Origin of the sequence: Nonomuraea endophytica (assembly GCF_014203235.1) — a bacterium.
Classification (GTDB): domain Bacteria; phylum Actinomycetota; class Actinomycetes; order Streptosporangiales; family Streptosporangiaceae; genus Nonomuraea; species Nonomuraea endophytica.
Genome location: NZ_JACHIN010000012.1, coordinates 259,439 through 369,449 on the forward strand (window position 1 = coordinate 259,439; position 110,011 = coordinate 369,449).

Consider the following 110,011-nt stretch of genomic DNA (forward strand, 5'->3'; position numbering starts at 1 on the left):
GGCCCGTCGCTGCGGCAGGCGGGCGAGCGGGCGCTCGCCGAGCCCGCCCAGGTCACCCCGCTGGCCGACCTCACGCTGAAGGCGCCCATCCCCAGACCGCCGTCCATCCGCGACTGCCTGTGCTTCCTCGACCACATGCGCGGCTGCCTCAGAGCCACCGGCGGCACCGGAACCCTGGAGCCGACCTGGTACCAGATCCCCGCCTTCTACTTCGCCAACCCGGCCACCGTCATCGGGCCCCACGACGAGGTGACCGTCTCGCCGGGCAGCGCCTGGTTCGACTTCGAGCTGGAGATCGGCGCGGTGATCGGCGCGCCGGGGCGCGACCTGACGCCCGAGCAGGCCGTGGAGCACATCGCCGGCTACACGCTGTTCTGCGACTGGAGCGCCCGTGACCTGCAGGCGCTCGAAGGCCAGCTCAAGATCGGGCAGGCCAAGGGCAAGGACGGCGCCACCACGCTCGGGCCCTGGCTGGTCACCCCTGACGAGCTGCCGTTCGACCCCGGTGGGCGACTGGCGATCCAGGTGCGGGCCGAGGTCAACGGGGAGCTGGTGGGGGCCGGCCGTACCGACGGCATGGACTGGACGTTCGGCGAGGTCGTCGCCTACGCCTCGCGCGGCGTCGAGCTGCGGCCGGGCGACGTCTTCGGCTCCGGCACCGTTCCGGGTTGCTGCCTGATCGAGCACCTCAGCTTCGCCGACCTCGCCGCCTTCCGCGGCTGGCTCAAGGACGGCGACGTGGTGACGCTGCGCGCCGAGGGGCTCGGCGAGATCCGCCAGACCGTCCGCGCGGGTACGGCCCCGCACCCGCTGCCCGCCAGACCCGATCCCGCCGCCGGACCGCGCGGGCCGAGGGTCAACCGGGCGCCGAGCCCGCGGGTGCCGTACACGAAAGGGCTGCACCAGGTCGGCGACGGGGTGTGGGCGTGGCTGCTGCCGGACGGCGGCTACGGCATGAGCAACGCCGGGCTGGTCACCGGGGACGGCGCGTCGCTGCTCGTGGACACGCTCTACGACCTGCGGCACACCGCCGAGATGCTGGACGGCCTGCGGCAGGTCACCGGCCGCCACCCGCTGACCCACCACGTGCTCACCCACGCCAACGGCGACCACACCCACGGCGGCCAGTTGCTGCCCGGCTCGGTCCGCGTCATCGCCGCCGGGGGGACCGCGCACGAGATGCGTACCGAGATGACCCCGGAGATGACCGCGGCGCTCCAGATCATGGATCTCGGGCCGGTGCTCACGCCGTACCTGCGGGAAAGGTTCGACGCCTTCGACTTCGGCGGGATCAGGCTGCGCGGACCCGACCAGACCTACGAGCGGCGGCTCACCCTCGACGTGGCCGGCCGCGAGGTGCGGCTGCTCGACCTCGGTCCCGCGCACACCGGGGCCGACACGGTCGTGCACGTGCCGGACGCGGGGGTGCTGTTCGCGGGTGACCTGCTGTTCGTCGGGTGCACGCCGATCGTGTGGGCGGGCCCGATCGCCAACTGGATCGCCGCCTGCGACACGATGCTCGCCCTCGACGCGCCCACCGTGGTGCCCGGCCACGGGCCGGTGACCGACGCCGCCGGGATCCGCGCCGTCCGCGACTACCTCGGCCACGTCGTCGCGCACGCCGACGCCGCGCACGCCAAGGGCCTGGACGTGCGGGAGGCAGCGTTCGGCATCGACCTGGGCGAGTACGCCGCCTGGCTGGACGCCGAGCGGGTCGTGGTCAACGTCTACCAGCGTTACCGCGAGCTCGACCCCGAACAGCCGGAGCTCGACCGCATCACGCTGTTCGCGCTGATGGCCGAGTGGGCGCGCGCATGAGAATCCCGGACACCGAGCACACGAAGCACGCCCGGCACATCCACGAGGTGGCGCCCGGCTTCCGGGTCGAGGACGTCTGGGCGCTGCCGATCCCCGGCGGCCCAGGCGACCTGCTCGCCCATCGCGGCCCCGACTTGCGCGCGGTGCCGTTCATCTCGGTCTTCCAGACCGACACCGAGTGGGCGACGGAGATGGCCAACAGGACCGTGCACACGGTGATGCACATCGCGTGGGTCCCGGACGGCGCCGGCGGCCACCGCGGCCAGATGGCCGTCCTGGTGAAGCCGAACGGCCTGCTCGGCCGGGCCTACATGCTCGCGATCAGGCCGTTCAGGCACCTGATCGTGGATCCCGCCCTGGTCAGGAAGATCGGCCGGGGCTGGCAGTCAACCGAAGACCAGAACCAGAGGAGATCACCATGAAGGTCGGCATGATCGGCCACCACTACCCGAGCGCCGAGCACCGGGAGGAGTTCGTCGCCCGTGTCGAGGCGGTGGCGGCCGAGTTCCGGCGGGCGCCCGGCTGCCTGTCGGCCACGTGCTGGCTGACCGACGACGCGGTGGTGTCCATCGTGGAGTGGGAGTCGGAGGCGGCGTTCACCGCCTCGCTCGGCGCCGTTCAGGCGGCCGACGTGGATCTCGCCTACGACGAGCGCGAGGTACGGCCGCGCGAGATCATCCGCCTCGTGGCGCCCTGACCAGCCAGACACCCGTCACGAAGGCGAGCGGGAAGAGGGCGGCGGCGCCCAGGGGCAGCACGAAGAAGGTAAGCATCGTCCGCGGCTCGTCGGTCATCAGGGCCGTGACGGCGTAGGCCACCAGCACGATCAGCACGCTGCCCGCCACGGCGCCGCCGGCGTGGCGGGCCCCGCCGCGGGCGGCGAGCATCACCAGGCCGACCAGAAACGCGAACGGCGTGATCATCGGGGCCAGGAAGTAGAGATAACCGATGCCGCTGCGCGGATCGGCGGTCAGCGCGACGACCAGCAGGGCGACGGCGGGAACGGTGGAGATCAGGCCGGTGACCAGCCCGGTCCTGGCCACGGCGGCCATGTGGGGGAGAGGTTGCACGATCGGCAAGCTAACGGGGGCCGCTTGCACAATGCTTTACAACGGTTCGCCCGGGGACGGGCAGGATGTCATGCGTGAACATGTCCGACGAAGAGATCGCCAAAGCCCACGTCACGACCCCGGCCGTCCACAACGACACCATCCACCTGGCCGGCTACGACCCGGCCTGGCCGGTCCGCTTCGAACGGCTGGCCGGTGACATCCTGGCCGCTCTCGGCGAGGCCCGGCTGGAGCACGTCGGGTCCACGTCGGTGCCCGGCCTGCCGGCCAAGCCGATCATCGACATGCTCCTGATCGTCGAGGACCCGACCGACGAGGCCGCGTACGTGCCGGCGCTGGAGTCACTCGGTTACGTCCTGACGATCCGCGAGCCGGAATGGTACGAGCACCGCGTGCTCAAGCTGACCGGCGAACTGCCGGTGAACCTGCACGTGCTGCCGGAGGGCTGCCTGGAGGTGCGCCGCATGCTGGGCTTCCGCGACTGGCTGCGTACGCACGACGAGGACCGCGACCTGTACGCGAGCACCAAACGCGACCTCGCCGGGCGCACCTGGAAGTACGTCCAGAACTACGCCGACGCCAAGACCCGGGTCGTGGAGTCGATCCTCGCCCGGGCCGGCGTCTAGCGTCACTTGGCGAGCCGGTCCCAGAAGCCGCAGTGGTGGCTCTTGCCGACATCCCGCGGGCCGGGGTGGTCCGCGCTGATCGACATCGCCGTCCCGCCGCGCGGCTTCGTCTTCGGCCAGTACGGCAGGCCGCGCCCGTTGGGGTCACCGGTCCTGGCGAAGTTCGACCAGTAGCCGATCATCTGGGCGGCCAGCCGCTTCTGCGCCGGGGTCGAGAGCGGCTTGGCGCCCGGCATGTCGAACAGATACTGCAGCTCCGCCCCGTGCCAGGCGCCCGGCCGGAAGGTGAGACCCGGGAAGGCGTCGCCGACCGGCTGGGCGAACTCGAAGGCGTGCACGGGCACCTTCCTGGCCATGGCCCGTGCGGTGCCCACGGTCGAGCAGAACCAGCCGTGGTCGGTGTAGACCGATCCGAGCGCCTCGGCCGGACGCACGTCACCGGAGACCGGGTAGCGGCGCAGGATCTTCGGGGCGTCGCCGCCGAAGCTCTCGCGCACCTTCACCGGGTACTCGGCGGCCGTGAGCGGCTTGGACGGGGTCGCGCCGTCGAAGCGCCACACCATGAACAGCCGGCTCTCGTCCTTGGTGGCCCCGATGAGGACCGGCACCTTGTTGAACCGCCCGTCGCCGAACACGTCGCCCTCCGGCAGGAACGCCGATCCGGACCCGCCACCGGCCTCGAAGTCGCCGGCCTGCACGGCGAGGATCTTCTCCACGCTCAGCCCGCGCAGGCACGCCGCCGCGCCCGCCCGGTCGGCACAGCCCAGCTTGGCCGCGGTGGCCAGGTTGCCGGGCAGCGTCTCCTTGCGAGTACGCGGCCGCCCGTCGTTGGCCGGGGTGCCCTCGAACAGGGAGTTCTTAGCCCAGCGCAGCTTGCACGGCCCGCTCTGCAGGATCGCCCGGTGGAAGAGCCCGGCCGCCGGGGGAGCGGCCAGCAGCCCGCACACCGCCGTCGATCCGGCCGACTGCCCGCCGATCGTGACGTTGCCCGGGTCGCCGCCGAACGCGGCGATGTTCGCCTTCACCCAGCGCAGCGCGGCGATCCGGTCCTCGGTGCCCCAGAAGCCCGAGTCGCCGGCGGCGGAGGCGGCGTCCAGGGCGGGATGCTGCAGCCCGCCCAGGATCCCGATGCGGAAGGCGGCCGACACGACCACGACGTCACCGCCCGTGACCAGCCTGTTCGCGTTGTACTCCGAGGCCGCGCCGGACATCCCCACGCCACCGTGGAACCACACCACCACGGGCCGCTTGCCGGGTTTCGCCGGGGCGGTCACCTCCAGGTAGAGGCAGTCCTCCACGCCGCTGTCGGCCCCGCCCATCTGCGGGGACTGCGGGCATCTGCGCGCCGACGCCGACGCGTCCCGCACCCCCTTCCACGGTACGGCCGGCCGCGGCGACGCCCAGCGCAGCGCCCCCACCGGCGGGGCGGCGAACGGCACACCCAGGAACCGGTTGACCCGGCCGTCGGTGACGCCCCTGACCTTGCCCTTGTCGGTGCTCACGTCCACCCGGTCCTGGGCTTGGACCTGGGCTTGGACCTGGGCGTTGGCCGGTGGGATAGCGGCGGCAGGCGGGGCGGCGGCGCTGAGGGTCAGGGCGGCGGTGAGCAAGGCGAGGGTCGTCTTCATCCGTCCTCCAGAAATTAGCGTTTCGCTAAATCGGAACACATGAGGAGATCGCCGGTCAATCCCTGACTTAGCGAAACGCTAACCGTTGTCGCGGCCGGTCAGACGGTTGTAGGTGCCGATGACACGCTGGTCGAGCTGCTCGGGGGTCACGCCGAGCTGCCGGGCGAGAGCCGTACGCATGACGAAATATCCGTAGAAAAAGCTGTCCCACATGACCAAGACCGCGGCCAGATCCACGTCCTGGGGGAGCCGGCCCTCGTCACTCTCGCGGCGCAGATCGGCAAGGCGGCGCTCCACGTACGGCATGGGCGCGAACTCCTCGTCCCCGTCCAGCGCCAGCAGTGCCACCACCCGGGCATAACTCGAATCCCGGGCATGCGCCTCGAACGACCACGCCTCCTTGTCGACCGGGGCGTCCTCGCGTACCTGCTCGAACGGGACTTCCCCGGCGTTCTTCCTGGCCTCCAGCGCCGCGCGCAGCAGCGCCTGGCGGCTGCCGAAGTAGTGGTGGATCAGCCCGCGGTTGACCCCGGCCTCGTCGGCGACCGCCTGAAGGCTGAGACCGGCCAGCACCCCGTCGCGCTCCAGCAGCCGCAGCGCCGCCGCCATCAGCGCCGCCTCGGTCGCGGCCCGGCTCTGCGTGGCCTTCGACCCCCGCTTGGCCTTGCCCTTCGCCTGCGGGCCGGCTGGCGCGCGCTCGGCGTCAGGGGCGCTGCGGGATCCCTCGTCGGCGTCGGCACTCACGGCCCCAATCCTTCCACGGTCGTACGTCACCCCGGGGCGGCCCCTCCTGAAGGATGAGACGGACCCCGCTCCGGGAAGGGATCGCCATGACCGGACGGCCGATCGTGCGGAGCCGCCCCGGCCGTGAGGATCGACACCATGCCAACCCTCGCCATCCTCCCCATCGCCCTGGCCGCGACCCTGACCACCACCCTCACCCCGGCCGCCCCGGCGACCTCCTGCGCGGCGGTGCGCGCCGAGGTCCGGGCGACCCTGGACCGGGTCGTACGCGAGACGAAGATCCCCGGTCTGGCCGCCACGGTCTCCAGCACCCGCTGCGGCACCTGGAACCTGGCCGCCGGTCTGGCCGACCGCGAGCGCGCCCGCCCGATGCGGCCGGGCGACCGCTTCCGGGTCGGCAGCGTGACCAAGACGTTCACCGCCGCCGTGATCCTGCAACTGGCCGCCGAAGGAAGGATCGACCTGGACGCCCCGGTCTCGCGCTACCTGCCCGAGCCGCCGCCCGACGTGACCGTACGCCAGCTGCTCTCCCACGAGGCCAGGCTCGGCGACTTCGCCGAGCAGCTCACCGAGGAGCAGCGCTTCACCAAGCTCAGCCCGGCCGAACTGGTCGCCGCCGGACTCAAACTGCCCCGCCCGCAAGGCTGGGCCTACTCCTCCACCGGCTACGTCATCGCCGCCCAGATCGCCGAGAAGGTCACCGGCAGGCCGTTCGGTGACCTGGTCACCGACCGGATCATCAGACCGCTGAAGCTACGCGACACCTACTGGCCCGGCGCCCGCACCACCATCCGCGGCCCGCACGCCAACGGCTACCTCAACGACGGCGGCACCTGGTACGACGTCACCCGCTGGACCCCCACCACCGCCCACGCCGCCGGCGCGCTCATCTCGACCGCCCCCGACCTGAACCGCTTCTACCGCGAACTGCTCGCCGGAAAGGTCGTCCCCGCCGCCCAGCTGGCCCGGATGAAGACGCTCGTCCCCGCCGACCCCGCCCGCATGTGGCCGGGCGCGCGGGCCGGCCTCGGCCTGTTCGCCGACACCCTCGGCACCGCGCAGGGCTGCGCGCGCGAGCGCACCTGGTACGGCCACGGCGGCAGCTTCCCCGGCTACCGCACGCTGGCCGCCGCGCTGGACGACGGCGGCGCGAGCGTGACCTTCGGCGTGAACGCCCACCCCGGCCTGGACAAGCTGGTGCTGATCAAGCAGGTGGCGCCACGCGTTCTCTGCGCCCTGAGCGGCTCCCCACGGTAGAGACCTACGTGCCGCCGGATCGGTAGCGGTCGAGCACGTTGTCGAGCGTGGCGATCAGCCGGTGGGCCGGGTAGTCCCCGGGGTTCATGACCCCGTGCAGCGTCAGGCCGTCCACCACCGCCACCAGGGCGTCGGCGATCTCCTCCGGCTCCTGCTCCGCGCTCATCTCGCCCACCGCGACGGCGATGCGCACCAGCATGCGTACCGTGTCGCGCCATTCGCGGAAACTGGCGTAACGCCGCTCGCGCAGCGTGGGCGAGGTCACCATCGCGCCCCACGACAGGACCAGCACCTGCGTCTCCACGCTCGCCGCGCCGATCGGCAGCGCGGCCAGCAGCACCTCGCGCACCGCGTCGCGGCCGGAGCGCCCGGCCATGCGCGCGTGGAGCTCCTCACGGGCCGCCGTGTAGGCGCGGTCGAGGGCGGCGTCGAGGATGGCGTCCTTGTCGGGGAAGTAATAGGCGAGCAGCCCGTGCGCGTATCCGGACTCCTTCGCGATCTCCCGCGTCGTCGTGCCGGCCAGCCCGAGCCTGCGGATGGTCCGCCAGGTCGCCGCGATCAGCTCCTCGCGGCGCGCGTCGTGGTCGACCACCTTCGGCATAGCACCGCATGGTACGGCAGGCCTGTGCCAATTCTTGGCGTCCTTGACCGCACAAAGGGCAGAGGGCGGGCAGTTATCGGGTCGAGCCCCGCGAACGAACAAGGACAGGCCCATGCGTGCACTCACCATCGCCCCCGGCGTCACCGGTTCCCTGCGCGTCGAGGACGTGCCCGACCCGGTCCCCGGCGCGAACGACCTGCTGGTCGAAGCCCTCGCGCTCGGCGTCTGCGGCACCGACCGCGAGATCGCGGACGGCGAGTACGGCTGGGCCCCGCCCGGCCGCGACCGGCTGATCCTCGGCCACGAGAGCCTGGGCCGGGTCCGCGAGGCGCCGGAGGGCAGCGGCTTCACCGCGGGCGACCTGGTGGTCGGCATCGTCCGCCGCCCCGACCCGGAGCCGTGCGGCGCCTGCGCGCACGGCGAGTTCGACATGTGCCGCAACGGCCAGTACACCGAGCGCGGCATCAAGGAGATCGACGGCTTCGGCTCCGAGCTGTGGACCATCGAGAAGGACTACGCCGTCAAGCTGGCCCCGTCCCTGGAGGAGGTCGGCGTGCTGATGGAGCCGGCCACCGTACTGGCCAAGGTGTGGGACCAGATCGAGCGCATCGGCACCCGCGCCTGGTACGGCCCGCGCACGGTCCTGGTCACCGGCGCGGGCCCGATCGGGCTGCTGGCGGCGTTGTTCGCCCGGCGGCGCGACCTGGAGGTGCACGTGTTCGACCGGGTCGCCGACGGGCCGAAGCCGGAGCTGGTCCGCGACCTCGGCGGCACGTACCACACCGGCGACGTGATCGAGGTGGCCGAGCGGATCGCCCCGGACATCGTCGTCGAGGCGACCGGCGTCTCCGAGGTGGCCGTGGCCGTGATGACGACCAACGGCCCGGCGGGAATCGTCTGCCTCACCGGGGTCACGCCGACCGGCCGCCCGCTGCGGATCGACGCCGGCACGCTCAACCGCAATATCGTGCTGGAGAACGACCTGATCTTCGGGTCGGTCAACGCCAATCGCCGCCATTATGAACAGGCCGCGACGGCGCTCGACGAAGCCGACCACGACTGGCTGAAACGGCTGATCACCCGGCGGATCCCGCTGGAGCGCGCGCACGAGGCGTTCGAGCCCGGCGACGACATCAAGGTGGTCCTGGATTTCCGGAAATAGCACCATTTCCGAAGAGGAAACTCGACGGCGGAATGCTGCTAGCTTTTCCTCGGGTCTTTCTGAAGGGAAGCCGATGGCTGAGGAAAAGGCGCTCAACGTGGGGCCGGCGGGCATCGAGGTCGCCTTCGAGCGCCATGGTGACCCGGACGACCCGTCCCTGCTGATGATCATGGGCATCGGCGGCCAGCTGGTGTCCTGGCCGAGTGGTCTCGTTGCCGAACTGGTCGCGCGCGGCCTGCACGTGATCCTGTTCGACGGGCGTGACAGCGGGCGCTCGACGCACCTGCGCGACGCGCCCGTTCCCGACGTGGCCGCGGCCATGGCCGGAGACCTGTCCGTGGTCCCCTACACGCTGTCGGACCTGGCCGCCGACTGCGCCGGCCTGCTGGACGCGCTCGGGCTGGGCAGCGTCCACGTCGCCGGCGCGTCGATGGGCGGGATGATCGCGCAGACGATGGCGATCGAGCACCCGGCGCGGGTCCGGTCGCTGACCTCCATGATGTCCACGACCGGTGACCCCTCCGTGGGGCGCTCGAACGCCGAGGCGCTGCGGGCCATGGGTGGCGGGGCGCCGCCTGCCAACCGGGAGGAATACGCCGACCAGGCCGTCAGGGCGATGAGCGTGCTCGGGTCGCCGGGGTTCGAGCCCGACCTGGCCGGGGCTCGGGAGCGGGCGGAGCGGGTATACGACCGGGGGTGGGATCCGGCAGGGATGGCGCGTCAGGCCGTGGCGGTGATCGCCTCGGGGGACCGTACCGAGAGGCTGCGGGAGGTCGTGGCGCCCACGCTGGTGATCCACGGTGCTGACGACGTGATGTTCGACGTCAGCGGCGGGAAGGCCACGGCGGCGGCCATTCCGGGGGCGGAGCTCGTGGTGGTCGAGGGCATGGGCCACAACTTCCCCAGGCAGCTGTGGCCCGACCTGGCCGCCCGGATCGCCGCCCTGGTCCGCCGCGCGGAAAAGTCCCGCTGACCACTTCACTCAGCCGGAGATGGCCTTTTCCAGCACGCGTAGTTCCTCGGCGCTGAGGTCGCGTAGGGGGGCGCGGCAGTGGCCGGCTGTTCTGCCCCTGATCCGCAGGACGCCACGGTAGAGCGCCAGGTCGCCCACCCCGCGTACCGGCGGCTGGAAGAGCATGCGGCGCACCGGCAGCAGCTCCGCCCACCGGGCCCGCGCCAGGGCCAGGTCGCCGGCGCGCACGGCCTCCCACACGCCTGCGGCGGCGGCGGGGACGATGTTGAGCAGCCCGCTGATCCACCCGTGCGCACCCCCGGCCAGCGCCTCAAGCGGCGAGGTGAACCCGCCGTAGAAGGCGTGGAAGCCGGGCAAGGCCGACAGCTCGCTCAGCTGGTGCACGGTGGGCAGCGTGCTCTTCACCCCCTGGACGACCCCGTCGGCGTGCAGCGCCGTCAGGTCGGGGACGTCCAGCGCGGGGACGGCGGCGTTGGCGGGGATGTTGTAGACCCAGATGGGCACCCCGCCCGCCGCCGCCACCGCGCGGTAGTGGGCCAGCACCTCCTCGCGCGAGGGCCGCTGGAAGTAGGGGAGCACGACCAGCGCCGCCGCGGCCCCCGCCGCCTCGGCGTGGGCGGTGAGCGCGACGGTCTCGGCGGTGGTGTAGGCGCCGGTCCCGGCCAGCACGGGGACCCGGCCGGCGACCGTCTCCACGGCCGTCTCCAGCAGTGCCCTGCGTTCCTCGCCGGTCAGCGCCACGAACTCGCCGCTGGTGCCGCCGACGACCAGCCCGTGCGCGCCCTCGCGGACCAGCCAGTCGAGATGGTCGGCGGTGGCGTCCAGGTCCAGCCGCCCGAACCGGTCGAACATGGTCAGCGCGGCGGGGTAGACGCCGTTCACCGGGTGCCGCCGGCGTCGTACTCGGGGCGGAAGGGGTGCTTGACGATCTCCTCGATGCGTAGCTTGGGCCCGAGGCCGGGCGCGTCGGAGACCACCCACTCGCCGTTGCGCACCTGGGGCGGGTCCTCGGTGTAGCGCTCCCAGAACACCATCTGCTCCGGCGTGAGCATCGACTCGGAGATGAGCAGGTTGGGCAGCGTGGCGCCGAGCTGCCAGGTCGCCGCGCTGGCGAGCGGCCCGAAGGGGTTGTGGAAGGCGATCGACACCGCGTTCGCCTCGGCCAGCGTCGCGATGCGCTTGGCCGCGGTGATGCCGCCGCAGAAGATCACGTCCGGCTGTGCCACCGACAGCGCCCGCCGCTCAAGGAACGGCGCCGCCGCGTACGGCCCCGCCCAGCGCTCGCCGGCGGCGATCGGCGTCGTGGACCGGCGCGTCACCTCGGCCAGCCACTCCGGCCGCTCCGGCGGCACCGGCTCCTCCACGAACGCCAGCCGGTACGGCTCCAGCACCTCGCACAGCCGGATCGAGTTGGCCACGTTGAGCCGCCCGTGGCAGTCGAGCATCAGGTGCACGTCGGGCCCGGCGACCTCGCGAGCCGCCTCGAAGTACTCGGCCAGCAGCGGCCAGAACCAGTTGGGCAGCAACTCCGTCTCGGTCTGCCGGGCCGGGATGGCGGCCGGAGTCTCGTGGTGGACGCTGGAGACCTTCGTGTAGAAGCCGGGCAGCGTGGTCTTGATCGCGGTGAACCCCATGGCCAGCCGGTCGGCGATCTCCTCGGCGAACTGCTCGGGCGTCTCGGTCGCCCTGGCGTGCGTGTACACGGGCACGGAGTCGCGGAACTTCCCGCCCAGTAACCGGTGCACGGGCACCCCGAGCGCCCTGGCGTTGAGGTCCCACAGCGCCACGTCGATGGCGGAGATCCCGATCGTCAGCAGCGTCCCGCCCAGGAAGGAGTCGCGGTACATGCGCTCGAAGTGCTGCTCGATGCGGGTGGGGTCCTTGCCGACGAGATACTCGCCGAGCTCCTCGACGATCGCGGAGACGGTCTTGGTACGGCGGCGCATCGCGACCTCGGCCACTCCCTCCACGCCCTCGTCCGTCTGGATCTTGACGTAGATCGCGTTGTAGTACCCGAACTCGGCGATCCACTGCCGGACGGCGGTCACGCGCATTCGATGACTCCTATCACTTAAGGCTCCTTCTCCCGATGATGCCCTCATCGTCCGAATAGAAAGGACCTAAGTCAAGAGTCTCAAGTTTTGCGGCCAAAATGAGGCCGATGGTCTACGATGACGTGGAACATAGGACATGAGTGGAGGCGAGACGTGGACACCGAGGCATTGCCGCGCGGGCGCGCGCTGCTGGGCACCCGAGTCGCCGCCCTGATCACGGACTACATCAGGAAGCAGGGCCTCATGGAGGGCGACGAGCTGCCCTCTGAGGCCAAGCTGGCCGAGGAATACGGCGTGAGCCAGCGCGTGGTCCGCGACGCCTTCCGCTCACTCAGCCAGCAGGGCGTCATCCGCACCCGGCAGGGCAAGCGCGCCGTGGTCAGCGAGCTGCGCCCGGTCGCCGTCCACAGCTACTTCCGCCTGGCCATGGAGGCCGACGGCTCGGCCATAGACGAGCTGGTCGAGATGCGCCTGGCCCTGGAGACCAAGGCCGCCGGGCTGGCCGCGGCCAGGATCACCGACCGGGAGCTGGAGGGCCTGCGCGCGCTGCTGGAGGAGGCCGACGCCGTCGGCGACGACCTGCAACGGCGGGTGGAGCTCGACCTCGCCTTCCACCTCGGCATCGTCAAGGCCGCCCGCAACCGCTTCTTCACCGCCGTGCTCGAGGCCCTGTCCGACGTGCTGGCCAACGAGCGGGAGAAGGGCAAGGAGCTGACGGAGTTCCTCGGCGAGACGCACGCCGAGAGCGACGCCGAGCACAAGGCCCTGCTGCTCGGCCTCGGCACCCGCGACGCGGCGCTGGCCGAGCAGCAGATGCGCGCCCACCTGGAGCGCGTGCAGCGCACCTTCCGCGGCGACGACCTGGAGTAGGGCCACGCCCCTGTGGGGGGCCGTGGCCGGAGTGGTCACTCCCAGACCGGTGCCCGCTCCGCCTCCCGGTAGCGGCGGTCGAACTCGGCCGTGCCGTCGTCCTCCTGCACCTCCAGATCGGCCCCGCGCGGCTGCACCGGCAGGTTGCCCACGTACCTGCACTCCTCGAAGAGCTGCTCGATCCCGGCGTAGCGGCGCACCCTGCCGTCGCCGAGGTGGAAGCCGAGCAGCTTGCGCGACGGCGACGTGGCGAACCCGTCCGGCACCCGCCAGCGCTCCAGCGCCTCCTCGTCGAACTCCACGCCCAATCCGGGCGACTCGGGCACCCTCGCGTAGCCGCCGCTGATCTCGATGGGCGTGGTGATCAGGTCGTCGGCGTAGATGTTGAGGCAGGTGACCGCCGGCCAGCGGGCGTGGGTGAGCACGGCGCCCAGGTGCAGCGTCCACGCCGTGGTCAGTCCCGGCCCGACGATCTGCAGGAACAGGTCCTTGTTGAAGGCCGCGGCCTGCAGGCCCTGCGCGATCGTGCCGGCCACGCCCGCGTTGCACGAGACGAAGCCGTCGATGGCGTCCTCGCGCATCCAGACCGGGAACAGGGTCTTGTTGTAGTGCTCGGCCAGCGGCCGGTCGACGCGGGCGCGCAGCGCCTTCTGACCGGCCACGTCCGACTGGAGCACCGGCGACTCGTAGACCCCGACGCGCGGGCTGCGGTCGAGCTCGCGCAGCACCTCGACGGCCTCGCCCGGCGTGCGCAGCATGCCGTTCCAGTCGAGGTCGAGGACGTAGGTGTCGGGCGTGACGGCGGAGATGGCCGCCACCTGCTCGTGGATGTCGAACCACGGCCTGGCCTTGAGCTTGTGCGCCAGGTAGCCATCGGCCAGCGCGTCCTTGGCCTCCTCCGCCAGCACCCGGGCCGGCATCTTGGTGCTCCACCAGGCCAGCGGGCACCACTGGCGGACCATGGGCTGGCCGAGCAGCTGGTACACGGGCACGCCCAGGGCCTTGCCGACCAGGTCGTAGAGGGCCATCTGGAGACCGGCGCCGAGCGAGTCGTCGCCCATCAGCTCGGCGGGGTGGCGGTCGAGGACCCGGGCCACGGTCGCGTCGGTGGTCCTGGCCCAGGTGTAGTGGGGCAGGCTCTCGCCGTACCCGATGAGGCCGGGGGAGTTGGTGCGGACCCGCACGACCTCCACGACGGCGAACTTGGAGACGAGGATCTCGTTCCACGGCCGCGAGCGTTCCGTGAACGGCACCCGCAGGGTGACGCGCTCGACGGCGGTGACGCGCAGGCTCACGGAGCCTCCTTGGCGATGTTGAGCAGGGAGATGTCGTCGAAGTCCACCGTGACCTCGGCGGCGCTGTCCACCAGGAAGATGAGCTCGACCCCCCCGACGGGGATGTTGCGGGCCTTGTCGGGGATCTCGCAGTCGAGCCGCAGCGGGGTCCAGGTGTCGTTGGCGCGCAGGCTGATCACGGGGGAGCGCACGGAGCTGCTCGGGATGGGGGTGCCGGCGGCGTCGCACAGGTCGAGCGCGAGCTGGACCGACGCCGCGGTGCCCGCCGGGGCCCGGTAGGAGGCGGTGAACCTGGCCAGGCCGGGTGTGACGGCGATCTTCTGGCAGGGCCCGCCCCAGCCGCTGCCGCTCACCCGCAGCACGGCCTGGTCCGGCGGGCGGGAGACGGTCCTGGTGGGGTGGGAGCGCTGCAGCCGCGTCCACGGGGGCAGGCCGGAGGTGAGGTCCGGGTTGACGACGAGGTTGGGCGCGGGCAGGCCGCGCAGCACGAGCGCGGCGTAGGGGTTCGCCGCCGACAGGCTCCTGGCCAGGTCGGTGACCGGGCCGCCTGCGGGCTCGTGGGCGCGGATGTAGCCCACGACACCCCAGTACTCGCCCGCGTTCCAGCCCGTCCAGACCAGGTTGGGGTGGGAGGCGGGGTTCATCTGCAGCACCAGCACCGGATCGGTGGCGAACTCCTTGATCAGCGCCAGCCGCCGCGCCGCCTGGTCCAGCCGCCGCTGATGCGCGTCCGCGCTGCCCTGGAGCATCGCGAGCGCGGCCTCCTGCGTCGCGGGCGGGGTGACCGCGCGCGGGTAGCTGAGCGCCGAGGCCTCGTAGAACTCGTACGCGCGCCGCAGCACCGTCGCCCTGGCCCGCTGCGGCGCCGTGGCCGCCCGTGCCACCACCGAGTCGAGCAGGGTACGGCTGCGCGTCATGTCGCCGTCCTGGACCAGTTCGAGGTAGTGCGGCAGGTTGAAGGTCTGGTAGGTGGCGTTCGGCAGGAACCACGCCGAGCCGGGCACCCGCTCGGCCCAGAACTTCTCCCATAAGTCGAAATATGCCTGCAGATCCCCGGCGGCCGTCTTGCCGACCGCGCGCTCGCACCACTCCCGCTGGAGCGCCACCGGGTCGGCGTCGGCGTTCCACTGCAGCTTGGCGTTCACCCATGGCTTGGGGCCCTCGCCCCAGTTCGGGTAGAGCTCGGCGTAGTGGGCGACGATGCCGCGTGCCTTCGCGTAACGCATGGTCTTGGCGTAGCGGCGGGTGAACATCCTCGGCAGCAGGTACGGCGCGCCGTACAGGTAGTCGTAGAACCCGAGCTGCGAGCTGACCGCCAGCCACCGCTCGACCAGCGCGTGCCCGGCCGACTCGACGGCCGGGTCGGTCCAGGCGTAGCGGTCCTGGGTGAGGAAGGGCACCACCTGCCGGTGCAGCTTGAAGGACGGCGGCGTCTCCAGCTTGCGGTAGGCCAGCAGCCCGAACCGCTTGCCGGGGTACTCCAGCAGCACCCGGCGCACGACCTCGTTGACCCAGGCGTAGTAGGCGGGCACCGGATCGGCCTCGGCGAACCCCTCGCCGTCGTTGACCCCGAGCGAGTACGAGCTCGAGCCGGGGTTGGCGGCGAAGTGCTCCAGGATGCCGGTGACGGCGGCGTCGATCGTGCCGGGCTCGGTGAACACGGGCTGCCAGCCGGTCAGCTTGTCCCTCGGCGGTGGCTTGCCCCCCGGGTAGTACTCGGGGTTCGACAGGCCGTAGCGGTCGACCGGGAAGAGCGCGTGCAGGTTGTGGTGGAAGGCGATGGGCTCGGTCGTGGTGCCCTGCATGCGGTTGCGGCGCGCCCACAGCTGCTGGAGCGGGTAGCGGGTGTCGCGCAGCGGGCTGAAGGAGCGCATGGCGAAGGAGGGCTGCTGGCAGAGCGCGACCGCGGGCACCTCCAGGGCGGACAGGGCGGGAACGTCGTCGCCGTCCGGGCCCGGCATCAGCCAGCGCACCCCGGCGTAGCGCTCCAGGAACTCGCGCACGCCGTTGGCGGTGCCGGTCGGGCTCGGCCCCACCACGGTGAGGCTGCCCTGGTAGGGCCGGATCAGGAAGCCGTCCCTGTCCAGCTTGGCCAGCAGGCCGGGCACGGCGGGGTCGGGTCCCGGCGAGCCCACGTGGACAGGGGTCAGGCCGGGCGCGGCGGTTCTCGGCAGGCGTACCCCGGTGGCGCGCTCGACATAGGCGACCAGCTCGGCGGCGGCCTCCTCGGCGTCGGGCGGGGCGATGACCGCGGCCATCGCCCTGCCGGAACGCACGATCGGCAGGCCCGCCTTGGGGCGGATCCACGGTGTGGCGGCGACGGCCCCGGCGAGGCCGAACAACTGGCGGCGTTTCATGGTCACTTCCCGTATCCGGCGGCGATGCCCTCGATGAGGCGGCTGCTCATCCACAGGTAGAGCAGCAGAAGGGGGATGACGACGATGCAGATCCCGGCGAAGAGCACCGACCAGCGGGCGCCGGTGTACTGCATGGTCTGGATGAAGTTCAGCAACGTCAGCGAGATCGTCTTCTTCTCCTGCAGGAACGACAGGGCGAAGAACGTCTCGCCCCAGTCGCCGATGGCCTGGAGGATGAACAGCGCCAGCAGCCCCGACCTGGTCAGCGGCAGCATGATCCGCCAGTAGGTGCGGTACGGCCCGGAGCCGTCGAGTGCCGCGGCCTCCTCCAGCTCGCGGGGGAGCGAGGAGAAGAAGGCGGTCAGGAAGAAGACGGCGAACGGCAGGTTGGTGGCGATGTAGACGATCAGCAGGCCGCCGAGCGAGTCGATCAGCCCGAGCCGGTCGAGGCCCAGGTAGATCGGGATCATGATGGCCGGGGCGGGGATGCCGAGGCCCAGCGCGAAGAAGATGGTGACCGGGCCGGACAGCCGCCAGCGGAAGCGCGCCAGCACGTACGCGGCGGGCGCGGCCAGCACGATCGTGCCGAGCCCGCTGCCGACCACCAGCAGCAGCGAGTTGAGCACGCCGTCACCGAAGGCGGCGGATGTCCAGGCCTCGCCGTAGTTGCTCCACTGCGGGGAGGCGGGCAGACCCCAGGGGTCCTGGACCACCTCCCGCGTGGTCTTCAGCGACGACAGGGCCATCCAGGCCACGACGAACAGGTCGAACAACGCCAGCGACCAGGCCAGCGGCATGGCGAGGAGTCTCATGTGACCTCCTTGCGTCAGTAGGTGGCCTGCTCGCGGCGGCCCATGACCCGCCGGACCAGGATGGTGAGCACGACCGTGAGCAGCATGGTCAGGACGGCGGCCGCCGAGGCGATGCCATACCTGGGGACGCCGTCGGAGGGGAAGGCGCCGGCGTAGGCGTAGACGGAGAACGTCCACAGGCCGGTCGGCGGCAGGCTGCCGGTCGCGCCGGCGAAGACCAGCACGAACTCGAACGTCTTCAGCGCGCCGATCGCCCACAGCACCGCGCAGACGCCGATGACGTCCCACATCAGCGGCAGCGTGATGTGCCAGAACCGGGTGAGCGGACCGGCGCCGTCGAGCTCGGCGGCCTCGTAGAAGTAGCGGGGGATGCGGTCGGCCGCGGCCATGAAGATGACCGTGTACGTGCCGGCGGCCAGCCACGTCATCCCGGCCATGACCGTGGTGAACATGTTCTCCGGCGCCAGCCACAGCGGCGGTTCGGCGATCCCGAGCGACTTCAGCACCGAGTTGGCCAGCCCGTCGGGGTCCAGCAGGAAGCCCCACAGGATCGCGATCACCAGTCCGGGCACCAGGCTCGGAAAGAAGATCACCGCCCGCACGAACTTCCTGCCGACCATGTCCTGCAGCAGCATGGTCAGCGTGAACGCGATGACGAAGACCGCCGCCCCCACCAGCACCAGGATCTTCATGGTGTTGGCGAAGGAGGTGCCGAAGACGGGGTCGGCGACCATCTCACGGTAGTTGGCCAGCCCCGCCCACTCCATGGCGCCGACCCCGGCCCACTCGTTGAAGCTGATCCAGACCGTGATCACGCTCGGCACGATCATCACCAGCGCGTAGACGAGCAGCGCGGGCAGCAGGAACGGGCCGATCATCCGCCGCCGCGCGGCCTCGAACGGGCTGCCGCCACGCCGTGATCGGGGAGCGGCCTTGACCGGGGGCCGCTCCAGGACCGCGGTCATCCTTTGGACTTCCAGTAGGCGGCCGACTGCTCGGCCATCTGCTTGGTGAAGTCGGCGGCGCCGATCTTGCCGAACAGGAGCTGGTCGCTGAGCGGCAGCAGGACCTTGGTGTTGAAGTCGCTCATGTCCAGCACGTCGGACCTGTTGATCTCGCCGCTGTCGAGGGCGGCCTTCAGATCGGCCACCTGCGGTGCGGCGGGCACGTCCTTGCGCACCGACATCTCCAGCGCCACCCCGGCCACGTTGTCCTGGTACTTCTTCTGCAGGAAGAAGGTCAGGAACTTCTTGGCCGCGTCCGGGTTGGCCGCCTTGACCGGGATGCCGAAGCCGGTCGTGGTGACGTTCATCGTGGGCGCCTTGCCCTCGACCGACGGGAAGCGGAACGCGCGGAACTCCAGCCCAGGCTTGGCGTACGGTGCGACCTCCTTGGGCAGGTAGGTGCCCTGGTAGAGGAAGTCGGACTCGCCGTTGGCCCACTTCTGCTGCATGGCGGGGAACTTGGCGGCGTTGAAGCCGTCGGGGAAGTAGCCGCCCTTGGCCAGCGCCTCCACCATCTGGGCCGCCTTGAGCACCTCGGGCTTGAGCCAGCCCTGGCCGCTCTTGTCGGGGGCCAGCGCGTGCCAGCCCTCGTCGCCCATGATCGCGCGGCCGAAGTGCTCCAGGTAGCGCATGTTGTAGTTGGGGATGCTGCCGTCCTGGCCGAGCGGCCTGCGGCCCTGGGCCTTGCGCTCGTCGAGGACCTTCACGAACTCCTCCCAGGTCTTCGGCGTGGTGGGGAAGTCCTTGCCGTTGTAGAACCACCCGTAGGTGGACACCTGGTACGGGAGCTGGGCCAGCACGCCCTGGGAAGAGGTGGCCATGCGCTTGTAGGCGTCTCCGACGGTCTGCCCGACCGTGGCCTGCTCGCCCTGGACCGTGGCCGCGTACACGTCGGACAGGTCGAGCGCGCCCTTGGCGGCGGCGAACTGGCGGGTCAGCTCCCTGTTGTTGCCCTCGATCAGGTCGGCGGGCACGTTGGCGGTGTTCAGGCTGGGCAGGAACGACTTCATCGCGGTGCGGCCCTTCCACTGCACCCTGACCTTGACGCCGGTGGCCTTCTCGAAGTCCTTGAACGCCTCGGCCAGCACCTTCTGGTTCGGCTCGCCTTCCGACCACATGCTCCAGACGCGCAGTTCCGCCGCCTTCTCGCCGCTTCCTCCGGAGCCGCAGGCGGTGGCGGCCAGGGGGAGGGCGAGCAGGCTCGCAGCGATTCTTAACCTCATGTTTCTTGCCTCTCGCCAAGTAAGACATAGGACAGACCATCGTGTGTGCTCACGGTACAGCGCAATGCTGGTGGGTCAATAGCCCACTTGACGGACATGTCGCCGAGGCATACATTCCGCTCAATCTTCCGTCCTAGGTCCTACTTGAAAGGACTTATCGTGACTTCAACGGATCGACGGCGTGTGCTGGGGTTGCTGGGAGTGTCGGCGGTGGCGGCGGTCCCGCTGGCCGCGAGCCCCGCTCAGGCCCAGACCCGGTTCAAGGAGAACGACCTCAACGTCTACCCCGCCTCCGCGTTCGGGGCCGTGAGCAACGGCACCACCGACGACTCCGCGGCGTTACAACGCGCGATCGACGCCGCCTCCGCCGGTGGCGGCGGGTCGGTGCACCTCGGCGCGGGCAAGCGTTACCTGCTCGGCGCCCCTTTGCGCCTCAAGAACGGGGTGAGCCTGCAGTCGGAGCGGAGCCGGGCCACGCTCGTGCTCTCGGCCGGATACAGCCAGACCCACGTGATCGACGGGAGCGGGCAGTCCGTCGTGGGCCTGCGGAACCTGGCGATCCTCTGCGACGACCGGGCCGCCCTGACGCGGGCCGTACATCTGACGGGCTGCCAGGACGTGCTGATCGAGAACGTGCACCTGGACGGACTCAAGGCCGGCGCGTACGAACCCCTGCCCGGCACCGCCTCCACCGCGCTGCTGCGGCTGACCGACTGCCACCGCGTCCACGTCGGCGGCTGCCGGATCAGCAAGGCCTACGTCGGGATCAACGTCAACGGCAACGGAACCAACATCACCGTCGACGACTGCGACTTCCAGGACGTCACCCAGTTCGGCCTGCACGTGCTCGGCAACACCGAGTCGCACACCGAGTACCTCACCGTCAGCCGCAACCGGCTCGAACGCATCGGCGGCAAGCCCGGCCAGGTCGGCTACCCGATCTACATCACCTGCGGCGGCAACAACCCCGCCGCGCACAAGCACCGCTTCGTCCGCGCGATGGACAACCTGGTCATCGGCAACAAGCTCGCCTACGGCCAGGGCGGCAACGCCGACCTGCTCGCCGTCTACGACATCTTCGACGGCATCTTCGAGCGCAACACGCTCTTCTACGGCGGCGACGCCGGCCTGTCCACCGACCGCTGCAGGAAGCTGGTCATCTCCGACAACATCGTCGGCCACTGCAACACCGTCGGCATCAACGTCTGGCAGTCCAACGACGTCACCGTCACCGGCAACGTCGTCTACAACAACCACCAGAACTACGGCGGCGGCCTCAGCAACGAGCCGCGCGGCGGCATCAGGACCTACGCCCGCACCGGCTTCAAGGCCGAGAACGTGGTCATCAGCGGCAACCGCAGCTTCGACGACCAGGAGGTCAAGACCCAGGACTACGGCATCTTCATCCACGCCAGGACCCGCGGCGTGGACATCGGCGCCAACACGCTCACCGGCAACAAGGAGGGCATGTTCCGCACCGGCACGCAGGAGGACATCAGCTACTCCTTCACCGTCACCCGCACCGCCGCGCCCACCGAGGGCTGGTGGGAGAAGGGCATGGTCGTCCAGAACCGCAACCCCGCCGTCGGTCAGCCGTTCGGCTGGGTGTGCACGGTCTCCGGCAAGCCCGGCACCTGGCTGCCCCTCCCAGGTCCGGCCTGATGGACCGCCGCGCCCTGTTCGGCGGCACCGCCGCGCTGGCCGCGAGCGGGCTCGTGCTCACCGCCCCCGGCGACCCGTCCGGCCTCTATGTGGAACGGCTCGGCGCCCGGCAGCTCATGGTCTGGACCCGCGAACCCGGCCACCTGTGGATCCGCTACGACCTGCGCCACTTCACCGACACCACCAAGCGCATGGACGCCTGGCGCATCCAGGAGATCACCGCTGTACGGCAGGCGGGCCCGCCTCCGGCCACTGCCCAAGGCATCCAGCTGGCCACCGCCGCCGCGTACCCGTATGCCATCAAGCCTGCCGGCGCGCCCGACCACTTCGGCGGGCTCCACGGCGACGAGCTGCTGCGGAGTCTGCTCTTCCTCGTGGACGGCCGCGCCGCCGCCCCGTCCGGCATCCTTCAGGCGGGGGAGTTCGAGCTGACCCAGGACACCCAGGTGCTCGATCCGGCCGCCGAGGCGCCGACGGTCCTCGGTGACATGAACGTGCGGCACATCTTCACCGCGGCCGGGATGCGGATCCGGTGGGTGCTGCGGTGGCGGGCGGCGCGGGCCATCGAGTACGCCTACGGGGCCATGCTTCCGGCGGTCAGAGCCGACGGGGTGACCACCCGGTTCCGCTATCTGGACCAGGCTGTCGAGCACAAGATCGGCACCTCGGGGCATCGGGCGCCGCCTGCCGACAGCTACGGCGCCGAGCTGTACAACACCGTCAACGGGGCGACGATGTCGGTCGAGGTCGAGCCCGGCTTCTTCAACGGCTACGCGCAGTCGGACGGGCGCGGGGTCTGGGTGTACGACGGCGACACGTACAACAAGGTCTACCCGACCCGGGTCAGCAAGCCGGGCAGCGAGCAGGTGGCGCCCGGAGACATCTGGCGGCTGGACGCGGTGTACCGCTTCCGCTACCCGGAATGACCTTCCCGTAGATGCCGGGACCGTTCTTGTGGGTGACCCGGGGTGGGCGGGACCGTTTCGTAGGTGACCGGGGCGGGAGGGGGATGCGGTATTTCTCCCTCCCGCCCCGGTTTTCCCTGCCTTTAGCGGCCTCGGAAGGCAGGGAAATCTGGGGGGCCTCAGGCAGGCCCGAGGCGCGGGCTTTGTGGTCAGGCGGGCTCGGTGGTCAGGGGGCCTTGGTGGTCAGGCGGGCTTGGTGGTCAGGCGGGCTTGGTGGGGGCGCCGCCGTTGCGGGCGGACTCGTACACGGCCAGGACCAGTGCCAGCGCGGCCCGCCCGTCGGCCGAGGTGACCTCGGGGGCGCGCCCCTCGGTGGCCGCGGCGATGAAGTCGGTGAGCTGGGCGCGGTGCGACTCGGGACCCAGGCGGGCGGGGGAGTTCGCGGCCCGGTCCTCCTCACCCACCCGGAAGCTGGTGGGCACCTCGTTGTCCACGATCGCGTGCCCGGCGTCGCCGTGGACGGAGACGCGCACGCTGGCCCCGCCGTACGCGGCGGTGCTGGCGAAGACGCGGCCGAGCGCGCCGTTCGCGAACCGGATCGCGGCCACGACCGTGTCCTCGACCTCGATGTTCTCGTGCGCGAGCAGCCCCGAGTAGGCGCTGACCGACTCCGCGGGCCCGAGCAGGGCCAGCAGCAGGTCCACCACGTGCACGCCCTGGTTCATGAGCGCGCCGCCGCCGTCCATCGCCCAGGTGCCGCGCCAGCCGCCCGAGTCGTAGTACGACTGGGGACGCCACAGCGTGACCTCGGCCGTCCCGGACGTCAGCCGGCCCAGTTCGCCGCCGTCCACGGCCGCCCTCACCGCGCGGAAAGACGGCTCGAAGCGGCGCTGGCTGATCACGGTCACGCTCTTGCCGCTCTCGCGCTCGGCCGCGATGATCCGGTCGGCCGCGGCGAGAGAGATGTCGATGGGCTTCTCGACGACCACGTGCTTGCCCGCCTTCAGCGCGGGCACGGCCGCGTCCGCGTGCAGGCCGCTGGGCAGGCAGATCACCACGGCGTCCACGTCGTCGCGGGCGTAGAGCTCCTGCGTCGAGCCGAGCGCGTCGCAGCCGTGCTTTCCGGCGAGCTCGCTGGCCCGCGCCAGGTCGTTGTCGGCGACGGCGACGAGCTCCGCCGTTCCTGCCATGTCCGCGATGAGCCTGGCGTGCAAGCCGCCGATGACTCCGCTCCCGACGATCCCGAACCGCACGGACCACCTCCACGTCGTAACTTATGACCTAGGACTCTAGATGTCTCCCGGGAAATAGGTCAATATGCCGGTATAACGAGAGAAGGAGTGCACCATGAGGCTCGGACTGATCGGGCTCGACAACACCCACGCCGACCACGCCATCCGCCACCTCAACACCGAGCGCGCCCTGGGCGACGTCCGCATCGTGGCTCTTTGCGGAGGTACGGCGGAGCGCACCGCCCAGCTCTCCGGCCAGGGCGGCGTCGAGTTCGGCGTGGACCGGCCCGAGGACCTGATCGGCCGGATCGACGCGGCCATCGTCATGGACAGGGACGGCGACCTGCACAGGCCGCACGCCGAGCCCCTGCTCAAGGCGGGCGTGCCGGTCTTCGTGGACAAGCCGCTGGCCGGGAACTCGGCCGACGCCGAGGCGATCCTGGCCGCGGCCAGGACGGGCGGCGTACTCGTGACCTCCTCCAGCGCGCTGCGCTGGGCGGTGGAGGCGATGCGCGACCGGCTGGAGGCGCTCGGGCCGATCCGCTCGGTGGTCGCCACCGGTCCCGTGCAGCGCGAGAGCCCGTACGGCGGAGTGGCCTTTTACGGCGTGCACGTCGTGGAGATGGCCCTGCACCTGCTGCCCCCGCCCGAGGGCGAGCCGCAGATCTCGGTGCTGCCCGGCGGGGTGCTGGCCGTGGCGCGGGCGGGCGCCGCTCACGCGGTGCTCAACCTGGTCGAGCGCGACGCCGACGGCGCGGTGCCCTTCGCCGTGCAGGTGACGGGCACCCGGGGGGTCCTCGCCGAGCAGCTCTCGCTGGGCAAGGACTACACGCTCCCCGCGCTGCGCAGGTTCGCCGAGATGGTGGAGAGCGGGAAGCGGCCCCTGGACGAGGAGGCCCTGCTGGCGCCGGTCCGTCTGCTGGAGTCGCTCACCCGCGCAGTGCCTCCGCGATGAACACGTCGATCTCGGCCTGCGCCCGCGCGCTGTCCTTGCTGCCCGGCTCGTAGAAGAAGCCGTGCTCGGCGCCCGGCAGCAGCACCACGCGGGCGCCGGGGAGCATCCCGGCCAGTTCGCGCACGTGCTCGTGCGGGAAGAAGCGCTCCTTGCCGACCACGATGAACAGCATGGGCGGCGCGGTGGCCGGGTCGGCGTGGTGCGCGGGCGAGGCGGCGGCGTAGTCGCCGCCGGCCAGGTGCTCGACGGCCGCGTGGATCTCGGGGTCCATCCCCGGCCAGGGCCGCAGGCTCGCGCCAGGCCCGTTGACGCTGACGCACCCGGCGGGCTCCAGGCCGTTGGGCGACAGCGACAGCAGCGTGGCCAGGTGGGCCCCGGCCGAGCTGCCGACGAGGAACACCGGCAGCCCGCCGAGTCCGCGCTGGTCCAGATGGGTCAGGAACCGCCGGTAACCATCGGCGACGTCGTCCAGCAGCGCGGGCAGCCGCTCGCCCACCCGGTAGCCGAGCGAGGCGCTGATGACGCCGCGCGCCCCGGCCCGCCGCATCTGCCTGTGCCACTGGGCGGCCTCGCCCGCGCGCCAGCCGCCGCCGTGCACGAAGCACAGCGCGTAGGGTGCGTGCGCGGCCGGTGGGTGCAGCAGGTCGAGCCGGCGGCGCGGGTGCGGCGGGCCGTCGTACGGCAGGACACGAATGCTCATGGCTAGATCCTAGGTCCTAAGTTTGGAGGACGGCAGATGACGGATGTGCGCATCAGACAGGCCGGTGCCGACTTCAGGGAGGTGATTCTCGACCACCCCCTCAGGCTGGCCGGCGCCACGGTCGACCGGTTCACGCTCGCGGTGGTGACGGTCGAGGTGGAGACCTCGGACGGGCGCCCGGCCGAGGGGGTCGGCGCGAGCGTGCTGTCGGTCCCGTGGGCCTGGCCGCGTTCGCCGCTGAGCTGGCACGCGCGCGACCAGGCGCTGCGCGACATGGTCACCGGCCTGTGCGCGGACGCCGGGTCCGCCGCGGGCGACCCGCTGGAGATCTGCGCCGAGCTGGAGGCGCGCCTGTCCGGGCCGCGTGGGGTGCCGAGGCTGGCGGCGTCGCTGGTGCTCGGGGCGGTGGACAACGCGGTGCACGACGCCTGGGCCCGCGCGGCGGGCCGCCCGGCCCCCGGGCTGTACCAGGAGGCGCTGGCCGACCCCCGGCTGACGGCCCTGCTGAAGGAGGGGCTCGGCGAGCCCAGGACCCGCCTGCCCGTCCAGCACGTGGTGGGCGTCGGCGACCCGCTCGACGAGGTACGCGCCTGGCTGGAACGCGACGGCATGCGGCACGTCAAGGTCAAGGTCGCCGGCCAGGACCCGAAGGCCGACGCCGCCCGGATTACCGCGATCCACGCCCTGCTCGACAGCGGCGGAAGTGTCTCCGTGGACCCGAACGAGGGCTGCGAAAGCGCGGCCGACGCCGCCGCGATGCTGGACGCCCTGCCGTCCGAGGTCCTGGCCGACGTGGCCTACCTGGAGCAGCCCGTGCCCAGGGACGCCGCCCCGGACCCCGTCGGCATGCGCGAACTGGCCCGCCGCGCCCCCGTCCTGGCCGACGAGTCGCTGGCCGGCGTCGCCGACCTCGACCGGCTCGCGGCGGGCGGCTGGAGCGGCGTGGTCGTCAAGGCCGCCAAGGGCCAGAGCCTCGCCCTGCGCAGCTGGGCCTATGCCAGGGAGCACGGCCTGGCCGTGATGGTCCAGGACCTCACCGCCGTGGACCTGGCCCTCGCGCACTCGGCCCGGCTGGCCGCGACCCTGCCCTGGTCGTGGTCGCCGTTCGAGTGCAACAGCAGGCAGTACGCGCCACGGGCCAACGACGGCCTGAAGTTCATGGCGGTCCAGGACGGGCAGATCACCCTGGAGGCGCCACGCCCCGGCATCTATTGAAATAGGACCTAGGTCTTTTCTTCCGGCCGATGTCCGCTTAGAGTCGGGGCCGTGCGAGTGGCATGGATAGGCACCGGACTGATGGGCGAGCCGATGGCACGACGCGTGCTGGAGGCGGGCCACCAGGTCACGGTCTTCAACAGGACAGCGGCCAGGACAGCGGACCTGGCCTCCAGGGGAGCCGAGGTCGCCGATTCGGTCGCCGCGGCCGTGGCGGGCAGCGAGGTGGTGGTCACGATGCTGCCCTACCCGGCCGACGTCGAGCGGGTCTACACCGAGGTCTTCGAGCACGCGGGGGCGGATCTGGTCGCCGTGGACTGCTCCACCTCCTCGCCGGCCCTGGCCCGGGACCTGGCCGGCCGGGGCGCGGCGCGCGGCGTCGCCGTCCTGGACGCGCCGGTCAGCGGCGGCCCCGCCGGAGCCCAGGCCGGCACGCTGTCGGTGATGGTCGGCGGTGATGCCACGGCTCTGGAGCGGATCGGGCCGGTGCTCGCGGCCGTCGCCGGCACCGTGGTGTATCACGGCGGGCCGGGCGCCGGGCAACTGGCCAAGCTGGTCAACCAGACGCTGGTGGCCGGGGTGACGCTGGCCGCCTGCGAGGCGTACGCGCTGGCCGAGCACGGCGGGCTCGACATCGAGAAGGTCCTGGCCTCCGTACGGCCGGGCGTCGCCGGCTCACCGCTGCTGGACTTCCTGTGGGGCAAGCTGCGCGCGGGCGACCTGGAGCCGGGCTTCAAGCTCGACCACTTCATCAAGGACCTCACACTGGCGGGCGAGGCAGGGGGCGGGCTGGAGCTGTCTGGCCTGGCCAACGTGATCGAGGTGGCCGAGCGGGTCAGAGCCGTCCACGGCGGCGACCGGGGCACGCAGGCGCTGATCAAGGCGGCCGAATGATCATCGACTCGCACGTGCACGTAGGCACCTGGAAGTATCCCGAAATTTCGGCTTACCTCCCGGAGCTGGCCGAGGTCGACGCCGCCGTCCTCGTGCAGTTCGTCGGCAACACCGACAACTCCTACCTGCTGCGCTGCGCCGAGGCCCACCCGGGCAGGTTCGCGGTCATCGCCATGGTCGACACCGAGACGCACGGTGCGCCCGCGCACGTCGCCCGCCTGGCCGCCTCCCCCCACGTCAAGGGCGTGCGGCTGTGGGCGGCCACCCGCTCACCCGGCCCCGACCCCTACGCGCTGTGGCGCGCCATCGCCGCCGCCGGGCTCGTGGCCAGCGTGCGCGGCCCGCTCGCCGACATCGCCGACCCGGCCTTCGCCACGCTGCTCGACGAGGTGCCCGGCCTCACGGTACGGCTGGAGCACCTCGGCTTCACCACTTACCCCGACGCCGACCCCGCCCACTTCAGCGGCTTCCTGGCGCTGGCCGAACGCCCGCTCGTCCACACCATGTGGGCGGGCTTCCACGCCAACAGCGGCCGGCCGTACCCGCACCCCGACGCCGACCCCTTCCTGCGCGAGGCGGTCGCCGCCTACGGCGCCCGGCGCATCACCTGGAGCGGCGACTGGAACCGTCCCGACCCCGCGCCCGGCGACTACAAGTCCGCGATCAACCACGTGCTGGAGCGCCCCTACCTCACCGACGAGGACAAGCGCTGGATCCTCGGCGGCGCATCGGCCGCGCTGTTCGGCATGGGCGGATGACGCCCCGGCTGGGCATCGTCGGCCCCGGCGCCATCGCGGAGCAACACGCCGCCGCCCTCACCGCGGCCGGCGCGGACCTGGCCGCCGTCGCCGGTCCCGACCGCGAGCGGGCCGCCGCGTTCGCCGCGCGCTTCGGGATCAAGCAGGTGTACGGCACGGCCGACGACCTCTACGCCCACCCCGGTCTCGACGCGGTCGTCATCGCCACCCCGCACGCCCACCACGCCGCGCAGACCCTGGCCGCGCTCGACGCCGGCCTGCACGTGCTGTGTGAGATCCCGCTGGCCCTGAGCCTGGCCGACGCCGAGGCGGTGGCCGAGCGGGCACGCGCCACCGGCAGGCAGGTCGCGGTGGCGCACACGCTGCGGTTCTGCCTGCCGTACCTGCGCATGCGGGAGGAGATCGAGCGGGGCAGGCTGAGCGTCACGCACGTGGTGGCGCGCACGCTGATGCTGCGCCAGGACGACACCGGCATGGGCGGACGGCCCCGCGACTGGACCGACGACGTGCTCTGGCACCACGGCGCGCACACCGTGGACGCCGCGCTATGGCTACTCGGCGCAAAACGGGCCGATGTGTACGGGGTTCGTGGCGAGCCGTGGCAGGGTGGGCCGCCCATGGACGCCGGAGCGGTGCTGCGGGCGCCCGGCGGCGCTCTGGCCACGATCGCGCTGTCCTACCACTCGCGGCTGCCCGCCCGCGAGCTGACCGTCATCGGGGAAGAGCGCACCCTGCACCTGTCCGGCGGCTTGCTGCGCGAGCACGACGGCACGGTCCTGCTCGACTGCGGCGACCGGATGGAAGCCGACGGCCTGGCCCGCCAGGACGCCGACTTCCTCGACGCGATCACCCACGGACGGCCGCCCGGCTGCTCCGCGGCCGACATCCTGCCCGCGACGCGGGTGCTGCACGAGTGGGGAGCACGATGAACGAACTCGCCGCCATGGTCGCCGATGAGGCCGCGCTGGCGCTGCGCACGGCCAGGCTGGCACTGCTGCCGATCGGCGCGACCGAACAGCACGGCAGGCACCTGACGCTGGAGACCGACTTCGCCATCGCCGCCGCGTTCGCCCGCAGGCTCGCCGCCGACCTCGGTCCCGACGCGGTGTTGTGTCCCGGCGTGCCGTACGGGCTGTCGGAGCACCACCTGGGTTTCCCCGGGACGATGACGTTGCGGCCGGAGACGTTGCTGGCCCTGCTGCGCGACCTGGCCGAGTCGCTGGCCGAGGCGGGCGTGCGCAAGGTCCTCGTGGTCAACGGCCACGGCGGCAACGTCGACGCCGTACGGCTGGCCGCCCGCGTCCTGCGCCGCGACCACCAGGTGACGATGGCCCACGTGATGTGGGCGGGCCTGGCCGGCGACGTCATCGCCGAACTCATGGGCAGCGAACGCTACGGCCACGCCTGCGAAGGCGAGACCTCGGTGGCCATGGTGCTCGCGCCGCACCTCGTACGCGCCGACCGGATCGGCCCGCCGGCCGACCCGCTGCCGGTGCTCCCGCACGCCGCCCCGCCCGCGCCGAGGGTGGACCTGGCGCTCGCCTACCACCGCCTGTCGGCCACGGGCGCGCTGGGCGACGCCAGGCTGGCCACGCCCGAGATGGGCCACAAGATCGTCGACACCGCCTATGGCCGGGCGCTGGAGTTCGCCCGCGCCTTCGCCGAGGAGGAATGATGCGCGTCCTGGTCGCCGGCGGCTCCGGGGCGGTCGGCGCGCTGGTGCTGCCCGCCCTGGCCGCCCGCCACACGGTGCGCGTCCTGGATCTGCGCCCGCCCGCCGAGCCCGTCGGATACGTGGAGTTCGTCGAGGGCAGCGTCACCGACCCGGCCGCGCTGAAGCGGGCGGCCGACGGCCAGGACGCCCTCGTCTACCTGGCCATGGGCAGGAAGACGGGCTGGCGCGACGGCCTCGAATGGGCGCGTACCCACTTCACCGTCAGCGTGACCGGCCTCTACCTGACCGTCGAGGCGTGCGTGGCGGCCGGCGTCCGGCACGTCGTCTACGCCAGCAGCATGTCCGTCTTCGCCGACTACCAGTCCCGCGACTACACCACCGACCCCGAGCCCGACAACACCGACGCCTACGGCCTCAGCAAGCGCCTGGGTGAGCAGGTGTGCGCCGCGGCCGTCACCGCCCACGGCCTGACCGCGACCGCGTTGCGCCTGGTCGGGCCGATGAGCGACGACGAGTGGCTGGCGCCGGACGTCTCCCCGGTGATGACGGCCGGCAGCGACGTGGCCGCCGCCTTCCTGGCCGCCCTGGACCACCCGCGGCCCGGCTTCGCCGCGTACACGATCACCGGCGACCACGAGCGGCGGATCCTCGACTGGACACCGGCCGAACGCGACCTCGGATGGAGTCCCGCCGCCCGCCGGTGACCGGCCGTTGGCGTCCCTCTATCCTTAAAGCGTCATATCCTGTGAACGACTCGAGGAGGTGAGACCGATTTCCGCAACCGAGACGCGGGCGTTCTCACCAGACATGTTCGGAGACGCCCGCCGGTAATCCCGAGAGGCGTTTCTGTGTCACCCGAAGAAGTCGTCACCAAGCTCCGTGCCGCCGGCTGCGTGTTCGCCGAGGACGAGGCTGAGCTCATCCTCTCCACCGCCGCCGACCCCGGCGAACTGTCCGCCATGGTCGCCAGGCGGGCCGAGGGCTTTCCCCTGGAGCAGGTCGTCGGCTGGGCGGAGTTCTGCGGCCTGCGCGTGCGGATCGATCCCGGCGTGTTCGTGCCGCGCCGCCGTACCGAGTTCCTGGTACGGCGCGCCGCCGCCCTGGTCCCCGACCCCGGCGTGATCCTCGACCTGTGCTGCGGCTCCGGCGCCATGGGCGCGGCCCTGGCCGTCCTGACCGGCGGCGAACTGCACGCGGCCGACGTCGACCCGTCGGCGGTCGCCTGCGCGCGCCGCAACCTGGGCGAGAACGTTTACCTGGGCGATCTGTTCGACCCGCTGCCTCCGAGGCTGCGCGGCCGGGTGGACGTGCTGCTGGCCAACGTCCCCTACGTCCCGACGTCCGACCTGGCCCTGCTGCCGACCGAGGCCAGGGACCACGAGCCGAGGGTCACGCTGGACGGCGGCCCCGACGGCCTGGACGTGCTGCGGCGGGTCACCGAGGGCGCGCCGCGCTGGCTGGCGCCCGGCGGGCTGCTGCTGTTCGAGACCAGCGAGCGCCAGGCCGAGCGGGCCGTCGAGGCGGTCACGGACAGCGGGCTGAAGGCGCGGGTGCTGCGCTCGGAGGAGTTCCACGCGACGGTGGTCACCGGCCAGTTGCCCTGACGGTCAGGCGGGCAGGCGCAGGGCCACCGAGAGCCCGCCTTCGGCGCGGGGCTTGGCGGTCACGGTGCCGCCGTGGGCCTCGGTGATCGCCCGCACGATCGACAGCCCGAGCCCGGCGCCCCGCCCGGACTGCACCCGGTCGCCGTTGCGCCGGAACGGCTCGAACAGGTCGTCCACCTCGAACGGGGAGACCACCGGGCCGGTGTTCTCGACGGTGATGATTCCGCCGCCGCCGTACGACTCGCGCAGGGTGATCCACACCTGCCCGTCGCGGACGTTGTACTTGATCGCGTTCTCCACCAGGTTGAACACGCACCGCTCCAGGAACAGCGGATCGCCCTCGGCCACGGCGGGCCGCAGGTCCTCGTGGATCGTCACCCCCCGCTTGGCCGGCGTGAGCTCCAGCGCGGTGCGGATCACCCGCTCCAGCTGGACCGGCTTGCGCGTGGTCAGCTCCTGCTCCGACTGCGCGAGCAGGAGCAGGCCCTCGATCAGCCGCTCGTAGCGCGCGTTGGTGCCGAGCAGCGCCCTGGCCAGCGCCTTCAGGTCGGGCGAGGCCTCGGGCTCCTCCAGCGACACCTCCAGCACCGTCCGGTTGATCGCCAGCGGGGTGCGCAGCTCGTGCGAGGCGTTGGCGATGAACCTGCGCTGCGCGTCGAAGACCCGGTGCAGGCGGCCGAGCATCGCGTCGAAGGTGTCGGCCAGCCGCTTGACCTCGTCCGGCGGGCCCTCCAGCGCGATCCGCTCGTGCAGCGTGCTCTCGGACAGGCGCTGCGCGGTCTCGGTCACCCTGTTCAGCGGCTTCAGCGCCCGGTCGGCGACCAGATAGCCGATGACCACCGCGGCCAGCCCGATCATCACCATGGCGCTGACCGACCACTGCAGGATCTCGTTGAGCGCCTTGTCCGCGCGCTGCCCCACCTCCGCCTGGGCCTGGACCTGGGCCTGGAAGAACACGGCCTCCTTGGGCTGGGCGCTGGCCGAGGGCGGCGGCCCGGCGCCGAGGACCTTGACGAACTTCGCGTCCAGCGAGCGGGCGGTCAGCAGGTAGGTGATCCACAACAGTGCCGAGCCGGCGACGAAGAACAGTCCGCCGTAGATCAGGGTGAGCCGCATGCGCAGCCCCAGCCGTTTCACAGGCGATACCCCTGGCCGGGCACGTTCGTGATCACGCTGGGCGCGCCGAGCTTCCTGCGCAGCGAGGTCAGCGTGACGCGCAGCACCCCCGTGCCGCTCTCCGCGAACTCGTCCCACACGCTCCTGCGCAGCCCGGTCGAGGTGATCAGCTCGCCGTCCGCGCGCAGCAGCTCGTGCAGCACGTCGAACTCCTTGCGGTTCAGGCTCACGTCCCTGCCGTCGCGGGTGACCGTACGGCAGGCCGGGTCCAGCCGGATGCCCGCCCGCTCGACGACCGGGGCGCTCACCCGCCCCGTACGGCGGGCCAGCGTCCGCACCCTGGCCACCAGCTCGGCGAACGCGAACGGCTTCACCAGGTAGTCGTCGGCGCCGAGCGTCAGCCCGTCCACCCGGTCGTGCAACTGACCGGCGGCGGTGAGCATGATGATCCGGCTGCGCGACATGAGCTCGCGGCAGACGTCGTCCCCGTGCACCTCGGGCAGGTCCCGGTCCAGCACGATGACGGAGTAGTCGACGTAGGAGGCCAGATCGAGCGCCTCCTGCCCGTCGTAGGCCACGTCGACGGCCATCGCGTTCAGGCGCAGCCCCCGCGCGATGGCGTCGGCCATCTGTTCCTCGTCTTCCACGACAAGCACCCGCATGCTGCACAGACTCCTTGATGTGGTGTTAACGGGGAGTAAGTCCGGCGGCTTATCCGCGTTTAGCACCCGCTCCGATGAAGTGCGGTGCCATGAACCTTCGCCTCATTCCGGCCGCAGCGGCCATGCTCCTGGCACTCGCCGCCTGCGGCTCCACCGGCTCCACCACCACCGCCGCCGGCACCGGCGCCCCCAAGTCCGGCGCCTCAGCCAGCCCGTCGGGCAACGCCCGCGACGCCCAGCTCAAGTTCGCCCAGTGCATGCGGGAGAACGGGGTCGAGATGGACGACCCGGCCGAGGACGGCCGTATCCAGTTCAAGGTCGGCCAGGGCACCGACCGCTCCAAGGTCGAGAAGGCGCAACAGGAGTGCCAGAAGCACCTCAAGGGCGTCATGGGCGACCAGGGCGGCGCCATGGACCCGAAGCGCCGCGACCAGATGGTGAAGTTCGCCCAGTGCATGCGGGAGAACGGCATCAACGTCCCCGACCCCACGGCCAACGGCGGCATCATGATGACCGGCGGGCCCGGCGACGAAGAGAAGATGAAGAAGGCCCAGGAGGCCTGCAAGGAGTTCCAGCCGGGCGTGGAGAAGCAGTCGTGAGAAAGCTCCTGGCAGCAGCGGCGGTCGCGCTCGTGGGCGCGGCCGCCGCGTGGACGGCGACAGCCGTACTGAGTGACAGTGGCACCGGAACGGCCGCGCCCACCCGCGCCCCCGCGCCGGCCACAGCGGAGATCACCAAGCAGGACCTCGTCGACACCCAGACCGTGGACGGCACGCTCACCTACAACGACGAGCGCGCCATCACCACCGACGCCAGCGGCACCGTGACCTGGGTGCCGGAGGAAGGCGCGCTGATCAGGCGCGGCCGCTCCCTGCTCAAGGTGGACCGCAAGCCCGTCACGCTCATGTACGGCAAGCTCCCCCTCTACCGCACCCTGGAACGCGGCGTCGAGGGCCCGGACGTGACCCAGCTGGAGCGCAACCTCAAGGCGCTCGGCTACGGCGACGACCTGACCGTGGACGACGAGTTCACCTACGCCACCTACCTGGCCGTCCTCGAATGGCAGGAGGACCGGAACCTGGAGGAGACCGGCAAGGTCGACGCCACCCAGGTGGTCTTCCAGCCCGGCGAGGTACGCGTCGGCGACGTCAAGGCCACCGTCGGCCGCAAGGCCATGCCCGGCCAGGAGGCGCTCAAGGTCACCGGCACCCAGCGGCTCGTCCACGTCGACCTCGACACCGACGAGCAGCATCTCGCCAGGAAGGGCGCCAAGGTCACCGTCGAACTGCCCGGCGGCGAACGTGTCAAGGGCAAGATCACCGAGGTCGGCACCGTCGCCCAGACCTCCGGCCGCGACGACGACAAGACGACCACCATCGATCTGGACATCACCCTGAACAAGAAGCCCAAGACCAAGCTCGACCAGGCGCCCGTGGACGTGGAGCTGGAGAGCGAGCGGGTCAAGGGCGTGCTGACCGTCCCGGTCGAGGCGCTGCTGGCCACCCGCGAGGGCGGCTTCGGCGTCGAGGTCGTCGAGGGCTCCGGCAGCCGCGTCGTGCCGGTCGAGCTCGGCGCGTTCGGCAGCGGCCGGGTCGAGGTCACCGGATCAGGCCTCGCGGAGGGCATGAAGGTCGGGGTGCCCGCGGCATGAGCGTCATCGAGCTCCGCGAGGTGACCAAGACCTACGGCGGCGACGTGCACGCGCTGCGCGGCGTCGACCTCAAGGTCGACTACGGGGAACTGGTCGCGATCGTCGGGCCCTCCGGCTCCGGCAAGTCCACGATGCTCAACCTGATCGGCACGCTCGACCGGCCGACCAGCGGGATGGTGCGCATCGCCGGGCACGACGTCTCCAAGCTGAGCGACCGCGAGCTGTCGGCGCTGCGCGCCAAGAACCTGGGCTTCGTCTTCCAGCAGTTCCACCTGGCGCCCGGCGTCAGCGCGCTGGACAACGTGGCCGACGGCCTGCTCTACACCGGCACGCCCCGGCGGGTGCGCCGCGAGAAGGCGGCCGCCGCGCTCGAACGTGTCGGCCTCGGCCACCGGCTCGGCCACCGGCCCAACCAGCTGTCCGGCGGCGAACAGCAACGGGTGGCCGTCGCCAGGGCGGTGGCGGGCGACCCGCCGCTGCTCCTGGCCGACGAGCCGACCGGCAACCTCGACTCCGCCTCCGGCGCCGAGGTCCTGCGCATCCTCGGCGAACTGCACGCCTCCGGCACCACCATCGCGATCATCACCCACGACATGGACGTGGCCGCCTGGTGCCCGCGCCAGGTCAAGGTGCGGGACGGAGCCGTGTCATGAAGCCCGCCAGGCTCAGCCCGTCGGACGTCTTCCGGGTCGGCGCCGCCGGCCTGCGCAGCCGTCCGACCAGGGTCGTGCTGTCCGCGCTCGGCATCGCCATCGGCATCGCCACGATGATCGCGGTCATCGGGATCTCGTCGTCGTCCAGGGAACAACTGCTGCGCCAGCTCGACCAGCTCGGCACCAACATGCTCACGGTCTCGGCCGGGCAGACGCTCTTCGGCCAGCAGTCCCAGCTGCCCGAGGACGCCGCCGGCATGGTCGAGCGCATGGAGCACGTGCAGACCGCCGGGGCCACCGGCGCGGTCAAGACGAGCGTGCGCAGGACCAGCCACATCCCGGAGGCGGTCACCGGGGGCATCGCCGTACAGGCTGCGACGGTTTCGCTGCTCAAGACCCTGGAAGGCAGCGTGGTGGAGGGGGCCTGGCTCAACGCGGCCACCGGCCGCCAGCCGGCCGTCGTGCTCGGCGCCAAGGCCGCGGAACGGCTCGGCATCACCAAGACCGGCGTGCGGGTGTGGATCGGCAACCGCTGGTTCACCGTCCTCGGCATCCTCGGCCCGATGCCGCTGGCCCCCGAGATCGAGCGCTCCGCGCTGGTCGGCTTCCCGGCCGCCGAGAAGTACCTGGGCTTCGACGGCCACCCGACCAGCATCTACGAGCGCTCCGACGACGCGGCGGTCGGCGCGGTCCGCGAGGCCCTGCCCCGCACCGTCAACCCGGAGAACCCGAACGAGGTCGAGGTCAGCCGTCCTTCCGACGCGCTGGCCGCCAAGGCCGCCGCCGCGGGCGCCTTCACCAACCTGCTGCTGGGCCTGGGCGCGGTGGCCCTGCTGGTGGGCGGGGTGGGAGTGGCCAACACCATGGTCATCTCGGTCCTGGAACGCCGCAAGGAGATCGGCCTGCGCCGCTCGCTGGGCGCGACGAGAGGCCAGGTCCGCATCCAGTTCCTGGCCGAATCGCTGCTGCTGTCGGCGCTGGGCGGGGTGGTGGGAGCCTTCCTGGGCACCGTGGCCACGGTCGGCTACGCCGTCTCCCAGAACTGGCCGCCCGTGGTCCCGCCCTGGGCGATCGGCGGCGCCGTCGCCGCCACCCTCCTCATCGGCACCATCGCCGGCATCTACCCGGCCATGCGCGCCGCCCGCCTGTCCCCGACGGTCGCCCTGACGGCCTAGCGATGGCTCACTCACGCGGCACCTGGGAAGCGAACCACTCCAGCGCGGCCCATAGCCGATCAGTCCCTGGGCCGTGCAGGGCGGCAATGGGAAACCCCGGACGGCCGTTGACGCTGTCGTCCGGCAGCGCCACCCCGGGAATGTCGTTGACCTGGAGCCGCAGCTCCCGCCGGAGCGCCACGTCGTCGAACGGCGGCCGCCGGCTCAGCTGGTCGAACGTGATGTGGATCTTCCCGGAGAACGGGTGGACGGCGACGGCCCAGTAGTCGAAGTCCTCGCCGTCGAGGATGAGCAGGCAGGAGGTGTCTCCGTCGCTGTAGGTGACCGAACCGCCGAGCTTGGTCCAGCGATCAAGAATGGCCAGGACGGCGGGAGCTTCCTGATGCCGGCTGAGCAGCGTGTCAAAACGCTGCGCCAGCTCGGCGGCCGAAGTGTTCTGCATCGGCAGCACCGGCGCCGGCTGCGGCGCGGGAAGGGCCGCCTCGTGGTCGAGCGCCTCCACGATGGCCGCGGCCACGGTCTCCAGCAGGTCGATGACCTCCTGGACCGCGTCGGCGTCGATGGCCATCTTCGCGCCGCGCTGGTCGGGATCGCGGTCGGCTTCGTGAGAGATTTTGTTCCGGCGGTTGGCGACCGTCGTGAGCAGGTGGATCAGCTCCCTGGCCACCACGCGCCTTCCGTCCGAGCGATGGGCGGTGAGCACCTTGGCCACCTCATCCCACAGCTGCAGGTCGGTGACCAGGGAGAACCCCTCCTTGATCTTGGCCGGGTTCTGGAAGGCCCGGTGCGCCAGCGACTTCTTCAGCTGATCGTGGAATCCGGTCTCCCAGGAGACGAAGCCCATGTTCACCTCCTCGACCAACCTCATCGGGATCTCGAAGTTCAGGAACTTCCTGGGCTTGCCCGAGTCGCCGGGCCGCTGGGCGATGGCCACCGCACGGTGATAGATCTCCTCGTGCGCCCAGTGGTCGAGCGCCGCCACCGCCTGGACCCACGCCGCCCGGTACAGGTCGTCCACGTCGAAGGAGCTGACCCCCAGGCCCGCGAGCAGTCGCCCGCCCCGCACGATCTGCCGGGCATAGTGCAGGTTCTGCTTGAGCTCCTGGATCGGTGGCAAGGCGCGACCTTTCCTGATCGGTTACGAACCGTCGAGGGGGATGAACCGGTCGTTGGCCGGGACGCGGGACGGGGGCAGCGTGGTCAGCAGGAGCTCCCTGCGCCGGTCGCGCACGTTGCTGGAGACGCTGTAGTGCAGGTCGACCAGGCGGCGGGAGATCCGCCACGCCCGGATGCCGAGCATCTCGCCGGCCGGCGTCATCCGGCGCGCGGCGTAGAGCGCCGGGTCGGTCGTGAGCTCGGGGTGGTTGTCGTAGGAGAGGATCCATCGGTGCTGGGCCTGCCGTCTCAGGTACTCGGCCAGGCGGTGGTGCGCGAGCCCGTCCTGCCAGGAGCCCGGCCGCGGGGCGTAGCCGCCGCCTGGGTCGAACGAGCGGCCGTACAGCTTCGGCGACTTGTCCATGTAGGGCGGGTCCAGGTAGGAGATGACCCGGTCAGGCAGGAGCTGGGGGTACCACTCGGTGACGTCGTCGAGCGTGGCCCGCCAGTCCTTGCACCAGACGTCCACGATGCGGTTGCTGGCGTACAGCCTGCCGATGACCCGCAGCCGCTCGGCCAGGGCTTCCTTGTTGAACCGGCAGCCGATTCCGTACGCGCTCTCCTGCTTCCTGCCCCCGAGCGGTCCCGCACGCCCGTGCAGGATGCCGGAGAAGGTCGTCCGGTTCAGGAACAGGCACTTCACCGCCACGTCCCGGTCGTCGCCGGACCTCGGCCGCCACGAGCGCCAGTAGTCCCAACGCTCAAGCGTGACCGGCTCGTCGAGCATCCGGTCGATGAGCCACTCGGTGTGGGCGGCGGCGACCTGCCAGAACCTCGCGACCAGTGGATCGGCGTCGGCCAGCAGTACCCGCTCCACCAGACCCGCGCTCACCAGCTTGAGCGAGGTCGAAGCGCCGCCGGCGAACGGCTCGACGAAGAGGCTCGGCCGGCCCAGGGTCCGCGACGCGGAGGCGACCAACTCGCCGATGGCCGCCGACAGCCCGGACTTGGCTCCCGGATAGCGCAGTGGCGACAGGTACCGGATACCGGCCGGGTCCGGCCCGTCGAGCGCAGCGACCTCGCCGACGCCTCGCGGAGACGTGCCGACCTGCTGCGGCGCGCTCCCTGGCGCGATCCGGCCGGAGACCGTCGCGCTCATCGCGGCGCTGACCCGTCGTCTGACCCGTCCCGCAGGCCGAGTTTCTGCTTGGCGACCAGCCGCAGGACGTCCGTTCCCACGCCGATCGGATAGGCAGCCTTCGAGTGGGCGAGCGCGACCGGGATGAGCCCATCGCGGTACATGGACGACCCGGTCCGGTCGACGACGTCCAGAACGGCCGTCAGCGAGGGATACGCCGCCGGATCCGGCTGCCCGCCACGATCGTCGTAGGGTGCACCCGAGGCGGGCAGCACGGTGATCACCACGACCCGCCCGTCGAGCGAGCGGTAGAAGAACTTGCGCCCCCAGTAGGTCTCCGAGCCGTAGGCGAGCGGATTGCCGGCGTTGGTCATCTTCGCCAGGACGTCGGCGTCAACCACCAGAAGGTCGCCGGGTTTGAGTACCTCGTGCCGGACCAGCGTGCGGGCGTAGTCGACCGCCGTGCCCGACTTCTCCACGCCGCAGATGAACGGCCCCGCGGTCGAGGTCATGTGCTGGAAGTAGGTGAGCGCTCGCGCCCGGAGCTTGGCCGGCGGCCCGTAGACGGCCATGGGCCCGTCCACGATGAAAAGCGTCGAGGCGAACAGCTCCGTGCGGGACTGCTGCCACAGCAGCGTGGACAGGCCGACCAGGACGAGCAACTCCACGACCTGCATCAGCCGCCCCAGCGCGCCGCTGTTCTCACCGTCCTCCATGACCTCCTCGTAGATCCGGAGGCAGTCGGTGGGCCAGAGCAGGTGCCCGCACCCGGGACAGATCCGCCCCGCCTGCGGCACCGCGACATCGGCCCGCCGGCACTCCTGCCGCGGGCAGTCCACCGGAATGGTGATGGCCGGTTCCCCCGGGCGGCCGTGCAGGAGCATGAGTAGTTGCAGCAGGCTCTGATCCAGCCGGTTGACCTCGACCTTCTTCTCGCGGAAGAGCTGGTCCACGCACTCGCGCCAGGATTCCTGGATGGACATCCCCTCCCGCAGGTACGCCCCGGCGACCGGCATGTCCATCGAGATCAGCGAGGACTTCACCGCCTCGTGCAGCGCGACCGGATCGACGAAGCGCTCCTGACGCTGCGCCTGCATCGCCTCGATGTCGAGCCAGATGGCCGCCGCCTGCGCGTACCCGTAGCGCACGGACGGCAGGCCGTCGCGCACGGGGACGACCATGAGGGAGCCGTCCACGCCGATCACGCCGGTCAGCCGGGGGTCGTCGGGCCTGACCAACTCGCTTCGGTGGCGGATCTTCGGCTGGAGCCACGCGATGTCGCGCACGTGCTCCGCCGGGACGTAGAAGCGCGCCTCGTCGGCCAGTGCGCGCACGATCGCGTTGGTGTGGCCGAGGCGCGAGGCGGTCTCGGGGCGGCCTCCCGCCGCGGACTCGTAGGACATCGCGACCTCAGCCCTGGACCGGGCTCAGCGCGAGCAGCCCCGCGGCCAGCCGGGCCTCGTTGACCAGGTCTCTGCCGTACCGGTCGATCTGGACGGGGACGATGAAGGGCGACGACATGGTCTTGAGCCGGACGTAGCCCCGGTCCTCGTGGCTGATGATCGCGTCGCCGAACGCCCTGAAATCGTAGTAGCGACCCAGCTCGCCGACCTCCTTGGCGTTGTTCAGGTGGGCGACGACCCAGTTCTTGGTGTTGGCGAGCACCTGGTGGTCGACGCCGGTGACTTCCTGGGTGGCGTAGAGCATGCCGATGTTGAGCTTGCTGGCCTGTTTCGCCAGTCGTACCCAGACGTCGAGGTCGTCGCGGTATTTGTCGGTGGAGAACAGGTTGTGCGCCTCCTCGATCGCGATCTGGATGTCGGGCGGCTCGGAGCCCGAGGTGAACGCCTTCGTCTGCCGGTCCATCAGGTATTCGGCCAGGCGCTCGGAGAGCCTCTTGATCGCGTCGTCGGGTCCGAGGTGGAGGTCGACGATCACGATGCGCCCGTTCAGCAGCTCGCCGTAGACGTCGCGACGGTAGTCCGCCTGGACCGACGGGGAGTGGTAGTGCTTGAGCGGTTTCAGCTTGGCGTAGCCGGACACCTGCCTGTTCTGAGAGACCTGCGTGTAGATGGGCAGGGCTGAGCGCCACGCGTCACCGGACACGAACGACTGAAGCCCCCGCAGGGCCTCGCCCGTCAGGTCTTTGGCCTCGTCCCGCGCGATGATCCAGTCGATGACGGTGGTCAGTGAGTTCCTTTCCACGCCCACCGCCCGGCCGCCGGGGAACTGCCTGATGTGACCAGGGCCCAGCGCGCGTTCGATCTCGGAGGCGAGCGCACCTCGCATTGTCACCATCGCCCGCCAAGCGCGCTGCCGTCCGCTCGCGTCAGCTTGCTGTGTGGGTAAGGCGAAGTCGGCCTTGGCCAGCGCCCCGTAGAGCAGCAGCCGGCCGCGTTCCGCTCTGGCCCGGCGCTGGGCCGCGTCGCCGTCCGACTCGCCGGTCATGGGCGCGCCGGCGAAATCGGCCTGGACGAAGCCCTTCACGTAGTCGGCGGTGGCGTCGGCCAGCACCGAGGAGATGAGGCTCTTGGTGGGCTCGATCTGCTCGGGGTCGAAGAAGTTGAAGCCCAGCGGGCGCACGTTGTCCTGGCCGGCCGCCGCCCCGAACTTGTAGATGACGACGTGCCCGACGCCGATCGCTGCCAGTTCGGTGCCGTCCTGGGTGTTCGGGTTCGCGTACTCGCCCTGAGGGTCGAAGATCAGCTGGCCGATGGGTGAGCTGCCCTCGGAGCGGCGCTGTTCCGAGACGGCGAAGACGCGGGCGGCGATCGTCTTCATCGTGTTCGACTTGCCCATGCGGGTCATCCCGAACATGCCGGTTTTGGTGCCGATGAAGTCCTGGATATTTACTCTTACCGGGACGTCGGCCTGTCTTGCGAGGATCGTGCGCCGCCGGGTGGAGGAAAAGCGGACGGCGCCTATGCGTACCATCTGCACCGGGTCTTCGGTGGGCTTGATGAACGAGACAAGGGCGCTGAGACCGTCGCCGACCGGTTTGAAGACCCGGTAGGTTGCGGTCGCGTAGAAATTATCCACGTCGTGTCCGAAATCAAGAACCTGTCGGCCGTCGCGGACGTCCTCATAGAAAGTGCCAATGATCCGGCAATCGAGGCCGGTAAAGGACACCCGGTTCTTGGTGAACGGGTCGAGGTCCACGTCGAGGATCGCGGACGGCGACGGGTCGTGCTTCTTGGACAGCGCCTCTCGCAGGGCCTCCTCACGCACGGCGAGTTGGTCGCGTTCGAGGGCGAGCGGCGCGGTTCCCTCGACCCGTAGCAGCAGGACCTCGTCGTCGTCCCCGCCGCCGTTGCCCACCTCACGGGCGGTGGCGAGGAGGAATGCGTACTGGGGGATGCCGCCGACCTCGGACTTCCAACGGTCGTGGGTGATCACCACTGCGCGGTCATAGTCGAGCTGGTGAATGGCCCCGATTCTGATCGCCCGATCGTCGGCCAGGAGAACTCTTTCGAGCAGGGTCCCTGATCCGACGTTCGGGATGAGATCCGCCATCGGGCATCCTCCTTGGCAAGTAGTGCCAACGGCTCAGGCCCTCATAATGCCGGATCATGGTTTCATTTTGAATAGGCGAATTTCAGCAAATAGCTCTTTCGGGATTTGTCAGTTAATCGGAGGTTTGTGGCGAACAAATGTTCCCGATGTTGGGAAAATAGGTGCTCAGGCGCTGCGGGCGATGGCTTCGGTGATGGACTTCATGCCGTGGCGGCGCAGGCGGCGGCTGAGCTGGCGGTTGATGCGGGAGGGCCAGAACGGGCCGTTGTAGATCCAGCCCGTGTAGCCCTGGACCAGGGTGGCCCCGGCGAGCAGGCGTTCCCACACGTCGTCCACGTCCTCCACGCCGCCCACGGACACCAGCGTGAGGCGGTCGCCGACCCTGGCGCGCAGGCGGCGCAGGACCGCCAGCGAACGCGCCTTCAGCGGCCGGCCGGACAGCCCGCCCTGCTCGCCGTCGTGCCTGATCGTGGTGTTGGTCGCGATGATGCCGTCGAGCCCCAGCTCAAGGGCGAGGTCCGCGACGGCGTCGACGTCCTCGTCGGCGAGGTCCGGCGCGATCTTCACCAGCAGAGGTGTACGGCGCGGCGTCCCGTGAGCCACCTCCTTCACCGCCGACAGCAGCGGCCGCAGCAGCTCGACCGCCTGCAGGTTCCGCAGCCCGGGGGTGTTGGGCGAGCTCACGTTGACCACGAGGTAGTCGGCCAGCGGCGCGAGCCGCCTGGCGCTGGCCACGTAGTCGGCGGCGGCGTCGGACTCCGGCACCACCTTGGTCTTGCCGATGTTGACCCCGACCACCACCGGCAGCCCCCGCGTACGGCGCAGCCGCCGCTCGGCCGCGGCGGCGCCGTGGTTGTTGAACCCCATCCGGTTGACGATCGCCGCCTGCCCGACCCGGCGGAACAACCTCGGCCGGGGGTTGCCCGGCTGGGCGTGGGCGGTGATGGTGCCGACCTCGACGTGCCCGAAGCCGAGCGCGGAGATCGCCTCGGCGCAGGCCGCGTCCTTGTCGAACCCGGCGGCTAGCCCGAACGGCCCGGGGAAGTGCACGCCGAAAGCGCTGACCCGCAGCGCCGGGTCGTGCGGCGCGAGCCAGCGGTGCAGCAGGCGCTTGGCGAACGGCAGCGCGGACAGCACGGCGAGCGCCCTGACGGTGGCGTGGTGCACGCTCTCGGCGTCGAACCGGCGCAGGACGAGCGTGAAGAAGAGGCGGTACATCACAGGTCAGGCTACCAATCCGGCCTCGTGGGCGATGATCGCGGCCTGCACTCTGTTGCGCACGCCGAGACGGGTCAGGATGGCGCTCACATACGCCTTCACGGTGCCCTCCACGATGAAGAGCCTGGCGGCGATCTCGGCGTTGGAAAGGCCGGCGCCGACGAGGGCGAGGACCTCGCGTTCGCGTTCGGTGAGCGGCTCGACGCGGTCGCGGGCCGCGGCGCCGCGCGCCATCTGGCCGCCGGCGAGCTGGGTGATGACCCGCTGGGCCACCTTGGGGGAGAGGTAGGCGGCGCCGTCGGCGACGGCGTGGATGCCGGCCAGGAGTTCGCGCGGGTCGCCGGACTTGAGCAGGAATCCGCTGGCGCCGACGTCGAGCGCCTTGGCGATGTAGTCGTCCTCGCCGAACGTGGTCAGGATCACGACCGCGCTGCCCGGCGCGGCCCGGCGGATCTCGGCGGCGGCGGCCAGGCCGTCCATCCTCGGCATGCGGATGTCGAGCAGGACCACGTCGGGGTGGTGGCTGATGGCCAGGTCGACGGCCTCCTTGCCGTCGGCGGCCTCGGCGACCACCTCAAGCTCGGGGTCGGCGCCGAGGATGGCCTTGATACCCGCCCTGATCATGGCCTCGTCGTCGGCGAGGAGGATGCGAATCACGTTCTCTATAGTGGCCGACCGGACGAGCTGGCACCGCCGTACCTGGTGGAGGTCCGGCGGGCGGTATCGTCCGACGCATGAGCACTCACTATGACGTCGTCGTTCTCGGCGCTGGACCCGGGGGATACACGGCTGCGGTCCGCGCCGCCCAGCTTGGCCTCAAGGCTGCGGTCATCGAGGAGAAGTACTGGGGTGGCGTCTGCCTGAACGTGGGCTGTATCCCGTCCAAGGCGCTGCTGCGCAATGCCGAGCTGGCCCACATCTTCACCAAGGAGGCCAAGACCTTCGGCATCAGCGGCGAGGTCACCTTCGACTACGGCGCCGCCTTCCAGCGCAGCCGCAAGGTGGCCGACGGCCGGGTCAAGGGCGTGCACTTCCTGATGAAGAAGAACGGCATCACGGAGTACAACGGCCGTGGCCAGTTCCTCGACGCCAACACCCTGCAGGTGAACGGCGAGACGGTCACTTTCGGCCACTGCGTCATCGCGGCCGGCGCCACCACCCGGCTCATCCCCGGCACCTCGCTGTCGGACCGGGTCGTGACGTACGAGGAGCAGATCCTCAGCGAGGACCTGCCGGGCAGCATCATCATCGCCGGAGCCGGCGCCATCGGCGTCGAGTTCGCCTACGTGCTGCACAACTACGGCGTCAAGGTCACGATCGTGGAGTTCCTCGACCGGATCGTGCCGCTGGAGGATGAAGAGGTCTCCGCGGAGCTGGCCAAGCGCTACAAGCGGCTCGGCATCGAGGTGCTCACCTCGACCCGCGTGGAGAACATCGAGGACAACGGCTCCTCGGTCAAGGTCACGGTCACCCGCGACCAGCAGACCCAGGTGCTCGAAGCGGACAAGGTGCTGCAGGCGATCGGCTTCCAGGCGCGGGTCGAGGGCTACGGCCTGGAGAAGACCGGGGTCGCGCTGACCGACCGGGGCGCCATCCAGGTGGACGGCCGGGGCCGTACCAACGTGCCGCACATCTACGCCATCGGCGACGTCACCGCGAAGCTCATGCTGGCCCACGCGGCGGAGGCCATGGCGGTCGTCGCGGCCGAGACGATCGCGGGCGCGGAGACGATGGAGATCGACTTCGCGATGGTGCCGCGGGCCACGTACTGCCAGCCGCAGGTCGCCAGCTTCGGCTACACCGAAGCCCAGGCCCGCGACCTGGGATATGACGTCAAGGTGCAGAAGTTCCCGTTCACCGCGAACGGCAAGGCCCACGGCCTGGGCGACGCCAACGGCTTCGTCAAGATCATCGCCGACGACACCCACGGCGAGATCATCGGCGCCCACCTGATCGGCCCCGAGGTCACCGAGCTGCTTCCCGAGCTGACCCTGGCCCAGCAGTGGGACCTCACCGTGCATGAGGTGGGACGTAACATCCACGCCCACCCCACGCTCGGCGAGGCCGTCAAGGAGGCCATCCACGGCCTGGCCGGCCACATGATCAACATGTAGCCGTCTACAGGTAGGCGATGCCGACGCCGACCAGGACGACCGAGGCGAAGCCGGCCACCGCGCGCAGCGTGTTCCAGCCGGTCCACCGGGGCGAGTACTCGGGGTAGGTCATCGAGCCGGCGTCGTGCTTGTTGTTCATCGGGACGTTGATGGCGACGGTGACCAGGAACGAGCCGACGAAGTTGACGCCGGCGGCGAGGAAGAACCACAGGGCGGCCGGGGAACCCGCGAGGAACCCGGCCGCCAGGGCCGCGACCGGAGCCCCCATGAAGGGGATGTAGAGCCACGGGTTGAGGATCTTCCGGTTGATGCTCCGCATGGCCGCCTGGGCCTGAGCGGGGTCGATCGCGTTGAGTCCGGGCATGACCGACATCGAGAAGGTGTAGAAGAGGCCGGCGATGGCGGCGTGCAGGACGAGGGTGATCAGAGCGAGTGTCATCATGCGACTATCGTGGCGCACGCGCACTGAGACGGTCCATGGCCTGAACGCTTAATCGCATACGAGTGCGTCTACTTCATCCGGGCCGCCATGCCGTCGATCAAAAGGTCGAGCCCGTACTCGAACCGGGCTTCCCCGTCGGGGTCGGTCAGCTCGTCCACGTAGGTCACGAGCATGGGAAACCGCTCGGGCGGCAGTGACCTGTAGTAGTCCTTGATCTGGCCGACGAAGCTGTTGAGGTAGCTTTCGCGGTCGTTCATCCCCTTGGAGCGCATCCGCGCGTAGTGCTGCGAGCCTTCGTAGGCGTCTCCGGCGATGTAGAGCGACAGCCGGTCCACCCCGAACGAGGCGTCGCGCGGATCCATCCCCGCCGAGATCAGCAACGCCATCATGTACTCGCCGAGCCGCAGCGCGTTGGGCCCGGTCGGCACCGCGGCCATGGCCGCCCTGGCGATGTCGGCGTGGCGGCCCAGCACCCGGTGTGACTCCATCGCGTACTCGCGCAGTTGCGTCTTCCAGTTGGCCGGGTCGGGCTCGCGCACCTCGATCTCGCCCAGAACCAGGTCGTAGATCAGCTCCAGCAGCTCGTCCTTGTTGGACACGTGCGCGTACAGCGAGGCCGGGCCCGTGTCGAGCTCCTGGGCGACCCTGCGCATGCTCAGCGCGTCGAGTCCTTCCGCGTCGAGGATCCGCAACCCGGTCTCCACGATCAACGCCTGACTGAGCTGCTGCTTCACCGGCCTGGGTGACTTGCGCCACGGCGGGGTGGGCACTGACGTCATGTTTTTCCTCCTCCCGGAACAGTGTACTTGACACGAACGCCGTTCGTCATTAGAACAGTGTCCGTACATGAACGCTGTTCGTCCTAAGAACGTTGTTCTCGCAAGGAGTTCGCATGACCGTCACCGCCCCCGCGGGGACCCTCACCGGCACCCAGCCCTACAGATGGCGCTGGGTCGCCCTCTTCGTCATCCTCGCCGCCGAGGTGATGGACCTGCTCGACGCGCTGATCACCACGATCGCCGCCCCGACCATCCAGCGTGAGCTGGGCGGCTCGAACGCGATGGTCCAGTGGCTGACCGCCGGCTACGCGCTGGCCATGGCCGTCGGCCTGATCACCGGAGGCCGCCTCGGCGACCTCTACGGCCGCAAGCGCATGTTCGTGATCGGCGCCTTCGGCTTCACCGCGGCCTCACTGCTGTGCGGCATCAGCGGCACCCCAGAGATGCTGATCGCCTTCCGCGTCGTGCAGGGGTTGTTCGGCGCCGTGATGATCCCCCAGGGCCTCGGCCTGATCAAGGAGATGTTCCCGCCCAAGGAGATCGGCAAGGCGTTCGCCGCCTTCGGGCCGGTCATGACCATCTCCTCCGTCGGCGGCCCCGTGCTGGCCGGCTGGCTCATCGACGCCGACCTCTTCGGCACCGGCTGGCGGATGATCTTCCTGATCAACCTGCCGCTCGGCCTGGCCGCCGCGTTCGCCGCGATCAAGTTCCTGCCCGAGTACCGCCTCTCCAACGCCACCAAGCTCGACCTCGGCGGCATGCTCCTCGTCTCGGCGGCCTCGTTCCTGCTGATCTTCCCGCTCATCCAGGGACGGGAGCACGACTGGCCCGCCTGGACCTTCGCCTCCATGGCCGCCTCGATCGTCGTCTTCGCCGTCTTCGGCCGCTACGAGAGCGCCCGCGTCCGCAACGGCAAGGACCCGCTCGTGGTGCCCGCCCTCTTCCGCAAGCGCGCCTTCACCACCGGCCTCATCGCCGGGCTCGCGTTCTTCTCCGGCATGGTCGGGCTCGGCGTGGTCTTCAACCTCTTCACCCAGGTCGGTCTCGGCTGGGGACCGCTCCAGGCCGGCCTCGCCGGCCTCCCGCAGGCCATCGGCGGCGTGATCGGCTTCGGCCTCGCGATGTCCGGCCTGCAGGCCAGGTTCGGCCGCGGCCTCATGCAGGTCGGCTCGATCGTGATGGCGCTCGGCGCGGCCGTCCTCGCCCTGTTCATCCACCTGAACGGCATGCAGATCGGCTACTGGGAGCTGGCCCCCGGGCTCGCCCTGGTCGGCATCGGCATGGGCCTGACCATGGCCCCGTTCTTCGACATCGTCCTGGCCGGCGTCGAACCCCACGAGTCCGGCTCGGCCTCCGGCACCCTCACCGCCGTCCAGCAGCTCGGTGGCGCGCTCGGCGCCGCAGTGCTCGGGACGCTGTTCTTCAACCTGCTCAAGAGCCAGATGGCCTTCCCCGACGCGCTCCAGATCACGATCGCCGTCGAGATCGGCCTGCTGGCCGCCACGTTCGCGCTCTCCTTCCTGCTCCCCAGGTTCGCCCGCGAAGAAGGACACTGACGTTGTACGGCAAGTGCCCCCCGCATACCGGCCGGGGGCATACGCTTGGCCCCATGAGCACCACGTACACCGTCACCGGCATGACCTGCGGCCACTGCGTCGCCTCCGTGAAGGAAGAGGTGGGGGAGGTCCCCGGCGTCACCGCCGTGGACGTCGACCTGGTCTCCGGCCGCGTATCGATCACCGGCGCGGCCGACGACTCCCTCGTCCGCGCCGCCATCAAGGAAGCCGGCTACCAGGTCGCCTGACTCACATGCTGGGCCGGGTGGAGGTGGCGCTCTCGGCCATCTGCTCCACGTGCTGCATGACCTCGGCCACCGAGACGACACCCGGCCGGTGCGGACGCCGGCGCTGCCACGGCTTCGGCCCTTCCAGTGGCCGGTATTCCACCCCGAGCGCGTCCAGCCGCCCCAGGTGGGCGCGGAGCCGTTCGGCGAAATCGGGGCCGGCGGCGCCCGACCAGCCCACCTCGGCCAGCGCGCACGCCCGCGGCCACGCCTTGTAGTCCAGCGTGCGGGCGTCGGGGATGCGCTCGCTCCACAGCTGCGCCTGCAGTCCGAGCACGTGCTTGCGCTCGGCGAGCGCCCAGGTGGCCGGCGCGGGGTCGAAGGCGGCCACGTCGGCGAGGGTGACCGCGTCGCCGATCGCCATGGGCTCGTCGGTCGAAGCGGCCTCGGCGTAGTCGAAGTACATGGGGAAGACCGGGGTGGCCACCACGTCGTGACCGGCCGCCGCGGCCCGCCGGCCGACCGGCATGCCCCGCCACGGCATGACGAGCGTGTCCGGCCGCAGGTCACCGGCGACGAACGCCTCGTCCCACACCACGGCCCTGGCGCCCCGTTCGGCCAGCACGTCGGCCAGCCGCCGCAGGAACCACGCGTGCAGCGCCGCCACCGACTCCAGCCCCAGCTCCCGCGCGTAGGCGGTGATCTCGGGGGAGGCCTCCCACTGGTCGAGCACGACCTCGTCACCGCCGACGTGCACGTACGGCGTCTCGCCCAGCGCGCCCAGCAGCTCGTCGAAGATCGTGGTGAGGAAGTCGACCGTCGGCGGCAGCGGCGACAGGATCGCGGGGGAGATGCCCCACCGCTCCAGCACCTCGACCGGCTCGCCCGTGGGCCCGAACTCGGGGTAGGCGGCCAGGATCGCCGACGCGTGCCCCGGCACGTCGATCTCCGGCACGATCGTGACCGCCCGCGCCCGCGCGTACGCGGCGATCTCCGCGAGGTCGTCCAGCGTGTAGGAGCCGCCGTGCGGGAGGTCGTCGAACGACTCCTGCTCCCGGTAGTAGTGCGTCGCGGTGCGCGGGCGGTGCGAGGCCACCTCGTGCAGGCGCGGGAAGGCCCGGCTCTCCACCCGCCAGCCCTGGTCGTCGACCAGGTGGAGGTGGAGCCGGTTGAGCTTGTGCACGGCCATCAGGTCGACGACGCGCAGGATCTCCCGCTTGGGGAAGAAATGCCGTGCCACGTCCACGTGCAGGCCGCGCCAGGAGTAGCGCGGCGCGTCCTCGATCCGCACGCCCGGCACCCGCCACTCCGCCCCCGGTGTCAGCCGGTAGGAGGCGTCGGGCAGCAACTGGTGCAGCGACTGCGCGGCGTAGAACGCCCCCGCCCGGTCACCGGCCGCGATCTCGACGCCCCGCGAGCCCGACGTCAGCCGGTACGACTCGGGCCCCAGGGCCGGGTCGAGCCGGATGTCGACGGCGCCGGAGTCGCCCGGCCGCAGGTCGAGGACGGGCAGCGCCAGGCGTACCGCCTCGACGAGGTCGGCGGGGCCGGACACCACGGCGCCCGTGGTCAGCTCGTAGGAGCCGGACAACTGGCTGAGCAGATTGGGGCGAGGAATCATGCCTTGAGATACTGCTGCAACCCGTTGGCCAACGCCAACGCGATGCGCTGCCGGAACTCGGGGTCGCGGAACTTCGCCGCCTCACCGGCGTTCTTCATGTTCCCGCACTCGACGAAGATCTTCGGCACCGTCGAGAGGTTGAGCCCGCCCAGGTCGTTGCGGTAGTCGAGGGCGTCCTTGCCGATGTAGGTCGAGTACGGCAGGCCCGTGCCGGTCTTGAACGCCTGCCGTACCGCGAGGCCGAGCTTCTTGGAGTCGCCCACTACCGGGTCGACCGGCCCGTTGATCTTCTCGGGCATGATCACGTGGAAGCCCTTGTTGCCCGGCGAGGCGCCGTCGGCGTGCACCGAGAGCGCGGCGTCGGCCTTGGCCTTGTTCCCGATCGCCGCGCGCTCGGTGATGCACGGGCCCACGCTGTCGTTGTCGGCCCTGGTCAGCTTCACGCTCGCGCCGCGCTGCTTGAGGATCTTGACCAGGCGGTTGGACACGTCCCAGGTGAAGGCCGCCTCGGTGTAGCGGTCGGCGGTCTCGGTGCCGGTGGTGTCGCAGGGCTTCCACTTGGTCAGCACGTTCACCTTGCGGTTGACGGCCTTGGGATCGCGGAAGTTGCCGCCGTTGTGGCCGGGGTCGATGACGATGACCTTGCCGTCGAGCGGCTTCCTGGCCTCGGTGGTCGCGGCTTGCGCCGGTTGCTGTGGCTGAGCGGATACGGCCAGGTCCTGACCGCCCGCGGCGTCACTGTTGGCGACGCCGCCGCAAGCGGTGGCGGTCAGGCCGAGCAGGGCGAGAACGGTGGCAGGTAGAGCACGCATGAGCTCCAAGGTACGTCACGATCCGGTCTCACCAGACGTGTTCCCCCACTTCCTGCCGCTGGAGGAGGGCCGCGAGCTCCCTCGCGTCCTCCGCGTCGAGGCCGAGAACCACGCGCGGGCGGCCCCACGGATGGTCGAGGGAGTGGGCGACGTAACTGGCCACGGATTCGGCGCCGACGTCGCTCCCCCTGCCCCTGCCGGCGCGCCAGTGTGCCCAGGCGCGTTCGAGCTCGGCCGCCGCGCGCTGGGCACAGGACACCAGTTCTGGATCACGCATGACTGTTCCCCCCGGAAAAGACGCCATGACGCTGACGAGTAAAGCGGGGAGACTCGCCATGGCATCCGGGATTGACCAGCCCTTGAGTAGCTCTTTAGGCCGGTCCCGTGCTCCGCCGTACGATCAGCTCGGGGGTGACCTCGCGCAGCCGGGAGGCCTTCGCGGGGTCGCCGATGCGGTCGCTGAGCAAGGCGGCGGCCGAACGGCCCATCGTACGTCTGGGCTGGTCGACCGAGGTGAGCGAGATGTGGCGCGAGGCCGCGAGATGCGTGTTGTCGTAGCCGATCACCGACAGATCCTCGGGGATGCGCAGCCCCAGATCCGCCGCCGCCGACATGACACCCAGCGCGACCATGTCATTCGCCGCGAAGATCGCGGTTGGCCGCGGTTCACGGGTCAGCAGCGCCGTCGCCGCCGCCCTGCCGCTTTCCTCCGAGCACTCGGCGTGCTCGACCATGATGTACGGCGCCAGCGCGTGCCGCCGCATCGCGACCAGATACCCCTCGCAGCGCGAGGAACGGTTGCCCTCGATGTGGGCGATGCGTTTGTGGCCGTGTTCGACCAGGTGGTCGATGGCCAGCCGGGCGCCGAGTTGATCGTCGTCGACCACGATGTCGACGCCGTCGAGCTCGATGTCACGTTCCCCTACGACGACCGTGGGTGTGTAAGAGGTCGCCTCGATGAGGGTTTCGCTGGTCGGGGCAATGCCTAAGAGCACCAGGCCGTCGACCCGGAGCTCCAGGAAGGCTTCCACCGCTTCGTCCTCGAACGCGGGGTCCCACTGGCTGTTGCCGATCAGCATGCGTAGCCCGTCGCCGTGCAGACTTTCCTGGAGGCCGTCCAGGAACTCGGCGTAGAACGGGTTGTGCAGGTCGGCGACGAGCGCGCCGACCAGATGGGTACGGCCTTCGACGAGGCTGCGCGCCACGGCATTGGGGCGGTAGCCGAGCTCGCGTGCGGCGGCTAGCACCGCCTGTCGCCGATGCTCGCTCACGTGGGGGGACCCACGCAGCACGAGTGAGACGAGCGATTTCGAGACGCCTGCTCGCTCGGCGACGTTGCGGATGGTTGGCCTGGGCCGGGGCAGGGTGTCTACCTCGGCGACGGTCGTGTTGACGGGCGGTCCTGACATGTGTCTCCCCCGCGATGCGGATACGGGCACCTGCCTCACAGAACGATCGAGTACGCCGCAGGGTACGGCTTTCATGAGGTAAGCCTGATGTTGACCCGGACGGCGGGCGGCCGTTATTGGGCATGGAGTCGGATACTGTGCAGGTGTGACACCCGGGAAGTCCTCCGCCGAGGCAGCGCGCCCTGCACGGCGCAGGCTCAGCGTCGACCGGCGTCGCGAAGAGCTCATGGCCGCGGCGCTTGAGCTGTTCAGCAAGCGCGATGCGGAAGACGTCTCGATCGACGACGTGGCCAGCGCCGCGGGCGCCTCACGGGCGCTCGTCTACCACTATTTCGGCGGCAAACAGGAGCTGTATGTCGCCGCGCTGAAAAGCGCCGCACAACAGTTGGAGTCCCGGCTTCGGCCGCTGGAGGGCGGCAGGCCGCTCGACGAGCTGGCCGCCGGTCTCAGGCGTTACTTCGACTTCGTGGAAGAGCACGCGGCCGGGTTCGCCGCGCTGCTGCGCGGGGGGCCGGCCAACCGGGCCGGCGAGGTCGGCGAGATCGTCGACGGGGTCCGGCAGCGGTTGTTCCGCCTCATCCAGAAGCAGATGCGGGTCGATCAGCCTTCGCCGGTGCTGCGCACCACGATCGTGTCGTGGATCGCCTCCGTGGAGACGGCCGGGCTGGACTGGCTGGAGCACCGCGACATCGAGCGTCCCGTGCTGGAGAAGATGCTCGTGGACCAAATGATCGCGTTGCTCGGCGTCGCGGCGAACTACGACCGCGAGGTGCGGACCCTCTTCGAGAGCCTGGCCCACAAGCAGTTCCCCGCCTGATCGGGCAGCCGCGCCATCGCTCTCGCGCCAGGAGAGCGGGCTGCCCGGGAGTGGGAAGGATGGCGCCGGGCGGGCGGCGCCAACTCCCGTATGCGTCCCCCGACGCGCGGGGCGACATGACGTCGTCACGCGGGTGGACCGGGCCGGAGACCCTGGCCCACCGTGAAACCCCCCTATAGGTCCGTGACGACCTCGGAGTTACTCCGAGCGCTGCTGCGGAATCCCCGCCAGCAGCGCGCGGACCTCGGTCTCCCGGTATCGCCGGTGACCGCCGAGGGTGCGAATCGACGTCAACTTGCCCGCCTTGGCCCACCGGGTAACGGTCTTGGGGTCGACCCTGAACATGGTCGCGACCTCGGCGGGCGTGAGCAGTGGCTCGGCCTCGGGTGTACGAGCTGACATTTGTGCGGCCTCTCCTCCGTGTGGACCGGCATCTGCGATCCCTGCGACTGCCTTTGCGCGTGTCACGGATGTCCCCCTATGGCCCAGAGCGTGCGGCTTTTCTGAGCCATATGCGGCATCACCCGAAGTGACCATACCGCCACGCAGAGCGATTGGCGAGCCCTTCTTTGACCCAACTGCCCGCCCACATGGCGATGTCACGCTCGGTGATTCTAGCGACACGTTTCGTGGTATCGCAGTGAAAACGGCAAACTACTCAGTTCGCAGAAGCCAGCAGGCGTGACACGTGACCCACTCATGCCATGCTCTTGCTGGTCAGGACCCCTGTATGGGGTTCAGTTGGCAGATTCCAGAAGTTGCATTGACTTCCAGCGCAAGATCACCCGCTGATACATCGCGAACGCAAGTTCTTCTTGACCTGTGTCCAATCCGGACAAAGCAGCCGAAAGCTCGGCTACAGACTGGTCCGCCTGGAGCGCGTCGTCGTCCATCAGATGGACGAGGCCGCCGTAGTCGAGCTCCACCAGCGAGTGCGGGTGGAACTCCTCCAGCCAGCGGGCCACGTCCTCCACGTCCAGCCCCGCCGCCACGTCCCCCAGATGCTTGCGCAGCACCTGGAGCGCCTTGGCCGAGCGCCGCCTGGCCTGCGCCATGGAGGTCACGTAGATGAGGTTGCGGCCGGTGGTCGTGGTGAGGTCCTGGCCCTTGGGCGGCGTCGAGCCCAGCACCAGCCACCGCTCGTTGCCGTCGAAGGGGATGAACCACGCCGGTGGCACGTGCCAGGTCGTGGTCCTGATGTGGGTGCGCAGCACCGAGGAGCCGCCCGTGCGCTTGAACCGGTCGAAGTCGTCGGCCGTCTGCTCGGCGATCGTCTTGGGGACCAATCGGTCCATCATCTTCACGGGAATCGTCCCGCGCAGCCGTGAGAACGCCAGCCACGAGCGCAGCCGCGTCTGCCAGGGGCAGACATAGAGCCGATCCTCAACGCGGCGCAAATAGGCGTTGGGGCTCTCCTGGGCCGGTGCGGGATTCGGCGGCATGCCGAGCAGGCGCCGGACGGACTCGCCGTGCTCGGCCTGGAGCGCGTTCGCCCGGCGGGGGCGGTCACGCGACTCGGCGTATTCGGCCCAGACCTTCCGCTCAGACTCGCTGAAGGCGGTCAGCGGCTCATAGACGCGGAGGTACGCGGCGTAGGGCAGCACGGAAGGCATCGTGTCATGAAGACAGCCTGCTTGCACCGTTGCTGCCACTACCCTGAGAGGTGATCTCCGCCGCGAAGATGCGGCGGAACCGGACAGGGAGTCACTACCGTGACCGACGTCTTCGGCACGTCCCACAAGGACGTTCACGAACAGGTCGTCTTCTGCGCCGACGAGCAGAGCGGCCTACGCGCCATCATCGCGATCCACAACACCCAGCTCGGGCCCGCACTCGGGGGCACACGTTTCTATCCCTACGAGAGCGAGGCGGCCGCGCTGGCCGACGTGCTCAACCTGGCCAAGGGCATGGCGTACAAGAACGCCCTCGCCGGCCTCGACCACGGCGGCGGCAAGGCCGTCATCATCGGCGACCCCGCGACGCAGAAGTCCGAGCCCCTGCTGCGGGCCTACGGCCGCTTCATCCAGTCGCTCGGCGGCCGCTACATCACCGCCTGCGACGTGGGCACCTACAGCCCCGACATGGACATCGTGGCCAGGGAGTCGCGTTTCGTCACCGGCCGCACCATTGAGCACGGCGGCGCGGGTGACTCCTCGATCCTCACCTCGTTCGGCGTCTTCCAGGGCATGCGCGCCTCGGCCGAGCGGGTCTACGGCACGCCGTCCCTGCACGGCAGGCGGGTCGGCGTCGAGGGTGTGGGCAAGGTCGGCCACCGGCTCGTCGACCTGCTGCGCGAGGACGGCGCCGAGGTCGTCGTCTGCGACGTCAGCCAGGAGGCGATCGACCGGGTGCGCCAGCGCCACCCGGACGTCGAAGTGGTGGCCGACGCCGCCGCCATGGCCGTCTCCGACATCGACGTCTTCGCCCCGTGCGCCCTGGGCGGCGCGCTGACCGACGCGGTGGTGGAGACGCTCCGCGCCAAGATCGTCTGCGGCGCGGCCAACAACCAGCTCGCCCACCCCGGCGTGGAGAAGCAGCTCGCCGACCGGGGCATCCTCTACGCTCCCGACTACGTGGTGAACTCCGGCGGGGTCATCCAGGTCGCCGACGAGATCGAGGGCTTCAACATGGATCGCGCGCGGTCCAGGGCCGCCAGGATCTACGACACGACTTTGAAGATCTTCGGAATCGCCGCCGAGGAGGGCGTACCTCCGGCTGCGGCAGCCGATAGGCTGGCAGAGCGCAGAATGTCGGAAGTCGGGCGAATCAGGGGCATTTGGCTGGGCGCCTGACGCCCCGCGCCCATACGACGTACCGAGCTGGGCACAAAACAGGTACGGTAATAGGCGAACGAGAGGCTGACGTCCGAAGACAGCGGCGTCAGCGAGTGGTGCGTTAGCGACGAGGGGTCGGGGACGACCCCACACGAGGGGGTCGAGCCAATGGGGCGCGGCCGAGCAAAGGCCAAGCAGGTCAAGGTTGCTCGCCAGCTGAAGTACAACAGCGGTGGCACAGATCTTGAACGTCTTCGCGATGAACTCGGGGTCTCAGACTCCAACCACACCGACGACGACGCCGACGACCTCAACGATGAGCTGGCGGATCGCTATGCCGATTACGCCGATGACTACGGCGCTGAGGACGACGACGATGACCGTTCGTCCGGCCGTCGGTAGCCGTTCTCCCGGTTGACGTCTTGTCGCAGGCACCCGGTGCGGGATCCCCGCGCCGGGTGCCTGTGTGATGTGATCCACCCATGAAGACGCAGCTGACTGACACCGCCAGAAAGATCCTCGACGCTCCCAACATCGGCGTTCTGGCCACCCTCAATCCCGACGGCAGTCCGCAGACCTCCGTCGTGTGGGTGGGCACGGACGGTGACGACGTCGTGATCTCCTCCCAGGCGGGCCGGCGCAAGGTCCGCAACCTTGAGCGCGACCCGCGGGCCAGCCTGAGCGTGTTCGACCTCGCGGACCCCGACCTTTACGTCGAGGTCCGCGGCCTGACGACGGTCAGCGAGGACGAGGGCCGGCGGCTGGCGGTGGAGCTGGCGGAGAAGTACGAGGGCGAGGGCGCCGGGCGGGCGTATCTGGAACTGCCCGAGGAGACGGTCCGCGTGGTGATCAGGCTGACCCCGCAGCGCGTGATCGGCCACACGGGCTGATCACTCCGGCTGGTAGTGCAGGTGCACGACGCCGGTGGTGAAGGTGGCGGAGCCGGCCAGCTTGAGCGGCAGCTGGCCGGCCCGCTCGTCGAACAGGCGGGTTCCCGAGCCCAGCACGATCGGGTGGACGTAGAGGTGCAGGTCGTCGAGGAGGCCCGCGCCGAGCAGGGCCCGGGTCAGCGTGACGCTGCCGGTCATGCCGATGTTCCCGCCGGGCCCCTCCTTGATCCGGCGCAGCTCCTCGATCGCGTCGCCGCTGATCAGCGTGGAGTTGTTCCAGTCCGCGCTGCGCAGCGTGGTCGAGACGACGAGCTTGCTGACGTTGTTGAGGTGGTCGGCCATCGGGTCGCTGCGGTGCGGCCACGACGCGGCGAACACCTCGTAGGTGACCCGGCCGAGCAGCAGGGTGTCGGCGCCCTGCTGCTGGGCCATGACGGCCCCGGTCATCTCGTCGTTGACGTAGGGGAAGTGCCACTTGTCCGGTGCCTCCACGACTCCGTCGAGCGAGACGAACAGGCCGGCGACGATCTTCCTCATCGGTTTCTCCTTCTCGGTGGTTCCTGCTTCCACGTCGATCGGGAGATGTGACAGGGAACGCTTCGCCGTTCAGCGCGTGCGCAGGATCGCCGCGCCGTCGCCGGACAGCTCGTCCAGGTAGTCCGCGCGCCCGGTCATCGCCATGATCAGCGCCAGCGTCGGGCCGGTCACCGACGGCCCCGAGCCGCTCGCGAACGGCCCGTCGTCGGCCGCCAGCCGCAGCCCCCGCACCCGCCCCTTGGCCAGGACGACCTGGTCGGAGCCCACGTAATACTCGGCCAGGCGGGTGAGCGTGCCGATCGGATGGTCGCGGCGGATGCCCAGCGGGCGGCGGATGTCCTCGCCGTGGACGACCGTCTCGCCCAGCATGGCGACGAGCGGCAGCGGCGGCTTGGTCCTGCTCGTCACCGCCGCGCGGAAGCGCTCCAGCGTCTCCTCCGGCGACGCGCCCAGTTGCTCGCGCAGCCGCATCACCACCTGCCGGTCGAAGTCGAACCGGCAGCGCACCACGCCCGCCATCCACCGCAGCGGGGTGAGCCGGGCGGCCGAGGTCAGATGGGCCAGCACCTCGCGCACGCTCAGGCCCTCGCACAGGGACGGCGTCGCCCACCACTCGCCCGTCAGCGCCGCGAGGTCGTCGGCCAGAGCCGCCCGCTCGGCGGAGATCAGCGCCCAAAGCCCGGAATCTGTCATGTCAGAGCACCTCCTGTCGTTGACAGGTAGGACTGCGCGCATGATGCAGAATCGTCGCCGTGACGGAAAACGACGACCTGGCGCGGGCCCAGGAGGGGGACGACGCGGCGTTCACCCGTCTCGTCCGGCCGCTCCAGCGCGAGTTGCACGCCCACTGCTACCGCATGCTGGGCTCCGTCCACGACGCCGACGACGCCCTGCAGGAGGCGCTGCTGCGGGCCTGGCGCGGGCTGGCCGGGTTCGGGGGGCGCTCGGCGCTGCGGTCCTGGCTCTACACGGTGGCCACTCGTACGTGCCTGGACCTGGTGAAGGACCGTGACCGGCGGGCCCTGCCCGTCGACCTCGGGCCGTCCAGCGGTCAGGTGGTGCTCGACGCCGTGCCGGTGACCGAGCAGCGGTGGCTGGGGCCGTACCCGGACGTGGGGTTGGGGTATGAGCAGCGTGAGGCGGTCGAGCTCGCGTTCGTGGCGGCGCTGCAGCACCTTCCGGGGAACCAGCGGGCCGCCCTGCTGTTGTTCGACGTGCTGGGGTTCTCGGCCGCGGAGATCGCCGCCATGATGGACGCCTCCACGACCTCGGTGAACTCCGCGCTGGCCCGCGCGCGCAGGGTGGTCGCCGACCGGGTTCCGGGTCCTGGTCAGGCCTTGCGGACTCTTGAGGACGTGCGGGTCCGGAAGCTCGTCACGGGGTTCGCGACCGCGCTCGAGCGCGGTGACGCCGACGCCCTGGTCGCGCTGCTCACCGACGACGTCACCTGGTCGATGCCGCCCCTGGCTCAGTGGTACGGCGGGCTGCCCGCGGTCACCGACTTCGCGGTTCAGGTTCCGCTGACCCGATGCCCCAGCTTCCGGCACCTGCTCACCAGCGCCAACGGCCGGCCCGCCGCGGCCTTCTACCTGGGCGGGTCGGCCGATGAGGTGCATCAGGCCTGGTCGATCACGCTGCTCGGGCTGCGCGGTGACCGGATCGCCGAGATCACCTCGTTCCTCGGCGCCGAGCACTTCCCGGCCTTCGGACTGCCCGCCTCAGTGCCCGATCGGGCGTAGACGCCTGAGCAGGGTCAGCGACGAGACGGCCAGGACGAGCACGATCACCCCGCTGATGGCCGAGATGACGACCAGTCCCTGGGTGAACGCGCCCTGCGCCTCCGCGATCAGCGCGGCGGCCTGCGCCGGCGCGAGGCCGGAGGCGGCGTCGAGGGCCTCGCCGAGCGAGTCGCCCGCATGCGGTGAGGTGGCGAGGCTGCCGTAGACGGCGGTGCCGACGCTGCCGAGCAGCGCGATGCCGAGCGCGATGCCCAGTTCGCCGCCGCACTCCCCGATGGCAGAGGCGGACCCGGCCCGCTCCTCCGGCGCCGAGCCCACGATGAGGCCGAGGCCCAGCGCGCCCACGGGGGCCATGCCGAGGAAGGCGATCGTGACGCCGGTCAAAAGCACGACGAGCCCGTCGCCGGCCACCATCACCACGAACCCGGCCGCCGACACCACCAGCCCCACCCCGACCACGACACCGGGCCGGAACCTCCCGGCGATCACCGGCGCCGCCAGCGAGCCGCCGACCAGGCCGAGCGCGGGCAGCGCCATCCACAGCCCGGCGTTCAGCGGCGACAGGCCCTCGACGAGCTGGAGGTGCTGGCTCACGAACAGGTACACGCCGCCCTGGGTCACCATCGCCAGCGCCAGGATCAGCAGCGCCGCCCTGAAGGACCGGTTGGCGAACAGGCCCATGTCCAGCAGCGGCTCGGCCAGCGCGCGCTGCCGCCGTACGAACAGGGCGCCGCACACCAGCCCGATCAGGACGGCCACGTACGCCACCACCTGGCCGGGATCGTCGGCCAATTCCTTCAGCCCGTAGACGAGCGGCAGGAGCGCGGCCATCGACAGGGCCACGCTGGTCAGGTCGAGCCGCGCCGAGCCGCCGCCCCCGGTCTCCGGCAGATAGGCGAGCCCGCCGAGCACGACCAGGACCATGATCGGCACGCCCATCAGGAACACCGACCCCCACCAGAAGTGCTCAAGCAGCAGCCCGCCGATCACCGGCCCGGCCGCCGCCCCGCCCATGAAGCACGCGGTGAACACGCCGATGGCGATGGCCCGCTGCCTGGCCCCCGGGAACAACCCGGCCACCAGCGCCAGCGCCGACGGCCCGATCGCCGCCCCGGCCACGCCCAGCAGCACCCGCGCGACGATCAGCATGGTCGTCGAGGTGGAGTAGGCGGCCAGCGCCGAGGCGACGGCGAACATGACCGAGCCGATCAGCAGCAGCCTGCGCCGCCCGATCCGGTCGCCGAGCGAGCCCATGGTGATGATGAATCCGGCGATCATGAAGCCGTACACGTCGGTGATCCACAGCAGCTCGGTGGCGCTGGGATTCAGATCGGCGGCCAGATGGGGCAGAGCGAGCAGCAGAACGGTGTTGTCCACAGCGAGCAACAACGTGGCCAGGGCGAGCACGGACAGTCCCAGCCACGCCCCGGCCCCGGTACGGGGAACAGTAGTAGTCATGTGATCAGCCTCAAGGGCGGACGTTCGGGAAATGTTCGGAGGTGTTTAGGGTGAGCTTCATGCGCTTCGCCGTTCTGGGGCCGCTTGAGGCGATCGCCGATGATCGTCCCGTGGGGGTGCCCGAGCGCAAGGTGCGGGCCCTTCTGGCCGGGCTGCTCGCCCACAACGGGCGGGTCGTTCCCTCGGTGCGGCTGATCGAGAGCCTCTGGGGTCCAGAAACGCCGGGCAACCCGCTGGCCGCGCTGCGCGCCAAGGTGTCGCAGCTGCGCCGGGCGCTGGACGAGGCCGAGCCGGGAGCCCGGCTGCTCGTCGTCACCCGCGCGCCCGGCTACCTGATCGACGCCGACACCGACGCCCGCCGCTTCCAGGCGACCCTGGACCGCCTCCCGTCCACGGCCGGGCCCGGTGAACGGGCCGCCGTGCTCGCCGAGGCGCTGGCGTGGTGGCGCGGGCCCGCGTTCGCCGACTTCGCCGACTCGCCGCTCGTGCACAGGACCGCCGTCCGGCTGGAGGAGCAGCGCCTGGCCGCCGTCGAGGACTATGCCGACGTACGGCTCGCGCTCGGCCAGGACGCCGCGCTGGTCGGCGAGCTGACCGAGCTCACCGCCCAGCACCCGCTGCGGGAACGTTTCCACGCGCTGCTCATGCGCGCCCTCTACCGGTCGGGACGGCAGGCCGACGCCCTGGAGGTCTACCGCGCCCTGCGCGACCGCAAGCGCGACGAACTGGGCCTCGACACCGCCCCCGAACTCGCCGCCCTGCACCAGGCGATCCTCGAACAGCGCCCCGCCCTCGGCCGCCCCGAACCCGCCCCGCCGCCCGCGCCCGCCCGCCTGCCCGAGCCGTTGACCGAGCTCGTCGGCAGGGAGAAGGCACTGGCCGACCTGCTCGGCCTGCCCGACTCCGCCCGCCTGGTCACGCTGACGGGCAGCGGCGGGGTGGGCAAGAGCCGCCTGGCCCTGGAAGCCGCCCGCCACCTGTCCGGCCGCTTCCCCGACGGCGTCCACCTGGTGGAGCTGTCCGCCGTCACGGAGTCCGAGGTGCCCGACACGGTCGCGGCGGCGCTCGGGGTACCCGCCGACGGCGGGATCGCCTTGGGCCCGCGGCGGGCGCTGCTGATCCTCGACAACTGCGAGCACGTCGTCGAGCCGGTGGCCAAGCTCGCCGACCTGCTCCTGCGCGCCGGACCCGACCTGCGCGTCCTGGCCACCAGCAGGGAGCCGCTGGGCGTCGCCGGCGAGGTCGTGCGGGAGGTCGCGCCGCTGGACCCCGCCGCCGCCGCACGCCTGTTCACCGCCCGCGCCCTCCCCGGTACGCCGCTGCCGCCCCAGGACGCCGAGGCCGTCGAGGTGATCTGCCGCCGCCTGGACGGCATCCCGCTGGCCTTGGAGCTGGCCGCGGCGCGGGTGCGGTCGATGGGCATCCGTGCGCTGGCTGATCGGCTGGACGACCGGTTCCGGCTGCTGTCGGCCGGGCGCCGGGCCGGGCCCGCTCATCAGCGCACGCTCAAGGCGGCCATCGACTGGAGCTGGGACCTGCTCAGCGAGCCGGAGCGCGTGGTGTTGCGGCGGCTGGCCGTACAGGCCGGCGGGTGCACGCTGGAGGCGGCGGAACGGGTGTGCGCGGTGCCCATGCCGCTGCCCGGAGGCCCGCCCGGTGACGTCGAACTGGCCGCCGAGGCGCAGGCGGCCGGGCTCGGGCCCGACCACCTCGACCCGGCCGGCGTCGCCGACCTGCTGGCCCGGCTGGTGGATCGATCGCTGGTGGTGCGGTCCGATGGGCGGTACCGGCTGCTGGAGTCCGTGTCCGCCTATGGCATGGAACGGCTGCGCGAGTCGGGCGAGCACGACCTCGTGCTGCGGTGGTATGCCACGTACTACACCCAGCTTGCCGAGTGCGCCGAGGCGTACAGGTCGGGGCCCGCCCGGCACCGCTGGGTGAGCCGGTTGGACGTGGAAAGCGCCAACCTGCGCGCCGCCCGCGAGGCGGCCGAGCTCCTGGGCGACACCCGCCTTGCCACGCGGCTCACGGGGTCGCTCGGCTGGTACTGGACCCAGACCGGACGGCCCGCCACCCCCCTCGACGAACCAGCCCCAGCAACCCTCCTCCTGTAGGGCGGCTGCTCAGGGGCGGAAGGCGGAGGTGTGGTCGGTGGCCCATTCGGCGAAGGTGAGTCCGGGGCGGCCGAGGATCCGCTCGACCTCGCCGGTGACCAGGTCGTGCTGGAGGTAGGAGCGGGCCTGCAGAGTCAGGAAGCCGGCGGCCAGCGCCTCGGGCACCCCGGCGCGCAGGAGCCCCTGCAGCGCGGCCTCCGGCGGGACCTCCTCGAAGCGCAGCGGGCGGCCGATCGCCGCGCCGATGGTCTCGATCATCTCCTGCTGGGTGAGGGCCCGCGGGCCGGTCAGGACCGGGCGTTCGCCGGCCAGGTCACCGGTGAGCAGGGCGTGCGCGGCCACTGCGGCCAGGTCGCGCTCGTGCAGGGGCGCCCACGCCGCGCCCGCGTACGCGCTGCGCACCGTGTCACCGGCGCGGATCTGGGCGGCCCACGAGCCGATCGTGTTGACGGCGTAGTAGCCGGAGCGCAGGGCCGTCCACTCCATGCCGGAGGCCGTGACGGCCGCCTCGGCCTCCTTGTTGTACTCGCCGCGCAGCCGGGAGGGCTGCTCGTCGAGGTCGTGGTCGACGTTCAGGGCGGACATGGTGACCACCCGCTCGACCCCGTGCTCGCGGGCCAGGCCCAGCAGGCGGTTGGCGGCGGCCGTGACGGCGTGCGGGTCGGGGTTGTGGCCGAGGGCGCGCGGGTTGAGGAACAGCCCGGAGACGCCGTCCAGGACCCGGCCCAGATCGCCGTCCTGGGCCCGGCCCAGATCGCCGTCCTGGACGCGCGCCTGGTCGTTGTTCAGGGCACGGGCCGGGTCAACCTCCACGACGTCCACGCCGTCGGGCAGGGCGGCGGCGCGGGCGTCGCGGGTCATCGCGCGCACCTTGGCTCCCTGGGCGAGCAGGAGGTCGATCAGCGGGCGGCCGACGGTGCCGGTGGCTCCGGTGACCAGGACGGTGGCGTTCGAAAGTCGTATCATATGGAAACCGTAGCATATAGTTTGAGAGTCATACGATATGAGTTCCGTAGAGAGTGATCGGCGTGAGCGGAGGCGGGTCGTCAGGGCGGTCAAGGAGTCCCTGCGCGACCTGAACATCCAGCTGGCCCTGCTCAACCGCCAGATCGGCACCCAGGTCAACCTCAAGGACGTCGACTGGAGCTGCCTCGACCTGCTCAACCGGCACGGCCCGCTCACCCCCACCGCGCTGGCGCGCAAGGCCGGCCTGCACCCCGCCACGCTGACCGGCATCCTCGACCGGCTCCAGCGCGGCGGCTGGATCGTGCGCGAACGCGACCCCGACGGCCCCGACCGCCGCGCCATCACCGTGCGCGCCCGCCGCGAACGCAACCAGGAGGTCTACCGGCTCTTCTCCGGCATGAACGCCCAGATGGACGCGCTCTGCGAGGACTACACGGACGACGAGCTGGCGCTCATCGCCGGATTCCTCCAGCGCACGACCGGCGCCGGTCGCACCGCCACCGAGCGACTCGCCGAAGACTGACGCCGGGAACTACATGGAAGCGCAGGTGTCCCGGCAGCAGCGGACGAAGTCCTGGACGACGGGGTCGGTGTCGGCGGCGGGTGGCCAGGCGATGCCGACCCGGGTCGGGCTGACGCCGGTCACCGGGCGGTAGGTGACGCCGGGGCGGGCGTAGTAGCGGGCCGAGGAGGCGGGGGCGAGGGCGACGCCGTACCCGTTGGCGATGGCCTGGAGCCAGGCGTCCGGCTGGTCGGTGGTGGCGCCGACGCGCGGCGGGCGGCCGTCGCGCTCGTCGGCCGCCAGCCAGTAGTCGCGCCACTCGCCGGTCTCCTGGGGTGCGGCGACGAAGGGCTCGTCCCACAGGTCCGCGAAGGCGATCTCGGCGCGCGCGGCGAGCGGGTGGGAGGACGGCAGCGCCACCCAGCGCGGCTCCTCCAGCAGCACCTCGTGCCGCAGCGTCTCCTGTCCGGGGAACGGCAGGCGGAGCAGGGCCGCGTCCACCTCACCGTCCGCCAGCCCGGCGCTCGGGTCGGACCAGGCCGCCTGCAGCATCTCCACCCGCCAGCCGGGACGCAGCCGGCCGAAGGCGGCGACGATGTCCTGGGTGGCCTCGTTGGCCGCGCTGGCCAGGAACCCGACCCTCAGCACGCGGGCGGCCACCCTCGCGGCGCTCTTCGTCTCGCGCAGCACCTGGTCGCAGGCGGCCAGCAGGCCGGGCGCCCGCTCGCGCAGCGCCTGCCCGGCCTCGGTGAGCGCCATCCCGGCCCGCGAGCGGGTGAACAGCCGCACGCCGAGCTGCGTCTCCAGGCTCCTGATCTGCTTGGTCAGCGCGGGCTGGGACACGTAGAGCCGCTCGGCGGCCCTGGTCAGGCTGCCCTCCTCGGCGACGGCCAGGAAGGAGCGGACGAGCCGCGTGTCCACATCCATTCCATCAGGTTATCGATACAGCTATTGGACGCCTTCGGCGCGGCTCGGCAAGGGTGGAACACACATCCAGCGAAGGGGGAACAGCCGGTGTTCACCGCTTATGTCGTGGTGGTCGTCGTGGCCGCCGCATTCAACTTCGCGGCGGCCGCCGTCGACTTCGCCCGCGCCAAGTGGGTCCTCGCCAACATGGACAAGTACGGCGTGCCGCGTTCGTGGATCACCTCGCTGGGCGTGGCCAAGGCGGCGGGGGCGGTCGGGCTGCTGGCCGGGCTGGCCGTACCCGCGATCGGCGTCGCGGCGGCGGCGGGGCTGGTGCTCTACTTCGCCGGCGCCGTGTTCACCGTCGCGCGCGCCCGCGTCCACGCGGACCTGCCCTTTCCCGGGATCTTCCTCGTGCTGGCCGCGGCCTGTCTGGCGCTGGCGCCCGCCGCCGTCTAGGGGTTGGGCAGCGAGGGGTGGGCGGGCCACGGGTCGGGGTTGAGGATGGCCCAGCGTTCGTGGTCGCGCCAGCCGCCGTCGATGAACAGCATCTCGGGGGAGTACCCCTCATGGCGGAACCCGAGGCGCTTGACGAGCTTGATCGAGGCGTGGTTGTCCGGCTGGATCTGGGCTTCCAGGCGGTGGAGCCGCAACTGCTCGAAGGAGTAGCGCAGGACGAGGGCCAGGCCCTCGCTCATGTAGCCGTGCCCGGCGCTGGGGGCGAAGGCCGCGTAGCCGAGCGAGCCGTTCTGGAAACGGCCGCGGATGATGCTGTTGATGTTGACCATGCCGGCGATGTCACCGCTGTCGCGCAGGCACACCAGCAGGCGGCGGGTGTTCGCGGGGTCGAAGTGGGCCAGGTACGCCTGGAACTCCCCGGCGGTGGCCGGCAGCGACATCCACGGATGGTGCAGCTCCGCGCTGGCCTTGGTCAGGCTGGTGAACTCGTCCTCGTCGTGCCTGGTCAGCGGCCGCAACGTCACCCGCCCGGCCCCCGGCGGCAGGCTCGCCAGGAACGTCTCCACCTCTGCCGCGATCTGCACCAGCCCCTCAGTCATGCGTGGCACTGTACAGCTACAGCCAGCCCCGCGATTCGGCCACATGTACCGCTTCGGCGCGGTTTCGGGCGCCGGTCTTGCCGATCGCCGACGACAGGTAGTTGCGCACGGTCCCCTCGGTCAGGAACAGGCGGCGGGCGATGCCGGCCACGGTCGAGCCGTCGCGGGCCGTGCGCAGCACCTCGCGTTCCCGCTGCGTGAGCGGGCTCGGCCCGACGGCGCTCGCGCTGAGGGCCAGCTTGGGGTCGATCACCCGCTCACCCGCCATCACCCGCCGTACGGCTGCCGCCAGCTGCGCGGCCGGCGCGTCCTTGACCACGAACCCGGCCACACCGGCGTCCAGGGCCCGGCTGAAGTAGCCGGGCCGCCCGAACGTGGTCACGATGACCACCCGGTGCCCGCGCAGCCGCTCGGCCACCTCCAGCCCGGACATCCCGGGCATCTCTATGTCGAGCAGGATGACGTCCGGCAGGTGCTCGGCCGCCGCGGCCTCGACCAGGTCGCCCCTGCCCACCTGGGCCACCACCTCGATGTCGGCCTCCAGGTCGAGCAGCGCGGCCAGCCCGCCCCTGACGAGGTCCTGGTCGTCGGCGATCAGGACGTGGATCACGCGGCCTCCAGCGGGACCCGGGCACACAGGCGGTACCCGCCTTCCGGCAGCGCCCCCACATCCAGCGACCCACCGGCCCCGGCCACCCGCTCGGCCAGCCCGGTCAGCCCGTTCCCCCGCCGGCCCGTCTCGCCCGGAACCCCGGCCGTCCCGTCACCAAGCCAAGCCCCCCGGGCCGGCCCATCGAGCAGCGCAGCCGTGGCGGGCTGCCCGTCCGGAGGTAAGGCCGTGGTGGGAGGTGTGGTCGCGGGGCCGTCGTCGCGGACCTCCAGCTCGGCCCAGCTCGTGTCCACGCCCAGCGTGATCCGGCAGCGCCGCGCACCGCTGTGGCGCAGGACGTTGGTGGCGGCCTCACGCACCGCCCACGCCAGCAGCGTCTCCGCCGCCCCGGGGATCGGGCCGCCGGCCGGACGGACCTCCACCTCGACCCCGGCCAGCTCCAGCTCCCGCGCCGCCTTCTCCAGCTCCTCCGACAGCGCCGGTACGCGGTACCCGGCGACGGCGTGCCGTACCTCGTCAAGGGCTTGTCGCGCGGTGGCCTCGACGTCGCCCATCTCCCGTGCGGCGCGGTCGGGGTCGGTGCGGGCGAGGCGGGCGGCGAGCTGGCTTCTGATGGTGATCGAGGTCAGGGTGTGGCCGAGGGTGTCGTGCAGGTCCCTGGCGAAGCGCAGCCGCTCGTTGTCCACGGCGAGCTGGGCCACCTGGGCGCGCGCGGCGGCGAGCCGGGCGAGCAGGTGGCCCATCTGTTTCATCCCGTGTACGGCCCCGGCCTGGGCCAGCATGACGAGCATCAGCCACCACACCGTCAGCCCGTGCGCGAGCAGGAAGCCCATGGTCGCGGCGATGGTCAGCAGCACCCCGGCGACGAACCCGGCGCCGCCGGTGGTCGCGGCCAGCCCGGTGATGACGTAGACGAACGCGACGAAGGCCCAGGGCGGCCCGAGCACGGGCAGGAGGGCCAAAGAGGCAGCGACCAGCCCGGCCATGGACCACCGACGGGGCAGGCCGCTCTTCTCGCTGAGCATCCGCCACATGATCGCGATCCAGCAGCCCGACAGCACCGCGAGCCCGCCGAACGCCCACAGGACGCGCGGCAAGGACGGACCTGTGGACAAGAACGTCCACAGCGGCCAGAGCGTCACCAGCAGCCAGACGACCGAGCCCGCCCTGACCTGGCTACGCCCCTTGCCGAACTCAGCGCGCGCCGGCACCTTCACAAGGCCCGACGGTAACGCCAGGAGGCCAGCCCGGAAAACAGCAGCGTCCACCCGGCCAGCACGACCAGCGACTTGACCGTCGGCCAGTCGCCGGCCAGGACCCGCCAGCCGAGGGATCCGGCCTGGTAGGCGGGGCTGTACTCGGCCAGCGTCCGCATGAACTCCGGCATGAGCTGAACCGGCAGCCACAACCCGCCCAGCACGGACAGGCCGAAGAAGACGGCGATCATGGCCAGGTTCGCCGCCTGCCCGTTCATCGTGTAGCCGAAGGTGACGCCCAGAGCGGCGAACGGCATCACGCCCACCCAGATCAGCACCACGAGCGCGGGCCAGGTGCCCGGCGGCAGCCGTACACCGGAGATGAGGGCGCCCCCGCCGAGCACCACGAGGATGCTCGGCAGGACCCCGGTGGCGCCCGCGATCAGCTTGGCCGAGATGTAGCCGTGGGCGGGCAGCGGCGTGACGGCGAGCTGCCGCAGCCAGCCCTTCGAGCGCTCCATGGCGATCGCGCCGCCGATGAACAGCGCGCCGCCCATCGCGCCGTAGACGGCCATCGAGACCATCGTGTACGCGGCGAAGTCCACCTGCTGCGGCCCCGCCGGGACGACCCGCAGCACCTTCGTCCACAGCAGGTAGAGCACGAGGGGGAAGACGGTCAGCATGATGAGGCCGGTGGTGTTGCGGACGGAGCGCAGCAGTTCGAGCTTGAGGTAGGAGCCCATCAGTTGCCTCCCGTCAGGCTCACGAAGGCGCTTTCGAGGTCGGTCCCGGCCGTGCGGACGTCTCTGGCGTCGGCGAATGTCGCGAACAGCGCGCGCAGTGTCGCGTCGGAGTCATTGGTCCGCAGTACGGCGGCGCCGCCCTCCACCCGCACCTGGCGCACCCCGGGCAACGCCTGGAGCACCCCCACCTCGGCGGCGTCCAGCGTGACGTGCACCTCGCTGCCGCCGACCAGCTCCTTGATCTTCTCGACCGGTCCGTCGGCCACGACCTTGCCCTTGGCCAGCAGGATCACCCGGTCGGCGTAGTCGTCGGCCTCGGTGAGGTAGTGGGTGGCGAACACCGCGGTGCGGCCCTCGCCGGTGCGCGCGCGTACCTCCTGCCACAGGGCGCGCCGGCCGTCCACGTCGAGCCCGACGGTGGGCTCGTCCAGCACGAGCAGGCGCGGGTCGCCGATCAGGGCGAGGGCGATGCGCACCCGCTGCCGCTGGCCGCCGGAGAGCTTGCCGATCCTCTGGGCCGCGAAGCCGTCCGCGCGGGCGGCGCGCAGGGCCCGCTCCACCGGCATCGGCTTCTGGTACATGCCGGCGGTCGCGGTGACCAGCTCGTCCACCCGGACGTCCTCCAGCAGGCCCGATTCCTGCAGCAGGACGCCGACCAGGCCCTTGCGCAGGGCCTCGACCGGCGGGTGGCCGAGTATGGCGGCGGTTCCCGAGGTGGGCGGGAGCAGGCCGAGGGCGATGGAAAGCAGGGTGCTCTTGCCCGCGCCGTTCGGGCCGAGCACCGCGATCGTCTGGCCCTGCTCGGCGGTCAGATCGACGCCGTCGAGGGCACTGGTCTGGCCGTAGCGTTTGCTGACGGCCGTGAGTTCCAGGGCGTTTGCCATGAAAAGAGGCTGCGTGACGGGCGATGCGGCCGGGTAGTGCCGTATGTCAGTGTTCCGGCGACCCAAGGGCCATGGGCGGAATATCCGGGATGGTCCCGCGATCATGGGACTTGCGCGACATACGATGGTTCCTGTGACCGAGCTCGAACGTGTTCCGCCCGGCGTCGACCCCACTGTCCCCAGCTCCGCCCGTGTCTACGACTACTTGCTCGGCGGCAAGGACAACCTCGCGGTGGATCGAGCGGTCGCCGACAAGTTACTGGCGCTCGCGCCGGACACGAGACTCGTCGCCCGCGCCTCCAGGACCTTCCTCATCCGCGCCGTGCACCACATGGCCCAGCAGGGCGTCCGGCAGTTCGTCGACCTCGGCACCGGCATCCCCACCTCGCCCAGCGTGCACGAGGTGGCCAGGAGGACCAGCCCGGCCTGCCGGGTCGTCTACGTCGACTACGACCCCGTCGTACGGCTGCACGCCGAGGTGCTGCTGGCCAGCGCGCCCGGCGTGGCCGGCATCCTGGCCGACGCCAGGGACCCCGACGCCATCTTCGCCGACCCGCACATCAGCGGCCTCATCGACTTCGAGCAGCCGGTCGGTGTGCTGATGGTCGGGCTGCTCCACTTCGTCCTGGACGGCGAGGACCCCCACGGCATCGTCAAGCGCTTCCGCGAGCGGATGGCGCCGGGCAGCCACCTCGTGCTCACCCACGCCATGGACGAGAGCCACCCCGAGGCGAAACGGCAGCTGAGCCAGGCCACCGCCGGCTCGCCGATCCAGTCCGTGTTCCGCACGCGCGAGCAGGTGCTCGGCTTCTTCGACGGGTTCGAGCTGATCGGGCCGGGACTGGTGCCCGTGCAGGACTGGCGGATGCCGGAGGACGAGGCGCCGGCCGTACCGCTGCTGGACGGCCCACCCCACGTGCTCATCGACGCGGGAGTGGGCCGCCTGGCGGGTTAGGAGTAGCGGGCGGCGCCGGTGCCGGGGACGATCTCGCCCAGGACCCACGCGGGCAGCCCGCGCGACTCCAGCAGCCGCAGGGCCGCGTCGGCCGCCTCGGGGGCGACGATCGCGGCCATGCCCACACCCAGGTTGAACGTGCGGTCCATGGCCTGCTGCTCGATCGAGCCGTGCCCGGCCAGGACCTGGAAGACGGCGGGCACCGTCCACGACTCCCGCGACAGCACCGCGTCCAGGCCCGGCGGCAGGGAACGCGCGATGTTGCCCTCGATGCCGCCGCCGGTGATGTGGGAGTAGGCGTGCACCTCGACCGAGCGGGCCAGCTCCAGGCAGTCGAGGGAGTAGATGCGGGTGGGCTCCAGCAGTTCCTCGCCCAGCGGGCGGGCGAGCTCGGGCAGTTCGTCGTCCAGCGACAGCCCGGCGTTCTTCACCACGTGCCGCACGAGCGAGTAGCCGTTGGAGTGGACGCCCGACGAGGCCAGGCCCAGCACCACGTCGCCCGCGCGCACCCGGTCGGGACCGAGCATGTCAGCGGCCTCGACCACGCCCGTGCCGGCGCCGGCCAGGTCGTACTCGTCGGCGCCCATCGCGCCCGGGTGCTCGGCGGTCTCGCCGCCGACCAGCGCCGCCCCGGCCAGGCGGCAGCCCTCGGCCACGCCGCCGACGATCTCGGCGATACGCTCGGGCACCACCTTGCCGCAGGCGATGTAGTCGGTCATGAACAGCGGCTCGGCGCCGCAGACCACCAGGTCGTCGAGGACCATGCCGACCAGGTCGATGCCGATGGTGTCGTGCTTGCCGTACTGCTGCGCGATCATGACCTTGGTGCCCACGCCGTCGGTGGACGTGGCCAGCAGCGGCCGCTTGTAGCGCAGCAGGAACGAGGCGTCGAACAACCCGGCGAAGCCGCTGGCGTCGTCGACCACCTCGGGCCGCCGCGAGCGCGCGACCTTGGCCTTCATCAGCTCGACGGCGCGCTCGCCCGCCGCGATGTCGACCCCCGCGGCCTCATAGGTTGTCACTTGGTGCTCTCCAACACGTACTTCCCGACGTTGTCCTGGTCGATCGGGATCGGGTAGCTGCCGTTGAAGCAGGCGCGGCAGAGGCGGTCGGCGGGGATCGTGGTGGCCTCGGTCAGGCCTTCCAGGGAGATGTAGCCGAGCGAGTCGGCGCCCAGGGAGGCCCGGATCTCCTCCACCGACAGCGAGCCGGCGATCAGCTCGGCGCGGGTGGCGAAGTCGATGCCGTAGAAGCACGGCCAGGAGACCGGCGGGGAGGAGATGCGCACGTGCACCTCGCGCGCGCCCGCCTCGCGCAGCATCTTGACGATGGCGCGCTGGGTGTTGCCGCGCACGATCGAGTCGTCGACGACGACCAGCCGCTTGCCCTCCACGACCTCGCGCAGCGGGTTGAGTTTGAGCCGGATGCCGAGCTGGCGGATGGTCTGCGACGGCTCGATGAACGTGCGGCCGACGTAGGAGTTCTTGACCAGGCCCTGGCCGTAGGGGATGCCGGACTCCTCGGCGTAGCCGACGGCGGCGGGGGTCCCCGACTCGGGCGTCGGGATGACCAGGTCGGCCTCGACCGGGTGCTCGCGGGCCAGCACCCTGCCGACCTCGACGCGGGTGACCTGCACGCCGCGCCCGGCGATCGTGGTGTCGGGGCGGGCCAGGTAGACGTACTCGAACAGGCAGCCCTTCGGCTCGGCGACCGCGAACCTGCGCGAGCGCACGCCGCGCTCGTCGATGGTGAGCAGCTCGCCCGGCTCGACCTCGCGCACGAACGTGGCGCCGACGATGTCGAGCGCGGCCGTCTCCGATGCGACGACCCAGCCCCGCTCCAGACGGCCCAGGACCAGCGGGCGGATGCCCTGCGGGTCGCGGGCCGCGTAGAGGGTCTTCTCGTTCATGAACACCAGCGAGTACGCGCCGAGCACCTGCGGGAGCAGTTCCGCGGCGGCGTCCTCGATGGAGCGGCTGCGGTCCTGCGCGAGCAGGGTGGTGAGCACTTCGGTGTCGGTGGTGGCCCTGGTGGTGCCCGGCTCAAGGCGCTGGGCCAGGACCGGGGTGTTGATCAGGTTGCCGTTGTGGGCGAGCGCGAGCCCGCCGTGGTCGGTGGAGCTCAGCGTGGGCTGAGCGTTCTCCCAGACGCTGGAACCGGTGGTGGAGTAGCGGCAGTGGCCGATGGCCAGGTGACCGCGCAGGGTTCCGAGCACCGACTCGTCGAAGACCTGGGCGACGAGCCCCATGTCCTTGTAGACGAGGATCCTGCTGCCCTCGCTGACCGCGATGCCCGCGGACTCCTGGCCGCGGTGCTGCAACGCGTACAGCCCGTAGTAGGTGAGTTTGGATACTTCCTCGCCTGGGGCCCACACGCCGAAGACACCGCAGGCATCCTTGGGAGCACGGTCTTGGGGGTCCAGGTCATGGCCGAGTCGGCCGTCGCCCTTCAGCACATGCCTCAGTTTAGGTCGGCCGCTTCCGTGCTCGCACACCCGGGGCCGAGATCAGGTCACATGGGCGGATCGTGCCGCGTTCGACCCTTCTCGGATTATCTCGCCGGTGAGGTTGTGGTTGGCCGCCGAACCCAGGAAGAGCAGGAGCGCGGCCACGTCCTCCGCGGTGGACAACCTCTTGCTGGGTGTACGGCCGGCCACCGCGTCGAACACCCGCCCGGGGATCGGACTGCTGTCCGTCCTGGTCAGGCCGACCGCGGCCACGTTCACCAGGACGCCGTCCATGCCCGCCTGCCAGGCCAGCGTGCGGGCCAGGCCGTGCAGGGCCATCTTGGCGGTGCCGTACGGGCCGGCGCCGGGTGTGCCCTCCTCGGCGATCCCCGAGGAGACCAGAACGACCCGTCCGAAACCCCGCTCCCGCATCGCCGGCAACACCGACTGCGCGAGCACCACGTTGCCGAGCACGTTGGCGTGGAGCATCTCGCTCCAGTGCTCGATCGGGATCTCCTCGAAACTCTCCGTCCTGGGCGCGTCGCCGCCCCACATCACCGCGTTGGCGATCACCGAGTCGAACGGCCCCGCCGCGGCGACCGCCGCCAGGACGCTTCCGTGCTCACCCAGATCCATGTGTACGGCCGCCGCAGTGCCGCCTGCCTGCTCGATCTCCTTCACGACCCGCTCGGCACGGTCGGGGCCGGACTTGTAGGTCAGGGTGACACGGTGCCCGGCGCTGCCGAACGCGCGGGCGGTGGCGGCGCCGATGCCGGATGAGCCGCCGGTGACGAGAACGTGCATGAGAACTCCATTCGTTGTTCTTAGCCAACTAATTAGTCGGCTAATCGCAACGGCGCAAGGGAGTTTCGCCCTCGGCGGAAGGGCAGGCCCACAGCTGACCGACCAGCCGGACCATCGTCGCGCGGTCCTCAGGGGCGAGCTGGGCCAGCACCTCGCGGTCGTTGCGCTCCCAGATCTCCTCCACCGGGGCCTGCAGCGCCTTGCCCGCCTCCGTCAGATGGACGTGACTCAGCCGGGGCCGGTTCGGGTCCGGCGTGCGGCGGACGAAACCGGCACGCTCCAGGCGCTGGATCGTCTTCGTCACCGTGGGCGGCTCCACGCCCAGCCGGGCGATCAGCTCGCTCTGCGACAGCCCGTCCTCGCGCCACAACTGGTTGAGCAGCATCTCCTGGCCCACGTGCAGGCCCAGCTCGGTCAGCTCCGCGGCCACCCGGTAGCGGTGCACCTTGGTGATCTTGATGAGCGCGTAGGTGAGGGTCTCGTCGAGCATGCCTTCATCTTGCCCGCCGCCAGCGGTTTTGGCGCAACGTGGAGCAACCGTGGGCGGACTCTTACCGTGTCGCGCGGTTGCGGGGACCGGGCGCGCGCGAAGGTGGGGTATCCGGCTATGACGACCCCGTCGGGAGACACAGACGTGACCACACCTGGGGACCCGGACGAGCCGCGCCCACCTGCGCACGGCAGTCCCGCACCAGACGCGCCAGACCAGCCGTCGCCGCCGCCCACACCGCCTGCGCCGCCGCCCTCGCAGCCGCGCGCGGCCGGGTCGGACGACGACCTGCCCGAGCCGCCCGACTCCGAAGAACCGCCCGCCTCGTGGTGGGTGGACGAGACGGTGCCGGGCGAGGACCCTTACGCCGCGTCCGGGCAGAGCGGCCGGGAAGAGCGTGGGGAGCCCGAAGCGTGGGGAGGTGCGGCGGCGGAGGAGCCGATCACACCTGTGCCGCCCGTGGTGCCGCCGACCACGCCACCGCCGCCACCGGCGCCGGATCCGTCCCCGTGGAACGAGCCCGACGTGCCCGCGCCGCAGGACACCGAGCGCACCACCGCGTACGAGATCCCGGAGTGGGCACGCGACGACACGCCTCCGGCGGGGACGCCCGAGCCCACCCGCTCATGGGACGCGCCGGAGCCTTCCGAGCAGCCGGGCGCGGGGGAGACGCAGGCGTACCCGGTCCCGGGTTCCACGCCCTCCTACCCCGGCTGGGAGAGCTCCGCGCCGACGTCGAGCTGGGAGAGTCCGGGCAGTTCACCGTCATCCGGGCCGCAGCCGTCGCGCTACGACCCGCCCACGCCGCCGGAACGCCCGACGTTCGCTCCGGCCAGCCCGTACGAGGGCGGCCCCGCGGAGTACGGCACCGGCGCCACCTACGGCGAACCCACAGAAGGCACCCCAGGCAGCGGAACACCCAGTGGTCCAGGCGCGGCAGGTGCGGCGGGCGCGGCAGGCGCCGCAGCCGCGGGCGCAGCGGCAGGCGCGGCCTTCGGCGCCGCGGCCCCAGGAGGCCAGGGCGGTCAGGGCGGTCAGGGCGGTCAGGGCGGTCAGGGCAGCCAGGGCAGCCAGGGCAGCCAGGGCACCGGAGGTCTGGGCACGGGCGGTCAAGGCGCTGGTGGTCAGGGTGCTGGGGCTGGGGAGGTGCCCTATGGGGCTGGGCCGCCTCGGGATCCCTATGCGGCCGCTGCCCAGAGCCCGGCGGAAGGCCCGGTCCCCGGCGCCTCCCCGTACGGCGGCGCCGACCCGTCCGTCCCAGGCTCCACCCCGTCCAGCCCGTACGGCGGCGCCCCCGGCGGCCCCGCCTACCCACCGGCCGGCGGCGCCGCCTACACCCCGCCCCCCGGCGCACCGGGGCCGTACCAGCCGGACTGGCAGCCCAAGAAGCCCGGCAACGGCCTGGCGGTGGCGTCGCTGGTGCTGGGTGTGGCGAGCCTGTTCCTGCTGCTGGTGTGCTTCACCGGCGTGCTGACCGCGATCATCGCGATCGTGCTGGGCGCCGTCGCACTGTCCAAGGGCGGCAGCAAGGGCATGTCCTGGACCGGCATCGGCCTGGGCATCGCCACGCTGGTCCTGGCGGTGTGCGGGTTCTTCGCGATCCGCGCCTACTTCTCGGAGTGCGCGAACCTGCCGCCGGAGCTCAGCGAGCGCTGCGTGCAGAGCAAGCTGCCGTGGAGCACCCCCTGACGTCAGAGGGGGAGAAAGTCGGATAGGTCGGCACGGGCGCCGCTCGCTGAGACGGCGCCCTTCGCCATTGCCGCGTCCCATCCGATCCGGCCGAGCGCCAGGTCGATCCACGTGCGCGCGTCGGTCTCGACCACGTTGGGCGGCGTCCCCCGGGTGTGCCTGGGCCCTTCGATCGCCTGTACGGCGGCGTGCGGCGGCACCCTGACCTCGACGGTCCGCCCCGGTGCCCCGGCCGCCAGCCGTTCCAGCAGATACCGCACGGCCAGCCGCTCGGCGGCCCGCTCGGGAGCGGCGCCCCGGTCGTAAGCGGTCACCACGGCCCCGACCAGCGCGTCGGCGAGCCCGGCCGAGGGCCCGTCGTATTCGGGCTGGTCGTTGGCGATCAGCTGCGTGTCGAGCGCGGCCCTCAGCTTGTCGGGGTCGATCTTCCTGGCTGCCATCCCCCTATTCTCCCGCCGCCACCCCGGCGTGAGTGGTATACCCCCAGCCAGCGTTCATCGAGGCGGTGGCCGTCGTTCACCGGCGGTTCCGAATGCGGCCGTAGCGTCCGGCCGGAACGATTGCGCACCATCTTGGAGGAACCCCGTGTTGCTGCCCCTGCTCAACGACTCGCACAAGGGCGGCCGATCCGCCCTGACGTGCATGTTCCGATGCGGCAACGCCTGCGCGCACGACGTCGCCAACCGCAGCGGCAACGCCTACTTCAGCGACATCGCCACCGAAGCCCTGTCCCGCCGCGGCGCCCTGCGCGCGGGTGCTCTTGGCGCGCTGGTGGTCGGGGCGGGTGTGGCGGGAGCCGTACCCGCGATGGCCGATCCCGCTGAGCCGGACGGAGAGCTGTCCGCGGCCGGATGGCACCACGGCGACCTGCGGTTCACGCCGGTGCCGCCGAACAAGGACGACGCGCTGCGCATCCCGAACGGCTACCGCTCCTCCGTCGTGGTCCGCTGGGGCGACCCGGTGCTGCCCGACGCCCCCGACTTCGACTTCGACAACCAGACGGCCGAGGCGCAGGCCAAGCAGTTCGGCTACAACTGCGACTTCGTGACGCTGTTCGAGATGGGCCGCAACCGTGGGCTGCTCTGGGTCAACCACGAGTACACGGACGAGTCGCTGATGTTCCGCGGGTACACGGCGGCGACGGCGACCCCCGAGCAGATCAAGATCGCGCTGGCCGCGCACGGCGGCTCGGTCGTGGAGGTCGAGCGCGTCCGCGGCACCGGCGAGTGGAAGCTGGTGACGAAGGGCCGGCGGCGCTACAACCGGCGCGTCACCGCGCAGACCCCGATGCGCTTCACCGGTCCCGCCGCGGGCCACGACCTGCTCAAGACGGCGGCCGACCCGGCCGGCCGCAAGCCGGTCGGCATGCTGAACAACTGCGCCGGCGGCACCACCCCCTGGGGCACCGTGCTGACCGCCGAGGAGAACTTCGACCAGTACTTCGTCAACGGCGACAAGAACAACCCCAACATCGCCCGCTACACGATCCCGACGAACATCCAGGCTTCCAACCGCCGCTTCGACAAGGTCGAGGAGCGCTTCGACCTGGCCAAGCACCCGAACGAGGCCAACCGGTTCGGGTGGATCGTGGAGATCGACCCGTTCGACCCGGACTCGACGCCGGTCAAGCGCACCGCGCTCGGCCGCTTCAAGCACGAGGCCGCCACCACCTCGGTCTCGCGGGACGGCCGCCTCGTGGTGTACATGGGCGACGACTCGCGCTTCGAGTACATCTACAAGTTCGTCTCGAAGAAGCGCTACATCCCGGGCTTCGACCGGCACAACCGCACGCTGCTCGACGAGGGCACGCTGTATGTGGCCAAGTTCAGCGGCGACAGCCCCAAGGAGGAGATCGACGGCTCCGGCAAGCTGCCCGTCGACGGCGCCTTCGACGGGTCGGGCGAGTGGATCCCGCTGGTGTCCGGCGAGGAGTCGCACGTGCAGGGGATGAGCGCGGCCGAGGTGCTGATCTACACGCGTACCGCCGCCGACAAGGTGGGCGCGACCAAGATGGACCGGCCCGAGGACATGGAGCGCAATCCGGTCACCGGCGCGGTCTACGTGGCGCTGACCAACAACACCGCGCGTACCCCCGCCCAGGTCGACGAGGCCAACCCGCGCCCGGCGAACAAGCACGGCCACGTGCTGGAGCTGGTCGAGGGCCGCAACAACGGCTTCGCGTGGTCGCTGCCGCTGGTCTGCGGCGACCCGAACGACGCCTCGACGTACTTCGCCGGGTACGACAAGACGAAGGTCTCGCCGATCTCCTGCCCGGACAACCTGGCCTTCGACCGTGACGGCAACCTGTGGATCTCCACGGACGGCAACGCGCTGGGCTCCAACGACGGCCTGTTCGTCACGCCGACGCGCGGCCGGGAGCGCGGGCACGTCCGCCAGTTCCTCACGGTGCCGGTGGGCGCGGAGACCTGCGGCCCGATGGTCACCGACGACCAGCGCAGCGTCTTCGTCGCGGTCCAGCACCCGGGCGAGATCGACGGCGCCACCCCGGACAACCCCGCCAGCCGCTGGCCCGACGGCGCGCAGCCCCGTCCGTCGGTCGCCGTCGTCTGGCACGGCCAGGGTCGCAAGATCGGTTCCTGAAAACCGCTTGACCTCAAGTTTGGTTGAGCTCGTACGGTCTACCCATGAGCATGGAGATGACCGCCTGGCACCAGCTGTACTCGATGAACAACAATCAGCAGGACCGAAGACGCCTGTCCAAGGCCACGCTGAAACGGATAGCCGGTTTCGCCCGCCCTCACCGCCGCAGGATCGCCGTGTACCTGGCGCTCAGCGTGGTGATGGCGGGCCTGGCCGTCCTGGCCCCCGTCCTGGCGGGCCGGGTGGTCGACGCCATCGTCAAGGCGCAGCCCCTGAGCGTGGTGATCTGGCTGGCCGTGCTCATCGCCGGCCTGGCGCTGGCCGAGGCCGGGCTCGGCCTGATCAGCCGGTGGCTCTCGTCCGGGCTGGGCGAGGGGCTGATCCTCGACCTGCGCACCGCGGTGTTCGACCACGTCCAGCGCATGCCGATCGCCTTCTTCACCAGGACGCGCACCGGCGCGCTGGTCAGCCGCCTGAACAACGACGTCATCGGCGCCCAGCGCGCCTTCACCGACACCCTCTCCAGCGTCGCCGGCAACGTGGTCACGCTCGTGCTCACCCTCACGGTCATGATCGGCATCTCCTGGCAGATCACGCTGCTGGCGCTGCTCCTGCTGCCGATCTTCGTGGTGCCCGCCCGCCGGATGGGTCTCAGGATCGCCGACCAGCGCCGCGAGGCCGCCGACCACAACGCGGCCATGAGCACCCAGATGACCGAGAGGTTCTCGGCGCCCGGCGCGACGCTGGTGAAGTTGTTCGGGCGGCCGGCCAGGGAGTCGGCGGAGTTCTCCGCCAGGGCCAGGCGGGTGCGCGACATCGGGGTGCGCACCGCGATGACCCAGTACTTCTTCGTCACCGCACTCACCCTCGTCTCGGCCCTCGCCCTGGCGCTCGTCTACGGCCTCGGCGGCTTCTACGCCCTGAGCGGCCAGCTCGACCCCGGCTCGGTGGTGGCTCTGGCGTTGCTGCTGACCCGCCTGTACGCGCCGCTGACCAGCCTCGCCAGCGCCCGCGTGGACGTCATGAGCGCCCTGGTCAGCTTCGAGCGGGTCTTCGAGGTGCTCGACCTGGAGCCGCTGATCAAGGACAGGCCGGGGGCGCGTGCCGTACCGGATGGGCCGGTGACCGTGGAGTTCGACGACGTGCGCTTCGCCTACCCCTCGGCCGACAAGGTCTCCCTCGCCTCGCTGGAAGAGGTCGCGACGCTCGACTCCCGTGGCGGCGAGCGGGTGCTGCACGGCATCTCCTTCACCGCCGAGCCCGGCCAGATGATCGCCCTGGTGGGCTCCTCTGGCGCGGGCAAGTCGACGATCGCGCAGCTCCTGCCGCGCCTCTACGACGTGGACGAGGGCACGGTACGGCTCGGCGGCGTCGACGTCCGTGACCTGAGCTCCGACTCCATCCGCAAGACCCTCGGCATGGTCACCCAGGACGGCCACCTCTTCCACGACTCCATCCGCGGCAACCTGCTCTTCGCCCGCCCGGAGGCCACCGAGGAGGAGATCTGGGACGCCCTGCGCCGGGCCCGCCTGTCCGCCCTTGTCGAGTCGTTGCCGGACAAGCTGGACACCGTGGTCGGCGAACGCGGCTACCGCCTGTCCGGCGGCGAGCGCCAGCGGCTGACCATCGCCCGCCTGCTGCTGGCCAAACCGCAGGTGGTGATCCTGGACGAGGCCACTGCCGCGCTCGACTCCACGAGCGAGGCGGCCGTGCAGGCGGCGCTGGCCGAGGCGCTCGACGGCCGGACCGCCGTGGTGATCGCGCACCGCCTGTCCACGATCCGCGCCGCCGACCAGATCCTGGTGATCGAGGACGGCCGGGTGGCCGAGCGCGGCACCCACGAGGAACTGCTGGCCGCCGGCGGTCGTTACGAGGAGCTCTACCGCACTCAGTTCGCCGACCCGACCATCTCCGCGGCGGCGTGATCGGGCGTACGGGGCGGACGCCGCAGCGCCGACAGGCTCACCGGCACCCCGACCAGCACGATGACCGCCGCGATCACCAGCGTGAACTGGTAGGCGTCCAGGAAGGCGGGCAGCGGGGCCAGGCCGCTGCCGCTCTGCCTGGAGGTCAGGATCGCGCCGAGCACGGTGATCCCGAGCAGCCCGAAGACCTCCCGGGAGACGTTCAGCACGCCGGAGGCGACGCCCGAGCGTCCCTCCGGCAGCGCGTCGAGCACGGCGCTGGTCAGCGGCACCAGCATGCCGCCGCCGAGCCCGTAGACCAGGAACCAGGGCAGCACGTCGAGGTAGCGGCCGTCGGCCCCCACCCCGGAGAGCATGAAGATGGCCGCCGCCATCAGCACGAGGCCGAGCGCCACGGTGCGGCCGATGCCGATGAGCCGGGCCAGCCGCTGTGACTGGAGGGCGACGACGGCCATGACCAGCGCCATCGGCACGAACGCGGCGCCCGCCTCGGTGGGGGAGAAGCCGAGCACGTTCTGCAGCCACAGCGCGCTGAAGAAGTAGATGCCGAACACGCCGAACGACCAGATGCCCATGCTCAGGATGCCGCCGCTGAAGACCCGGTCGCGGAACAGCGAGACGTCGATCATCGGCTCGGTCGAGCGGGACTCCACGAGCACGAAGAACACGGCGGCGGCCAGGGCGACGGCGAAGGCGGTCAGGATCATCGGGGAGGTCCAGCCGGCCGACGAACCTTCGATGAGCGCGAAGGTCAGGGCGAACAGGGCGACGGTGGAACTGGCCAGGCCGGGCAGGTCGAGGCTGTGCCGTACCTGCTGGAAGGCGGGGCGCACCGCCCACCAGGCCAGCCAGAACGTGGCGACGCCGAGCGGCACGTTGATCAGGTAGATCCAGCCCCAGTGCAGGTACTCGCTGATGAAGCCGCCGGTGACCGGGCCGAGCGCCATCGACAGGGCGCCGGCCGAGCTCCAGATGCCGACGGCCCTGCCGCGTTCGGCGGGGTCGCGGAAGATCTGCGACAGCAGCGCCAGCGAGGTCGGCGTGAGCAGCGCGGCCCCGACGCCCTGGGCGGCGCGGGCGGCGATCAGCGTGCCGCCGGAGTCCGACAGGCCCGCGGCCAGCGACGAGAGCGTGAAGATCGACAGTCCGATCAGGAAGAGCCGCCGCGCGCCGAACAGGTCCGCCAGTCTCCCTCCGGCCAGCATGAGCCCGGCGAAGACCAGGATGTACGCGGTCGTGATCCACTCCAGCCCGGCGAGCGTGAGACCGAGCTCCCGCTGGATCGTGGGCAACGCGGTGTTCTGGATGTTGTTGTCCAGGTAGGTCATCGTCGTCCCGAGCGTCACAGCGCCCAGGGCCCACCATCTGCGCATGATCATTCCTTCCTGTACGCCGTACTTGTACGACGTACAGGAGACCTTGTACGGCGTATAGTTGTCAACCGTGATGGGAAAACTGAGCGCCGAGGCGATCGTCGAACGCGCCCTGGAGATCGGCGACGACGAAGGACTCGACACGGTCACGATCCGGCGGCTGGCCACCGACCTGGGTGTCACGCCGATGGCGCTCTACTGGCACTTCAAGAACAAGGAACAGCTGCTCATCGGCATGGCCGACCACCTGATCGCCGGGTTCCAGGTCGGGCCAGGCGACGGGCGGCCCTGGCTCGACCAGCTACGCGACCTGGTCGAAGGCCTGGTCAGGACGCTGCGCAAGCACCCCTGCGCCAAGAACGTGCTGGAGCAGATCGACCAGACCGAGGTGCCGCGCTTCCTCGCCGTCTGGGACCTGGCGCTCGGCCTGGCCCGCGAGGGCGGGTTCGGCGTGGAGGAGAGCTGCCTGATCACCAAGTACATCCTGCAGAGCGCCATCGCCATCGCCGACGCCCCGGTGCACTTCCGCGCCGGCTGCACCCCCGAGCAGGCCAGCGAGATGCTCAGGGTCAAGCGGGTGGGCCTGGAGTCGCTGCCCGCCGACCGCTACCCGAACCTCGTCGGGATGGCCGCCCCCATGGTCGGCGATCTCGACCCCGGCTTCTACGACTCCTTCGGCGTCGAGCTCATCCTCAGCGGCATCGCCGCCCTGGCAGGATCACGGACATGACCTTCCAGCTGATCTGCGAGATCGAACCGCCCACCAAGCCCGACCTGAAGCACGTCAGGCACCAGATCGGCACGCTGAGCAAGATCGCCCACTCCTTCCTCATCCCCGACAACCACATCGGCCGCGCCACGGTCTCGTCGGTCGCGGTGGCGCACGAGGTGCAGGCCATGGGCGGACGCAGCATCGCCTGCCTGAACTCCCGCGACCGCAACCTGCTCGGCTTCCGCCGCGACCTGCTGACGGCGGCCGCGTACGGGGTCGACCAGTTCTTGTTCGTCTTCGGGGACAAGCCGACGAGCGGCAACCGCACCAGCGACCTGACGGTCCGCTCGATGATCGACGAGGCCAGGGCGTTCTCCCCGGACCTCAAGGTCGGCGCGGCGGCCGGGCACCGCCCGCTCCCGGCGTGGAAGCGCGCGGCCGACTTCCTGTTCGTCCAGGTCAGCTTCGACCTGGACACGTTGCTGCGCTGGCGCGAGGCCAACCCCGTCGACGTGCCCGTCTACGCCGGCGTCATGGTCCTGGCCAGCGAGTCGCACGCGCGCCGCCTGGCCGGCGCCATCCCCGACATCGCGATCCCCGACTCGATGTTCACCGCCCTGGCCGCCGACCGCATGGCCGGCGTCGAGGCGGCCTGCGAGCAGGTGCTGGCCATCCGCGACTCCGGCGCGTACGACGGCGTTCACCTCGTCCCGGTCGCCCGCTACCGCGACGTCGAGTCCCGCCTGTTCGCCGAACTCAGATGAGCCCGAGCTTCAGCATGATCGCGCGATCGAGCTCCGCGATCTCATGCGACTGCAGGCCGCCCTTGAAAGCGCCGAGTCGTACCGGATCCACCGAGTAGATCTGGTCCGTCAGGATGCGGGTCTTGACGCCGTCAAACTCGATCTCCGGCCGGTAGATGGCGGGGCCGGCCTGTGTGGAGGTCAGTGCGATGGTGACCGTGCCGGTCGCGAACCTGTCGGATTGAATCACGACTCCGTAGCGCTCGCCCTGCTGCTCGTGACCGCGGGCTCCAACGAGAGGTCTCACCTCCCGGATCGCGCCGCGGAAGATCACTCCGCGACTCCCATGAAGCGTTGGATCGCCAGCATCTCGGCCTGGTCGTCGGAGTCGTTCCGCAGTCGCTCGGCATCCTCGCCGGCCTGTTCAAGCAGGAGTTCCCTGTAAGTTCGCATGATCGCGTAGCGAACGGCCTCGGACCGGCTGCGATGGTCGCCGGCGAGTGCGCGAAGCGCGGTTTCCATGGCCACGTCGGTTCGCACGTTGAGAGTCCCCATGGCGCCGATTGTCACACGTTTTGTATTACAGCTTGGGGCGTGCTGGAATCCGGTCATGAGCTGGTCCACGGCCCCACTCTCAAGCGGGTGGGGCCTCGAACCTGCCGAGCTGCCACTGCGCGAACGAACTGATCTCCTCGTCGCGCACCCTGGCGGCGTGGCGCAGCAGCGCCGGGTCGTCCTCGGCCATGCGCGTCGAGATCGCCGCGGCGAACAGCCTGGCCACCGGGTCCTCTCCCTCCATCCCGGCCACGACCTCGCCCGGGTCGGGATCCTCGGTGTCCGAGGCGACCAGCCAGGCGGTGAGCCGTCCGACCTCGGGGTCGGTCAGCCGCGACAGCCCGGCCATGAGCTGCTCGGTCGAGGCCGTCGCCAGGAAGTGCAGGACCTTCCAGCGGATGGCGGTATCGGGGTCCCGGCTTGAGGTGAGGACGTGGGCGATGACGTCGCCGTGCCGTTCGTCCGTGGCGAGCAGCACGAACTCGACGGCGAAGAACCGCACCTGGAGCCGCGGGTGGGCCAGCAGGCCCGGAACCTCGTCCAGGAGTTCATCGGCCCGCTCACCCAGCTCCGACAGCAGCCAGGCCCCGTTCTGCACGGCGTCGTCGTCGCCGCTGCGCAGGAGCGTGCGGATGTTCTCGACGGGGTAGCCGCCGAACAGTTCGTCGAGCAGGTCGTTGGCCACCTGCCCGCGGGTCTCGTCGTCGGGGCGGGCGAGGATGCGCGCCACCAGGGCGTCTCCCGTCTGCGTCTGCATCTCGCGCTACTTCCCCTCGTCGGCCTTGCGCTGGAGGTCCTTCAGGAGCTTCTCCTCCGCTTCGAGCCGCGCCGCGTGTCCGTCGTCGCGGCCGAGGCGGGCCTGGTTCATCTTCCGCGTAAGGACGCTGTCCTGGAGTTCTTTCGCCGCCTTCGCCGCCTGCTCAGGTGTCATGTTGTTCACGTCGTTGGCGTTGGGCAACCTGCCGTGCATCCGCTGCGCGGCGGCGTCATAGCTGGCCGAGGAGTTCGGGTCGTAGCCGCGGCCCTTCTTGCCTCTGCCGCCACCGCCGCCGCCCCCACGCCTGCGCCCGATCTGGAGCATGCCGTCGCGGGCGTGCGGACGCTTCTCCATCTCCTTCATGATGCGGCGCATGGTGTCGGTCACCTGGCCGCGCAGGAACGGCGCCAGCCCTCTGGCCGTGCCCTCCGCGCCTTCGAGCGCCACCTTGCCCGCGGCGTGGCGGGTCATGTACATGCGGGCCAGGGCCAGCATCCCGCCCGCCGCGCCGCCGAACAGCAGCGCCTGGGTGGTGAGGGTCAGCCCGTACGCGGCCTGCGTGCCCACGGCCAGCTTCACCCCGCTGACCACGTTCGCGGTGCCGTCCAGGACGACCGGCGCGAGCTTCGCCGCCGAGGTGGCCTGGGCGATGTGGCCGCCGTCGTCGCCGACCTTGTCCCAGTGGGCCGCCAGCTGGGTGGCCGAGTCGCCCTGGTAGACCTCCTGCGTACGGCGGACCGTCTCGTCGGCCGCCGCGCCCTGGGCCGACGCTCCGGCGAGCACGACGCGCCAGTCGTCCGCCTCAAGGCGCCACTCGTCCTCGTTGTCGTTCGGCCAGGGGAAGCCGATGAGGTTGAGGAACCCTGCCACCTGCGGGTCGAGTACTACGCCCATGTGGGCGTCTCGAAGCTCTCGACGCTGGCGCTCTCCGCGACCCGGGTGTTCCACGACACCGTGCGCAGGCCCTCACCGGTCTCGGCGATCTCCCCGCCGATCCCCGTCAGCGTCTCGAGCGAGACCTGGAGGCATTCGTTGTAGGTCCCCACGATGGTGGCGAACAACCCCTCGCCGCCGAAGGTGCGGGCGCCCGTTCCCCGTTGCTGTAGCCGCATGACCGAGGCGTCATAGTCCGCCCCGTGGCCGCTGACGTACGTGCCGCCGCGTCCCACCGATTCCGAGGCGATCTCAAATCCCGTCATGCTCATGAAGCATATCCAGCCACATTGCGACATGAGCATTTGCATTTACACTAAACGCTCATCCCGCCCTTGACCGATGGAGGTCGACATGCGTTCACCTGCCCCGGAGGACGACGCCGAGTACCTCCACCAGTACGTCGCCCAGAGCCGCCGCGCCATCCGCGCGCTGCATGACGCCCGCGCGTCCATCGCTCAGGTGGAGGGCCGCGCGAAGAGCGGCGACGGGCTGATCGAGGCGATCGCCGACGGCCACGTCGCCCCCACCCGCCTGCGCATCGACCCGCAGGCGCTGCGGCTGACCGAGGCCGCGCTCGGCAGGAAGGTCACCGAGGTGCTGCGGGCCGCGCAGGACGACGCCGGACGGCAGGCGCGGGAGATCGCCGACGGGGTGCGCGACGTCACCGCGGCCCTGGCGGCGCCGCTCGACGAGACCTTCGTACGCGCCCGCGTCGACCAGGCGCTCAACGACCTTGCCTAGGAGGCGAAGCGTGCTCGGGCCGGACATCGACCCCGCCAACATCAGCGAACGGGAGCTGGACGAGGCCGCCGGACGGGCCGAGCGCATGCTGGCCTGGCTGGAGTCGGCGCAGGAGGAACTACAAGCTGTCACCGGCGCCGGCGAGGGCCCGTCGGGCCACGTGCGGGTGACGGTCGACGCCGACGGTCTCGTCCTCGACGTCCGCTATGACCGGCAGGCCCTGAAGCTGGGCAGCCAGGACCTCGCCGATGAGACGCTCGCGGCGGTGCGGTCGGCGGCCGCCGACGCCCGGCGGCGCACCCACGACCTCATGCGTGAGGCGATCCCCGGCTTCGATCCGGCCCAGACCCAGTCCGAACTCGAACGGCTACTCCGCGCCGAGTGACCGGGTCCTGGGGGTGCGGGCGAGGGCGGCGAGGAGCGTGCCGAGGAGGGCGACGGCGAACAGGACGGTGTAGGCGCGCTGGAATCCGGTCATGAGCTGGTCCACGGCGACGGGTGACAGCTTGGCCAGCGTGGCCGCGTACACCTGGTCGCGCAACTCCGGGCCCACCGAGCTGGTGATCAGGCTCAGCGACATGCCCACGCTCAGCACGACCCCCACGTTCATGATCATGATGCGGAAGCCGTTCACCACCCCCAGGCTGCCGGCGGGCAGCGCGGTCATCACCTGCGTGGTGTTGCCGGTCAGGAACGTCCCGCTCCCGCACCCGGCCAGGAAGAGCCCCACCCCGATGATCCAGTACGGCGTCGCCGGATCCGCCGTCAGCATCAGCGTCCCGAGACCCAGGGCGCTGAACACCGACCCCCCGATCGACAGCGCGTAGGGAGACAGGCGGCGCCCCAGCGCCCCCGCGATGGGCGAGGCGAGCGCCATGCCCACCGGCACCGGCAGCACGCTGAGACCGGCCGTGAAGGCGTCCAGGCCCCGGGCGGACTGGAAGTACAGGGCGACCACCAGGATCAGCGCCGAGCGGGCCAGCGCGTTGCAGAGCGAGGCCAGGTTCGCGCAGGCCAGCATCCGCCCCGCGAACAGTCCCATGTTGAGCACCGGGTGCGAGGCCCGCCGTTCCACGACCACGATCAGCGGGGCGAGCACGAGGAAGACGGCGGCGCCGGTGATCACGACCGGGCTGGACAGGCCGCGGGAACCGGCCTCCGACAACGCCAGCAATACCCCCGACAGGGCGGCGAAGACCAGCACGTTGCCGAGCGCGTCCACTGGCTCGCGCGGCCCGCGCGGCATCTTGCGCAGCGTCACCGCACCCCACACCAGCGCGATCACCCCGGCGGGCACGTTCACCCAGAAGATCCACTGCCAGCCCGCGGTGTCGGCGATGAGGCCGCCCAGCGTGGGGCCGGCGAGCTGGGCGACGGACAGGGTGCCGATGTAGACGCCCATGCCCTGGCTGAGCCGGTCGGGCGGGAAGGCGTCGGTGATGATGACGGTCCCGTTGGCCAGGATCATGGCGGCGCCGATGGCCTGGACGACCCGCATGGCCACCAGGAACCACACGTTCGGCGAGAACCCGGCCAGCAGCGAGGCCACGGTGAACAGCGCGAACCCGGCCAGGTAGATCTCCCGCCGCCCGAGCAGGTCGGCGACGCGGCCGAAGAAGACCAGGCTGGCGGTGTTGACCAGCAGGAACGCCAGCAGGATCCAGCCCGACTCGAACGGCCCCGCCCGGAAGTGCCGGACGACCGTGGGCAACGCCACGTTGAGCGTGCTCCCGGCGATGCCGATCAGGACAAGCCCGAGACTGGTGACCGACACCACCTTCCAGGCATACCGGAGGCGGCTGGCGTAATCGGGGGAGACCGCGACCATGCCCCCCACTATGACGTACGACGTACGTCCGCTTTCACCTGGCCCGCTTGCGCAGCCCCTCCAGGTCGTGAATGATCACCCGCCGCCGCCCGGTCTCGATCAGCCCGCGGTCGCGCAGCGAACGCAGCGCCTTGCTGACCGCCTCCCGCGAGGCGCCGGTCCAGCCGGCCAGCTCGTCCTGGGACAGGGGCAGCGCCACGCGTACCCCGGTGCTGGTCTTCTCGCCGTAGCGCTCGGCCAGCTCGATCAGCCGGGTCGCCACCCGCCCGGTCGTGTCGAACGCGCCGTACTCGATGCGCTTGCGGTCGGCGTCGCGCAGCTTCTCGGTGACCAGCTGCATGAGCAGCACCGCCACCCGCCCGTGCTCGCGCAGGTAGGCGGGGAAGTCCTGCACCACGATGCCCTCGATCGGCTCCAGCGCCGCCACCGTGGCCGAGCGCGGCCAGCCGTCGATCGACGACATCTCGCCGATCAGCGCGCCCGGCCCGCGGATGGCCAGCACGACCTCGGTGCCGCTGCTGGTGTGCGATGAGCACTTGACCCGGCCCTCGGTCAGCACCAGCACCCAGTCGGAGGTGTCGCCTTCTGTCATGACGGTCGTGCCGCGCTCCCACCTGCGCGGCCGGCCCGCCGCGCGCAGCGCGGCGATCTCTTCGGGGGTGAGCAAGGAGGTGAACTCGCCAGGCTCTGGGTTCATGCCGCGATTATGACTGTACGGCCGCCGCCCCTTCTATGGCATTGTCAGCAGAACGTGCGCCTCCACCCGCTCATCCTTGCCCTTGAGCTCCAGCTTTCCGAGCGGCCGGGTCGTCACTCCGGCACCCAGCTGGGCCAGCGTGGTCGCGCCGATGACCACCGTGCCGGGCTCCGCGACACCCTGCAGCCGCGCCGCCACGTTCACGCAGTCGCCCATCGCGTTGAAGCCGCGCAGCTCCGGGCTGCCGATGTTGCCCACGAGCGCGGGACCGGTGTTGACCCCGACCCGGAACGTCGGCCACTCCACGTCGGCGCCCCTGCTCTCGGCGGCGATCACCTCCGCCGCCTCCTGCATCGCCAGCGCCGCCCGGCAGGCCGCCGCCGCGTGGTCGCGCTGGGTGGCCGGCGCGTTGAACAACGCCAGCAGCGCGTCCCCGACGAACTGCACGATCGTGCCGCCGTTGTCGAGAATGCACGGCACCGCGGCGGTGTGGTAGCGGTTGAGCATCTCCACGATCTCGCCGGGCGTGACCCGCTCGGAGAACGTCGTGAACCCCTTGAGGTCGGCGAACAGCGCGGTGAGCTGCTTCAGCTGCCCGCCGAGCGCCGCCTGGTCCGGATCGGCGAGCAGCGCGTTGGCCACGTCGGGCGACATGTACTGCCGGAACAACGTGTTGAGCTCGTGGTAGAGGCGGGCGTTCTCCAGCGAGATCGACAGCTGTCCCGCCAGTGTGGCCGCGAGCGCCTCATCCTGCGCGGTACGGCCCAGCGGCACCTCCAGCGCCCCGGCCAGATGCCCCTTCACGGTCAGCGGGTAGGCGACGAGCTGGTCCCGGTGCACCGGTGCGTGGCCCTCGAAGACGTACTCGCGGGAGCCGATGTCCACCTGCCCGTCGGAGACCAGGCCGATCCTGACGTCCCCGTACGCCTGGCGGACCCGTTCCAGCGCGGTGGCCAGCAACTCCGTCTCCGGCAGGCCGACCCGGGTCTGGGCGCTGACGTCCACGAGGGCGGCCAGGCGCTCCGACAGCCGCCGCTCGTTGGCCAGGGCTTCTCCGGCCCGGTCCAGGACGGCCGCTTGGCTCTCGGTCAGGTCGAACTTGCCGGACAGGCGGGTGGCGGCCAGGGGTTCGCCGCGCCGTACGTGCTCGACGACCTCCTCCAGGGCGCGGTCGTAGTCGGCCTTGATGCGCGCCACCGTCGCCGACAGGGCGACGGCGTCGAACAGGCCCGCGCTGGAACCCTCGCGGCGGAACTTCAGGTAGGAGCTGTAGCCGACGAAGACGAAGGCCAGCGTCAGCAGGATGTGCCAGAGCCACCAGGTCAGGTGCCAGTTGAGCTGCGACATCCCGGCCAGCATCGCCTCGCCGAGGAGCGCGTAGGCGGTGATCAGGCTGATCAGCATGGCCGCCGGGCGCCTGCGGTGGATCAGGAACATCATGACGGTGGCGGCGCCGTAGAGCAGGACACCGGGGATGGAGGCCCAGACCAGCCAGTCGGCGTGCTCCCTGAGCGGCGGGTCGCTGAGCGGGGTGAGGCCGGGCAGCAGCGAGGCCAGCCCCCACAGGATCATGAAGCCGATCAGCGCGCCGCGGATGACGTGCTGCGCTTCGAGTACGCGCGCCGCCGCCTGCTCACCCAGCGGCAGCGCGGAGGCGAACGCGAACCCGGCGGCGACCGTGAGCCCGACCTGCTGCCCGATGTCGAACCCGAGCGAGCCGACCGGCAGGATCACCTGCGGCGTGGCCAGGCCGTGCAGGAAGAAGAACCCGGCGCTGGTCAGGAACACCATCGACACGAGGAACAACCGCGCGTCCTGCCTCCGGCGCGAGGCCTCGCTGACCATCAGGCCGAGGGTCACGTTGAGTCCGGCGACCGCGAGGATCATCCAGAAGTGGCTGGGATTGTGCTGCCACATGACGTTCAGCTGCTCCTGCGCGAGGAGAAGCCACAGCCCGAGCAGGGGCAGCGCTAGATGGATCGCCCAGACGACGGCTCTGACCGGCTGGGTTGCTGGCGGGAGGTAGGGACGGTCGGTAGGCAACGTGCGGCCTCCGCAGTGACGTGGGCCCCGAACAGTCCTGATTATCCCTAAGACCGGCACCGAGCGGTGCGTCGTTTTACGCAGTCCGTCAGTCAGAGTTGGTAAGCCTAGTTCGTCACTCTATGTAAGTTATGAACACGTTATGTGATTCTTGTCATCCATTGGAACGGTTGAAGCGTGAACCTCATGCTCACCATGAGCATCAGATTCCCCTGGAAGGACAACCGTGGCCCTCAAGACTCGCGTGCTCCCGCTCGCCGCCGCAGGCGCGCTGGCCGCCTCACTGCTTACCGTCGGTGGCGTCGCCACCGCTTCCACCTCCTCGGCGGCCGAGGTGCACGCGTGCGTGCACAAGAAGACGCGGTACGCCCGCATCGTCAACCCGACCACGCCCTGCAGGAAGACCGAGATCCGGGTGCTCATCGGAGGCGGCGGCGGGCACAGCACCTCCGGCGTCCAGGGCCCCCAGGGTGAACGCGGCCCCGCGGGCCCGGCCGGCCAGACCGGCGCCACCGGCCCCACGGGCCCCACCGGACCGAAGGGCGCGACCGGCCCGCAGGGCCCGAAGGGCCTCGACGGCAAGGACGGCCTCCCGGGCAAGCCGGGTGCCGATGGCAAGGACGGTGCGACGGGCCCCAAGGGCGCCGACGGCAAGGACGGTGCGACCGGTCCCAAGGGCGCTGACGGCAAGGACGGCCTGAACGGCAAGGACGGCCTGAACGGCAAGGACGGCGCGACCGGTCCCAAGGGCGCCGACGGTAAGGACGGCCTGCCGGGCAAGCCTGGGCAGAACGGCAAGGACGGTAAGGACGGCGAGCGCGGTCCGGTGGGTCCCCAGGGTCCCAAGGGTGACCCCGGCACCGGCGGTGGCGGCACCTACACGACCTATACGAAGTCCGCTTCCATCGGCAACTACGGCACCGGCAGCGTCTCGTGCAACGGCAACGACGCGGTCACCGGCGGCGGCTTCTCCGGCGTCTCCTCGCGTTACACCGTGACCAGCAGCATGCCCTCCGGCTCCGGCTGGTCGGTGGCGGTCGAGAAGCTGGACAACGACTACGACAAGAGCGGCGGCGGCAACAAGGGCACCGTCTACGTGGTCTGCCTGAAGAAGGTCTGACACGCGCTGAGGGGCCGGTGAACAGCCACCGGCCCCTCAGACCCAGCTATCTAGCCCAGGAGCTCAGGCAGCGTCCCCTCGTGCGTCTCGCGCAGTTCCGCGAGCGGCACCTCGAACACGCCCTCGACGACCAGTGAAGTCCCACCGGTCACGCCGAGCCCGTAGCAGGGCACCTCGTGCCGCGCGCACAGCGCCGCGAACTCGTCGAACGCCTCCGGCCTGACAGCCACCAGCGCCCGCGCCGACGACTCGCTGAACAGGTCGGTGAACGCGTCCCCGGTCAGCGAAGCCGACACCGTGGCGCCGACCCCGGCCGCCAGACACGCCTCGGCCAGCGCGATGCCCAGGCCACCATCAGACAGGTCGTGCGACCCCTGCAGCAGCCCGCGCCGCCCCGCCTCGACCAGCACAGCGGCCAGCGCGGCCTCGGCGACGAGGTCGGCCTCGGGCGGCAGCCCGCCCAGGTGGCCGTGCGCCACGTGCGCCCACTCCGAGCCGCCGAACTCGGCCTTCGTCTCACCCAGCAGCGCGACCCGCAGCCCTTCGGAGGTGAACCCGGACGGCACCCGCTTGGCCACGTCGTCGATGACGCCGAGCACGCCCACGACCGGCGTCGGGTGGATGGCGGTGCTGCCGGTCTGGTTGTAGAAGGAGACGTTGCCTCCGGTCACCGGCACGCCGAGGATCTTGCAGGCGTCGGCCAGGCCGCGTACCGCCTCGGCGAACTGCCACATCACCTCGGGGTCCTCGGGCGAGCCGAAGTTGAGGCAGTTGGTGACGGCCAGCGGCTTGGCGCCGGTGACGGCCACGTTGCGGTAGGCCTCGGCCAGCGCCAGCTGCGCCCCCGCGTACGGGTCGAGCTTGGCGTAGCGGCCGTTGCCGTCGGTGGCCAGCGCGATGCCGCGGGTGGTGGGCTCGGCGCCCGCCATCACCTCGGAGATACGCAGCATGCCCGCGTCGGCCGGCTGGGCCAGCACGGTGTTGGAGCGCACGTAGCGGTCGTACTGGGAGGTCACCCACTCCTTGGAGGCCAGGTTCGGCGAGCCGAGGAGCTGCAGGAGCGCGGCCCGCAGGTTGTCGGGGCGCTCCAGGCGGTCGGGGGTGTCGGCGTTGAGCGCGGGCTGGCCGACCGGCTCGTGGTAGGGCCGCTCGTACACCGGTCCGTCGTCGGCCGCGGTGCCCGGCGGGATGTCCACGATGACCTCGCCGTCCCAGGTCATGACCAGGCGGCCGGTGTCGGTCACCTCGCCGATGACGACGGCGGGCACGTCCCACTTCTCGCAGATGGCCATGAAGGCCGGGATGTCCGACGGCGTGACGACCGCCATCATCCGCTCCTGGGACTCGCTCATCAGGATCTCCTCGGGCCGGAGCGAGGGATCGCGGAGCGGGACCAGGTTGAGGTCGACGTGCATGCCGCCGGTGCCCTTGGCGGCGAGTTCGGTGGTGGCGCAGGAGACGCCCGCCGCGCCGAGGTCCTGGATGCCGACGACCACGTCGGCCGCGTAGAGCTCCAGGCAGCACTCGATGAGCAGCTTCTCCATGAACGGGTCGCCGACCTGCACGGCGGGCCGCTTGGCCTGCGACTCGTCCTCGAAGGTGGCCGAGGCCAGCACCGAGGCGCCGCCGATGCCGTCGGGACCGGTGGAGGCGCCGAACAGCACGACCTTGTTGCCGGGGCCCGGCGCGGTGGCCAGCTTGATCTGGTCCTTGCGCAGCAGGCCGACGCAGAGGGCGTTGACCAGCGGGTTGCCGATGTAGCAGGGGTCGAAGACGACCTCGCCGCCGATGTTGGGCAGGCCCAGGCAGTTGCCGTAGGAGGAGATGCCCTCGACGACGCCGGGCAGCACCCGCTTGGTGTCCGGCTGGTGGGCGCCGCCGAAGCGCAGCGCGTCCATGACGGCGATGGGGCGCGCGCCCATCGACATGATGTCGCGCACGATCCCGCCGACGCCGGTGGCCGCGCCCTGGTGCGGCTCGACGTAGGACGGGTGGTTGTGCGACTCGATCTTGAACGTGGCGGCCCAGCCGTCGCCGATGTCGACGACACCGGCGTTCTCGCCCATGCCGACGAGCAGCGCCTCGGACTTCGGGGCCTTGGTGGCGAACTGCCGCAGATGCACCTTGGACGACTTGTACGAGCAGTGCTCCGACCACATGACGGAGTAGATGGCCAGCTCGGACCCGGTGGGCCGGCGCCCCAGGATCTCCTTGACCTTCTCGTACTCGTCCCGCTTCATCCCCAGCTCGGCGAACGGCATCGCCTCGTCAGGCGTCACCCCGGCCCGCTTCACGGAGTCTGCGCTCATGGGTCGTTCACCGCTCCTCATTCGCTCCGCGGAGTGCCTCGTTCCCCGGCCCTCCACTCCGCTCACCGCGTCGGGTTCACTCCCGATCATGAGTTCACCAGCTTCCGCAGGATCGAGGTGAAGAAGGCGCGGCCGTCGGTCGACGGGGCGCCGACCAGGTCCTCGACCGCGTGCTCGGGGTGCGGCATGAGGCCGACGACGTTGCCGGCCTCGTTGGTGATGCCCGCGATGTCGTTGAGCGAGCCGTTGGGGTTGCCGAGGTAGCGGAAGACCACCCGGCCGTCCGCCTCAAGCTCGGCCAGCGTCTCGTCGGAGGCGACGTAGCGCCCCTCGCCGTGCTTGACCGGTAGCACGATCTCCTGGCCGGCCGCGAAGTCGTGGGTCCAGGCGGTCCTGTCGGACTCCACGCGCAGCCGCTGGTCGCGGCAGATGTAGTGCAGCGAGGCGTTGCGGGTCAGCGCCCCGGGCAGCAGGTGCGCCTCGCACAGGATCTGGAACCCGTTGCAGGTGCCGAGCACGGGCAGGCCCGCCAGGGCCGCCGGGATCAGCTCGTCCATCAGCGGCGCGAACCGGGAGATGGCCCCGCACCGCAGGTAGTCGCCGTAGGAGAAGCCGCCGGGCAGGAAGACCGCGTCGACTCCGTTGAGATCGTGGTCGGCGTGCCACAGCGGAACGGCCTCGGCACCGGCCAGCCGCACGGCTCTCGCCGCGTCCTGGTCGTCGAGTGTGCCGGGAAACGTGACAATGCCCACTCGGGCAGCGCTCATGACTTTCGTCCCTCCGAGGATGCGCACGCGCGCGCCACCATCTCTTGCTGGCGGATGGCGGTCTGCGGCGGTGCCCACAATCTATCGGGTGCGCGGGCGTGCCTCTGTGAGGGCCTCCGGATGCGGACATGCCGCCGGTACGGCGAGGCGGCGGCCTGCCGTACGGAATGGGGGGATTGTCAGACGGCGGCGAGCTCGCGCGGCCGGGTGTCGGCCTCGTCCCACGCCAGCTGCTTGCGCAGGTGGACCGTGGTGCCCTGGCCGGGCGTGACGCCGAAGGAGATCTCGTCCACGACGGAGCGCATGATCAGCAGGCCGCGGCCGTTCTCGGTCTCGGGAGGCGGGAAGTGCAGGGGCATCGAGGGCAGTCCGCCGCCGTTGTCGGCGACGCGGACGTCGCACCGGCCGTAGCCGATGGCGGCCGTGACCTCGTAGCGGTTGGCGGGACCCCCGTGCCGTACCGCGTTGGAACATGCCTCGGACACGGCGAGCAACATGTCGGCGATGCAGCTTTCGCTTACGCTGAGTGAGCGCATAGCATCGCCGAGCACTCGCCTGACCATCGGTATGCCGATCGCATCCCGAGGCAGTGCCAACGAGAACTCAATATCCACCGGACCCCTCCCGGCGCCAGAACGTCACCTGGAGTAGGTTTCCCCGAGAAATCAGGGCTAACCGCAAAATCACGTTGTTGTTATTTAGTATTGGTAAGCCCGTGGGATTGTGGCACAGCAAAACCCGGCTTTAAGCCGCCAGGGGCAATTCTGGTGCCAAACGTACGCTTCTACCCCTCAACCCTCACGACGTAGTCCTCGATGACGGTGTTGGCCAGGAGCGTCTCGGCCATCTTTCGGACGTCCGCAAGTGCCGACTCGTCGGCGGGGCCGTCCAGTTCGATCTCGAAGCGCTTGCCCTGACGGACCGCGGAGACCCCGGCGAAGCCCAGCCTAGGCAGGGCTCGGGCGATGGCCTGCCCCTGCGGGTCGAGAATCTCCGGCTTCAGCATGACGTCGACGATGACGCGCGCCACTTGGGTCCTCCTGCGATGGCGATGGTGGTCGGGTGCCGAGGGTCAAGCCTAGTGCCAGGCAGACCAGCGGAATCGCCGGGATGACGTAACGCACGTCATAGGCGGCCAGGAAGGGCGGGGAGACGACCAGTGCGAGCGCCGCCACCCCCGGCAGCAGCGCGTCCCAGCGCCGACGGACCACCGCGGCGGTCAGCGCGCCGGCCAGGCCCAGCATCAGCACGGGGAAGGGCAGGTAGCCGAAGCGCTGGTAGGCGCGCAGCCATCCCGCGAACGGCTCGACGACGCGGGTGGCGGCGGGGCCGTCCTCGTAGGACTCGGCGATCTCCTTGACCGAGCCGTTCAGCGGGCGCTCGGCGGCGGGGAACTTGTAGGGCGTCTTCTCCTCCGCGGCGGTGCGCTCCCAGCGCAGCAGCTTGGCGAGGTCGACGGCCACCGCGCCGAGGTAGGGGCCGGGCTGGGCGAGGATCGCCTTCCTGGCGAACTCGCCGGCGAGCTGGTTGCGGTTGGCGGCGCCGGGCACCTTGAGCAGGGGCGAGAAGCTCTCCCACAGCCAGTACGGCGGGTAGGGCCGCTGCTCGACCGGCATGTCGGGGCAGAGCACGGCCAGGCGCTCCGGCGGCCTGATCACCGCGCAGTCGGCGAAGCTCATGGTCCTGGACCACAGGAAGTTGCCGTCCGCCTCGGTCAGCGCGAACTTGCCCTTCTCGACCTTGGTCCAGGTGGCGTACGCGCCGAGTGGTATGGCCCCGGCCACCACGAGGGCCAGCAGCGGGCGCCAGCCGTATCGTCGCCGGCTCCTCAACTTCGTATACCGGCGAATGAGCAGGTAGGCGGCGGTGAGGATGAGCAGGGGCAGGCCGACCGTGCGGGTGATCCCCGCGAGCCCGAGCAGTAGCCCGCCCACGGCGGCGGTGGCCGGGGTCACCCGCCAGACGATGAGCGTGATCGCGGCGCAGACCAGCACGATGAAGACGAGGTCGGCCATGATCATGTGCTCGAGCAAGACCATGAACTCGTCGAAGAGGATGGGCGTGACCAGCAGCGTGGCGCCCCAGCCGGGCAGGCCGCGGCGGCGTAGCAGCAGGTAGACGCCGACCGCGAGGGCCAGGCCGAGCAGGTGCTGCGCGACGGTGATCAGCGTGAGGCTGTGCGCGGGGCGCAGCAGCGCCAGCAGCAGGGAGTAGCCGGACGGGCGGGTGGTGCCGGGGGCGAGCTTCTCACCCAGGAACGCGAAGGAGTCGCCGAAGAACAGCAGCGACGGGGGATAGCCGAGGACGGCCAGCAGGCGCAGCGCGATCGCGGGTATCAGGGTGACGATCAGGGCGCGGTGTGCTGACACGGGAACTTCGCTTCCTCGGGAGACCGCGTTCCAGGTTAATAGGAAATGTCACCATCCCGATCGCCAGACAGGTCAGCGGGATGGCCGCGAGCACGTATCTGATGTCGTATCCGCTCACGAACGGCGGGACGGCCACCACCGCCACGGCCGCCAGCCCCGGCAGCAGCGCCTCGGGCCGCCGCCTGATCAACGCGGTCGCCAGTGAGCCGAGAAGGGCCAGCGTGAGCAGCGGATACGGCAGGTAGCCGAAGCGCTGGTAGGCGCGCATCCACCCGGCGTACGGCTCGACGAGGCGGGTGTCGGCAGGGCCCCGCTCGTAGTTCGCGGGCGCGGGATCCTTCACCGGCCGCTCCTCGCGCGGAAACTGGTACGGGTTGCGCTTGCCGGGCACCACCCGCGACGAGGTGCGCTCCCAGCGCAGCAACTCGCCGAGGTCCCTGCCCACGGCCACCAGGTACGACCCCGGCTGGGCGGCGATCGCCTCGCGGGCGAACCGCCCGGCCACCGCGTTGCGTTCCTTGACCGGGATCCGGTCGAGCGTCCCACCCCATAGCCAGAACGGCGGCGCCGCCCGCTTCCCGGCGGGCTGATCGGTGCAGAGCCGGGTGTCGGATGGCCGGATGATCCGGCAGTCGGCGAAGCTCATCGTCCGTGCCCACAGGAACATCCCGTCCGCCCTGGCCAGGGCCGGGGAGCCGGTCTCGGCGAACGCCCAGGCGGAGTACGCCAGCAGCGGCGCCATCCCGGCCGCCGCCAGTCGCAGCACCGGTCGCCACCCTGCCCGGCGCGCCGCCAGGTAGGCCAGGCCGAGCACGAGCACCGGCAGGCCGACCGTCCTGGTGAGCGCGGCGGCTCCGAGCAGCAGGCCGGCGGTGCCGTACCTGCTGCTGAGCAGGGTGAGCACGCCGCCCGTCAGCAGCGCGGCGAACAGCGCGTCGGCCATCACCATGTGCTCCATGAGGATGAGGAACTCATCGAACAGCAGCGGCGTGACGACCAGCGTGGCGCCCCACCCGGGCAGGCCGCGGCGGCGTAGTAATGCATAGACCGAAACCGCCAGGACGAGCCCGATCACGTGCTGCACGGCGGTCACCAGCGCCAGGCTGTGCGCCGGGCGGAGCAGGTGCAGGAAGATGGAGTAACCCGCAGGTCGGAACGTTCCAGGGACAGGCTCGCGGAGGTAGGTGAAGGAGTCGGCGAAGAACAGCAGGGCCGGGGGATGCCCGGCCATGGTCAGCACGCGCAACACCACGGCCGGGACCAGTGCCGCGACCAGAAACCAGTGGTTTCCGGGCAGCACAAAGACACGTGATGTCGATATCACGTCGGCTCCTTTGGCGGTCGTTTACCTCTTCTTGCCGCCTGTTGTCCAAAGGGTTCACGCCCGTTACGTGGGGAACTTGGACGACATGGGGCTTGCGCGAAGGGCTGTGAGTTCTGCCACCATGTCCCCATATGTGGACGAATCACCACCAAGTGGTTTGGACGCCCAGAAGGCCGGCCGCCGGTGGCAACCCCACCCACCCCGGCCCCTACTGCACAGGAGCGGCCATGAGCGAGCTTGTCGAGGTCATCATTAGACACAGCACCCTGGTCATGAGCCCGACGAAGGAGGGCTCGTGACCGTCGACGCCTCTCGTGGTGCTGAAGCACCCCCAGAGCTCGTCCAGTTGCTCACCCCCGAGGGCGAGCGAGTCGAGCACCCCGACTACGACATCGACCTGACACCGGAAGAGGTCAGGTCGCTCTACCGCGATCTCGTGCTCGTCCGCCGCATCGACCTCGGAGCGGTGGCGCTGCAACGCCAGGGCGAACTGGGCATCTGGGCATCGCTGCTCGGCCAGGAAGCCGCACAGATCGGTTCAGGCCGGGCGCTCACCGATTCCGACATGGCGTTCCCGACCTACCGCGAGCACGGCGTGGCCTGGTGCCGCGACGTCGACCCGGTCAAGCTCCTGGGTCTGTTCCGGGGCGTCAACCACGGCGGCTGGGACCCCGTCGAGCACAACTTCCACCTCTACACGATCGTGATCGGCAGCCAGACGCTCCACGCGGTCGGCTACGCCATGGGCATCCAGCGCGACGGCGGCGAGGGCGCCGCGATCGTCTACTTCGGCGACGGCGCCTCCTCCCAGGGCGACGTCAACGAGTCGTTCGTCTGGGCCAGCGTCTTCAACGCCCCGGTCGTCTTCTTCTGCCAGAACAACCAGTGGGCCATCTCCGAGCCGATCGAGAAGCAGTCCCGCATCCCGCTCTACCGGCGCGCCTCCGGGTTCGGCTTCCCCGGACTCCGGGTCGACGGCAACGACGTCTTCGCCTGCCTCGCGGTCACCCGCAAGGCGCTGGCCGACGCCCGCAGCGGTCAGGGCCCCACGCTGATCGAGGCCTTCACCTACCGCATGGGCGCCCACACCACCACCGACGACCCCACCCGCTACCGGGTCGCCTCCGAGCTCGAAGCCTGGAAGCTCAAGGACCCCATCGAGCGGGTCAAGGCGTACCTGTTCAAGCAGGAGATGGCCGACCAGGAGTTCTTCGACGCCATCGACGCCGAGGCCGAGCAGCTCGGCGCTGACGTGCGCCGGCGCTGCCTGGAGATGCCCGACCCCCAGCCGCTCGACATCTTCGACCACGTCTACCGCGAGCCGCACGCCCTGATCGACGAGGAGCGCGCCCAGTTCGCCGCCTACCTGGAAGGGTTCGAGGCATGAGCGAGCGGAGCGAGGTCATCATTAGACACAGCAGCTTGGTCATGAGTCCGACGAAGGAGGACTCATGACCGTGCTGAGCCTGTCGAAGGCGCTCAACGAGGGCATGCGCAAGGCCATGGAGGACGACCCCAAGGTCCTCATCATGGGCGAGGACGTCGGCAAGCTCGGCGGCGTCTTCCGCGTCACCGACGGCCTGCAGAAGGACTTCGGCGACGACCGGGTCATCGACACCCCGCTCGCCGAGTCCGGCATCATCGGCACCGCCATCGGCCTGGCGCTGCGCGGCTTCCGCCCGGTGTGCGAGATCCAGTTCGACGGCTTCGTCTTCCCGGCCGCCGACCAGATCATCACCCAGCTGGCCAAGATGCCCATGCGCTCGCTCGGGGCGATCAAGCTGCCCATCGTGGTCCGCATCCCGTGCGGCGGCGGCATCGGCGCGGTCGAGCACCACAGCGAGTCGCCCGAGTCGTACTTCACCCACACCGCCGGGCTGCGCGTCGTCGCCTGCTCCAACCCGCTCGACGCCTACTCGATGATCCAGCAGGCCATCAGCAGCGACGACCCGGTCATCTTCTTCGAGCCCAAGCGCCGCTACTGGGAGAAGGCCGAGGTCGACACCGGCACCACCGACTGGTGGACCCCCTTCGATCAGGCCTCTGTGGTACGGCAGGGCACCGACCTCACGCTCGTCGCCTACGGCCCCATGGTCAAGACCTGCCTGGAGGTGGCGGCCGCCGCCGCCGAGGAAGGCCGCTCCCTGGAGGTCATCGACCTGCGCTCACTCAACCCGCTGGACACCCCGCGCCTCATGGACTCGGTACGCAGGACCGGCCGGGTCGTCATCGTGCACGAGGCGCCCGTCTACAGCGGCTTCGGCGCCGAGCTCGCCGCCCGCATCACCGAGCAGTGCTTCTACCACCTGGAGGCGCCGGTGCTGCGGGTCGGCGGGTTCTCCACCCCCTACCCGCCGTCGAAGCTCGAAGAGCACTACCTGCCCGACCTGGACAGGGTGCTCGACGCCGTCGACCGCGCCTACGCCTACTGAGAGGGGGATCCCGTATGCGACGCGAGTTCAAGCTCCCCGACGTCGGCGAGGGACTGACCGAGGCGGAGATCGTCCGGTGGAAGGTGAAGGCGGGTGACGCGGTCAAGGTCGACCAGATCGTGGTCGAGATCGAGACCGCCAAGTCCATCGTCGAGCTGCCCATTCCGTGGGACGGGGTGGTCGCCGACCTGATGGCCGAGGAGGGCCAGACCGTCGACGTCGGCCTGCCCATCATCGCCATCGACACGGCCGCCGGGCAGGCGGCCGAGCGTTCCGAGGCGCTGGCCGACGACATGGTGCCCAGCCCCCCGGCTGAGGCCGCCGTGGAGCCGGGCGTTCACGGGAGCCCGGCGCCCAAGGAGGAGCGCCAGGCGGTCCTGGTGGGTTACGGCGTCAAGACCGGCGCCGCCCAGCGCCGCCCACGCAAGCAACCCGCCCCGGCCGCGCCATCAAGCCCGGCAGCCACGGGAACCGCGGGAGCCGCCGCTCCCGCGGCGTCGGGGGCGTCCACGGCATCCGGGGCATCCGGGGCGTCCGCGGCGCCTGTGGCCCCCGCCGCGCCTGTGGCCAACCCGGCCCGCACGGAGGTCACCGGCCCCACCCCGGCGAGCACGTCCGCATCGGAGGCCGGCCGTGTGGTCGTCCTGGCCAAGCCGCCGGTACGGAAGCTGGCCAAGGATCTGGGCGTCGACCTGACCACCCTCAGCGGCACCGGCCCCCAGGGCTCGATCACCAGGGAGGACATCCACGCCGCCGCCGAAGGCGCCACCCAGGAGGTGACGGCTCGGCCGGCCGTACAGGAAGAGCGCATTGCGATCAAGGGCGTGCGCAAGATGACCGCGCAGGCCATGGTGACCAGCGCGTTCACCGCCCCGCACGTCACCGAGTTCCTGCAGCTCGACGTGAGCGCGACCATGGAGGCCGTCCAGCGCCTGCGCGCGGTGCCGGACTTCGCCGAGGTCAAGGTCTCGCCGCTGCTGCTGGTGGCCAAGGCGGTGCTGGTGGCCGCCCGCCGCTACCCGATGATCAACTCGGCCTGGGACGAGCAGGCCCAGGAGATCGTGGTCAAGCACTACGTGAACCTGGGGATCGCCGCGGCCACGCCGCGCGGCCTGGTGGTGCCGAACGTCAAGTCGGCCCACACGCTGTCGCTGCCCGAGCTGGCCGAGGCGCTCGGCAAGCTCACCGAGACGGCCAGGGCGGGCCGGACGCAGCCGGCGGAGATGTCCGGCGGCACGTTCACGATCACCAACGTGGGCGTGTTCGGCGTCGACACCGGCACCCCGATCATCAACCCGGGCGAGGCCGCGATCCTGGCGTTCGGCCAGGTGCGGGACATGCCGTGGGTGGTGGACGGCGAGCTGGCGGTGCGCAAGGTGACGACGCTGGCGCTGTCGTTCGACCACCGGATCGTCGACGGCGAGCTGGGCTCGCTGTTCCTGCGTGACGTGGGCGCGATGCTGGAGGATCCGCTGCGGATGCTCGCCTGGAGCTGACGCCACCCGACAGGCCGCCGCCCGCGAAGGGTGGCGGCCTGTTGTGTTTTGTGGCTTCAAGGGGATTTACGAGATCCGATTTGGTTGTTAAGAAGGTTTATTAACAAACGGACTCATCCCAGCGGGGTGCCCCATGGCTCGATTACTCGTCGCGTTGTCGCTGCTCATGGCCGCTTTCGGAATCTCACTACCCGCCCATGCCGAGGCTCCGTCGGTGACCGCTCTGCCCGGTTACAAGATCCAGTCCTCGGCCAAGGTGAGTGATTCCGGCGCCGCCATCTCCACTCCGGGGTACGCCGCCACCGGCTGGTACCCGGTCGGCCCGCGCTCCACCGTCCTCGCCGGCCTCCTGGAGAACGGCGTCTACCCCGACCCGTTCTTCTCCACGAACATGCAGTCCATCCCCGCCGCCGACTTCGACGTGGCCTGGTGGTACCGGGCCGACTTCACGCTCGGCGCCGAGAGCGGCATGCGCACCATGCTCGACTTCAGCGGGGTGATCTCCGGGGCCGACGTCTGGGTCAACGGGACCCAGGTGGTCAGCGGCGCGGCCGGCGCGTACACGCGGCACGAGCGCGACATCACCGCCCAGGCACGCGCGGGCGTCAACTCCATCGCCTTCCGGATCAACCCCAACAACCCGAACAGCCATCTGACGATCGGCTGGATCGACTGGGTGCAGTTGCCGCGTGACGACAACATGGGCATCTTCCGCGACGTGCTGATCAAGCGGACCGCCGCGGTCTCGCTCAACAACCCGCACGTGATCACGAACCTCGCCGTGCCCGCCCTGGACCGCGCCGACCTGACGATCAAGGCCGACGTGCGCAACCACACCACCAGCCCGGTGACCACCACGGTCCGCGGCACGATCGGCGCGCTCACGTTCAGCCAGGACGTCTCCCTGGCCGCGGGCGAGACCAGGCGGATCACGTTCAACCAGACGATCGGCAATCCGCAGGTCTGGTGGCCGTACGCGATGGGCGCCCAGCCCCTCTACGACCTCGGCCTCACCGCGACCGTCGGCGGCGTCACCAGCGACACCGTCAGCGAGCGCTTCGGCGTCCGCAAGGTCGAGTCGGCCAAGAACGCCTCCGGCCGCCGCTACTACAAGATCAACGGCCGGAACCTCCTCATCAGGGGCGGCGGCTGGTCACCCGACATCTTCCTGCGGCCCAAGATCGGCTACCTCGAGGACAAGCTCCGCTACGTCAAGGACCTCGGACTCAACACGATCAGGATCGAGGGGCACCTGGAAGGCGACGAGCTCTACGACCTGGCCGACAAACACGGCATCCTGACCCTGCCCGGCTGGGAGTGCTGCAACAAGTGGGAGGGCTCCTTCTCCAGCGGCGACTACCCGATCGCCAAGGCGTCGATGCTGGCCGAGGCCGTACGCCTGCGCAACCACCCGAGCGTGATCTCCTTCCTCATCGGCTCGGACAACCCGCCGCCCGCGCAGAAGGAGACCGGCTACCTCGACGCGCTGACCCAGGCCGAGTGGCAGCTCCCGATCGTCCCGGTGGCCAGTGACAAGTCCAGCCCGCAACTGGGCAACTCGGGCATGAAGATGCCGGGGCCGTACGACTGGGTGCCGCCCAACTACTGGTACAACAAGCGCGAAGGCGGCGCGTTCGGCTTCAACTCCGAGACCGGCGCCGGGCCCGACGTGCCCACGCTCGACTCGCTCAAGCGCATGATGACCCCGGCCCAGATCGACTCGCTCTGGCAGAACCCGGGCGCCACGCAGTACCACCGCTCGCCCTCCAGCACCTTCAACAACCTGTCGATCTACCACAACGCCCTCAGAGGCAGGTACGGCGTGCCCTCCGGCCGCGAGGACTACGTGAAGAAGGCGCAACTGGCCCAGTACGAGGCGGTGCGAGCCCAGTTCGAGGCCTACGGCCGCAACTTCACCGACTCCACGAACCCCTCCACCGGCGTCATCTACTGGATGCTCAACAGCGGCTGGTCCTCGCTGCACTGGCAGCTGTTCGACTACTACCTCGACCAGGGCGGCTCCTACTGGGGCGCGCGCGAGGCCAACAAGCCGCTGCACGTCCAGTACTCCTACGACAACGACTCGGTCGTCGTGGTGAACTCCACACCGAACGCCGCCCAGAACCTCCAGGTCAAGACCGACGTCTTCAACCTCGACGGCACCGCGAAGTACTCCAACACCGCCACCGTCAACGTCCCCGCCGACGGCGGCAAGGCGAGCGCGGTCACGATCCCGTCCATCTCCGGCCTCAGCTCCACCTACCTGGTACGGCTGACGCTCCTGCGCGCCGGCGAGGAGATCGACCGCAACGTCTACTGGCTGTCCACCTCCGACGACGTCATCGACTGGTCGGGCAACACCTGGTATTACGTGCCGACCTCCAGCTACGCCAACCTGACCGGCCTCAACTCGATGCCCAGGACCTCCCTGAGCGTCACCGCGACCACGAACACGGTCACGATCACCAACACCGGCACCGCCCCGGCCCTCTACCTGGACGTCAGGATGGTCGACGCCGCGGGCACGCCGGTCCTGCCCGTCACCTGGTCCGACAACGCGATCAGCCTGTGGCCGGGGGAGTCGAAGACGCTGACCGCCAGCGGCACCGGCGCGAACGCCAGGGTCTCGGGCTGGAACACCGCCACGGTCACGGTCCCGACCGGCCCGCCGGACGTCGAACGGCCCACCCCGCCGACGAACCTGCGCGTCACCGGCACGACCTCGTCGTCGGTCTCCCTGGCCTGGGACCCGGCGACCGACAACGTCGGCGTCGTCGGCTACGACGTCCAGGGCGGCCCCTCGGTGACCGGCACCACAGCCACGGTCTCCGGTCTGCAGCCGGGCACGCCGTACACCTTCACCGTCCGCGCCCGCGACGCGGCGGGGCTCGTCTCCGACGCCTCCAACGAGGTCCAGGCCACCACCGGCAGCGGCCCGGCCGACTATCAGGCGGAGGACGCGGTGATCTCGCAGGGCGCGGTGGAGTCCAACCACGCCGGCTTCACCGGCACGGGCTTCGTCAACCTCGACAACGTGGTGGGCTCGTACGTGGAGTGGACCGTGAACGCCGCCGCCGCCGGCCCGGCGAACCTGGAGATCCGCTACGCCAACGGCACCGCGGTCAACCGCCCGCTCAACGTCAACGGCGCCACGGCCGACTTCCCCGGCACCGGCGCCTGGAGCGCCTGGCAGACGAAGACGGTGCCGGTCCAGCTCCAGGCGGGCGTCAACAAGATCAGGGCCACCTCGACCACGGCCAACGGCGGCCCGAACCTCGACCGCCTCATCGTGGTCCCGCAGCAGCCGGGCGCCGACCACCAGGCGGAGGACGCGGTGATCTCGCAGGGCGTGGTCGAGTCCAACCACGCCGGATTCACCGGCACCGGCTTCGTCAACTACGACAACGTCACCGGCTCCTACGTCGAGTGGACCGTCACCGCGGCCGCCGCCGGCACCGTGGACGCGGTGATCCGCTACGCCAACGGCACGACCGTCAACCGCCCGCTCAACGTCAATGGCGCCACGGTCGACTTCGCCGGCACCGGCGCCTGGACGACGTGGCAGACGAAGACCGTGCCGGTCCAGCTCCAGGCGGGCGTCAACAAGATCAGGGCCACCGCCACCACCGCGAACGGAGGACCCAACGTCGACCGGTTGTCGATCGGCCCCTAGGCTGACCGGCATGATCCGTCACATCGTGCTGCTGACCTGGTCAGAAGAGGCCACCGACGACCAGAAGGCCGCCGTGGCCGATGGACTGGCGGCGCTGCCCGCGGTGATCCCGCAGCTGCGCCGCTACGACCTCGGCACCGATCTCGGCCTGGCCGCGGGCAACTCCGACTTCGCGGTCGTGGCCGAGTTCGACTCGGTCGCCGACTACGAGGTCTACCGGGACCACCCCGTGCACCAGGCCGTCATCGCCGAGCACATCAAGCCGATCCTCGCCGCCCGCGCCGCGCTCCAGGTCGAGCTCTAGACCTCCGGGGGATTGTTCTCCCGGTGCATCAGCCGGTCATCAGAGGTACGGCCCCGCTTGGGCGCGAGCACGATGCTCAGCACCACCCCCACGCCGCCGACGATCATGAAGATCAGGCCGATGACGTCCATGCGGACAGCGCTGCCGAACACGTTGGGATCGATGGCGAATCTCAGGATCGCGCCAAGCGTGAGGAAGAAGATGCTGACCCCGACACCCATGGCGACCTCCGGAGGGAATGAGCGCGTACGCACTCGGTCATACCCGAGTATGAGTGATCGTCACGCGAGGCAGGTAAGTGGCTGGCCGCCGTTGTAGGCGATCATGTCCATGACGGCGGCCACGACGTCGATCTGTCCGCCTCTGGGCAGGCCGTCCAGTTCGGCGTAGGCGCGGTGGAGGTTGCCCACGATGCGCTCGGGATCCAGCAGCTCGGCCCACGGCCCCAGATCGGTCTCCCTGGCCGCCTCCAGCGGCGTCAGCCCGGCCGCGCGTCCCTGCTCGGCCGTGGCCAGCACGAACCGGGCGTAGTCCTGGCCCCGGTCGATCACCTCGGGCCCGCACGGCTCGCCGTGCCCCGGGACGATCGTCTCCGCGCCGAGCTCCCTGACGTGGTCGAGCACCTCGACCGTCCCGGCCACCGAGCCCGTCAGCATGAACGGCGTGCCGCCGTTGAACACCAGGTCGCCGGAGAACAGCACCCGGCGCTCCGGGATCCACACGTAGACGTCGTTGGTCGTGTGCGCCGCCGTACCCGGATGCCTGACCTCACACCTCAGCTCATCCACGTAAAGCGTGATCTGGTCGGTGAAGGTGAGGAACGGCGGCACCGCCTCAAGATCGCCCCACTCCACCTCGGCCGACCAGGCCGCCCGGTAGTCGGGGATGCCCTCGGCCAGGATCATCCGCCTGGCCAGCTCGTGCCCGACGATCGTGGCCTCCGGGAACAGGTAGTTACCGAACGTGTGGTCGCCGTGGTAGTGGGTGTTGACCAGCGTGGTGATCGGCCGGTCGGTCACCCGCGCGACCGCCTCGCGCAGCGCCCTGGTCCGCCGTTCCGTGGCGCAGGCGTCGATGCTGACCACGCCGCGCCGGCCGACGAGGAAGCCGGTGTTGTTGATCCACCAGCTCCCGTCGGGCTGCACGTAGGCGTGGATGCCGTCCGAGACCTCTTGCGCACGGGCCGAAGGCAGGGGGTGATCGTGCCGCGATGAGCTCATAGGGCGAAAATAGACCGCCCGCCGAGGTGGCGGACGGTCTTGGCGGACCTCTGGGTCAGAAGGCTTCTTCGGGAAGCTCCATCAGCTCCAGCCCGGTCGCGTCGAGGATGCGCCGCTCGGTGGCGATCCTCGGCAGGACGGTGCCGGAGAAGAAGGAGGCGGCGGCGACCTTGCCCTGGTAGAAGGCGTCCTCGCCCTCGGCCAGGCGGGTCAGGGCCACCTCCGACTGGCGCAGCAGCAGCCAGCCGATGATGAGGTCGCCGAGGGCCAGCAGGAACCTGGTGGAGTTCAGGCCGACCTTGTAGAGCTCGCCCGGAGCCTCCAGCGAGCCGAGCGCCCAGCCGGCCATCGTGTCGCCCATGGCCTTGACCTCGGCGGCGGCCTCGGCGAGGAGCTTGCGCTCCTCCTTCAGGCGGCCGTTGCCGGCGTCGGAGGCGGCGAAGGCGTTGATGTCGGCCAGCAGGGAGCCGACCGCGGCGCCCTGGTTGCGCAGGATCTTGCGGAAGAACAGGTCGAGACCCTGGATCGCGGTGGTGCCCTCGTAGAGGGAGTCGATCTTGGCGTCCCTGATGTACTGCTCGATCGGGTAGTCCTGCAGGTAGCCGGAGCCGCCCAGGGTCTGCAGCGAGCGGGAGAGCAGCTCGTAGGAGCGCTCGGAGCCGACGCCCTTGACGATGGGGAGGAGCAGGTCGTTCATGTCGTGCGCGGCCTGGTCGTCCGGGTTGATCTGGATGGCGTCCTGGAAGGTCGCGGTGAACATGACCAGCGCCCGCATGCCCTCGGCGTAGGCCTTCTGCAGCATGAGCTCGCGGCGTACGTCGGGGTGGTGGGTGATGGTGACGCGGGGGGCGGCCTTGTCGGTCATCTTGGTCAGGTCGGCGCCCTGGACCCTGGACTTGGCGTACTCCAGCGCGTTCAGGTAGCCGGTGGACAGGGTGGCGATGGCCTTGGTGCCGACCATCATGCGGGCGTGCTCGATGACCATGAACATCTGCTTGATGCCCTCGTGCACGTCGCCGACCAGGGTGCCGATGGCCGGGTGCTTGTCGCCGAAGGTGAGCTCGCAGGTGGTGGAGACCTTGAGCCCCATCTTCTTCTCGACGTTGGTGACGTACGCGCCGTTGCGCTCGCCGAGCTCGCCGGTCTCCAGGTTCACGTGGTACTTGGGCACCAGGAACATCGACAGGCCCTTGGTGCCGGGGCCGTGGCCCTCGGGGCGGGCCAGCACGAGGTGGAAGATGTTCTCCGACATGTCGTGCTCGGCGCTGGTGATGAAGCGCTTGACGCCCTCGATGTGCCAGGTGCCGTCGGGCTGCTGGATGGCGCGCGCACGCCCCGCACCGACGTCGGAGCCGGCGTCGGGCTCGGTGAGCACCATGGTGGCGCCCCAGTTGCGCTCGATGGCCAGTTCGGCGAAGCGCTTCTGGTCGGTGGTGCCGGTCTTCCACAGGGTGTAGGCGAAATTGGGGCCGGCGGCGTACATGTACAACGCCGGGTTGGCGCCCAGGACCATCTCGGCCGTGGCCCACGCGAGGGTCCGCGGGATGCCGGGGCCGCCCAGGTCGACGGGCAGGTCGAGGTGCGCCCATCCGCCGTCCACGAGCGCCTTGTAGGACTTCTTGACGCCGTCGGAGACGGTCACGGTGCTCGTGGCGGGGTCGAAAACCGGCGGGGTGCGGTCGCCCTCCTCGAACGAATCGGCAAGGACGGTCGTGGACAGTCGGTTGACCTCGTCGAGAATGCTCCGGGCGACGTCCTCGTCGACCTCCGCATAGGGCCCGGTGCCGAGGATGTCACGGCGGCCGAACACCTCGAAGAGGTTGAACTCCAGGTCGCGCACGTTGCTCTTGTAGTGGCCCATGGCTGCTGATCTCCTTGAACCGCGGCGTTAGTCTACTGGCCAGTAACCTTACTAGAAATGCTACCCGCGGGTAACCACTGGTATGCGTGGCATGCTCGTCTGCATGAACGCCGAAGAGCTCTCCGCCCTGTGGCGGGAGCGCCTGGGTTCGTGGGCCATTCCTCCGGAAATCCTGGAGAAGGCCCCGGCCGACCCGTGGGGCCACCACCCCGCCAGATTCGCCACGCGCACCGACCGCGCGCTGGCCGAGCCCGACCACGGCCCGACGATGACGCGCCTGGCCGAGGCTCTGCCCGAGGGCGGCACCGTCCTTGACGTCGGTGCGGGCGCCGGCGCCGCCTCGCTGCCGCTGCACGAGCACCTGGGCACGGT

At 70.7% G+C, this 110,011-nt stretch carries 110 protein-coding genes (2 of these 110 cut by a window edge); 48 read left to right on the plus strand and 62 right to left on the minus strand.

Features of this window, described 5'->3' with window-relative positions:
- The 3 genes in view from HNR40_RS37640 to HNR40_RS37650 are tightly spaced (each overlapping or abutting the next) and all read left to right on the plus strand, a layout consistent with a single transcriptional unit that may run on beyond the window.
- A protein-coding gene (locus HNR40_RS37640) for a fumarylacetoacetate hydrolase family protein (RefSeq protein ID WP_184970071.1) crosses the window boundary here: on the plus strand, window positions 1–1,818 show its 3' portion. Its footprint begins 105 nt before the window's first position; only the last 1,818 of its 1,923 coding nucleotides appear in the window; its start codon lies beyond the left edge, outside the window; it ends in the stop codon at window positions 1,816–1,818.
- Complete coding sequence (locus HNR40_RS37645; protein WP_184970073.1) at window positions 1,815–2,240, plus strand: DUF2867 domain-containing protein; 426 nt, start codon at window positions 1,815–1,817, stop codon at window positions 2,238–2,240. Before HNR40_RS37640 ends, HNR40_RS37645 begins: the two co-directional genes overlap by 4 nt.
- Window positions 2,237–2,515: an antibiotic biosynthesis monooxygenase family protein gene (locus tag HNR40_RS37650; RefSeq protein WP_184970075.1), complete on the plus strand. Its 279-nt coding sequence runs from the start codon at window positions 2,237–2,239 to the stop codon at window positions 2,513–2,515. The genes HNR40_RS37645 and HNR40_RS37650 overlap by 4 nt, the downstream gene beginning before the upstream one ends.
- On the opposite strand, the gene HNR40_RS37655 is transcribed toward HNR40_RS37650, so the two are convergent.
- Window positions 2,493–2,888 carry a hypothetical protein gene (locus HNR40_RS37655; protein ID WP_184970077.1) on the minus strand — a complete coding sequence of 132 codons (396 nt, stop codon included), beginning with the start codon at window positions 2,886–2,888 and terminating at the stop codon, window positions 2,493–2,495. The genes HNR40_RS37650 and HNR40_RS37655 overlap by 23 nt on opposite strands.
- 80 nt (window positions 2,889–2,968) lie before the next feature.
- Between HNR40_RS37655 and HNR40_RS37660 the strand changes: the two genes are divergently transcribed.
- The gene (locus HNR40_RS37660) at window positions 2,969–3,514 is read left to right on the plus strand and encodes a GrpB family protein (protein ID WP_184970079.1); all 546 of its coding nucleotides are present in this window, start codon (window positions 2,969–2,971) and stop codon (window positions 3,512–3,514) included.
- Between the two features lie 2 nt (window positions 3,515–3,516).
- Here the strand turns inward: HNR40_RS37660 and HNR40_RS37665 are convergent, their stop codons facing one another.
- The gene (locus tag HNR40_RS37665; RefSeq protein WP_184970081.1) at window positions 3,517–5,142 is read right to left on the minus strand and encodes a carboxylesterase/lipase family protein; all 1,626 of its coding nucleotides are present in this window, start codon (window positions 5,140–5,142) and stop codon (window positions 3,517–3,519) included.
- 78 nt (window positions 5,143–5,220) lie between these two features.
- Window positions 5,221–5,886, minus strand: coding sequence for a TetR/AcrR family transcriptional regulator (locus HNR40_RS37670; RefSeq protein ID WP_184970082.1), 666 nt, complete (start codon window positions 5,884–5,886; stop codon window positions 5,221–5,223).
- A gap of 138 nt (window positions 5,887–6,024) precedes the next feature.
- On the opposite strand from HNR40_RS37670, the gene HNR40_RS37675 reads away from it, so the two are divergent.
- A complete protein-coding gene (locus HNR40_RS37675; RefSeq protein WP_184970084.1) occupies window positions 6,025–7,143 on the plus strand; it encodes a serine hydrolase domain-containing protein in 1,119 nt (372 codons plus the stop codon).
- A 4-nt stretch (window positions 7,144–7,147) separates the two neighbouring features.
- On the opposite strand, the gene HNR40_RS37680 is transcribed toward HNR40_RS37675, so the two are convergent.
- Window positions 7,148–7,744, minus strand: a complete 597-nt coding sequence (locus HNR40_RS37680; protein WP_184970086.1) for a TetR/AcrR family transcriptional regulator — start codon at window positions 7,742–7,744, stop codon at window positions 7,148–7,150.
- Window positions 7,745–7,856: 112 nt separating this feature from the next.
- Here HNR40_RS37680 and HNR40_RS37685 point away from each other — a divergent pair, with 112 nt between their 5' ends.
- Together HNR40_RS37685 and HNR40_RS37690 are read left to right on the plus strand one after the other, a co-directional pair.
- Window positions 7,857–8,906: a glucose 1-dehydrogenase gene (locus HNR40_RS37685; protein WP_184970088.1), complete on the plus strand. Its 1,050-nt coding sequence runs from the start codon at window positions 7,857–7,859 to the stop codon at window positions 8,904–8,906.
- Between the two features lie 73 nt (window positions 8,907–8,979).
- Window positions 8,980–9,879, plus strand: a complete 900-nt coding sequence (locus HNR40_RS37690) for an alpha/beta fold hydrolase (RefSeq protein WP_184970090.1) — start codon at window positions 8,980–8,982, stop codon at window positions 9,877–9,879.
- A 9-nt stretch (window positions 9,880–9,888) separates the two neighbouring features.
- Here HNR40_RS37690 and HNR40_RS37695 read toward each other — a convergent pair whose 3' ends face one another.
- Window positions 9,889–10,761, minus strand: a complete 873-nt coding sequence (locus HNR40_RS37695; RefSeq protein WP_184970093.1) for a dihydrodipicolinate synthase family protein — start codon at window positions 10,759–10,761, stop codon at window positions 9,889–9,891.
- Window positions 10,758–11,933, minus strand: a complete 1,176-nt coding sequence (locus HNR40_RS37700) for a mandelate racemase/muconate lactonizing enzyme family protein (RefSeq protein WP_184970095.1) — start codon at window positions 11,931–11,933, stop codon at window positions 10,758–10,760. Before HNR40_RS37700 ends, HNR40_RS37695 begins: the two co-directional genes overlap by 4 nt.
- Window positions 11,934–12,086: 153 nt before the next feature.
- Here HNR40_RS37700 and HNR40_RS37705 point away from each other — a divergent pair, with 153 nt between their 5' ends.
- Window positions 12,087–12,803 (plus strand): FadR/GntR family transcriptional regulator, encoded by a 717-nt coding sequence (locus HNR40_RS37705; RefSeq protein ID WP_184970097.1) that lies wholly within the window; start codon window positions 12,087–12,089, stop codon window positions 12,801–12,803.
- 35 nt (window positions 12,804–12,838) lie between these two features.
- On the opposite strand, the gene HNR40_RS53885 is transcribed toward HNR40_RS37705, so the two are convergent.
- Genes HNR40_RS53885 through HNR40_RS37725 form a run of 5 tightly spaced genes read right to left on the minus strand, consistent with a single transcriptional unit; the run spans window position 12,839 to window position 19,494 of the window.
- A complete protein-coding gene (locus HNR40_RS53885) occupies window positions 12,839–14,098 on the minus strand; it encodes a mandelate racemase/muconate lactonizing enzyme family protein (RefSeq protein ID WP_221341315.1) in 1,260 nt (419 codons plus the stop codon).
- Complete coding sequence (locus tag HNR40_RS53890; protein WP_221341316.1) at window positions 14,095–16,455, minus strand: DUF4838 domain-containing protein; 2,361 nt, start codon at window positions 16,453–16,455, stop codon at window positions 14,095–14,097. Before HNR40_RS53890 ends, HNR40_RS53885 begins: the two co-directional genes overlap by 4 nt.
- A gap of 2 nt (window positions 16,456–16,457) precedes the next feature.
- The gene (locus HNR40_RS37715) at window positions 16,458–17,267 is read right to left on the minus strand and encodes a carbohydrate ABC transporter permease (RefSeq protein WP_184970099.1); all 810 of its coding nucleotides are present in this window, start codon (window positions 17,265–17,267) and stop codon (window positions 16,458–16,460) included.
- A gap of 14 nt (window positions 17,268–17,281) precedes the next feature.
- Complete coding sequence (locus HNR40_RS37720; RefSeq protein WP_221341317.1) at window positions 17,282–18,232, minus strand: carbohydrate ABC transporter permease; 951 nt, start codon at window positions 18,230–18,232, stop codon at window positions 17,282–17,284.
- Entirely contained in the window at window positions 18,229–19,494 is a 1,266-nt protein-coding gene (locus HNR40_RS37725) for an ABC transporter substrate-binding protein (protein WP_184970100.1), read from the minus strand. Before HNR40_RS37725 ends, HNR40_RS37720 begins: the two co-directional genes overlap by 4 nt.
- 159 nt (window positions 19,495–19,653) lie before the next feature.
- Between HNR40_RS37725 and HNR40_RS37730 the strand changes: the two genes are divergently transcribed.
- Window positions 19,654–21,156, plus strand: coding sequence for a right-handed parallel beta-helix repeat-containing protein (locus tag HNR40_RS37730; RefSeq protein ID WP_184970102.1), 1,503 nt, complete (start codon window positions 19,654–19,656; stop codon window positions 21,154–21,156).
- Window positions 21,156–22,082 (plus strand): hypothetical protein, encoded by a 927-nt coding sequence (locus HNR40_RS37735; protein ID WP_184970104.1) that lies wholly within the window; start codon window positions 21,156–21,158, stop codon window positions 22,080–22,082. Before HNR40_RS37730 ends, HNR40_RS37735 begins: the two co-directional genes overlap by 1 nt.
- A gap of 239 nt (window positions 22,083–22,321) precedes the next feature.
- On the opposite strand, the gene HNR40_RS37740 is transcribed toward HNR40_RS37735, so the two are convergent.
- Window positions 22,322–23,314, minus strand: coding sequence for a Gfo/Idh/MocA family protein (locus tag HNR40_RS37740; RefSeq protein ID WP_184970106.1), 993 nt, complete (start codon window positions 23,312–23,314; stop codon window positions 22,322–22,324).
- 94 nt (window positions 23,315–23,408) lie between these two features.
- Between HNR40_RS37740 and HNR40_RS37745 the strand changes: the two genes are divergently transcribed.
- Complete coding sequence (locus HNR40_RS37745; RefSeq protein ID WP_184970109.1) at window positions 23,409–24,248, plus strand: Gfo/Idh/MocA family oxidoreductase; 840 nt, start codon at window positions 23,409–23,411, stop codon at window positions 24,246–24,248.
- On the opposite strand, the gene HNR40_RS37750 is transcribed toward HNR40_RS37745, so the two are convergent.
- The gene (locus HNR40_RS37750; protein ID WP_184970111.1) at window positions 24,223–24,948 is read right to left on the minus strand and encodes an alpha/beta hydrolase; all 726 of its coding nucleotides are present in this window, start codon (window positions 24,946–24,948) and stop codon (window positions 24,223–24,225) included. The genes HNR40_RS37745 and HNR40_RS37750 overlap by 26 nt on opposite strands.
- Window positions 24,949–24,984: 36 nt before the next feature.
- On the opposite strand from HNR40_RS37750, the gene HNR40_RS37755 reads away from it, so the two are divergent.
- From HNR40_RS37755 to HNR40_RS37785, 7 genes are all read left to right on the plus strand, one after another.
- Entirely contained in the window at window positions 24,985–26,163 is a 1,179-nt protein-coding gene (locus HNR40_RS37755; RefSeq protein WP_184970113.1) for an enolase C-terminal domain-like protein, read from the plus strand.
- Between the two features lie 51 nt (window positions 26,164–26,214).
- Window positions 26,215–27,057: an NAD(P)-dependent oxidoreductase gene (locus HNR40_RS57520; RefSeq protein ID WP_184970115.1), complete on the plus strand. Its 843-nt coding sequence runs from the start codon at window positions 26,215–26,217 to the stop codon at window positions 27,055–27,057.
- Window positions 27,054–27,815: an amidohydrolase family protein gene (locus HNR40_RS37765; RefSeq protein WP_184970117.1), complete on the plus strand. Its 762-nt coding sequence runs from the start codon at window positions 27,054–27,056 to the stop codon at window positions 27,813–27,815. The genes HNR40_RS57520 and HNR40_RS37765 overlap by 4 nt, the downstream gene beginning before the upstream one ends.
- Window positions 27,812–28,744, plus strand: coding sequence for a Gfo/Idh/MocA family protein (locus HNR40_RS37770; RefSeq protein ID WP_184970119.1), 933 nt, complete (start codon window positions 27,812–27,814; stop codon window positions 28,742–28,744). The genes HNR40_RS37765 and HNR40_RS37770 overlap by 4 nt, the downstream gene beginning before the upstream one ends.
- Window positions 28,741–29,490 (plus strand): creatininase family protein, encoded by a 750-nt coding sequence (locus tag HNR40_RS37775; protein WP_184970121.1) that lies wholly within the window; start codon window positions 28,741–28,743, stop codon window positions 29,488–29,490. The genes HNR40_RS37770 and HNR40_RS37775 overlap by 4 nt, the downstream gene beginning before the upstream one ends.
- On the plus strand, window positions 29,487–30,194 hold the full coding sequence (locus HNR40_RS37780; RefSeq protein ID WP_184970123.1) for an NAD-dependent epimerase/dehydratase family protein: 708 nt from the start codon (window positions 29,487–29,489) through the stop codon (window positions 30,192–30,194). Before HNR40_RS37775 ends, HNR40_RS37780 begins: the two co-directional genes overlap by 4 nt.
- Window positions 30,195–30,338: 144 nt before the next feature.
- A complete protein-coding gene (locus HNR40_RS37785; RefSeq protein WP_312896663.1) occupies window positions 30,339–31,094 on the plus strand; it encodes a putative protein N(5)-glutamine methyltransferase in 756 nt (251 codons plus the stop codon).
- Between the two features lie 3 nt (window positions 31,095–31,097).
- Here the strand turns inward: HNR40_RS37785 and HNR40_RS37790 are convergent, their stop codons facing one another.
- Both HNR40_RS37790 and HNR40_RS37795 read right to left on the minus strand, forming a co-directional pair.
- The gene (locus HNR40_RS37790) at window positions 31,098–32,231 is read right to left on the minus strand and encodes a sensor histidine kinase (protein WP_312896664.1); all 1,134 of its coding nucleotides are present in this window, start codon (window positions 32,229–32,231) and stop codon (window positions 31,098–31,100) included.
- Window positions 32,228–32,872, minus strand: coding sequence for a response regulator transcription factor (locus tag HNR40_RS37795; protein WP_184970125.1), 645 nt, complete (start codon window positions 32,870–32,872; stop codon window positions 32,228–32,230). Before HNR40_RS37795 ends, HNR40_RS37790 begins: the two co-directional genes overlap by 4 nt.
- An 89-nt stretch (window positions 32,873–32,961) precedes the next feature.
- Here HNR40_RS37795 and HNR40_RS37800 point away from each other — a divergent pair, with 89 nt between their 5' ends.
- Genes HNR40_RS37800 through HNR40_RS37815 form a run of 4 tightly spaced genes read left to right on the plus strand, consistent with a single transcriptional unit; the run spans window position 32,962 to window position 36,351 of the window.
- Window positions 32,962–33,471: a hypothetical protein gene (locus tag HNR40_RS37800; RefSeq protein ID WP_184970127.1), complete on the plus strand. Its 510-nt coding sequence runs from the start codon at window positions 32,962–32,964 to the stop codon at window positions 33,469–33,471.
- Entirely contained in the window at window positions 33,468–34,523 is a 1,056-nt protein-coding gene (locus HNR40_RS37805; RefSeq protein ID WP_184970129.1) for an efflux RND transporter periplasmic adaptor subunit, read from the plus strand. Before HNR40_RS37800 ends, HNR40_RS37805 begins: the two co-directional genes overlap by 4 nt.
- Entirely contained in the window at window positions 34,520–35,176 is a 657-nt protein-coding gene (locus HNR40_RS37810; RefSeq protein ID WP_184970131.1) for an ABC transporter ATP-binding protein, read from the plus strand. Before HNR40_RS37805 ends, HNR40_RS37810 begins: the two co-directional genes overlap by 4 nt.
- Window positions 35,173–36,351, plus strand: a complete 1,179-nt coding sequence (locus tag HNR40_RS37815; protein WP_184970133.1) for an ABC transporter permease — start codon at window positions 35,173–35,175, stop codon at window positions 36,349–36,351. The genes HNR40_RS37810 and HNR40_RS37815 overlap by 4 nt, the downstream gene beginning before the upstream one ends.
- Window positions 36,352–36,358: 7 nt before the next feature.
- Here HNR40_RS37815 and HNR40_RS37820 read toward each other — a convergent pair whose 3' ends face one another.
- The 6 genes from HNR40_RS37820 to HNR40_RS37845 form a co-directional block, all read right to left on the minus strand.
- Window positions 36,359–37,468, minus strand: coding sequence for a hypothetical protein (locus tag HNR40_RS37820; protein WP_184970135.1), 1,110 nt, complete (start codon window positions 37,466–37,468; stop codon window positions 36,359–36,361).
- A gap of 21 nt (window positions 37,469–37,489) precedes the next feature.
- Window positions 37,490–38,605, minus strand: coding sequence for a DNA adenine methylase (locus tag HNR40_RS37825; protein WP_184970136.1), 1,116 nt, complete (start codon window positions 38,603–38,605; stop codon window positions 37,490–37,492).
- Window positions 38,602–39,987: a hypothetical protein gene (locus tag HNR40_RS37830; protein ID WP_184970138.1), complete on the minus strand. Its 1,386-nt coding sequence runs from the start codon at window positions 39,985–39,987 to the stop codon at window positions 38,602–38,604. The genes HNR40_RS37825 and HNR40_RS37830 overlap by 4 nt, the downstream gene beginning before the upstream one ends.
- 7 nt (window positions 39,988–39,994) lie before the next feature.
- On the minus strand, window positions 39,995–42,097 hold the full coding sequence (locus HNR40_RS37835; protein ID WP_184970140.1) for a helicase HerA domain-containing protein: 2,103 nt from the start codon (window positions 42,095–42,097) through the stop codon (window positions 39,995–39,997).
- A 165-nt stretch (window positions 42,098–42,262) separates the two neighbouring features.
- Entirely contained in the window at window positions 42,263–43,315 is a 1,053-nt protein-coding gene (locus HNR40_RS37840) for a quinone-dependent dihydroorotate dehydrogenase (RefSeq protein ID WP_184970142.1), read from the minus strand.
- Window positions 43,316–43,321: 6 nt separating this feature from the next.
- On the minus strand, window positions 43,322–43,972 hold the full coding sequence (locus HNR40_RS37845; RefSeq protein ID WP_184970144.1) for a response regulator: 651 nt from the start codon (window positions 43,970–43,972) through the stop codon (window positions 43,322–43,324).
- A gap of 77 nt (window positions 43,973–44,049) precedes the next feature.
- Between HNR40_RS37845 and lpdA the strand changes: the two genes are divergently transcribed.
- Window positions 44,050–45,429 carry a dihydrolipoyl dehydrogenase gene (gene lpdA / locus HNR40_RS37850; RefSeq protein WP_184970146.1) on the plus strand — a complete coding sequence of 460 codons (1,380 nt, stop codon included), beginning with the start codon at window positions 44,050–44,052 and terminating at the stop codon, window positions 45,427–45,429.
- 4 nt (window positions 45,430–45,433) lie between these two features.
- Here the strand turns inward: lpdA and HNR40_RS37855 are convergent, their stop codons facing one another.
- Together HNR40_RS37855 and HNR40_RS37860 are read right to left on the minus strand one after the other, a co-directional pair.
- Complete coding sequence (locus HNR40_RS37855; RefSeq protein ID WP_184970148.1) at window positions 45,434–45,871, minus strand: anthrone oxygenase family protein; 438 nt, start codon at window positions 45,869–45,871, stop codon at window positions 45,434–45,436.
- Window positions 45,872–45,939: 68 nt separating this feature from the next.
- Window positions 45,940–46,650, minus strand: a complete 711-nt coding sequence (locus HNR40_RS37860) for a TetR/AcrR family transcriptional regulator (protein ID WP_184970150.1) — start codon at window positions 46,648–46,650, stop codon at window positions 45,940–45,942.
- A 113-nt stretch (window positions 46,651–46,763) separates the two neighbouring features.
- On the opposite strand from HNR40_RS37860, the gene HNR40_RS37865 reads away from it, so the two are divergent.
- Together HNR40_RS37865 and HNR40_RS37870 are read left to right on the plus strand one after the other, a co-directional pair.
- Window positions 46,764–48,206: an MFS transporter gene (locus tag HNR40_RS37865; protein ID WP_184970152.1), complete on the plus strand. Its 1,443-nt coding sequence runs from the start codon at window positions 46,764–46,766 to the stop codon at window positions 48,204–48,206.
- Between the two features lie 53 nt (window positions 48,207–48,259).
- Window positions 48,260–48,454: a heavy-metal-associated domain-containing protein gene (locus HNR40_RS37870; protein WP_184970154.1), complete on the plus strand. Its 195-nt coding sequence runs from the start codon at window positions 48,260–48,262 to the stop codon at window positions 48,452–48,454.
- Window position 48,455: 1 nt separating this feature from the next.
- Here the strand turns inward: HNR40_RS37870 and HNR40_RS37875 are convergent, their stop codons facing one another.
- The 4 genes from HNR40_RS37875 to HNR40_RS37890 all read right to left on the minus strand — a co-directional run bounded on the left by HNR40_RS37875 (window position 48,456) and on the right by HNR40_RS37890 (window position 52,275).
- Window positions 48,456–50,054: a beta-N-acetylhexosaminidase gene (locus HNR40_RS37875; RefSeq protein WP_184970156.1), complete on the minus strand. Its 1,599-nt coding sequence runs from the start codon at window positions 50,052–50,054 to the stop codon at window positions 48,456–48,458.
- Window positions 50,051–50,866 carry an N-acetylmuramoyl-L-alanine amidase gene (locus HNR40_RS37880; RefSeq protein WP_184970158.1) on the minus strand — a complete coding sequence of 272 codons (816 nt, stop codon included), beginning with the start codon at window positions 50,864–50,866 and terminating at the stop codon, window positions 50,051–50,053. The genes HNR40_RS37875 and HNR40_RS37880 overlap by 4 nt, the downstream gene beginning before the upstream one ends.
- 28 nt (window positions 50,867–50,894) lie before the next feature.
- The gene (locus HNR40_RS37885; protein ID WP_184970160.1) at window positions 50,895–51,143 is read right to left on the minus strand and encodes a hypothetical protein; all 249 of its coding nucleotides are present in this window, start codon (window positions 51,141–51,143) and stop codon (window positions 50,895–50,897) included.
- A 94-nt stretch (window positions 51,144–51,237) separates the two neighbouring features.
- Window positions 51,238–52,275, minus strand: a complete 1,038-nt coding sequence (locus tag HNR40_RS37890; RefSeq protein WP_184970162.1) for a LacI family DNA-binding transcriptional regulator — start codon at window positions 52,273–52,275, stop codon at window positions 51,238–51,240.
- Window positions 52,276–52,420: 145 nt separating this feature from the next.
- Here HNR40_RS37890 and HNR40_RS37895 point away from each other — a divergent pair, with 145 nt between their 5' ends.
- On the plus strand, window positions 52,421–53,092 hold the full coding sequence (locus HNR40_RS37895; RefSeq protein WP_312896665.1) for a TetR/AcrR family transcriptional regulator: 672 nt from the start codon (window positions 52,421–52,423) through the stop codon (window positions 53,090–53,092).
- A 198-nt stretch (window positions 53,093–53,290) separates the two neighbouring features.
- Here the strand turns inward: HNR40_RS37895 and bldC are convergent, their stop codons facing one another.
- On the minus strand, window positions 53,291–53,494 hold the full coding sequence (gene bldC, locus HNR40_RS37900; RefSeq protein WP_013133571.1) for a developmental transcriptional regulator BldC: 204 nt from the start codon (window positions 53,492–53,494) through the stop codon (window positions 53,291–53,293).
- Window positions 53,495–53,829: 335 nt separating this feature from the next.
- Window positions 53,830–54,696 carry a DUF8083 family protein gene (locus tag HNR40_RS37905; protein WP_184970326.1) on the minus strand — a complete coding sequence of 289 codons (867 nt, stop codon included), beginning with the start codon at window positions 54,694–54,696 and terminating at the stop codon, window positions 53,830–53,832.
- Between the two features lie 108 nt (window positions 54,697–54,804).
- Here HNR40_RS37905 and HNR40_RS57525 point away from each other — a divergent pair, with 108 nt between their 5' ends.
- From HNR40_RS57525 to HNR40_RS37920, 3 genes are all read left to right on the plus strand, one after another.
- A complete protein-coding gene (locus HNR40_RS57525; RefSeq protein ID WP_184970164.1) occupies window positions 54,805–55,884 on the plus strand; it encodes a Leu/Phe/Val dehydrogenase in 1,080 nt (359 codons plus the stop codon).
- A gap of 150 nt (window positions 55,885–56,034) precedes the next feature.
- Window positions 56,035–56,268, plus strand: coding sequence for a DUF3073 domain-containing protein (locus tag HNR40_RS37915; protein ID WP_184970166.1), 234 nt, complete (start codon window positions 56,035–56,037; stop codon window positions 56,266–56,268).
- An 80-nt stretch (window positions 56,269–56,348) separates the two neighbouring features.
- Window positions 56,349–56,756, plus strand: a complete 408-nt coding sequence (locus HNR40_RS37920; RefSeq protein WP_184970168.1) for a PPOX class F420-dependent oxidoreductase — start codon at window positions 56,349–56,351, stop codon at window positions 56,754–56,756.
- On the opposite strand, the gene HNR40_RS37925 is transcribed toward HNR40_RS37920, so the two are convergent.
- Window positions 56,757–57,293, minus strand: coding sequence for a dihydrofolate reductase family protein (locus HNR40_RS37925; RefSeq protein ID WP_184970170.1), 537 nt, complete (start codon window positions 57,291–57,293; stop codon window positions 56,757–56,759).
- Window positions 57,294–57,362: 69 nt separating this feature from the next.
- The gene (locus tag HNR40_RS37930; RefSeq protein ID WP_184970172.1) at window positions 57,363–57,986 is read right to left on the minus strand and encodes a maleylpyruvate isomerase family mycothiol-dependent enzyme; all 624 of its coding nucleotides are present in this window, start codon (window positions 57,984–57,986) and stop codon (window positions 57,363–57,365) included.
- 59 nt (window positions 57,987–58,045) lie between these two features.
- Here HNR40_RS37930 and HNR40_RS37935 point away from each other — a divergent pair, with 59 nt between their 5' ends.
- A complete protein-coding gene (locus tag HNR40_RS37935) occupies window positions 58,046–59,032 on the plus strand; it encodes a sigma-70 family RNA polymerase sigma factor (protein WP_184970174.1) in 987 nt (328 codons plus the stop codon).
- Here HNR40_RS37935 and HNR40_RS37940 read toward each other — a convergent pair.
- Window positions 59,012–60,490, minus strand: a complete 1,479-nt coding sequence (locus HNR40_RS37940) for an MFS transporter (RefSeq protein ID WP_184970176.1) — start codon at window positions 60,488–60,490, stop codon at window positions 59,012–59,014. The two genes, HNR40_RS37935 and HNR40_RS37940, sit on opposite strands and share 21 nt — an antisense overlap.
- 59 nt (window positions 60,491–60,549) lie before the next feature.
- On the opposite strand from HNR40_RS37940, the gene HNR40_RS37945 reads away from it, so the two are divergent.
- Window positions 60,550–62,604 (plus strand): AfsR/SARP family transcriptional regulator, encoded by a 2,055-nt coding sequence (locus tag HNR40_RS37945; RefSeq protein ID WP_184970178.1) that lies wholly within the window; start codon window positions 60,550–60,552, stop codon window positions 62,602–62,604.
- 9 nt (window positions 62,605–62,613) lie between these two features.
- On the opposite strand, the gene HNR40_RS37950 is transcribed toward HNR40_RS37945, so the two are convergent.
- Complete coding sequence (locus HNR40_RS37950; protein WP_184970180.1) at window positions 62,614–63,570, minus strand: NAD(P)H-binding protein; 957 nt, start codon at window positions 63,568–63,570, stop codon at window positions 62,614–62,616.
- 37 nt (window positions 63,571–63,607) lie between these two features.
- Between HNR40_RS37950 and HNR40_RS37955 the strand changes: the two genes are divergently transcribed.
- A complete protein-coding gene (locus HNR40_RS37955) occupies window positions 63,608–64,093 on the plus strand; it encodes a MarR family transcriptional regulator (protein WP_184970182.1) in 486 nt (161 codons plus the stop codon).
- Window positions 64,094–64,102: 9 nt separating this feature from the next.
- On the opposite strand, the gene HNR40_RS37960 is transcribed toward HNR40_RS37955, so the two are convergent.
- Complete coding sequence (locus HNR40_RS37960) at window positions 64,103–64,999, minus strand: LysR family transcriptional regulator (RefSeq protein WP_184970184.1); 897 nt, start codon at window positions 64,997–64,999, stop codon at window positions 64,103–64,105.
- A gap of 87 nt (window positions 65,000–65,086) precedes the next feature.
- On the opposite strand from HNR40_RS37960, the gene HNR40_RS37965 reads away from it, so the two are divergent.
- A complete protein-coding gene (locus tag HNR40_RS37965) occupies window positions 65,087–65,437 on the plus strand; it encodes a DoxX family protein (RefSeq protein WP_184970186.1) in 351 nt (116 codons plus the stop codon).
- Here the strand turns inward: HNR40_RS37965 and HNR40_RS37970 are convergent.
- Genes HNR40_RS37970 through HNR40_RS37990 form a run of 5 tightly spaced genes read right to left on the minus strand, consistent with a single transcriptional unit; the run spans window position 65,434 to window position 69,469 of the window.
- Window positions 65,434–66,036: a GNAT family N-acetyltransferase gene (locus tag HNR40_RS37970; RefSeq protein WP_184970188.1), complete on the minus strand. Its 603-nt coding sequence runs from the start codon at window positions 66,034–66,036 to the stop codon at window positions 65,434–65,436. The genes HNR40_RS37965 and HNR40_RS37970 overlap by 4 nt on opposite strands.
- A gap of 16 nt (window positions 66,037–66,052) precedes the next feature.
- Window positions 66,053–66,646 (minus strand): response regulator transcription factor, encoded by a 594-nt coding sequence (locus HNR40_RS37975; RefSeq protein ID WP_184970190.1) that lies wholly within the window; start codon window positions 66,644–66,646, stop codon window positions 66,053–66,055.
- Window positions 66,643–67,863 (minus strand): sensor histidine kinase, encoded by a 1,221-nt coding sequence (locus tag HNR40_RS57530; protein ID WP_184970192.1) that lies wholly within the window; start codon window positions 67,861–67,863, stop codon window positions 66,643–66,645. Before HNR40_RS57530 ends, HNR40_RS37975 begins: the two co-directional genes overlap by 4 nt.
- Window positions 67,860–68,585 (minus strand): ABC transporter permease, encoded by a 726-nt coding sequence (locus tag HNR40_RS37985; RefSeq protein ID WP_184970194.1) that lies wholly within the window; start codon window positions 68,583–68,585, stop codon window positions 67,860–67,862. The genes HNR40_RS57530 and HNR40_RS37985 overlap by 4 nt, the downstream gene beginning before the upstream one ends.
- Window positions 68,585–69,469 (minus strand): ABC transporter ATP-binding protein, encoded by an 885-nt coding sequence (locus HNR40_RS37990; protein ID WP_184970195.1) that lies wholly within the window; start codon window positions 69,467–69,469, stop codon window positions 68,585–68,587. The genes HNR40_RS37985 and HNR40_RS37990 overlap by 1 nt, the downstream gene beginning before the upstream one ends.
- 133 nt (window positions 69,470–69,602) lie before the next feature.
- Between HNR40_RS37990 and HNR40_RS37995 the strand changes: the two genes are divergently transcribed.
- Window positions 69,603–70,424, plus strand: coding sequence for an SAM-dependent methyltransferase (locus HNR40_RS37995; RefSeq protein WP_184970197.1), 822 nt, complete (start codon window positions 69,603–69,605; stop codon window positions 70,422–70,424).
- Here HNR40_RS37995 and purM read toward each other — a convergent pair.
- The 4 genes from purM to HNR40_RS38015 are packed head-to-tail and all read right to left on the minus strand — an operon-like array spanning window position 70,421 to window position 74,164.
- Complete coding sequence (purM, locus tag HNR40_RS38000) at window positions 70,421–71,446, minus strand: phosphoribosylformylglycinamidine cyclo-ligase (RefSeq protein WP_184970199.1); 1,026 nt, start codon at window positions 71,444–71,446, stop codon at window positions 70,421–70,423. The genes HNR40_RS37995 and purM overlap by 4 nt on opposite strands.
- Window positions 71,443–72,879 carry an amidophosphoribosyltransferase gene (gene purF / locus HNR40_RS38005; RefSeq protein WP_184970201.1) on the minus strand — a complete coding sequence of 479 codons (1,437 nt, stop codon included), beginning with the start codon at window positions 72,877–72,879 and terminating at the stop codon, window positions 71,443–71,445. Before purF ends, purM begins: the two co-directional genes overlap by 4 nt.
- 51 nt (window positions 72,880–72,930) lie before the next feature.
- Window positions 72,931–73,674, minus strand: coding sequence for an SDR family NAD(P)-dependent oxidoreductase (locus HNR40_RS38010; RefSeq protein WP_184970203.1), 744 nt, complete (start codon window positions 73,672–73,674; stop codon window positions 72,931–72,933).
- Window positions 73,675–73,714: 40 nt separating this feature from the next.
- Complete coding sequence (locus HNR40_RS38015) at window positions 73,715–74,164, minus strand: MarR family winged helix-turn-helix transcriptional regulator (protein WP_184970205.1); 450 nt, start codon at window positions 74,162–74,164, stop codon at window positions 73,715–73,717.
- A 144-nt stretch (window positions 74,165–74,308) separates the two neighbouring features.
- On the opposite strand from HNR40_RS38015, the gene HNR40_RS38020 reads away from it, so the two are divergent.
- Window positions 74,309–75,853: a DUF4190 domain-containing protein gene (locus HNR40_RS38020; RefSeq protein ID WP_184970207.1), complete on the plus strand. Its 1,545-nt coding sequence runs from the start codon at window positions 74,309–74,311 to the stop codon at window positions 75,851–75,853.
- A gap of 2 nt (window positions 75,854–75,855) precedes the next feature.
- Here the strand turns inward: HNR40_RS38020 and HNR40_RS38025 are convergent, their stop codons facing one another.
- Window positions 75,856–76,293 (minus strand): sterol carrier family protein, encoded by a 438-nt coding sequence (locus HNR40_RS38025; protein ID WP_184970209.1) that lies wholly within the window; start codon window positions 76,291–76,293, stop codon window positions 75,856–75,858.
- A 202-nt stretch (window positions 76,294–76,495) separates the two neighbouring features.
- Between HNR40_RS38025 and HNR40_RS38030 the strand changes: the two genes are divergently transcribed.
- Together HNR40_RS38030 and HNR40_RS38035 are read left to right on the plus strand one after the other, a co-directional pair.
- Window positions 76,496–78,454 (plus strand): PhoX family protein, encoded by a 1,959-nt coding sequence (locus HNR40_RS38030; protein WP_184970329.1) that lies wholly within the window; start codon window positions 76,496–76,498, stop codon window positions 78,452–78,454.
- Window positions 78,455–78,498: 44 nt separating this feature from the next.
- Window positions 78,499–80,379, plus strand: coding sequence for an ABC transporter ATP-binding protein (locus tag HNR40_RS38035; protein ID WP_184970211.1), 1,881 nt, complete (start codon window positions 78,499–78,501; stop codon window positions 80,377–80,379).
- Here the strand turns inward: HNR40_RS38035 and HNR40_RS38040 are convergent.
- The gene (locus HNR40_RS38040) at window positions 80,343–81,752 is read right to left on the minus strand and encodes an MFS transporter (RefSeq protein WP_246509861.1); all 1,410 of its coding nucleotides are present in this window, start codon (window positions 81,750–81,752) and stop codon (window positions 80,343–80,345) included. The genes HNR40_RS38035 and HNR40_RS38040 overlap by 37 nt on opposite strands.
- 73 nt (window positions 81,753–81,825) lie before the next feature.
- Between HNR40_RS38040 and HNR40_RS38045 the strand changes: the two genes are divergently transcribed.
- Window positions 81,826–82,482 carry a TetR/AcrR family transcriptional regulator gene (locus tag HNR40_RS38045; RefSeq protein ID WP_246509930.1) on the plus strand — a complete coding sequence of 219 codons (657 nt, stop codon included), beginning with the start codon at window positions 81,826–81,828 and terminating at the stop codon, window positions 82,480–82,482.
- The gene (locus tag HNR40_RS38050) at window positions 82,479–83,228 is read left to right on the plus strand and encodes a methylenetetrahydrofolate reductase (RefSeq protein ID WP_184970216.1); all 750 of its coding nucleotides are present in this window, start codon (window positions 82,479–82,481) and stop codon (window positions 83,226–83,228) included. The genes HNR40_RS38045 and HNR40_RS38050 overlap by 4 nt, the downstream gene beginning before the upstream one ends.
- Here HNR40_RS38050 and HNR40_RS38055 read toward each other — a convergent pair.
- From HNR40_RS38055 to HNR40_RS38075, 5 genes are read right to left on the minus strand one after another with little or no spacing between them, the layout of a single operon-like run.
- On the minus strand, window positions 83,221–83,541 hold the full coding sequence (locus HNR40_RS38055) for a type II toxin-antitoxin system PemK/MazF family toxin (RefSeq protein ID WP_184970218.1): 321 nt from the start codon (window positions 83,539–83,541) through the stop codon (window positions 83,221–83,223). The two genes, HNR40_RS38050 and HNR40_RS38055, sit on opposite strands and share 8 nt — an antisense overlap.
- Window positions 83,538–83,819 carry a hypothetical protein gene (locus HNR40_RS38060; protein WP_246509862.1) on the minus strand — a complete coding sequence of 94 codons (282 nt, stop codon included), beginning with the start codon at window positions 83,817–83,819 and terminating at the stop codon, window positions 83,538–83,540. Before HNR40_RS38060 ends, HNR40_RS38055 begins: the two co-directional genes overlap by 4 nt.
- 22 nt (window positions 83,820–83,841) lie before the next feature.
- Window positions 83,842–84,519 (minus strand): hypothetical protein, encoded by a 678-nt coding sequence (locus HNR40_RS38065; protein WP_184970220.1) that lies wholly within the window; start codon window positions 84,517–84,519, stop codon window positions 83,842–83,844.
- Between the two features lie 6 nt (window positions 84,520–84,525).
- Window positions 84,526–85,413 carry a WXG100-like domain-containing protein gene (locus HNR40_RS38070; RefSeq protein ID WP_184970222.1) on the minus strand — a complete coding sequence of 296 codons (888 nt, stop codon included), beginning with the start codon at window positions 85,411–85,413 and terminating at the stop codon, window positions 84,526–84,528.
- Window positions 85,404–85,718 carry a hypothetical protein gene (locus HNR40_RS38075; RefSeq protein WP_184970224.1) on the minus strand — a complete coding sequence of 105 codons (315 nt, stop codon included), beginning with the start codon at window positions 85,716–85,718 and terminating at the stop codon, window positions 85,404–85,406. The genes HNR40_RS38070 and HNR40_RS38075 overlap by 10 nt, the downstream gene beginning before the upstream one ends.
- Before the next feature lie 88 nt (window positions 85,719–85,806).
- Here HNR40_RS38075 and HNR40_RS38080 point away from each other — a divergent pair, with 88 nt between their 5' ends.
- Window positions 85,807–86,196: a YbaB/EbfC family nucleoid-associated protein gene (locus HNR40_RS38080; RefSeq protein WP_184970226.1), complete on the plus strand. Its 390-nt coding sequence runs from the start codon at window positions 85,807–85,809 to the stop codon at window positions 86,194–86,196.
- A 10-nt stretch (window positions 86,197–86,206) separates the two neighbouring features.
- Complete coding sequence (locus tag HNR40_RS38085; protein ID WP_184970228.1) at window positions 86,207–86,581, plus strand: YbaB/EbfC family nucleoid-associated protein; 375 nt, start codon at window positions 86,207–86,209, stop codon at window positions 86,579–86,581.
- Here the strand turns inward: HNR40_RS38085 and HNR40_RS38090 are convergent.
- The 3 genes from HNR40_RS38090 to HNR40_RS38100 are packed head-to-tail and all read right to left on the minus strand — an operon-like array spanning window position 86,564 to window position 90,764.
- Complete coding sequence (locus tag HNR40_RS38090; protein WP_184970230.1) at window positions 86,564–88,024, minus strand: MFS transporter; 1,461 nt, start codon at window positions 88,022–88,024, stop codon at window positions 86,564–86,566. The genes HNR40_RS38085 and HNR40_RS38090 overlap by 18 nt on opposite strands.
- A 34-nt stretch (window positions 88,025–88,058) precedes the next feature.
- Window positions 88,059–88,721, minus strand: a complete 663-nt coding sequence (locus HNR40_RS38095; RefSeq protein ID WP_184970232.1) for a Crp/Fnr family transcriptional regulator — start codon at window positions 88,719–88,721, stop codon at window positions 88,059–88,061.
- Between the two features lie 33 nt (window positions 88,722–88,754).
- Window positions 88,755–90,764: an adenylate/guanylate cyclase domain-containing protein gene (locus tag HNR40_RS38100; RefSeq protein ID WP_221341321.1), complete on the minus strand. Its 2,010-nt coding sequence runs from the start codon at window positions 90,762–90,764 to the stop codon at window positions 88,755–88,757.
- A 226-nt stretch (window positions 90,765–90,990) separates the two neighbouring features.
- Here HNR40_RS38100 and HNR40_RS38105 point away from each other — a divergent pair, with 226 nt between their 5' ends.
- Window positions 90,991–91,884, plus strand: coding sequence for a collagen-like domain-containing protein (locus tag HNR40_RS38105; protein ID WP_184970233.1), 894 nt, complete (start codon window positions 90,991–90,993; stop codon window positions 91,882–91,884).
- 50 nt (window positions 91,885–91,934) lie between these two features.
- Here the strand turns inward: HNR40_RS38105 and purL are convergent, their stop codons facing one another.
- From purL to HNR40_RS57970, 6 genes are all read right to left on the minus strand, one after another.
- Window positions 91,935–94,193 carry a phosphoribosylformylglycinamidine synthase subunit PurL gene (gene purL, locus HNR40_RS38110; protein WP_184970235.1) on the minus strand — a complete coding sequence of 753 codons (2,259 nt, stop codon included), beginning with the start codon at window positions 94,191–94,193 and terminating at the stop codon, window positions 91,935–91,937.
- Window positions 94,194–94,279: 86 nt separating this feature from the next.
- Complete coding sequence (gene purQ, locus HNR40_RS38115; protein ID WP_184970237.1) at window positions 94,280–94,960, minus strand: phosphoribosylformylglycinamidine synthase subunit PurQ; 681 nt, start codon at window positions 94,958–94,960, stop codon at window positions 94,280–94,282.
- 179 nt (window positions 94,961–95,139) lie between these two features.
- Entirely contained in the window at window positions 95,140–95,523 is a 384-nt protein-coding gene (locus HNR40_RS38120; RefSeq protein WP_184970239.1) for an ATP-binding protein, read from the minus strand.
- Between the two features lie 221 nt (window positions 95,524–95,744).
- Complete coding sequence (purS, locus tag HNR40_RS38125) at window positions 95,745–95,990, minus strand: phosphoribosylformylglycinamidine synthase subunit PurS (RefSeq protein ID WP_184970241.1); 246 nt, start codon at window positions 95,988–95,990, stop codon at window positions 95,745–95,747.
- Window positions 95,908–97,311, minus strand: a complete 1,404-nt coding sequence (locus tag HNR40_RS38130; protein ID WP_376773564.1) for a hypothetical protein — start codon at window positions 97,309–97,311, stop codon at window positions 95,908–95,910. Before HNR40_RS38130 ends, purS begins: the two co-directional genes overlap by 83 nt.
- Window positions 97,208–98,569, minus strand: a complete 1,362-nt coding sequence (locus HNR40_RS57970; protein ID WP_376773562.1) for a hypothetical protein — start codon at window positions 98,567–98,569, stop codon at window positions 97,208–97,210. The genes HNR40_RS38130 and HNR40_RS57970 overlap by 104 nt, the downstream gene beginning before the upstream one ends.
- A gap of 379 nt (window positions 98,570–98,948) precedes the next feature.
- On the opposite strand from HNR40_RS57970, the gene pdhA reads away from it, so the two are divergent.
- The 5 genes from pdhA (at window position 98,949) to HNR40_RS38155 (ending at window position 106,558) form a co-directional block, all read left to right on the plus strand.
- Window positions 98,949–100,040, plus strand: coding sequence for a pyruvate dehydrogenase (acetyl-transferring) E1 component subunit alpha (gene pdhA, locus HNR40_RS38135; RefSeq protein WP_184970244.1), 1,092 nt, complete (start codon window positions 98,949–98,951; stop codon window positions 100,038–100,040).
- Between the two features lie 64 nt (window positions 100,041–100,104).
- Window positions 100,105–101,085, plus strand: coding sequence for an alpha-ketoacid dehydrogenase subunit beta (locus HNR40_RS38140; RefSeq protein ID WP_184970246.1), 981 nt, complete (start codon window positions 100,105–100,107; stop codon window positions 101,083–101,085).
- A 14-nt stretch (window positions 101,086–101,099) separates the two neighbouring features.
- Window positions 101,100–102,581 carry a dihydrolipoamide acetyltransferase family protein gene (locus HNR40_RS38145; protein WP_184970247.1) on the plus strand — a complete coding sequence of 494 codons (1,482 nt, stop codon included), beginning with the start codon at window positions 101,100–101,102 and terminating at the stop codon, window positions 102,579–102,581.
- A 133-nt stretch (window positions 102,582–102,714) separates the two neighbouring features.
- The gene (locus tag HNR40_RS38150; protein ID WP_184970249.1) at window positions 102,715–106,254 is read left to right on the plus strand and encodes a glycosyl hydrolase 2 galactose-binding domain-containing protein; all 3,540 of its coding nucleotides are present in this window, start codon (window positions 102,715–102,717) and stop codon (window positions 106,252–106,254) included.
- 10 nt (window positions 106,255–106,264) lie between these two features.
- On the plus strand, window positions 106,265–106,558 hold the full coding sequence (locus tag HNR40_RS38155) for a Dabb family protein (RefSeq protein WP_184970251.1): 294 nt from the start codon (window positions 106,265–106,267) through the stop codon (window positions 106,556–106,558).
- On the opposite strand, the gene HNR40_RS38160 is transcribed toward HNR40_RS38155, so the two are convergent.
- The 3 genes from HNR40_RS38160 to HNR40_RS38170 are packed head-to-tail and all read right to left on the minus strand — an operon-like array spanning window position 106,555 to window position 109,639.
- Window positions 106,555–106,779 (minus strand): hypothetical protein, encoded by a 225-nt coding sequence (locus tag HNR40_RS38160; RefSeq protein WP_184970254.1) that lies wholly within the window; start codon window positions 106,777–106,779, stop codon window positions 106,555–106,557. The genes HNR40_RS38155 and HNR40_RS38160 overlap by 4 nt on opposite strands.
- Before the next feature lie 60 nt (window positions 106,780–106,839).
- Complete coding sequence (locus HNR40_RS38165) at window positions 106,840–107,778, minus strand: MBL fold metallo-hydrolase (RefSeq protein ID WP_184970256.1); 939 nt, start codon at window positions 107,776–107,778, stop codon at window positions 106,840–106,842.
- Between the two features lie 55 nt (window positions 107,779–107,833).
- Window positions 107,834–109,639, minus strand: a complete 1,806-nt coding sequence (locus HNR40_RS38170) for an acyl-CoA dehydrogenase (protein WP_184970258.1) — start codon at window positions 109,637–109,639, stop codon at window positions 107,834–107,836.
- Window positions 109,640–109,742: 103 nt separating this feature from the next.
- Between HNR40_RS38170 and HNR40_RS38175 the strand changes: the two genes are divergently transcribed.
- Window positions 109,743–110,011, plus strand: the beginning of a protein-coding gene (locus tag HNR40_RS38175; protein WP_246509864.1) for a class I SAM-dependent methyltransferase. The gene runs 550 nt beyond the window's last position; only the first 269 of its 819 coding nucleotides appear in the window; the start codon lies at window positions 109,743–109,745; its stop codon lies beyond the right edge, outside the window.

Excerpts from the sequence above, each read along its gene's own strand:
- HNR40_RS37765 (WP_184970117.1), top strand. The coding sequence starts at position 27,054 with ATGATCATCGACTCGCACGTGCACGTAGGCACCTGGAAGTATCCCGAA.
- HNR40_RS37775 (WP_184970121.1), top strand. The coding sequence starts at position 28,741 with ATGAACGAACTCGCCGCCATGGTCGCCGATGAGGCCGCGCTGGCGCTG.
- HNR40_RS37840 (WP_184970142.1), bottom strand. The coding sequence starts at position 43,315 with ATGTACCGCCTCTTCTTCACGCTCGTCCTGCGCCGGTTCGACGCCGAG.
- HNR40_RS37865 (WP_184970152.1), top strand. The coding sequence starts at position 46,764 with ATGACCGTCACCGCCCCCGCGGGGACCCTCACCGGCACCCAGCCCTAC.
- HNR40_RS38035 (WP_184970211.1), top strand. The coding sequence starts at position 78,499 with ATGAGCATGGAGATGACCGCCTGGCACCAGCTGTACTCGATGAACAAC.
- HNR40_RS38060 (WP_246509862.1), bottom strand. The coding sequence starts at position 83,819 with ATGACCGGATTCCAGCACGCCCCAAGCTGTAATACAAAACGTGTGACA.
- HNR40_RS38045 (WP_246509930.1), top strand. The coding sequence starts at position 81,826 with ATGGGAAAACTGAGCGCCGAGGCGATCGTCGAACGCGCCCTGGAGATC.
- HNR40_RS53890 (WP_221341316.1), bottom strand. The coding sequence starts at position 16,455 with ATGAAACGCCGCCAGTTGTTCGGCCTCGCCGGGGCCGTCGCCGCCACA.
- HNR40_RS37800 (WP_184970127.1), top strand. The coding sequence starts at position 32,962 with ATGAACCTTCGCCTCATTCCGGCCGCAGCGGCCATGCTCCTGGCACTC.
- HNR40_RS37920 (WP_184970168.1), top strand. The coding sequence starts at position 56,349 with ATGAAGACGCAGCTGACTGACACCGCCAGAAAGATCCTCGACGCTCCC.
- HNR40_RS37745 (WP_184970109.1), top strand. The coding sequence starts at position 23,409 with ATGAGGCTCGGACTGATCGGGCTCGACAACACCCACGCCGACCACGCC.
- HNR40_RS38015 (WP_184970205.1), bottom strand. The coding sequence starts at position 74,164 with ATGCTCGACGAGACCCTCACCTACGCGCTCATCAAGATCACCAAGGTG.
- HNR40_RS37780 (WP_184970123.1), top strand. The coding sequence starts at position 29,487 with ATGATGCGCGTCCTGGTCGCCGGCGGCTCCGGGGCGGTCGGCGCGCTG.
- HNR40_RS38150 (WP_184970249.1), top strand. The coding sequence starts at position 102,715 with ATGGCTCGATTACTCGTCGCGTTGTCGCTGCTCATGGCCGCTTTCGGA.
- HNR40_RS37700 (WP_184970095.1), bottom strand. The coding sequence starts at position 11,933 with ATGCGCGTGACCGCCGTCCGGCAGTGGATCGCCGAGTTCGGGTACTAC.
- HNR40_RS37990 (WP_184970195.1), bottom strand. The coding sequence starts at position 69,469 with ATGGCAAACGCCCTGGAACTCACGGCCGTCAGCAAACGCTACGGCCAG.
- HNR40_RS38080 (WP_184970226.1), top strand. The coding sequence starts at position 85,807 with ATGCGTTCACCTGCCCCGGAGGACGACGCCGAGTACCTCCACCAGTAC.
- HNR40_RS37675 (WP_184970084.1), top strand. The coding sequence starts at position 6,025 with ATGCCAACCCTCGCCATCCTCCCCATCGCCCTGGCCGCGACCCTGACC.
- HNR40_RS37720 (WP_221341317.1), bottom strand. The coding sequence starts at position 18,232 with ATGACCGCGGTCCTGGAGCGGCCCCCGGTCAAGGCCGCTCCCCGATCA.
- HNR40_RS37925 (WP_184970170.1), bottom strand. The coding sequence starts at position 57,293 with ATGAGGAAGATCGTCGCCGGCCTGTTCGTCTCGCTCGACGGAGTCGTG.
- HNR40_RS37855 (WP_184970148.1), bottom strand. The coding sequence starts at position 45,871 with ATGATGACACTCGCTCTGATCACCCTCGTCCTGCACGCCGCCATCGCC.
- HNR40_RS37890 (WP_184970162.1), bottom strand. The coding sequence starts at position 52,275 with ATGTCAGGACCGCCCGTCAACACGACCGTCGCCGAGGTAGACACCCTG.
- HNR40_RS37915 (WP_184970166.1), top strand. The coding sequence starts at position 56,035 with ATGGGGCGCGGCCGAGCAAAGGCCAAGCAGGTCAAGGTTGCTCGCCAG.
- HNR40_RS37970 (WP_184970188.1), bottom strand. The coding sequence starts at position 66,036 with ATGACTGAGGGGCTGGTGCAGATCGCGGCAGAGGTGGAGACGTTCCTG.
- HNR40_RS37660 (WP_184970079.1), top strand. The coding sequence starts at position 2,969 with ATGTCCGACGAAGAGATCGCCAAAGCCCACGTCACGACCCCGGCCGTC.
- HNR40_RS38050 (WP_184970216.1), top strand. The coding sequence starts at position 82,479 with ATGACCTTCCAGCTGATCTGCGAGATCGAACCGCCCACCAAGCCCGAC.
- HNR40_RS37665 (WP_184970081.1), bottom strand. The coding sequence starts at position 5,142 with ATGAAGACGACCCTCGCCTTGCTCACCGCCGCCCTGACCCTCAGCGCC.
- HNR40_RS37955 (WP_184970182.1), top strand. The coding sequence starts at position 63,608 with ATGAGTTCCGTAGAGAGTGATCGGCGTGAGCGGAGGCGGGTCGTCAGG.
- HNR40_RS38095 (WP_184970232.1), bottom strand. The coding sequence starts at position 88,721 with ATGAACCCAGAGCCTGGCGAGTTCACCTCCTTGCTCACCCCCGAAGAG.
- HNR40_RS37735 (WP_184970104.1), top strand. The coding sequence starts at position 21,156 with ATGGACCGCCGCGCCCTGTTCGGCGGCACCGCCGCGCTGGCCGCGAGC.
- HNR40_RS37795 (WP_184970125.1), bottom strand. The coding sequence starts at position 32,872 with ATGCGGGTGCTTGTCGTGGAAGACGAGGAACAGATGGCCGACGCCATC.
- HNR40_RS37835 (WP_184970140.1), bottom strand. The coding sequence starts at position 42,097 with ATGGCGGATCTCATCCCGAACGTCGGATCAGGGACCCTGCTCGAAAGA.
- purL (WP_184970235.1), bottom strand. The coding sequence starts at position 94,193 with ATGAGCGCAGACTCCGTGAAGCGGGCCGGGGTGACGCCTGACGAGGCG.
- HNR40_RS38140 (WP_184970246.1), top strand. The coding sequence starts at position 100,105 with ATGACCGTGCTGAGCCTGTCGAAGGCGCTCAACGAGGGCATGCGCAAG.
- HNR40_RS37725 (WP_184970100.1), bottom strand. The coding sequence starts at position 19,494 with ATGAGGTTAAGAATCGCTGCGAGCCTGCTCGCCCTCCCCCTGGCCGCC.
- HNR40_RS38155 (WP_184970251.1), top strand. The coding sequence starts at position 106,265 with ATGATCCGTCACATCGTGCTGCTGACCTGGTCAGAAGAGGCCACCGAC.
- HNR40_RS37950 (WP_184970180.1), bottom strand. The coding sequence starts at position 63,570 with ATGATACGACTTTCGAACGCCACCGTCCTGGTCACCGGAGCCACCGGC.
- HNR40_RS38025 (WP_184970209.1), bottom strand. The coding sequence starts at position 76,293 with ATGGCAGCCAGGAAGATCGACCCCGACAAGCTGAGGGCCGCGCTCGAC.
- HNR40_RS37645 (WP_184970073.1), top strand. The coding sequence starts at position 1,815 with ATGAGAATCCCGGACACCGAGCACACGAAGCACGCCCGGCACATCCAC.
- HNR40_RS38040 (WP_246509861.1), bottom strand. The coding sequence starts at position 81,752 with ATGCGCAGATGGTGGGCCCTGGGCGCTGTGACGCTCGGGACGACGATG.
- HNR40_RS38030 (WP_184970329.1), top strand. The coding sequence starts at position 76,496 with ATGTTCCGATGCGGCAACGCCTGCGCGCACGACGTCGCCAACCGCAGC.
- HNR40_RS37770 (WP_184970119.1), top strand. The coding sequence starts at position 27,812 with ATGACGCCCCGGCTGGGCATCGTCGGCCCCGGCGCCATCGCGGAGCAA.
- HNR40_RS38075 (WP_184970224.1), bottom strand. The coding sequence starts at position 85,718 with ATGACGGGATTTGAGATCGCCTCGGAATCGGTGGGACGCGGCGGCACG.
- HNR40_RS37870 (WP_184970154.1), top strand. The coding sequence starts at position 48,260 with ATGAGCACCACGTACACCGTCACCGGCATGACCTGCGGCCACTGCGTC.
- HNR40_RS37750 (WP_184970111.1), bottom strand. The coding sequence starts at position 24,948 with ATGAGCATTCGTGTCCTGCCGTACGACGGCCCGCCGCACCCGCGCCGC.
- HNR40_RS38065 (WP_184970220.1), bottom strand. The coding sequence starts at position 84,519 with ATGCAGACGCAGACGGGAGACGCCCTGGTGGCGCGCATCCTCGCCCGC.
- purQ (WP_184970237.1), bottom strand. The coding sequence starts at position 94,960 with ATGAGCGCTGCCCGAGTGGGCATTGTCACGTTTCCCGGCACACTCGAC.
- HNR40_RS38160 (WP_184970254.1), bottom strand. The coding sequence starts at position 106,779 with ATGGGTGTCGGGGTCAGCATCTTCTTCCTCACGCTTGGCGCGATCCTG.
- HNR40_RS37880 (WP_184970158.1), bottom strand. The coding sequence starts at position 50,866 with ATGCGTGCTCTACCTGCCACCGTTCTCGCCCTGCTCGGCCTGACCGCC.
- HNR40_RS37860 (WP_184970150.1), bottom strand. The coding sequence starts at position 46,650 with ATGACGTCAGTGCCCACCCCGCCGTGGCGCAAGTCACCCAGGCCGGTG.
- HNR40_RS37755 (WP_184970113.1), top strand. The coding sequence starts at position 24,985 with ATGACGGATGTGCGCATCAGACAGGCCGGTGCCGACTTCAGGGAGGTG.
- HNR40_RS37960 (WP_184970184.1), bottom strand. The coding sequence starts at position 64,999 with ATGGATGTGGACACGCGGCTCGTCCGCTCCTTCCTGGCCGTCGCCGAG.
- HNR40_RS38170 (WP_184970258.1), bottom strand. The coding sequence starts at position 109,639 with ATGGGCCACTACAAGAGCAACGTGCGCGACCTGGAGTTCAACCTCTTC.
- HNR40_RS37810 (WP_184970131.1), top strand. The coding sequence starts at position 34,520 with ATGAGCGTCATCGAGCTCCGCGAGGTGACCAAGACCTACGGCGGCGAC.
- bldC (WP_013133571.1), bottom strand. The coding sequence starts at position 53,494 with ATGTCAGCTCGTACACCCGAGGCCGAGCCACTGCTCACGCCCGCCGAG.
- HNR40_RS37875 (WP_184970156.1), bottom strand. The coding sequence starts at position 50,054 with ATGATTCCTCGCCCCAATCTGCTCAGCCAGTTGTCCGGCTCCTACGAG.
- HNR40_RS38010 (WP_184970203.1), bottom strand. The coding sequence starts at position 73,674 with ATGCACGTTCTCGTCACCGGCGGCTCATCCGGCATCGGCGCCGCCACC.
- HNR40_RS38145 (WP_184970247.1), top strand. The coding sequence starts at position 101,100 with ATGCGACGCGAGTTCAAGCTCCCCGACGTCGGCGAGGGACTGACCGAG.
- HNR40_RS37985 (WP_184970194.1), bottom strand. The coding sequence starts at position 68,585 with ATGGGCTCCTACCTCAAGCTCGAACTGCTGCGCTCCGTCCGCAACACC.
- lpdA (WP_184970146.1), top strand. The coding sequence starts at position 44,050 with ATGAGCACTCACTATGACGTCGTCGTTCTCGGCGCTGGACCCGGGGGA.
- HNR40_RS38120 (WP_184970239.1), bottom strand. The coding sequence starts at position 95,523 with ATGGTCAGGCGAGTGCTCGGCGATGCTATGCGCTCACTCAGCGTAAGC.
- HNR40_RS38090 (WP_184970230.1), bottom strand. The coding sequence starts at position 88,024 with ATGGTCGCGGTCTCCCCCGATTACGCCAGCCGCCTCCGGTATGCCTGG.
- HNR40_RS37815 (WP_184970133.1), top strand. The coding sequence starts at position 35,173 with ATGAAGCCCGCCAGGCTCAGCCCGTCGGACGTCTTCCGGGTCGGCGCC.
- HNR40_RS37715 (WP_184970099.1), bottom strand. The coding sequence starts at position 17,267 with ATGAGACTCCTCGCCATGCCGCTGGCCTGGTCGCTGGCGTTGTTCGAC.
- HNR40_RS37940 (WP_184970176.1), bottom strand. The coding sequence starts at position 60,490 with ATGACTACTACTGTTCCCCGTACCGGGGCCGGGGCGTGGCTGGGACTG.
- HNR40_RS37650 (WP_184970075.1), top strand. The coding sequence starts at position 2,237 with ATGAAGGTCGGCATGATCGGCCACCACTACCCGAGCGCCGAGCACCGG.
- HNR40_RS37825 (WP_184970136.1), bottom strand. The coding sequence starts at position 38,605 with ATGAGCGCGACGGTCTCCGGCCGGATCGCGCCAGGGAGCGCGCCGCAG.
- HNR40_RS37885 (WP_184970160.1), bottom strand. The coding sequence starts at position 51,143 with ATGCGTGATCCAGAACTGGTGTCCTGTGCCCAGCGCGCGGCGGCCGAG.
- HNR40_RS37930 (WP_184970172.1), bottom strand. The coding sequence starts at position 57,986 with ATGACAGATTCCGGGCTTTGGGCGCTGATCTCCGCCGAGCGGGCGGCT.
- HNR40_RS37680 (WP_184970086.1), bottom strand. The coding sequence starts at position 7,744 with ATGCCGAAGGTGGTCGACCACGACGCGCGCCGCGAGGAGCTGATCGCG.
- HNR40_RS37685 (WP_184970088.1), top strand. The coding sequence starts at position 7,857 with ATGCGTGCACTCACCATCGCCCCCGGCGTCACCGGTTCCCTGCGCGTC.
- HNR40_RS38070 (WP_184970222.1), bottom strand. The coding sequence starts at position 85,413 with ATGGGCGTAGTACTCGACCCGCAGGTGGCAGGGTTCCTCAACCTCATC.
- HNR40_RS37690 (WP_184970090.1), top strand. The coding sequence starts at position 8,980 with ATGGCTGAGGAAAAGGCGCTCAACGTGGGGCCGGCGGGCATCGAGGTC.
- HNR40_RS37945 (WP_184970178.1), top strand. The coding sequence starts at position 60,550 with ATGCGCTTCGCCGTTCTGGGGCCGCTTGAGGCGATCGCCGATGATCGT.
- HNR40_RS37830 (WP_184970138.1), bottom strand. The coding sequence starts at position 39,987 with ATGTCCTACGAGTCCGCGGCGGGAGGCCGCCCCGAGACCGCCTCGCGC.
- HNR40_RS38165 (WP_184970256.1), bottom strand. The coding sequence starts at position 107,778 with ATGAGCTCATCGCGGCACGATCACCCCCTGCCTTCGGCCCGTGCGCAA.